The following is a 115,343-nucleotide window of genomic DNA, read 5'->3' on the forward strand; positions in this document are numbered from 1 at the left end:
TCCGCGCGCCGTGCGAGGAGACCGCTCACCCAACCCGCCATGGGCTGCGTGTAGCGGGCGGTCAGCGGTCCGACGATCACGAGGATCAGGACGTACGCCGTGGCCAGCGGGCCGAGCGACGGCTCGATGCCGGCGGCGACCGCGAGCCCCGCGATGACGATGGAGAACTCGCCCCGCGCCACCAGCGCGCCGCCCGCCCGCCAGCGGCCCTTGACGGAGATGCCCGCGCGGCGGGCCGCCCAGTAACCGGTCGCGATCTTCGTCAGGGCGGTGACGACCGCGAGCGCGAGAGCCGGGAGCAGCACGGGCGGGATGCTAGCCGGATCGGTGTGCAGCCCGAAGAAGACGAAGAAGACCGCCGCGAAGAGGTCCCGCAGCGGCGCGAGCAGCGAATGCGCCCCCTCGGCGACCTCCCCGGAGAGCGCGATGCCGACGAGGAACGCGCCGACGGCGGCGGACACCTGGAGCTGCTGCGCGATCCCCGCGACGAGGATGGTCAGGCCGAGCACCACGAGGAGCAGCTTCTCCGGGTCGTCGCTGGACACGAAGCGGGAGATGAGCCGCCCGTAGCGCACCGCCAGGAAGAGCACGAGCCCGGCCGCGCCGAGCGCGATGGCGAGGGTGAGGCTGCCCGCGGCCCAGCCGACGCCCGCCAGCAGGGCCGTGATGATGGGCAGGTAGACGGCCATCGCCAGGTCTTCGAGGACGAGGATGCTGAGGATGACCGGGGTCTCGCGGTTGCCGAGCCGCCCGAGGTCGCCGAGGACCTTGGCGATGACGCCGGACGACGAGATCCACGTGACGCCGGCGAGGACGACGGCGGCGACCGGGCCCCAGCCCATGAGCAGCGCGGCGATCGCGCCCGGCAGGGCGTTCAGCGTGCAGTCGACCAGACCGGCCGGATACTGCGTCTTGAGATTGCTGACGAGGTCGCTGGCCGTGTATTCGAGCCCCAGCATCAACAGCAGCAGGATGACGCCGATCTCGGCGCCGATGGCGACGAACTCCTCGCTCGCGCCGAGCGGCAGCAGCCCGCCCTCGCCGAACGCGAGGCCCGCCAGCAGGTAGAGCGGTATCGGCGAGAACTGGAAACGCCCGGCGAACCGGCCGAGGAGCCCCAGGGCGAGGATGATCGCGCCGAACTCGATGAGAAAGACTGCGGAGTGCACGCCATCACTCCCGACCGAGTATCGCCGCGGCCGTCTCCACGCCTTCGCGCGTGCCGATCACGATGAGGGTGTCACCACCCGCCAGCCGGAAGTCGGGGGCGGGCGAAGGGATGGCGTCGGCCCGCCGCAGGACCGCCACGATCGAGACACCGGTCTCGGTCCGCATCCGGGTCTCGCCGAGCAGCCGGCCGTTCCAGTGCGAGGTGGCCGACAGCAGCACCCGCTCCGCCACCAGACCCAGATCGGTGGTGTGCAGCAGATTGGGGCTGTGGTGCGAGGGCATCAACGCGTCGATCAGCGCCTCCGCCTCCCCCGAACTCAGCCGCAGCGACAGGGCGCACTCGTCCGGATCGTCGGAACGGTACGCGCTGAGCGTCCGCGCCCCGTCCCGGTGCGCCACGATCGACAGGCGCCGTTGTTCTCGGGTCGTCAGGTCGTACCGGATGCCGATGCCCGGCAGCGGCGTACGGCTGAGACGTGATGCGGGCACAGCTGGTCCCCTCGCGATAGGTGATCTCCTCGGAATGTCACCCTATCGGGGCCAAGGGTTGGCAAAATCATGTACGTGGGGTCGTCGGGCGTGCCCGGGATCAGGGATTACGCCGTGCCAGCACCGTCTCGACGGTGTCCGCCTGCTCGGGCGGCTTGTCCTCGCGGTAGCGCACCACGCGGGCGAAGCGGAGCGTGACGCCGGCCGGGTAGCGGGTGGAGCGTTGCAGGCCGTCGTAGGCGATCTCGACGACGAGCTCGGGACGTACATGCACGACGTGGCCGCTGTCGCTGACCGCCAGCTCCTGGAGGCGCTCCGTCTGCCAGGCGAGCATCGCGTCCGTCATGCCCTTGAACGTCTTGCCGAGCATCGCGTACGTCCCGTCCGGCCGCCGCGCGCCCAGGTGGAGGTTGGACAGCTTGCCGGTGCGGCGGCCATGACCCCACTCCGCGGCGAGCACCACCAGGTCCAGGGTGTGCACCGGCTTGACCTTCAGCCAGGAGGCGCCCCGGCGGCCCGCGTTGTACGGCGCGTCGAGCGATTTCAGCACGACGCCCTCGTGGCCGCGTGCGAGCGTCGCCTCGAAGAACTCCTGGGCCGCGCCGCGCGCCGCCTCGTCGGCGGGTTCGGCCACCACCGTGCGCCGTACCCGCATCGGCTCGGGCACCAGGGCGGCGAGCTCCGTGTGCCGCTCGGCGAACGGCAGGCCGAGCAGGTCCCGTCCGTTCACGGACAGCGCGTCGAAGAAGACGGGGGACAGGGGCAGCCCGGCGGCCGCCGCCTCGACGTCGACACGCGACCCGACGCGCCCCGCGATGTCCTGGAACGGCCGGGGGCGCCCCTCGCCGTCAAGGGCGATGACCTCGCCGTCCAGGATGAAGTGCGCCCCGCGCAGACCGCGTGCGGCGGCCGTCAGCTCGGGCAGCCGGTCGGTGATGTCGTCCAGCGTCCGGGTGTAGACGCGTACGTCGTCGCCGCTGCGATGGACCTGCACCCGGATGCCGTCCAGCTTCTCCTCGACCGCGCACGCACCCAGCTTGTCGATCCCCTCGGCGACCGACGAGGCGCCGTGCGCGAGCATCGGCAGCAGCGGCCGGCCCACGGTCAGCCGGAACTCGTCCAGCGCCTGAGGACCGCGCTCCAGCAGCGCTTCGGCGACCGGACTGATGGCGCCGGCGAGCATCACCGAGCGCCGCACGGCGTCCGCCGGGGTCTCCGTGGCCACCGCGAGGCCCTCGACGGCGACGGCGTCCAGGGCCCCCTGCCGGACCTCGCCGGTGAGCAGCCCGACCAGGAACCGCTGCTCGTCCTCGGTGGCGGCTCCCATCAACTCGCCGACCAAGCGCCTGCGTTCGGCCTGGGACCCTGTACCGGACACCGCGCCGATCGCGGTGAGCGCCGCGTCCACGCCGCGTACCGTCAGCGACGGCTCGGCGGCGGGCGGCCCCGCGTCCCTGAGGGTGCTCCAGCCGATGCCGAGCCGCCCCTGAGGCAGCCGCCCCGCGAGATAGGGGATGACGATCGGTACGTCCTCCGGATCCGCCGCCCGGAACAACTCGGCGAGCAGAGCGATCTTCCGCGACCGCGCGGAGGTGGCGGCCACTTCCTTGGACACGTGTGCGAGCCGAGCCAGCAGCATGGGCCCATCCTGCAACGGGGCGGGACGGGGCGCACGGCCGAAGGGGGCCGGACCGAGGCTCCGGCCCGTCGGTCACGGGCGGCGGCACTTGAAGGACGGCCCCCTCCAGGGCTCGCGGAAGGCCAGCCCCTGGAGACGGTCGGCCGGCAGATCGGGGCGGGCCGCGGCGCCACGACAACTGGTCGAGCACCTCGTGTGCCCGGCGGAGAGCCGTCGCCACATCCGGAAGCGGGCCTCGGCCACGAGGTCGTCGGCGACCCAGGCGTCGCCGGTGAGCGAACGCGCGTATGCGACGAGACGAGACCGCTGTTCCTCGAAGATACGTGTGTATTCCGCTGTGACGGGCACACGGACGGGCACACGGACAGGCGCGACGGCCGGATCGATGGCCGACATATGCGGAGTGAGTGGCGCAGGTCACATGGATCTCTTGGCGAGGTGCCGTAATGAAACCCCACGTCACGGGGTCGTAAGGGCACAGGGGTCCCCACGAGCGGGATCCCGAGAACTGGAAGAAACGCAGAAGTGGAGCTCGATCATGGCCGTCACCCTCCAGCAGCCCACCCGCGCCCGCCTCATCACCCCGGAGGGCCAGGAGCGCGGCCTCCCCGTGGTCCTGCGCTACTCGGCCGAGGACCCGCTGGCGGTTCAGATCACGTTCCCCTCCTCCGCCTCGCTCGACGGCGCGGAGGTCACCTGGATCTTCGCCCGCCGGCTCCTGGAGGACGGCCTCGGCGCCCCCGCGGGCAGCGGTGACGTGCACATCTGGCCGTGCGGGCGGGCGCGGACGGTGCTGGAGTTCCACTCGCACCAGGGGCTGGCCCTGGTGCAGTTCGACAAGCTCGCCCTGCGCCGCTTCCTGCTGCGGTCGTACGCCGTGGTGCCCGAGGGCGGCGAGGAGGCGAGCCTCGACCTCGACCAAGGGCTCTCGCGTCTGCTCGGTGGTGTCTGACGGCGCCAAGGCCGGCAGGCCGTTCTCAGGCGCCGCTCCCGCCGTGCAGCGACGGCCGCACGGCGAGGTCGACCGTGACGCGCCCCCCGTCCCGCAGCGACGCCACCCCGGCCTCGGCGACGGCCGCCGCCGCGTACCCGTCCCACGCGCTCGGCCCCACGGCCCGGCCCTCGCGGGCCGCGGCCACCCATGCCCGCACCTCACGGTCGTACGCGTCGGCGAACCGCACCACATAGTCCCGCGCCACGTCCTCATGCGCCCGGCCCGCCGCGTGGACGACCATGCCGTGCGCGTCGCCGATCCGCGCGCTGCCGCGTTCGCAGACCGCCTCGCACCGCACCTCGTACCCGAAGCCGCAGTTGACGAAGACCTCCACGTCGACGACGGCTCCGCCCGCCGTCTCGAAGAGGACCAGCTGCGGGTCGAGCAGACCCGCGGGCGCGTGTGCCGACGGTGTCGGCCGGACCACCGTCACCGAGGTGATCTCCTGGCCGAGCAGCCAGCGGGCCGCGTCGATCTCGTGCGACACGGAGCTGCTGATCAGCATCGATGAGGTGAAGTGCGGCGGCGACGACACGTTCCGGTGGACGCAGTGCAGGAGCAGGGGACGGCCGAGGTCGCCGGAGTCGAGCAGCGTCTTCAGGGCCGCGTACTCGGCGTCGAACCGGCGCATGAAACCCACCTGGATCAACCTGCGCCCGAGCCGGGCCTCGGCCTCGACGACCCGGAGGGCGGCGGCGGAGTCGGGCGTGAGGGGCTTCTCGCAGAGGACCGGAAGGCCACGCGCGCACGCCGCGAGGAGCGCCTCCTCGTGCGCCCCCTCCGGCGAGGCCACCAGCACCGCGTCCACACCGGGAGCGTCCAGCGCGGCGAGCGCGTCGCCGTGCACCGTCACCCGCTCCCGCCCCGCGACCGCGGCCTCGGCCCGCGCCGTGTCGGGGTCCGCGACCGCCACCACGCGGGCCCCGCCCACCGTCTCGCCCAGCCGCCGCAGATGGTCCGCCCCCATATGGCCGACGCCCAGCACGGCCACCCCCAGCGGTTCAGTCACCCGATGGTCTCCTCGCGTGTTGTGTCTCGTCGGACTTCCCTCTGAAGTGCGTACGCCGGGCCACCGTAGCCGCCCGCCGCCGGACCGCCATGACCACGCCCGCCAGGACGGCGGCCATACCCGCGATCACCAGCAGCACCGCGGGCCAGTCCGAGCGCTGCGGCTCCACCCTCAGGGCGCTGCCCTCGGCGGCGGCGTGGACGGGGCCCTTGGCGGTGCGGTCCTCCTCGGCCCGGGGCAGCAGGGAGCCCACGGGCCGCACCTTCCCGGCCGCCGCGAAGCCCCAGTCGAGCAGGGACCTCGCCTCCTCGTACACGGTCCGCATGCCACCCACCTGAGGGTTCATCACCGTCACGACCAGGGTGCGCCCGCCACGCTGGGCCGCGCTGATCAGGGTGGAGCCCGCGTGGCTCGTGTAGCCGTTCTTGACGCCGAGCAGCCCCGGATAGGGCGCCACGCCGTCGGCGCCGGTCAGCAGGCGGTTGGTGTTGTGGATGGGGTACGACCAGCCGCCGGCCGGGAACCGGGCGACCGGGGTCGAGCAGTAGCGGGTGAACTGCGGGTCGGCGAGCCCCGCCTTGCCGAAGATCGCCAGGTCGTACGCCGACGAGACCTGCCCGGCGGCGTCGTAGCCGTCGGGCGACACGACGTGCGTGTCCCGCGCGCCCAGCTCGCGGGCCTTCGCGCGCATCTGCTCCACGGTCCTTCGCATGCCGCCGTTGAGCCCCGCGAGGACATGCACGGCGTCGTTGCCGGAGCTGAGGAAGACCCCGCGCCACAGGTCGGCGACGCGATAGGAGCGGCCGGGCGCCACGCCCACCAGGCTGCTGCCGTCCCCCACGCGGGCCAGCTCGCCCTCCGCGACGATATGGCGCTTGTGGGGGTCGAGGCGGGGGAGCGCCGCGAGGGCGAAGAGGGACTTCAGCGTGGAGGCCGGCGGCAGCGGACGGTGCGCGTCCTTGGCGGCGAGCACCTCGCCCGTACCGGCGTCCGCCACCAGCCAGGCGAGGGCGGAGACGTCACCGGGCAGCCCGGGTGCGGTGGGCCCGGGCCGGACCTGGACGCCCGGCCGGTCCAGGAGGGTGGAGGAGTACGCGGGAACCGGCCGGGGCGGCGCGGGCTCGGCGGGCGCGTCGGCCGCCGCGACGGGTGTGGACAGGAGGACCAGAGTCCCGAGCGCGAGGGTCGCGGTCCGTACGGAGGAGGAGCGCGAAAGGTACCTGATGACCATTCAGCCACCGTAGGATCGCGCCCCCGGGTCCGCAGATCGGCTTCGTCCGCCTGGACGTATTAGCGCGTCATTCAGCCTGCGCCGCAGGCCTGCTGCCGCGGCAGGGCGCCCGTGACGAGCGGGCGGCGGCGGGCGCGCACGACGAGCGCCGGCGCCGGGCGCGTACGCCACCGCGGTCACCGGGAAGCCGGTGCGGCCCGTCACGGTGTGGTCGGCCGCCCGGCACCGGGAGCCGGCCGGAAGAGGTCAGGCCGAGAGGGGCCGCGGGAGGTTCTTCTCGATCGCGGCGACGACCTCGGGGGCGTCCGGCTCGACGCGCGGGCCGAAGCGGGCGACGACCTCGCCGGAGCCGTTCACCAGGAACTTCTCGAAGTTCCAGCGGATGTCCCCGGTGTGTCCCTCGGCGTCCGCCGTGTCGACGAGGCGCGTGTACAGCGGGTGCCGGCCCTCGCCGTTCACGTCGACCTTCTCCGTCATCGGGAAGGTGACGCCGTACGTCGCCGAGCAGAAGTCGGCGATCTCCTCCGACGTCCCGGGCTCCTGGCCCATGAACTGGTTGCAGGGCACGCCGAGCACGCTGAAGCCGCGCGCCGCGTACTGCTCGTGGAGCCGCTCCAGGCCCGCGTACTGCGGGGTGAGGCCGCACTTGGAGGCGACGTTGACGACGAGGACGGCCTTGCCCTCGAACTGGGACAGGTCGGCGGGGCCGCCCCGCAGGGCGCCGATTTCTTCTTGGTAGACAGACATAGTGGCCGAGCCTACGCCCGCCCCGGGCCCCCGGCAGCGGCGCCCGGCTCCTCGCGGTGCAGCCGCCTCCGGGAGACCAGTTCGACCGTGAGGGCCACCGACACCGCCTGGACCGCCATCAGGGCGATCAGCACGAAGAGCTGCACGGCGCCCGCGAGCGCCGGGGACGCCCCGCCCAGGAGCATGCCGACGAACGCGCCGGGGAGGGTGACGAGGCCGACCGTGCGGGTCTGGTCGAGGCCGGGCAGCAGCGCGTCCGAGGCGGCCGGGCGGACCAGCTCCAGGCGGGCGTCGCGGTCGGCGAGGCCGAGGGCGAGGCCCGCCTCGAACTCGCCGTGGCGGGTGCGCAGTTCATCGAGGCAGCGGCGGCCCGCGAGTACCGTGGCGGTGAGCGCGCCGCCGATGAGGATGCCCGTGACGGGGATCATGGCGATGCCCCGCACGGGGAGCAGCCCGGCCAGGGTCAGGCCGGTCACCACCGGGACGACGGGCCCCGCGATCGGCAGCGCCGCCCACCACCACGTGCCGTTCGGCGTGATGCGCCGCCCGGCGGTGCGCGCGGCCACTGCGAACATGAGCAGCAGGAAGGCGAAGAGCGCCGCCGTATGGTGCACCACCCAGCCGATGGCCAGCGAGACGACGGCCAGTTGGACTGTGGCGCGGGCCCCGGCGACCAGGATCTCGCGCGCCCTGCCGCGCGAGCCGTCCGGGGAGAGCCGGCACAGGGCCGCCGTCGCCGCGGCGGCGAGCAGCAGCACCAGCAGGACCACGGCGAGCGCGGTGTTGACCGGCAGCAGGGCTTGGGCAGCGAGATCACGCACGCGATCACCCTAGGGCCTGTCTGACAATTCCCGCCTGCCTCGCGACGCCATGCACGCACTCTCGCCGCACCGGGCGCAGAGCCAAGTACATCCAGTACGAGGCCCCACGCCCGGCACGCCGAGAGCACGCACCTGACGCCGCGAGGCCGCCCTCCGGGCGACGACGCGAATTGTCAGACAGGCCCTAGGCCGCGGTGCCCGGCCGCGCCCGTGCGCGTTCCGGTGCCGCCCGGGACATGAGGTGATCGACCTGTAACGATGGGTCGGGAAAGACGTGGATGGAAAGAAGGGCTGAAGTCATGGCGCAGCAGGTGCAGGGCGTGATCGCCCGCGCGAAGGGCGAGCCGGTACGGATCGAGACGATCACCGTCCCGGACCCGGGGCCGGGGGAAGCCGTGGTGAAGGTCCAGGCGTGCGGGGTCTGCCACACCGATCTGCACTACCGCGAGGGCGGCATCAACGACGACTTCCCGTTCCTGCTCGGGCACGAGGCGGCGGGCGTCGTCGAGTCGGTCGGCGCGGGTGTCACCGAGGTCGCGCCCGGCGACTTCGTGATCCTCAACTGGCGCGCCGTGTGCGGCCAGTGCCGCGCCTGTCTGCGCGGCCGCCCCCAGTACTGCTTCGACACGCACAACGCGAAGCAGAAGATGACCCTGGCCGACGGCACCGAGCTGTCGCCCGCCCTCGGCATCGGCGCCTTCGCGGAGAAGACCCTCGTCGCCGCCGGCCAGTGCACGAAGGTCGACCCGGAGGCGTCGCCGGCGGCGGCGGGCCTCCTCGGCTGCGGGGTGATGGCCGGGATCGGCGCCGCCATCAACACCGGGGGCGTCGGGCGCGGCGACTCGGTGGCCGTCATCGGCTGCGGCGGCGTCGGCGACGCCGCCATCGCGGGTGCCCGACTCGCGGGCGCCGCGAAGATCATCGCCGTGGACATCGACGACAAGAAGCTCCGGACGGCGCAGGGCCTCGGCGCCACGCACACGGTCAACTCCCGCGCCACCGACCCGGTCGCGGCCATCCGCGAGCTGACCGGGGGCAACGGCGCCGACGTCGTCATCGAGGCGGTCGGCCGCCCGGAGACGTACGAACAGGCCTTCTACGCCCGTGACCTCGCGGGCACCGTCGTCCTGGTCGGCGTGCCCACCCCGGAGATGAAGATCGAGCTGCCGCTCCTCGACGTCTTCGGGCGCGGCGGCGCGCTGAAGTCGAGCTGGTACGGGGACTGTCTGCCCTCGCGCGACTTCCCGATGCTCATCGACCTCTACCGTCAGGGCCGCCTGGATCTGGACGCGTTCGTCACGGAGACCATCGCTTTGGAGGACGTGGAGAAGGCCTTCGAGCGGATGCACCACGGCGATGTCCTGCGTTCGGTGGTGATGTTCTGATGGCGGCCGAGTCTCGGGGCAGCGCCTTCGGCGCCCGCGTCGACCACCTCGTCACCTCCGGGACGTTCTCCCTGGACGGCGGCACCTGGGAGGTCGACAACAACGTATGGATCGTCGGCGACGACAGCGAGTGCCTCGTCATCGACGCCGCACACGACGCGGACGCCATCGCGGAGGCGGTGGGAGGGCGGCGCCTCGTCGCGATCGTGTGCACCCACGCGCACGACGACCACATCGACGCGGCCCCGGCGCTCGCCGCCCGCACCGGCGCGCCGATCCTGCTGCACCCGGCCGACACGCAGCTGTGGAAGCAGACGCATCCCGACCGCGCCCCGGACGGTGAACTCTCCGACGGGCAGGAACTGACCGTGGCGGGCACGGTCTTGCGGGTGCTGCACACGCCGGGCCACTGCCACGGCGCGGTCAGCCTGTACGCCCCGGACCTCGGCACGGTCTTCACCGGCGACACGCTCTTCGCCGGCGGGCCGGGCGCCACGGGCCGCTCCTTCAGCGACTTCCCGACGATCGTGGAGTCCATCGGCGGGCGGCTGCTGACGCTGCCGCCCGAGACGGTGGTGCGCACCGGCCACGGCGACAGCACCACGGTCGGCGCCGAGGCACCGCACTTGGGGGAGTGGATCGCCCGGGGGCACTGACAGCCCCGGCACCGGTACAGCACCGGGACGCATCGAGTACGGCCCCGCGCGATCGCAGCGCGGGGCCGTTCGCGTACTGGCCCTGCTCCCAGATCTCCGATAGGTTAGGCAAGGCTTACCTAATGGAGGTTGAGGATGGGTGTCCGTCACAGCACCGCGATCGTGCCCACACCGGCGGCACGCGCTCGTTCCGTACTCGCGACCGCGTGGTCCTGCGCGGTGACCACGGAGATCGGCAGGGACGAACTCGTGGGCGCGCACAGCTTCACGGACGACGGCAGGCTGCGGCTGTGCCCGCCCGAGGACAGCGCCCTCGCCGCCGCCGTCATCTGCGCGCCGCGCGGCGAGCCGTCCACACTGGTCGAGTTCGCCGATGTCGCGCCCGTCCCGCTCAGGGACCGGATCCGCGCCCGGCTGTGGCTGTCCGGATCGCTGGCGTACGACGGGGAGGAACTCTTCCTCGAACCGACGTCCGCGGTGCTGCACGAGTCGAACGGCGAACGCCTCGGCGTCGAACTGGACGAACTCGCCCTGACCGTGCCCGACCCGCTCGCCGAGGCCGAGTCGCGGCTGCTCACCCACCTCGCCGACGCCCACCCGGACGCCGTCGAGCAACTCACCCGCCTCGTCAGCCCCGACAGCCTTCAGGGCGTGGTGCGGGTCCGGCCGCTCGCCATCGACCGGCACGGCATCTCCCTGCGTCTCGAACGGGCCCGCAGCCAGGCCGACGTACGCCTGCCGTTCCACGAGACCGTCGCGGACGTCTCCCAGGTGACGGAGTGCATGCACGCCCTGCTGACGAAGGCCCGGCTCTCAGCGACCCGGCGCGGGCGGCCCGTCGGCGGCTGACCGCATCGACCGCAGCGCGAGGAGCAGCGCCCCGATGTCGTCCAGGTAGACGGGGTCGGGGAGCAGATCCGCGGGCAGCAGGAGATAGGCGACCGCGCCCCAGAAGACCCACTGCCGCTCCACGGGGAGCCCGGCTCTGCGCAGGGCACGGCGGGTGCGGACGAGACGTATGAGCAGCATGACCGCGACGCCGAGCGTCACGGCGACCAGAACGGCTGCGCCGACGAGGAGAACGGTCAGTTCCGTGCTCATACGTCTGTACGTTACCGACGGCGGCCCCCGTCGTCGCGGTCCCGCCGTGGGTGTCTCCGGGCGGATCTCCCGCGCCCCTCGCGCGGCGCGGCAGGCATGATGACCGCGTGAGTGAGCAGCCGAACCCCACCGCCCGACCGATACCCGCGGAGCCCGTCACCCCCGAGGCGGCCCCCGCGCCCGTTCAGGCCCTGATCGTCGTCGACATGCAGTCCGCCTTCGTCGACGGCGACGGCGCCGTACCCGACGCCCGGCGCCTGCTCGACCGGGTCCGGGCCCTCATGGCCCGGGCCCGCGACAGCGGCGCGCTCGTCGTCCAGCTCCAGAACGACGGCGAACCCGGCGCCCCCGACGAGCCCGGAACCCCCGGCTGGCGGATTCATCTGCCCGCCGACGCCGACCGCGCCGAGCCCGTCATGCGCAAGACCGCCGACGACGGCTTCGAGGAGACCGGGCTGGAGGAGCTGCTGCGGGAAGCCGGTGTCACGGACCTCGCCGTCTGCGGCGTCATGTCCGAGATGTGCGTGAGCGCCACCGCGCGCACCGCCCTGGAACTCGGCTTCCGTGTCGTGCTGCCGCACGACGCCCACGCGACGTACGACATCCCGGCGGCGGAGCGCATCAGCGACGTGGTGCCGGCCGCGGTGGTCTCGCGCGTCGCCGAGTGGGCCCTCGGCGACGAGGTGGAGATCGTCGCCGGGGCCCGCGACGTCGGTTTCACGAAGCCGTAGCGGGCAGCGCGCACACCGCGACCGGCGCCCGGAACGGCTTGCCCGCGAGGCGCAGTTCACCGCTGCGCGGCGCGACGTGGAAGACGCTCACCGAATCCGACTTCTGGTTCGCGGTGAACAGCAGCCGCTCGGAGGGGGAGAGCGCGAGGTGCCGGGGGAACTCCCCGCGCACCGGCTCCGTGCCGAGGAGCCGCAGCCGGGCGCCGCCGCCCTCGATCGCGTACCGGGCGAGGCTGTCGTGCCCCCGGTTGGCGAGGAAGGCGAAGCGCCCCTCGCGCGTCACCGCGATCTGCGCCGGGTGGTTCGTGCCCCCGCCCGAGCCCGTCGACTGCGGCTCGCCCGGCCTGAGGCGGCCGGTGGCGGGGTCGTACGCGCAGACCACGACGGTGTCGTCCAGCTCGTTGGCCAGGTACGCGAAGCGCCCTGAGGGATGGAAGGTGAGGTGGCGTGGCCCAGCGCCGGGCCGCAGCGTCGCGGACGACACCTGCCGGAGCGTGCCGGCGTCGCCGTCGAGCCGGTACGTGTAGACCGTGTCGTTGCCGAGGTCGACGGCGAGGACGTGCCGCCCGTCGGGGGACGTGATGATCTGGTGGGCGTGCGGGCCCTCCTGGCCCGGCCCCGGCGGCGGGGCGGAGTGTGTGACGAGGTCGGTGCGCTCACCCAGTGCGCCTGATCCGTCGATGGGGTGGACGGCCACGCTGCCCGAGAGGTAGTTCGCGCTGAGCAGCCAGCGGCCGCTCGGGTGCACGGAGAGGTGGCAGGGACCCGCCCCTCCGGTCCCGCGCGTCCCCAGCACCTTGTGCCGGCCTTCGGAGGAGAGGGCGACGGCGGTCACGCCGCCCTTCTCCCGCTCGGCGACGGCGTAGAGCGTGCGGCCCGAGGGGTGCAGCGCCAGATAGGAGGGGTCGGGCACCCCGGTGAGCGTGCCGGTACCGGTGACGCGGCCCGTCGTCTCGTCGTACGTCGCAAGACCGATGCCCGAACCGCCGCCCTCTTGAGAGGTGTACGTCCCGAGGAACAACTGCCGCTCGCGGCGCGGCCGGTGAGCCGCGGACGAGGCGGGCTCCCTGCGGGTGCGCTCGGTGCGTGCGCGGTCCTGCGGCTCCGAGGAGGCGCACGCCGCGGCGGAGGACAGCGCCCCCGCGGTGGCCGCCCCCGCCAGCGCCCCGATGAACCGTCGCCGCCCCGGGCCGCTCCCGGAAGTCTCGGTCGGCCCTGCTCCGCTGTTCATGGCTGCACCTCGTGCGTCGGTGGTGACGGATGTGCCAGCCACAGTGCCCGCTGTGGGAGCGCGCGGACAAGAGGCGCACCGCCCGTGGGCCCCGGCCCGGCTCGACGCCATGGCCGCCGAAGCGGTGGCAGCGTCCGGTGGGCCCCGCGGACGGCGGCGGCTGGAAGTACCCGCCCGAGGACGGCTTCGCGGGTCGCCCCCTCGTCCCGGTGCAGGGAGGCCGCTCCCTTCGGTGGTGTCGGCCGGGCGGCCGTCAGGCCTTGACGGGATCGAGGAGACGACCTGCTACACCGGCCGGCCTGAGGCCACGGCTACCGGGAGGCTCTCCGCCTCGCACGCGTCGACGCCGTGCGTGTCCCATGCGGGGAAGGGGTCGTACCCCGGCGCTTCCTCTCCCTCCGCGAGCAGGCAGCGTGTCAGTGCGGCCTTCAGCGGCTCGGCCCGCAGGTCCGTACCGATGAACACCAGCTCCTGGCCCTGCGCGTCGTCCGCCGTGCGCGCCCCGGACGGCTCGAAGCGGGCCACCGAGCCGGCCTGCGACCACAGGCCGGTGACCCGGGGGCGGCTCGCCAGCCAGAAGAAGCCCTTGGAGCGCAGGATCCGGCCGAAGGCACCGCTGTCCATCTCCTCCGTGACGAAGGACCACAACCGCCCCGGGTGGAAGGGGCGTTCGGCACGGAACACGGTGCTCGAAATGCCGTACTCCTCGGTCTCGGGGACATGGTCGCCGTTCAGCTCCCGCACCCACCCCGGGGCCTGCTGGGCGCGCTCCAGGTCGAACAGGCCGGTGTCGAGGATCTGGGTGAGGTCCACCCGGCCCCGGGTCGAGGGCACCACACGTGCCAGGGGGTTGAGACGCGCGAGGGTGGCCGCGAGCCGCTCGGCGGTGTCGGCGTCCACGAGGTCGAGCTTGTTGAGGACGATGACGTCGGCGAACTCCACCTGGTCCATCAGCAGGTCGCTGACGGTGCGCTCGTCGTCCTCGTACTGATCGAGCCCGCGCTCCACGAGGCCGTCCCCGCCGGTCAGTTCCGGCAGGAAGTTGGCGGCGTCCACCACCGTCACCATCGTGTCGAGACGGGCGAGATCGTCCAGCGTGGCGCCGTCGTCACGGGGGAAGGCGAAGGTGGCGGCCACCGGCATCGGTTCCGAGATGCCGCTGGACTCGATGAGCAGATGGTCGAAGCGGCCCTCGCGGGCCAGCCGGTCGACCTCTTCCAGCAGGTCGTCGCGGAGGGTGCAGCAGATGCAGCCGTTGGTCATCTCGACCAGGCGTTCCTCGGTGCGCGACAGGGCGGCCTCACCGCCGCGCACCAGGGCGGCGTCGATGTTGACCTCGCTCATGTCGTTGACGATCACCGCGACGCGAAGGCCCTCGCGGTTGCCGAGGATGTGGTTCAGCAGTGTGGTCTTGCCCGCCCCGAGGAAACCGGACAGAACGGTCACGGGCAGGCGGTCGCGGGCGGCGGTCGATGTGTGCGTCATGCGGTTCGGCGCTCAGCTCTCCGGGCGCAGCAGGCCGCGCTCGTACGCCTTGAGCAGCCGCTGCGGGACCATGTGTCGCGTGCCGTCGACCGTGACGGGCACCAGCTGCGGGGTGCTGGCCTTCCACTGGGCGCGGCGGTGGCGGGTGTTGCTGCGTGACATCTTCCGCTTGGGTACGGCCATGACGTCCTCCTGGGATGTGGGGCGGGGGGTGGCGCTCCGACGCTATATGAAAATGGATCCCATTAACAACTGGCCCTCGCGACGGCGACGGCCCAGGCGAGATAGGCGGCGTTCACGACGAGCCGCGCCGCCACCCCCGGCCGTGTGTCGAGGAACCGGACGGCGGAGCGTGTGTGCCGTGCGGCGTCCAGATGCGAGACCTGGAAGGCGGCGAGCAGCGCGACCGCGCACCAGCCGCCGGCCGCGCGCGTGGCGGGCGCGAAGAGCAGCCCCGCGACGGCCAGTTCGGCGACCGCGCTCGCGGCGACGATGATGGAGGGGGACGGCAGCCAGGCCGGGACGAGGGTGCGGAAGTACGCGGGGAAGGCGACGTGGGCGAGAGCCGTGCAGGACAGGAAGGCCGCGAGGGCCAGGGTGGCGAAGGGAGTGAAGGTGGTGAAGGTGGACATGCGGCGATGATGGGGCCACCCCTCGCCCTCCGTCTTGAACGGAACGCTTGCCGCCGGGAGGTCTCCGCCGGGCGGGCAGCGGGGCGGGTGCCCGCCTCCTTCGCCGTCGCGCGGGAGATCGCCGTCTTCACCGAAGCCCGTGCGTACGAGGTCGCGTGGCACCGGCATCCGGCCTGGAAGCTCGTCTTGCCGCTCGGGGGCCGTGTCCGCGTGGGGGAGTCGGCCGGGGCGGGCGTGCTGGTGCCGCCGCAGTACGCACACGTGTGTGCGGCCTCGCCCGCCTTCGTCGCCGTCTTCGTCGAACCGTGGTGTCTGCGGGCCGACCCCACCGCGCCGACGTGGCTGGACGGCCGGACCGTGCGGCGGCTCCTCGACGCCATGAGCGGCGGCGGCGCGGGTGGCGCGACGGATATGGAGGCGCTGCGCGCGGAGGTGGCCTCCTTCGCGGGGCTGCGGACGGGAGTCGATCCGCGCGTCCCCTACGCCGTGCGGGCTTGCGCGCAGGCCGCCCGCATCGATGCCGTCGCCGCCGAGCTCGGCCTCTCACCGGCCCGGCTGCGGGCGCTCGTCGCGGCTGAAGTGGGCATTCCGCTGGCCACCTTGCGTCAGTGGGGGCGGCTGCGTGCGGCGTTCGGCTCGCTGGTCGGCGGGGGGCAGGCAGGGGGTGCGGGAGGCGTTGGGGACGTGGGAGGCGCGAGAGGCGGCGTAGGTGTGGAGCGCGGGAAGAGCATCGCGGAGGCCGCCGCCGAGGCCGGCTTCGCGGATCAGGCGCACCTGACCCGTGCCGCCCGGCGGTTCATCGGACGTACGCCCGGCTCGCTGGACCGCCGCTGAGTTGACCCTCACGTCACGTCAGGCTTCAAGCTGTGCGTCGACGAAAGGCGAGGTGCATGAGTTACACCGTCGGGCAGGTCTCCGGCTTCGCCGGGGTCACCGTCCGCACCCTCCACCACTACGACAGAGCCGGGCTGCTCTCGCCCGGCGGGCGCAGCCCCGGCGGGTACCGCCTCTACGACGACGCCGATCTGGCCCGGCTTCAGCAGATCCTCTTCTACCGGGAACTCGGCTTCACCCTCGACGAGATCGCGGAGATCCTGGCCGACCCGCGAACCAACGCCCTCGACCAGCTGAAGGGAAGACGCCGGGCACTGCGGGAGCAGATCGGCAAGCTGGAGCGGCTCGTGGAGGTCGCCGAGCGCGCCATGGAGGTGCAGCGGACCGGGGTCGCGCTCAGCCCCCAGGAGCGGTTCGAGGTCTTCGGTGAGATCACCTTCGACCTGAGCTACGCCACCGAGGCCGAGCTGAAATGGCAGGGCAGCCCGGGGTACCGAGAGGCCATGGAGAGCGCGGCCGCGCACTCCAAGGAGGACTGGGCGCGGCTCATGGGCGAGGCGGCGCGGTGGCGGGAGGAGCTGCTGGCCGCCTTCGACGCGGGGGAGCCGCCGGGGGGGGGCGGGTGGGCGCGGGAGCTGGCCGAGGCGCACCGGCGGCACATCAGCCGCTGGTTCACCCCGTGCCCGCCCGAGATGCATCTGCGGATCGCGGACGACTTCGCCGAGGATCCGCGTGCCTTCGCCCTCGTCGTGCCGCCGTCCCAGCAGCGGCCGGGGCTCGCCGCGTATCTGCGGGCGGCCGTCCGCGCCAACGCCGCCTCCGCCGACCCTCAACGTCGACGTGAGCCTCGACCGGAGTCTCACCCTGGACCTGAGGGTGAGACAAATGCCCTCGCCGTACCGGAAGACGTCCGAACCGAAGGAACCGGATGACCCGCATCCTCATCACCGCCGCCGGTTCGTACGGCGATGTCGCCCCCTACACCGGCCTCGGCGTCCGGCTCCGCGAAGCCGGGTACGACGTGGCGCTCGCCACGCATGACTCCTTCGCGCCGCTGACCGAGGCCGCCGGCCTGAGGTTCCGCGGGCTGCCCGCCGACGCGGCGGCCTCGGGGCGGGCGGAAGGGCGCAGGGAACTCATGCGGACGGCCTCGGCCTTCGTACGTGGCCTCGGCGGCGGCCTGGCCGACGCGGCCGTACGGGGCGCCGATCTGCTGGTGGTCTCCACGACCACCGCCCCGCTCGCCTGGCAGCTGGCCGAGGCCATGGGCATCCCCGCCCTGGGCGCGTACCTCCAACCGGTCCACCCCACGCGGGAGCTCCCGCCCGTCGTCGGCGGCACCCGGTCGCTCGGCGGATTCGGCAACAAGGCGCTCGGCCGCCTCTCCCTGCGCATGGTCGACCGCGTCTACGCCGAAGCGGTGCGTGATCTGCGGGCCCGCCTCGGACTGCCCGAGGAGGCCCTGAGCGCCGTCCGGGCCCGCCAGGAACGGGCCGGTTGGCCGGTGTTGCACGGCTTCAGCCCGGCCGTGGTGCCGAGACCGGCGGACTGGCGCGCCGGGCTCGACGTCGTGGGCAACTGGTGGCCGCACCACGAGCCTGGGCGGGCCCTGCCCCGCGAACTCGACGACTTCCTGGAGGCCGGGCCGCCGCCGGTGTTCATCGGGTTCGGGAGCATGGCGGCCGGGGACGGCGAACGGCTGAGCGGGATCGCGGTCGCGGCGCTGCGCGCGGCCGGGCTGCGGGGCGTGCTGCAAGCCGGGCGCGCGGGTCTCGCGGCGTCCGGCGACGACGTCCTCACCGTCGGTGAGGTGCCGCACGCCCTGCTCTTCCCCAGGATGTCGGCCGTGGTGCACCACGCGGGGGCCGGCACCACGGCGGCGGCGCTGCGCGCGGGGGTGCCGGCCGTCCCCGTACCGGTCGCGGCGGACCAGCCGTTCTGGGCGGCCCGCCTCGCGGCACTGGGCGCGGCGACCGCACCGCTGCCGTTCAAGGACCTCACCGCACCGCGTCTCGCCGAGGAACTGCGCCGCGCGACGAGCGAGGACACGTATGCGCGCGCCGCCAAGGGGCTCGCCCGGCGGCTGGCCACGGAGGACGGCGCGGGCCATGTGCTCAAGGCGGTCGAACGGTTGCTTTGACCGCCGGTGGTGGGCGGGGCAGGGTGGTGCGGGGGCAGGTGACGCGGTGAGCAGCTGCCGGGAGACGGTCGGGCGGTCGGCAGGGGTCGTCCGGTGTCCCGTGATCGCCGGGTGGGAGCTGGTGACCGTGGCAGCGGCTTCGACGGGCGATTGTGGGGCGGCGCAAGCCGCCGGGGCCGGGCCCGGCCTTCGAACCGCTTCAACCGCCGGTCACGGCAGGTTGCCGGGGGCTGCGGTCCTGGCGGGGCAGTAGCAGAGGCGTGGTCAGCAGGAGCAGTCCCGCTCCTGCGATCGCGCCGCGAGGGCCGGTGACGGTGGCGAGCAGGCCCCACAAGGCGGTCATGGCCGCGATGGAGGCCTTGCCGGTGACCGACCACGCGGTCAGGACGCGGGCGACGCGGTCCGCCGGGGTCTGGTCGAGACGGTAGGCGGCGATCACCGGGTTGAACATCCCCGAGCAGGTGATCAGCCCCAGCTCGACGACCATGACGAGGACGAGTCCCGTGACGCCGGGGCGGACGAAGGCGAGCCCCACCGGCCAGCACGCACGCAGTGCCCCGACGGTGAGCAGGACCCGGCGCCGCCCGAACCGCGCGACGAGGCGCCGGGACAGCCGCGAGCCGATCAGGCCGCCGATGCAGGGGGCCGCGAAGGCGAGACCGTACTGCCAGGGCGCGAAGCCGAGGCTGCCGAGCATCAGGACGGCCAGCAGCGGCGAGCCTGCCATGATCAAGCCGTTGACCAGCACCGTGTTGAAGAACAGCGGACGCAGAACGGGGTCGGCGAGGATGTACCGCCATCCTTCGAGCAGCTCCCCCGACCGCAGCCGGGGCCCGGCCGCGGCACGCTCGGGACACTGCTCCTCGCCGCCGATCGCCCGGATGCCCAGCGCCGAGAGCAGATAGCTGACGGCGTCGGCGGCCAAGGTCGCCATGGGGCCGAAGACCCCGATCACCGCCCCGCCGAGCGGCGGCCCGAGCATGGTCGCCGTCCACGTCGTCGACTCCAGCCGCCCGTTCGCGACGAGGAGGTCCCGGGGAGGCACGAGAGCCTTGAGGAAGGCGCCGCTCGCCGCGCTGAACGTGATGTCGGCCGCGGCGACGACGACCGCCACGACGAGCAGGTGCGCGAAGCCGAGCGCCCCGAGCGCGAACGCGGCCGGAACGCTCAGCAGCGCCGCGCACCGCAGCAGGTCCATCGTGACCATCATCGGCCGCTTGCGGCGGAACTCCACCCACGGCCCGAGCGGCACCGCCGCCACCGCTCCCACCGCGAGCCCCGAGGCGGCGAGCACCGCCACCTCGGTGGGGCCGCAGTGCAGCACCAGGATCGCGACCAGGGGAAACGCGTCGAACGCGAGCCGCGTACCGAAGGTGCTGACCGTGTACGCCGCCCACAGCCACCCGAACCGCCGCCCGAGCGACCGCCTCTCCACCATCCCGCGCACCTCTCACCGGACCTCCGCGTATCGGCCGCCGTCATCCAAACCAGCGGATCCGCCGCGGATCAAACAACCGGCGGCCACGTAAGCCGCAACCAGAAGTTGTGCGGGCTGCTCACGGGCTCAGCGGTGCTGTCGTCCGGAGCTCTCAGCACCCTCGGTCGACGACCGTCTCGCCGCCCACCACGACCACCTCCGCCCGGGTCCCCGGGATCTCCTCGGGTCGTACGCGCAGGATGTCCCGGGACAGCACGACGAAGTCGGCCAGTTTGCCCACGGTCAGCGAACCGCGTTCGTTCTCCAGGAAGTTGGCGTAGGCGGAGCCCATCGTGTAGCCGTGCACGGCGGTCGCCACGTCCAGGGTCTCCGCGGGCTGCCAGGCGGCGCCGCCGGCGAGCGGGCGGCGGGTGACCGCGGTGTAGATGCCCGCCATCGGATCCATCTCCGCCACGTTCCAGTCGCTGGACAGGGCGAGCACCGCGCCCGCCTCGTGCAGGCTCCGCATCGGCCAGGCCTTGTGCCACCGGCCAGGGCCGACGTTCTCGGCCCAGTCCTTGCCGGGCCCGGCGATCTCGGGGGCGCAGTGGCGGGGCTGCATGCAGGCCACGACGCCCAGCTCCGCGAAGCGCGGCGTGTCGCGCGGGTCCAGGCACTCGACGTGTACGACCTGGTGGCGGGCGTCGCGCGGCCCGTTCACGGAGCGGGCGTGCGCCACAGCGTCCAGGACGGTGCGGATGCCGCGGTCGCCCGTGGCGTGCACGAAGCACTGGAAGCCGCGCGCGTCCAGCTTCGCCAGCAGCTCATCGAACTCCTCCGGCGGATAGAAGGTGTCGCCGCGGTGCCGCCCGCACCCCGCGTACGGCTCCAGGAGGGCGGCCGTGCGCGGCTCCACGACGTCGTCGATGTACAGCTTCAGCGGGCCCACGCGGAGCCGGTCGTCGGCGAAGCGCTCCGCTGCCGCGGCGAAGTCGTCCAGGTCCGCGTCGCCGGTGCCGCGCGGATGGAAGAGGGCGGCGACGATCCGCGAGCGCAGCCGCCCCTCGGCGCGGGCGCGCTCGAACAGCGCGAGGTCGTCGAGGGAGTTCTGCGGTTCGACGACCGTGGTGATGCCGTAGCCGATCGCGTCGTCCAGGCTCTTGGCGAGCCGCCCGTACTGCCGGTCGGGCGAGGCCCACGGCACGCCGAGCGCGCGCAGCGCCCGGTGGCCGTCACGGCTCAGCCCCTTGACCGCGAAGTCCTTGACGAAGCCGGTGGGTTCGCCGGTCTCCGGATCGGTCTCGGCGCGGCCGAACGGCAGGGACGTACGGTCGCGGTCGATCCCGAGGCGGCGCAGGGCGGCGGTGTTCAGCCAGGCGGTGTGGACGTCGTAGCTGAGGACGAACGCGGGCGTGTCGCCGGTGGCGGGGTCGAGGTCGGCGGCGCTCGGCATGCGGCCGCCGGGGATCGCGGAGTAGTCAAAGGCCTCCGCCTCGATCCACTCGGCGCCCGGGTGCGCGTCTCGCCAGGCGCGGATCCGGTCGTGGATCTCCCCGAGGGTGCGGGCGCCCGCGAGCTGTACGCAGGCATCGTCCGAGCCGAGCCGGACGTGGTTGTGCGCGTCGATGAAGCCGGGCAGGACGAGTCGTCCGCGCCCCTCGATGGTTTGGGTGCCCGGCCCTGCCCACCGGTCGGCTTCCGCGTCGGGGCCGAGCCAGACGATCCGGCCGTCGCGGACGGCGAGCGCCTCGGCGGCCGGCAGACCGGGGTCGACGGTGTGGATGCGGGCGTTCCGCAGCACCAGGTCGGCGGGGGAGAGGGCGGGGGTGGTGCGGGTCATGAGAGGTGAACTCCTGGGATGGTACGAGCTGTTCGGATCGAACGGTGCGGGGCGGGACGGAGGCCGGGCCGGATGCGCTGCCGGGTGGAGATCAGGTGGCAGGCGCGGCCGGGACGGTGCGACGGGCCAGCGCCCAGTAGGTGAGGCCGGAGACGAGGGAGCCGAGCAGGGTGAGGTCGCCGCCGCCGAGGGGCGCCACCAGCGGTCCCGTCCACAGCTCGGAGTCGCAGGTGAGCGCGGCGAAGGCCATGCCGGTGACGAGCGCCGCCATCCCCGCGGGATGGCAGCCGGCGCGGTACCAGTACGCGCCCGTGCGCCCCGTCGCGTGCAGGGCGTCGGTGTCGTAGCGGCAGCGGCGCAGCAGCATGTCGGCGAGGAACACCCCGCCCCAGGGCGCGAAGACGATGATCAACAGCGACAGGAAGCCGAGCAGCGACTCGGTGAAGTCCGTCAGGAACAGGGCGCCGAGTGAACCGAGCGCAGTGACGACGACGCTGATCACGATGGCCTTGGCGCGGCTCCACGGGACGCCGAGGACCTGGAGGTTCAGGCTGGAGGAGTAGAGCGTGAGGATCGAGTTCGTCACCGAGCCGCCGAGCACCAGGAGCAGGAACACGGGCCGGAACCAGCCCGGAAGCAGGCCCTCCACACCGGCGACCGCGTCCGTCATGTCCGCCTGGGTCGCGGCGGCGGCCCCCGCGACACCGAGCGCCACGGAGGAGACCATTCCGCCGAGCGCCCCGGAGAAGGTGATCGAGCGCAGGGAGGTGTCCCGCGGCAGGTAGCGGGTGTAGTCGGCGGGCATCGGCAGATACGAGAAGGGGCCCGCCAGCATCACGACGAAGGCGAGCGTCCAGCCGGAGAACCCCGCGCCACCGGCCACCCCGCTCCCGCCGGACTCCGTGCCCGGCAGCAGCAGAAGCACCAGTGCGCCGAAACCGGCCGCCAGGACGTACGCCAGCCATCGCTCGGCGAGTTGCACCGTCGCGTGCCCCCACAGGGCGACCGCGAACGTCATGGCGAGCGTCACCGCGAGGGCGAGGGCGCGCGCGGTGTGCCCGCCGCCGAGGCCGAGGTCGGCGAGGAGCACCTCCAGGGCGAGCGTGCCGACCACCGTGTTGACGACGGTGTAGCCGATGGAGACGACCCAGTTGAGCAGTCCTGCGGGGAAGTTCCCGAGGACGCCGAAGGCCGCCCGGGAGATGACGAGGGTCGCGGTGCCGGTGCGGATGCCGCTCAGGCCCGCGGCGCTGATGACGAAGAACGACAGGCCGCCGATGACGACGACCGTCACGGCCTGCCAGAAGCTGAGGCCGAAGGAGACCGCGAGGGCGCCGTTGATGACGTAGGTGAAGGTCAGATTGGAGCCGAACCAGAGCCAGAACAGGTCCTTGGCGCTGCCGTGCCGGTCCGCTTCGGGGATGGGGTCGATGCCGTGGGTCTCGACCCGGAACACCTCGTCGCTGGTTACTCCCGTGCCTGTCCCGGCGGACACCGGGGCCTGTTGCGCCATGAGGGACCTCGCTCCCCGGCATCCAGACTTTGAATGCCGTTCTACTAGTTTGAATGGCATTCAAAGTGAGGCACGGGCCCCCGCCGCGTCAAGACCCCGGCGAGAACGCGGGCCGGCCGGGCGGGGATAGGGTCGGCAGGAGCTCGGCGCGACCGTCGGCAGGATGGTCGGTGCACGGGACGGGCCGATGAGGGAGAGCGGAGCGCACGTGGCACGACGGCGGGACGGGCAGGTCGCACGGGACCGGATGCTGGAGGAGGCCATGACGGCCATCGCGAAGGACGGTCTCGCCGCGCTCACCATGTCCGCACTCGCCGACCGCCTCGGCACCAGCGGCGGCCACATCCTGTACTACTTCGGCAGCAAGGACCGGCTCCTCCTGGAGGCGCTGCGCTGGAGCGAGGCGGCGCTCACCGAGGAGCGCCGCGCACTGCTCTCGGGCCGGACCGCGCCCGCCCGCAAACTCGACCACTTCCTCCAGCTGTACCTGCCGAAGGGGCCGCGCGACCCGCGCTGGATGCTGTGGATCGAGCTCTGGGCGCGCGCCGGGGCGAACGAACCGCTCCGCACCGCCCAGGAGGAGCTGGACCAGGGCTGGCAGGAGGACCTCGTCACGCTCCTCGCCCAGGGCGCGGCGGCCGGTGTCTTCGCGGTCGACGACAGCGCGGGCCGCGCCGGTGAACTCCTCGCGCTGCTCGACGGGTTGAGTACCCGCGTGGTGCTCGGCCAGCGGGGCGCGGACCGCAAGGGCGTGCTCGCGTCGGCCCGCTCGGCGGCCCGGCGGCTCGTCGGGCGGGCGGCGCAGTAGCCCGAGCGGCCGACTGGCGAGGCGGCCCTTCGGCCCACCGTGGAAGAGTTCCAGGCATGAGCTACTACCCCTACACGGCGCACCCGCGGATCACGGTCCTCGGTGTCCAGCCCGGCAGCCCGCCGTTCCGCATCGTGGAGATCGACGGCGAGGTGGTCGGCACGGCGAAGACCGTCACGGACGTCCTGGACGCGGCCTCCATGGCGGGCATCACCGTGCATGACCTCGACGACCCGGACGCCGTGCGCTGGGTCGGCGGCGACAAGTTCACCTGGCGGCCGCACTGACCGGCCCGTGTGCGGCGGGGCCGGTCAGGGCCGCCCCGAGGCCGGCACCTCCTCCCCGGCGGGCACGGGGCCCGGCGGTGTGCCGTCGCCGAACGGCCGCCCGCCCAGCTCCTCGCGGTGGTGCGACGTCAGCCACCCGCCGAGGTCGGGGCCGAGCGGCACGATCCCGGTCGGGTTGATGCCCGCGTGCACCTGGTAGTAGTGCCGCTTGATGTGGTCGAAGTCGATGGTGTCCCCGAACCCCGGCGTCTGGAACAGATCCCTGGCGTACGCCCACAGGACCGGGTCCTCGGCCAGCTTCCAGCGGTTGCACTTGAAGTGGCCGTGGTACACCGCGTCGAACCGCACCAGCGAGCTGAACAGCCGGATGTCCGCCTCCGTGATGGTCTCCCCGACGAGATAACGCCGGCTCGCCAGCCGCTCGGAGGTGAGCTCCAGACGGCGGAACACATCGCGGCACGCCGCTTCGTACGCCCCTTGCTCCGAGGCGAAACCCGCGCGGTACACGCCGTTGTTGACGTCGTGGTAGATGTCCTCCATCACCGCGTCGATCTCGTCCCGCAGCGGTTCGGGATAGAGGTCCGGCGCGCCTTCGCGGTGCAGCGCCGTCCACTCGGTGGTGAAGTCCAGGGTGATCCGCTGGTAGTCGTTCGTGACCAGCTTGCCGCTCGGCACGTCCACGAGGGCGGGCACACTGACGCCGCCCGGATAGCCGCTCTCCCGCGCGTCGTACGCCTCACTCAGGAAGCGGATGCCGAGGACCGGGTCGCGGCCGCCGGGATCCAGCGTGAACCGCCAGCTCCGGTCGTCCTGGATCGGGTCGGTGATCCCGAGGGACAGGGCGCTCTCCAGGCCGAGCAGCCGCCGGGCCACCAGCGCCCGCCCCGCCCACGGGCAGGCGCGGCTCACCACCAGGCGGTACCTCCCCGCCTCCACCGGCCAGCCGTCGCGGCCGTCGGCGGTGACACGGTCCGCGAAGTGGCTCTTGGACCGCTTGAACTCCTTGTGGCCGTACGAGGCGTTGCCCTCCGCCGGGCCGCCCGCCGAGGCGCTCATGACCTGCCGCCCTCGCGTGCGCAGGAGCGGGACAGCGGGGCGTGCCCGGCGGCGGTCGGCGGTTCGGACGAGCGCGGGGGCGGCGTCAGATCGTAGATCCGGTCGATGAGCACCGCCTCGTTCCCCGCGAGGCCGGCGCGGCGCAGCGCGTCGTCCGCCTCCGCGATCGGGCCCGCCAACAGCGTCGCCGCGGCGGCCGGTGAGACCGTCGTCGTATCGGACAGCGCGGCGCGCGCGGTGTGCAGCAGACGCAAGCAGGCCTGGGCGGCGAGCAGTTCCTCGGACGTCGTGCCGGTCATGTCGAGCGACTCCTCTGCGCTGGATGGCGTGGGCGGCATCAAGGCGATGCCACCCTCCACTCTCGCGCACGGGTCTGACAATGGCGCTCCTACGCGCCCGCTGAGCGCCGGGTGAGCCGCAAAGTGAGGCCGTCCGGCATGAGGGTCAGGCGCTCGGCGACGCGCAGCCGGTAATCGGGATCGGCGTGCAGGTCGTAGCGGCGCAGCAGCAGGCCGAGCACCAACGTGGCCTCGTGCAGCGCGAACTGACGTCCGATGCAGGCCCGCGCTCCGGTGCCGAACGGCTTGAAGACATGGGCGGGCCGCGCGCGTACCGCCGAAGGGGCGAACCGGTCGGGGTCGAACTCCTCGGGGCGCTCGCCCCACGCGGCCGGATCGCGGTGCAGCATCGTGGCGAGGACCAGCGCCCACGCGCCCCGGCGCATCGGGTGCTCGCCCCCGAGCGTGGTGTCCTCGCGTGCCTCACGGGCGAACCCGGGCGCGGTCGGCCACAGCCGCAGCGACTCGTCGAGCACCCGGCGTACGTACCGCAACTTGGCCACCTGCTCGTACGCGGGCTCCCCGGCGGCGCCCCACACCTCGTCGACCTCCGCCCGCGCGCGGGCGAGTACCTCCGGGGATCGCGACAGGTAGTGCAGCGCGAACGACAGCGCTCCGGAGGTCGTCTCGTGCCCGGCGACGAGGAAGGTGATGACTTGGCGGCGGATGTTCTCCGGAGACAGCCGCTCCCCGGTGTCCGGGTGGGCCACCTCCAGCATGCGGTCGAGCAGATCGCCGTGGCCGCCCGAACCGGACGTGGCGCGGCGGGCGGCGACCACCGCGTCCACGGTGCGGTTGAGGTACGCCATGTCGGCGTCGTTGCGCCGGCCGGCGCCGCGCAGTACCAGCGGGGCCAGCGGCGGGGGGACGACGTTGCGGCGCTGGGCGAAGGACAGCGTGCCGACCATGGCCGTCACGAAGGGGTGCGGCGCCGACCGCTCGAACGAGCCGAAGTCGTGCCCGAAGCCGGTGCGGGCGATCGTCTCCAGCGTCAGCTTCGTCATGTCGCCCGGCACGTCCACCGGTCGGCCCGCCGACTCCCGCTCGTCCCAGCGTGCCGTCAACTGCCGGGCGACGTCCAGCATGAGCGGGTGGTACCCCGCCATCGCCTCGCGGCCGAACCCCGGGGCGAGGATGTCGTGCGCCAGCTGCCAGTTGGGTTCGTGGTTGTACGCCGTGAACAGTCCGTCGCCCGCGACCGGACGGAGGTTGGCCACCCCGAGGCCCACGTGTTTGGCGAAGCGCGACTCGTCGGCCAGGTCGGCGACGAGGCCCGCGCCCCACACGAAGACGAACTCCTTGCCGAACGCCTTGCGCCGGAAGATGGGCCCGAGCCGCCGCCCCATCCGCATCGAGTCCTGCAACGGCGTCCGTACGTCGGCGCCCAGGACGTCGCCGAGCACGGGCAGGCGGCGCGGCGGGTGCGGTATCCGGTGCAGCTCCGGCCAGCCCAGCTCGGCGCTGCGGAACCCCTTGGGCGGAGGTGCCGGGGAAGCCGCGGACGCCGTCTGCCCGGCCGCGGACCGCGTCGTCTGCGCCATGTGCCCATCTCCCTTGTCCGGCAAGCCCGTTGGGACGTCTCGGGGCGCCTGTTGTACGTGGATTCAATAAGCCTCCCCAGTCTGGTCCCGCTATTGAATTCGCATCAAGTAAGTCGAGTAAAGTGCCCGCATGGCCGCGAACCCACAGGAGCGCACGCGCCGCAGGATGAGCACGCAGGAGCGGCGTGAGCAGCTGCTTTCCGTCGGGGCGCGCCTCTTCGCGCAGAAGCCCTACGACGATGTGTGGATCGAGCGGGTCGCGGAGATCGCGGGCGTCTCACGCGGGCTCCTGTACCACTACTTCCCGACCAAAAGGGACTTCTTCGCCGCCGTCGTGCAGCGCGAGAGCGAGCGCATGCTGCGTCTGACGGCGGCGGTGCCGGGTCTGCCGGTGCGGGAGCAGATCACCACCGGACTCGACGCGTTCCTCGGCTACGTGGAGAGCCACGCGCAGGGCTTCCGTGCCTTCCACCGGGCCGAGGCGGCGGGCGACCCGCTGGTCCGCGAGGTCTACGGCGACGGCCTCGCGGCCCAGGAACGGCAGATCCTCGCGGCCCTCGCCGCGGACCCGCAGGCCACGGACATCATCCGGGACCCGCCCGCGCTGCGCCTCGCGGTGCGGGGGTGGCTCGCCTTCATGGTGGCCGTCTGCCTGGAGTGGCTCGCCGAACCGGAGCTGACGCGCGAACAGGTGCGCGACCTGTGCGCCAAGGCGCTGCTGGGCGCGATCACGCGCTGAGGCGCAGTGCCTCCCGCAGGGCGGCCGGGGTGGTGAAGAGGTGGCCGCGCAGGCCGCCGGCCTCGGCGGCCAAGACGTTCTCCTCGCGGTCGTCGACGAACAGCACCTTGCCCGCCTCGGCGCCCAGGGCGTCCAGGCACCAGCGGTAGGCGCCGGGCTCGGGCTTGGCGTGGCCGATGCGGCAGGAGAACGCGCGCACCTGGAAGTGCTTGAGCCAGGCGTGCCGCTCTTCGTAGTGGACGGCCAGCTCTTCGGGGATGTTGGAGAGCAGCGCGATCCGCCGGCCCGCCGCCGCGAGTTCCTCGATCAGCGCGACCATCGTGTCGTCGACGCCGCTCCAGCTGAGGATGTCGGCCTCGACGAGCCGCGCGACCTGACCGGGCCCGAAGTCGGTGCCGAGGGCGTCGGCCACCTGCCGCCAGTAGCCGGGGCCGGTCACGTCACCGCGGTCGTACGGCTGACGCAGCCCCCAGTAGGCAGCCCAGAAGGGCACCTCCGGCACGCCCGCGGTGGCGACAAGACGGGCCCTGCCGTCCTCGGGCTGGTGGCGCGCTATCACGCCGAACATGTCGAAGAGGGCGATGTCGTGCCCGTGCTCGGGGTGGGGGCGGACGCCGTCCGCCGGGCGGTTCGTCGTGTCGTTCATCGGGGTTCATACCTTTCGTACGGTCACGCCCGCCGCGGCCAGCGCGTCGGTCTCCTCGTCCGGCGCGGCGCCGTCGGTGACGACGGCGTGGAGGGCGGTGGCGGGCGCGACGAAGGCGAGGGCGGTGCGGGAGAGCTTGGCGGCGTCCGCGACGGCGATGACACGGCGGGACGAGGCGATCGCGGCCCGCTTGACCGCGGCATCGTCCAGGTCGTAGGCGGTCAGGCCGTCCGCCGCGGTGAGTCCACAGCAGCCGATGACGGCGGTGTCGAAGCGCAGCGCGGCCAGGGAGGCCGTGGTGAGTGGGCCGGTCAGGGCCAGCTCGCCGGGTCGCGGCCGGCCGCCGGGTACGAGCAGCGTCAGCCGGGGCGCGCCACTCAGTGCGTTCACCGCCTGGAGGGAGAGCGGCAGCACGGTCAGCCGCCGGTGTTCGAGGGCGCGGGCGACCTCCAGGCAGGTGGTGCCGCTGTCCAGGAGGACGGACTCTCCGTCGGAGATCAGCCCGGCCACCTCGGCGGCGATGCGCCGCTTCACCTCAAGGCCCTCCTGCTCCCGCAGCGCGAAGGGTGGTTCCTCCCCGCGCAGCAGCAGGCTCCGCGCGCCGCCGCGGTAGCGCTCCAGCACGCCCTGGTCGGCCAGGGCCTCCAGGTCACGCCGGATGGTCATCTCGGAAGCGCCGGTGAGCTCGGCGAGTTCCGCGACGCCGAGCCGGCCCGCCTCCCGTACGGCGTCGGTGATCTGCCGCAGTCGATCTCTGCTGGTGCTGCCTCTGCTCGCATGGGTCACGCCACCATTCAAGCACCAAACGTGTTTGCGAACCAGCCTTCCGAACATAGTCGGTGTTCGTTATGTTCGGTGCCATGGAAAGAACACTGCGGGCCGGACGGCTGGCCACCTTCGCCTACTTCGCCCTGAACGGCTTCCTCATGGGTATGTGGATCGTCCACATCCCGGCCATCGAGGACCGCGCGGGGATCAGCCACGCCGTGCTCGGCTGGATCCTGCTGCTGCTCGGCGCGGGAGCCTTCGTCGGCATGCAGCTCGTCGGCCCCCTCACCGACCGTCTCGGTGCCCGCGTCGTCGTGCCGGTCAGCGCCGCGCTGTGCAGCGTGGCCGTCGTCCTCCCCGGCCTCGCCACGAACGTCTGGACGCTGGGTGCCGCCCTGCTCGTCCTCGGCTTCGGCAACGGCTGCCTGGACGTCAGCATGAACGCCCACGCGGTCCAGGTGGAGCGCGGCTACCGACGGCCCGTCATGTCCGCCTTCCACGCCACGTTCTCCATCGGCGGTGTCCTCGCCGCGCTGGTCGGCGCCCGCACGCTCAGCTGGGACCTGAGCCCCGCGGTGACCCTCGGCGCGGTGGCGCTGCTCGGCCTGGCCGCCGCCGCGCTGTCGGCGCCCGCGCTGCTGAGGCCCGAACCGGCGGCTCGTTCGAAGGCCGCGGATGGCGCGGCCGCGGGTGACGGTGCCGAAGTCCTCGCCGGTACGAACACACGCAGGCGCACTCCCCGGCGTATCTGGGCCCTTGCCGCCCTCGCCCTCATGCTGATGCTCTGCGAGGGCGTGGCCAACGACTGGAGCGTGCTGCACCTCCGTGACGTCCTGGACGCGCCCGCCGCCACCGCCGCTCTCGCCTACGGCGCCTTCTCCACCGCCATGACCGTCGGCCGCCTGCTGGCCGACCGGGTGGCGGCCCGCTTCGGCCCGGTGGCGATCCTCCGCTACGGCGCGGCACTGGCGGCGGCCGGACTGACGGTGGCCGCCCTTTCGCCCTGGACCCCGGCGGCGCTCTTCGGCTGGACCGTGTTCGGCGCGGGGCTCTCCGGCTGCATCCCCCAGCTCTTCAGCGCCGCGGGTCACGCGGACGAGGGCGCCGCCGGGATCAACGTCTCGCGCGTCGCGGGGCTCGGATACCTCGGCATGCTGGCCGGGCCCGCCGTCATCGGGCCACTGACACACCTCGTACCGCTCAACCTCACGTTCTTCCTGCCGGTGGCGTTCTGCGTGATCGCCGCGTGTACGGCCGGCATCCTGCGCGACCCACGACCCGAGCCGCGCACCCCCGAGGCCGCCGCGCGCGTCTGATGGCCCAGCCGTTGCTCGGGCGTGTGCGACGGGGGCATGAGAAGCGGGGCTCGCTTTCGGCGGAGCTGAGGGTGGGCGGGGGAGCCCAGGGCTGGGTCGGGGCAGCGGCTGGGGGATGAAGCGGACGTTACGGCGGAGAGGGAGGTACCCCGTGGGCTCGGGCGGCGCGTACGGGTGACGCGGATCGGCGGACGCCGGTCGTGCCGGGCGGTGAGAACCCGCGCCGTGGCCACAGCACTCGCGGCGCTCGGCAGCGGTGTCACGTCCGGCCCGCTTCGATGTCCGCGATCAGCTGGTGGACGAGCACGGGGCCGGGCGGCCCGGCCATGGTGGTGACCGCCGGGAGCGCCACGGTGTCGGCCGCGCCGGTCGCCTCTTGGGCCAGGAGTGCCGCGCCGCCCCCGCCGGTCGCGCGCGCTCGGGCGGCGCCCGCCAACCCGAGGGCTCCCGCGAGCGCCTTGTGGGCCCGGCGCCACGCGCGGCTGCGACGGCCGCGCACATGGTCGACGAGCGCCTGCGCGTACTGCGTCATGGAGCGCGTCCAGAGGTCGTGCCGGGGCTGGGGGCCGGCCGAGGCACGCCGGATGCTGCGTGTCGCGTCGCCGGGGGCGACCCGGGCCTGCGCCACGGCCAGCAGCGCCCAGCTGACGGCCACGGGCGGGCCGTACTCCGCGTGCGCGGGGAGGGTGTCCGCGGCCTCCCGCAGATGTGCGATGGCCCGCTCCGTCCTGCCCTCGTCCAGGGCGAGCGCCCCGAGCGTATGGCAGACCCTCCCGACGGTGGCGTCATCGCCCGCGAGCAGGGCCACCCGCCAGGCCTGGCCGAGTGTCTCGGCGGCGTCGGGAGAGCCCGTGCACACCGCCAGCCAGCCGGCCAGCCACAGCGCCTGCCGGCGGACCAGCGTGTCGGTCCGGCCCAGAGGCAGCAGACGCAGCAGGTGCTCGCGCCCCTCGGGGGCGTTTCCGCAAAGAGCCCACCAGAACCACAGGTCCACGGCCAGGGTGAGCGCCATCGAGGCCTGGTCCGCGCCGCTCGGCCGCCGGGCGAGCGCGGCGCGCAGGTCGGCCTCCTCGTCGCGGACGAGCGCGACGGCCCGTTCGTGCAGGCCGGTGCTCCACAAGTGGTGGGCGGTGGAGGCGACATGGCCGTACCAGTACAGATGGCGGCTGATGGCGGCGGCCGCCTCCCCCGCGGACTCCAGCCGTTCGGCACCGAAGCCGCGGACCGCCGCGGAGAGGCGGAAGCGGGGCGACAGCACGCCGCCCGGGTCGCGGACCGGTTCCACGACGGAGGCGAGGACCAGCCGGGCCAGCGCGGCCGGCACGTCCTGCGCGCCGAGGCCGCCGCCCCCGCACACGAACGCCGCCGCGTCCTCGTCGAAGTCGCCCGCGAACACGCTGAGCCGTGCCCAGACGGTGCGTTCCTCCGTCCCGCACAGCGCGTACCCCGCGCCGACGGCGGCCCGCAGCGACCGGTGTCTGCGCAGCGGCGCGTCCACCGTCCCCGGCCAGCCCCGCGCGGACTCCAGCATCCGCGCGAGCTGCGCCAAGGAATGGTCCGCCGCCTGAGCCGCCGCCAACTCGATGGCCAGCGGCACGCCTTCGAGCCGCCGGCAGATCTCACGGGCGACGCGCACGTCGGACGGGTCGCCCCCGGCGCCCCCTGATCCTGCCTCACCCCCGGCACCCGCCGCCCCCGGCTCACCCCCGGCCCGGGCCCGCCCCCGCCGGGCGGCCCGCACCCGCTCCAGGAACAGAGCCACGGCGGGGCCCGCCTCCGAACCGCCGCCGGAGGCGGCGGGGGCCCCGGGCCGGGCGAGGCGGTCCGGATTCGGGTCTGCTGCGGGGGTGTCCGGTCTGGCGTGTCGGGCGTCGGCGTGCGGTTCCGCGTGTCCTGCGGCGGTATTCGGCTCGGAGCGTCCTGTGTCGGTGTCCGGCCTCGGGTGTCCCGTGGCGCTGTGCGGCCTTGCGTCTGCTGTGACCGCGTTCGACCTGAGGTCTCCTGTGACCGCGTCCGGCTTCGGGTCCGCTGTGACCGCGTCCGGCCCCGCGCTCCCTGTAACCGCATCCGGTCCCGCGCCTCCGGCAACCGCGCCCCACCCCCCGTCGCCCACGACAGCGAGCGGCCCTAGGCGCAGTACCGCCTCGTCGCCGAGGCCCAGCGGATGGCGGCCGGCGGCCAGGACGCGTACGTCGGGAGCCTCTTCCAGGAGTGCTCGCACCAGGCGTACGCACTCGCCCCGGACGGGATCGAAGTCGTCCAGCACCAGCAGCATCCGCCGGGACCGCAAGCGCGCCGCGATGTCAGCCACTCCGACGGCGATCCCGCCACCCGCGGCGTCCATGCCCGGCCCCACCTCCCCGTCCAGCGCCTCGGCCACGGTCTGCGCGACCCTCCGCCTGCGCGCCGGAGCGCCGTCCCACCACCGCACCCGCACGACGCCGTCCGGCAGCGAACCTCCCACCGCGGCGGCCGCGTGCTCGGCGAGGAGGCTCTTGCCGATGCCCGCGCCGCCGACCACCGTGACGAGCCTGCCCTGGGCGAGGAGCCGACGAAGCGCCGCCAGCTCCTCGGCCCGTCCCACCAGTCCGCCCCTGCCGGGCCCGCCCGCCCCCGCACCACCCGTACCTGAATCGCCCGCCCGCCTGCCGAACCGTTCCGGCTGGGCCGCGTCCTCCCCGTCGCCCCGTGTTCGCACGCCTCTCCATTCCTGCCCGCCTGCCCGCCCCGTGTCGCCATCGCCGTGCGGAACGACTGCGCAGAATCGTCACTGCACCGTTTTCGACAGAACGTCTAACTCCCCGGCCGTACGCGGAGTAGTGAAGAGCCGAGCCGAATCATGCGGGGCAGCGAACCGTCGTATTCCTGTACGGGTCCGGGTCCCCTCCGGCACATGACTCCGGTACGACGTGTGCGCGCCGCCAGTCAGGTGGATCACGCCCGGCTGCGTCCTGCCAGACGTGACCGACGCGACTCCCGTCTCCGCCCCCGCCTCCGCCGGGAAGAACCCCGCCCCCGCCGCCGAACCCGAGCGGCTCCCGGCCGGGGAGACCTGGCGCGCCCTGTACCGCCACTTCCGTCCGCACCGCGCCGCCGTGGCGTTCGGTGCGTTCCTCACGCTGATCGGTGCGGCGTCCGGCCTCGCGCAGCCGCTCGCGGCCAAGGCGCTCGTGGACCGGCTCGGCGCCGACGACTCGATCACCGGCATCCTCGTGCTCCTCACCGCCCTCGTGATCCTCGGCACCGCGATCGAGTCGGTCGGCGCGTACGTCCTGGAACGCACCGCCGAATCCGTGGTGCTCGCCGCCCGGCGCACGCTGATCGGGCGGTTGCTGCGGTTGCGCCTCCCGGAGGTGGAGCGGACCCAGCCCGGCGACCTGATGTCCCGGGTCACCTCGGACACCACGCTGCTGCGGGCCGTGACCACTCAGTCCGTCGTGTCCGCCGCGTCCGGCGGCCTGACGTTCATCGCGACGATCGTGCTGATGGCGCTGATGGACCCGGTGCTGCTGTGCGTCACCCTCGGCGTGATCGTGCTGATCGGCGGCGCGGCCTCCCTCGCCATGCCCAAGATCGCGCAGGCGACACGGCGCGCCCAGGAAGCGGTGGGCACCATCTCGACCGCGCTTGAACGGGCGTTCGGGGCTTTCCGTACGCTCAAGGCCTCCGGTGCCGAGCGGCGGGAGACCGAGACCGTGCAGGAGGCCGCGCTGGAGGCGTGGCGGCATGGCGTACGGGCGGCGAAGTGGCAGTCGGTGGCGTGGAGTTCGGTCGGTCTCTCCGTGCAGGTGTCGTTCCTCGCCGTGCTCGGGATCGGCGGCGCGCGGGTCGCATCCGGGGCGATATCCATCTCGACGCTGGTGGCGTTCCTGCTCTTCCTCTTCTACCTGATCGACCCGGTGTCGCGGTTGGTCGAGGCGGCCTCGCAGTACCAGGTGGGCTCGGCGGCGATCGCACGGATCGTGCAGGCGGAGCGACTCGGAACGGAAGAGCTCGAAACGGAAGAGCTCAGAACAGGTGAGGTTGGAACAGGAGAGGTTGGAAGGGAACGGCTCGGAACGGAAATGGCGGACCCGGCCGGCGCCGATCCCGCTTCGGTGGCCTTCGAGGACGTGACCTTCCGCTACCGCGACGACCTCCCCTACGTCCATCACGGGGTGAGCTTCGACGTGCCGGGACCCGGCATGACCGCTTTCGTCGGCCCGTCCGGCGCCGGCAAGACGACCGTGTTCGGCCTGATCGAACGGTTCTACGAGGCGACGGGCGGGCGGATCCTGGTCGACGGCAAGGACGTCAGGGAGTGGCCGCTGGCCGAGCTCCGGGCAGCCATCGGCTACGTGGAGCAGGACGCGCCCGTCCTCGCGGGCACCGTCCGCGAGAACCTCCTCTTCGCCGCGCCCGACGCCACCGACGCCGAGGTCCGCGAGGTCCTCGTACGCGCCCGCCTCGACGGCGTCGTCGAACGGCTGCCGGAGGGCCTGGAGACGGTGGTCGGCCACCGGGGCTCCAAGCTGTCCGGTGGGGAGCGGCAGCGCGTGGCCATCGCCAGGGCGCTGCTCAGGAAGCCCCGCCTGCTCCTGCTCGACGAGGCGACCTCGCAACTGGACGCGGTCAACGAACTGGCGCTGCGGGACGTCGTCACGGAGGTGTCCCGCGAGGTGACGGTCCTGGTGGTGGCCCACCGCCTGTCCACGGTGATGCTGGCGGACCGGATCGTGGTGATGGACGCGGGGAAGGTACGGGCGGTGGGGACGCACGCCGAACTGGTGGCGGCGGACCCGCTGTACGGAGAGTTGGCGGCGACCCAGTTCCTGACGGCGTCGGAGTCAGCCTCGGAGTCGGTATCGGCACCGGAGTCAGCCTCGGCCTCGGCGTGAGCGGCGACGGCGGATTCCCGGGCGAACCGGGTGCGTTCCCCGGAGACCGGAGCGCCCATCCGTCCGTCCTGATCACCCCCTGGTCCGTGCCCACCACGGTGCGGTCCGTGGTCTACCGTGGCGGCATGACGCGTCCGAACCTCCGTGCGGTGTACGACCGCTATGTCACACGGATCACCGACCAGACCGCCCAGTTGGTCGCGGCCCTCGACGGCGCCGACGCCGCCGCGCCCGTGCCGGGCTGCCCCGGATGGACCCTCGCCCACCTGCTGCGTCACGTCGGCGGCACGCATGGCTGGGCCGAGACCGTCGTGCGGACGCGGGCCACCGGGCCCGTCCCCGACCATGGCGTCGACGACGTCACGCCCGGCGCGGACGACGACATCGCCACGCTGGCCGCCCGGCTCACGGACAGCACCGCCCGGCTCGTGGAGACGCTGCGCGAGGCGGGCCCGGACGTCACGGTGTGGACGCCGGCCCCGGGCGGCACGCCGCTGTTCTGGGCGCGGCGCATGACGTACGAGACGGTCGTGCACCGCTTCGACGCGGCCGCCGCGGTCGGCGGTACCTACACCCTGGACGCCGATGTCGCGCTCGACGGCCTCGACGAGTGGCTGGAGTTCAGCACGCTGCCGCAGGCCTACCCGTCGCAGGCCGAATACCGGGCGCTGCTCGGCCCCGGCCGCAGCCTTCACTTCCACGCCACCGATGCGCCGGAAGGCGCGGGGGAGTGGTTCATCGACCTGGCCGAGGCGCCCATCACCGTGCGCCACATCCACCAGAAGGCGGGCACGGCCGTGCGCGGCCCTCTCACCGACCTCCTGCTCCTCCTCTACCAGCGCCGCTCCCCGACTGCCGCCGACGGCATCGAAGTCCTGGGCGACGAGGGCCTCTTCGCCGCCTGGCTGGACGGGGCGGGCCATTGGCTGCGGAGGTGAGGCGCGGGGGCGGCGGCTGGACAGGTGAATGCGTACGCCTGCGGGGCATCGAGCCCGATGACTGGGCCGCGTTCCAGCGCTTCGCCGCGGAAGAGGCGCGGTCGGGGGATCTGCCGCGCCCGCCCGGCTCCGCCGAGGGCTACCGGGCCTGGGCGAAGGAACAGGCCGTGGCGGCGCACCGCGCGTCCGTACAGCTCACCGGCCCGCTCCTCGGGGGCGAGCAGCGCCCGGCAGCGCAGCGCGAGGGCCTCGGTCCAGGCATGGTCGGTGGTTCGGCCCAGGTCTCGTAGCGCGCGAGGGCCTCCGCCGCGCGGTCGGTGGCTCCGGTGCGCGCGGCGGCCCAAGCGCGCCCGCGAGCGCCCGCGCCTGCCGCTCGGGCAGCTCCCCACACGGTCGGCCGCCCGGCCGAGCAGCAGGTGCAGCCCCGCGAAGGGCAGCTCGCTCCCCGACTCCGTCCCGGTGGCCCGCGACACCCGCAGCCCCTCGGCACGGGCCGCGGCGACCGCGTGCGCCAACAGCTCGGACTTGCCGGTCCCGGCCTCGCCACGCACGACGAGCGCCGCGTTGCGGCCCTGCCGCGCCCCCCTGGAGAACCCGGTCGATGACGCCGAGTTCGTCTTTCCTCCCGTACAACCCCATGGACCAGACGCTACGTTCGAGCGGCGCGGGATCAGTCCACGGTGAGGACGACCTTGCCCCGCCCGTGCCCGGTGGCCACGAGACGGTGCGCGTCCGCCGCCCGCTCCAGCGGGAACGTCGCGCGCAGCCGCACGTCCACCGCGCCCTTCTCGTACAGCGCGGTCAGCTCGGCCAGGCGCGCGGCGGACCGGGTGCCGCCCCAGTCCGGCAGGCCGAGGCGCGCCGCCTCCTCCGTGGCGACCATCGTCACCACGCGGTCACGGTCCTTGGCCACCGCCACGGCGGCGCGCAGCCCCTCCGCGCCGGCCGCGTCGAGCGCCGCGTCGACGCCGTCGGGTGCGACGGCACGGATCCGGTCCACGAGCCCCTCCCCGTACGTCACCGGGACCGCTCCGAGCGACCGGAGGTAGTCGTGGTTGCGCTCGCTCGCCGTGCCGATGACGGTCGTGGCGCCCCACGCCCGCGCCAGCTGCACGGAGAACGTGCCGAGCGCACCGGCCGCCGCGCCGATCAGGACGGTGTCGCCGGGCTTCACACGCACCTGGGAGAGGGCCAGATGAGCACCCTGACCGTTGCCGGAGAAGCCGCCGGCGACCGTCCACGGCATCGCGGCCGGCTTGTGCACCAGCTGCTCGGCGGGGACCGCGACGTACTGCGCGTACCCGCCGAGCAGGCCGTAGCCGAGCACCTCGTCGCCGGGCGCGAAGTCGGGCACGCCCTCGCCGATCCGGTCCACGACCCCCGCGAACTCATTGCCGGGCACCACAGGGAAGCCCGGCTCGACGCCCGGCGGCACCCGGCCCTCCCGCACCCCGAGGTCGAAGGGCTGCACCCCGGCGGCCCTGACCCGTATCCGCACCTCGCCCGGCCCCGGCTCGGGCACGGCGAGCTCGGTCGGCCGCAGCACCTCGGGCGGACCGTAGGCGGACAGCGCGGCGGCGATCATCTTCATGGTGGCTCCTTTGTACGTTGCGACAGGGGACGCCCGGTGAGGCGGCGAGGTTGAGGGGGGAAGGGTGGTCACGCCCTCACGGGATCAGGACGACCTTGCCGATCGTCGCGCGGCTCTCCAGCGCCCGGTGCGCCGCCGCCGCGTCCCGCAGCGGGAAGCGCGTCACCGCGGGCACAAGGCGCCCGGCCGCGGCTTCGGCGATGGCCCGGTCCTGCGCGGCCCGCAGCCCGCCGGGCACCTTCAGCAGCCGCGGCCCGAGCGCGACCGTCACCTGGAGCGACCGGTCGAACAGATCCTGCGCGCTCAGCTCGGTGACCGACCCGGCCGACCAGCCGAACAGCAGCAGCCGACCGCCGAAACCGAGCAGTTCGAGCGCGTCCCGCCCCGCCCTGCCGCCCACCCCGTCGAGCGCCACCGTGACCTCACGCCCCCGCAGCGCGTCCCGGACCACCTCCGGCCACTTCGGGTCGTCGTAGTCCACGGCCACGTCGGCGCCGAGGGCCCGCACCCGTTCCACCTTCTCCGCGCCGCCGGCCGCTCCCACCACCGTCGCGCCCGCGTTCCTCGCGGCCTGCACGAGGAGCGTCCCCACGCCGCCCGCCGCGGCTGTCACCAGCACCACGTCGTCCGCCGTGAACTCGGCCAGGTGCTCGATCGCCAGGGCGGTGCGCCCGGTGCCCACCATCGCGACGGCGGTGTCGAAGGCGACCTTGTCCGGCAGGGGATGCAGCGCCTCGACCTCCCGTACGGCGAACTCGGCGTACCCGGCGTTGGCCAGCCCCAGATGCGCGGCTACCCGCCGCCCGACCCAGGACTCCGCCACCCCTTCGCCCACCGCGTCGACCGTGCCCGCGACCTCACGCCCCACGATCAGCGGCAACTCGGGGAGCGGGAAGGGGAGTCGATCGGCAGCGCCCTTGCGCAGCGCCGTGTCAAGGAGATGGACCCCGGCGGCCCCGACGGCGATCCGCACTTGGCCGGGCCCCGGCACCGGCTCGGGCACCTCCTCGTACGCGAGGTTCTCGGCGGGCCCGAAGGCGTGCAGACGTACGGCGTGCATGACGGTCAACTCCAGTATGGGAAATATGGGAAAAGAGAAAAGGGGAAAAGAGGTGCAGGCAGGAGGCGCGGGTCAGGCCGCGTAGGGGCGGACGGTCTTGCCGTCGCGCAGGGTGTGGCCCCACCAGGCGAGCTGGTCGAGCATCGTCTTGGCGGCGGACTCCGGCCCCGTCGGGTCGGACAACTCGCCGGACTCGTCGAAGCAGCTCCACACACCGTGGAAGCTGACGGTGTCGCGCACCGTCACCGCGTGCAGCTCCGCGAAGACCTGCCGCAGCTGTTCGACGGCGCGCAGGCCACCGGCCATCCCGCCGTAGCTGACGAAGCCCACCGGCTTCGCGCGCCACTCGGCGTAATGCCAGTCGATGGCTGTCTTCAGCGTCGCGGGGAAGCTGTGGTTGTACTCCGGCGTGACGACCACGAACGCGTCGGCCGCGTCGAGCCGCGGTGTGATCCCGGCGACCTCCGGTCCGCGCTGCTCGGAGAGCCCGTCCGGCAGTCGCGCCTCGGCCAGATCGATCACGTCCACGTCCAGGTCGTCGCGCCGGGAGACCAGCTCGGTGAACCAGCGGGCGACGGTGGGCGCGAAGCGGCCCTCACGGGTACTGGCGACGATGACGGCCACCTTCAGGCGCTCGCCGCGTCGGCTCTCACTGCCATGGCTCATGTCTGCGGTCATGTCCGCTCCTCGGTCGGTGGTGTGCTTTCCGGCACCGACGAAGCTACGGAGCCCGCCCCCGTCCGCGCCTCTGTCGCACGACCGGGTTCACTACCTGCGCAGGGACTAGGACGACCGGCGGAGCCCACCCCGGTCATCCGACAGAGGCGTGAAGCGGCCCGCGTCCGGACTGCCGCTGCTCTCCTTGCAGTTGGCGGGTACTTCCGTCGGACTCTCGCTCTTCCTGCTGCCGTTCTTCGTCGCCGAGGTCCTGCACGCGGGCGCCGATCTGATGGGCCTCGCCATGATCTTCCTGGTGAGCGGGGTCGCCGCGGGCTCGTCGCTCAGCGGCCGCCTGACGGAACGGTACGCGCCGCATCTGCTCGCCGGGGCCGGCGGCGCCCTCACCCTCGCCGGGCTGCTCTCGACCCTGACCCTCGACGCGCACTCGGGTCTCGCGGACCTGGCCCGGCGGCTCGCGCTCATCGGCTTCGGGCAGGGCGTGTTCGGCGCCCCCAACAACACGGCGATGCTGGCCGCCACCCCGGCGGGCATGATCGGCACGGGTGGTGGCGTGGCGGCGACGGTCCGCACCCTGGCGTTCACGGTGGGCCCGGCGGTCGCGTCCCTCGCGTACGGCCTCGGCGGGGGAGGGGCCCGGGGGTTCCGTACGGGTGCGGTCGTCCTCGCGGCGTTGCGGGTGGCCGGAGTGCTGGCGGTGGCGGCGGGCCAGGCGGCGTCCCGCCCGGCAGGGCCAAGGGGTTCGACGGACTCAACGGGCTCAGCGGCCCCCGCGGACTCACCGGACGCAGCTGATTCGGCTCCCGATGGCAGCCGGCCGGCGCCTTCGGTGGAGCGCGCGGCGCGGGCCTGACGAGTGCATCGGTCCGAGGCGGGCTCGCGCGCCCCTCGCCGTGTACGCCGGTGCGCGCCAGGGCAGGAAGCACCGGACGGCCACGGCGGCACACGCAGGCGGCGGAACGGGCCACGGCAGGGGAGGGCCGCGCCGCGACACCGGACCAGGAGGAGTCGGACATCATGGCACACCGCACCGCCCAGGACTGGGAGTTCACTGACGACCGGGACCACCTGGTGAGGGCCCCACGCCGCCCGGCCAGGCTGGTCGCCTACCTGCCGACGGCCGCCGCGCTGCACGACCACGGCATACGCCCCGCCGGCGTCTTCGGCTCCGCGCACGACGACCCCGCCCTACCGGATCCGGCCAAGTCGGGCAGCCTGCCGCTCGCCGACGTCACCTACTTCGGAGCGGGCTCCGCGCTCGACCTGGACGCGCTTCTCGCCGCGGCGCCCGACCTGGTCGTCGCGCTCACCTACGGCGGCGGTCAGGTCTACGGCATCGATCCGGAGGCCGCCAAGTACCTGGAGGAGCGGGTGCCGCTCGCCGTGCTGGACGTAGGCCGCGGCCGTAGCCTCGCCGGGATCAGGGGCCGCCTCACCGCCCTCGCGCGCAGCCTGGGGGCACGTGAGCAGGCTGACGCGGAGGCCGAACTCCACGCCGCCGAAAGCCGGTTGAGCGACGTGGCGACCGGTGCCGTACGGCCGCGGGTGCTCGCCCTCTCGCCGGCGGGGCCCGACTCCGTCCACCTGGCGAGGCCCTACGCCTGGCCCGACCTCGCCGCGCTGACCGGACTCGGTGTCGGCCTCGTGGACCCCGAGTCCGGGCAGGGCGCCAACTGGTCCACGACCGGCTGGGCCGAGGCGGCCGCACTGGAGCCCGACCTGGTGCTCACCGACGTACGGTCCAACGCGGCCCGGCTCGGCGACGCCCTCGGGCCCGGCATCCGCACGCTGCCCTGGAACCCCGAACTGCCGCCCAGCGCACGGGAACACGCCCGCTTCTACGCCGCGCTCGCCGAAGCGCTGGAGGACGTGCGCCCCTGAGGAAGTGTCCGACCCCGGAGTGGCCGCCGTGCCCGTGTTCGAGGAGTACGCCGAGCAGCCTGGTCGGCTGCCCCACCCATGGAGTGGTGGCGTTGGCCGTACGGCGACCGCTACTGGGCGCTGCTGTCCGGGGCGGAGTCCGCGCTGTACGGGCCCCGGGGCGTGGAATCGAGGTAGTGGTGCAGACGGCCCGCGCCCTCCAGCATCGCCCGCGTCCGCGCGTTCAGCACGGTCTCCCGCTGGGCCAGGGCCGCCCGGAGCGCCACGACGCCGCCACTGCGGCGCAGGTCGTCGAGGACGGGCCGGATCTGCGCGAAGAGGTAGTGGCTCTGCCGCAGCAGGTGCACCACGCGGGCGTCGCGCACATCGGCCGGCAGGTACGAGCGGTAGTGCGTGCCCGGATCGCGTGAGGGAGTGAGCAGCCCGGCCGACTCCCACACCCGCAGGGCGGAGGCGCGCACGCCCAGATGGGCGGCCACCTCACCGATGCGCAGCCGCGAGCGCGGCAGGGCGGGGGCGCCGGGCCCCTCCTCGGCGACGGCCTCCAGGGCCCGACCCGTCGCCCGCAGGGAGCGCCGCTGCTCGTGCAGCGCGGCGTGCCCCGCGTCGATGAGCGCGAGCGCCTGCGGTACGTCCCCCTCGTGCACCGCCCGCATGACCGCCCGGGCGGTGCCGGGACCGTGTCCGCGGACCAGGGCCCGGTAGGTGAGCAGGGCCTGCCGGTGGCTGTCGTCGAACGTGCGGTACCCGGCGGGGGAGCGCGGTGCGGGCGGCAGGATCCCCGCGTCCGCGTAATTCCGGATCTGCTGCGTGGAGACCCCCGCCGCACGCGCCAGGTCGACCGGGCGCAGCCGCTCGGCCCCCGCTTGCCGCGCGGCGCCGCCTTCCTCGCGCTCCGCGCCACCGGCCTCGCTCCGGCTGCCGCCCGCCGTCTCCCGCGCAGGGCCGGCCGCGGCGCCGCTGCCCGCTTCCTGACGGCTCATCAATGACCTTTCCGGTGGCGTCCCGCCACCCCGATGCGCAGGTTACCGGGGGAGTCGCGGTGTGCGGGGCGAAGGCCGCGTACAGCAGGGAACACTCGAACACCAGCCGTCTGGATGATCTTGACTTGAAGATCACTACTGGTCCGTAGGCGAGACCGGGCCAGGTTGATCCACATCGCCTGTGACCCTATAAGCTCCGTTGTGGCGCGGCGTGTTGACGCGATGGCGCTCCGCCGCACCCTGCCGTGTCGCCGCCCTGTGCGGCATTCCGTTTCCGGTTGTCTCCCGTTCGAGCGCGTTGGTTTGAGGATGCAGATGGAACTAGCCACTCCGCCACCGGCGGCGGCCCGAGAGTCCAAGGCCTGGCGCGCCTGGTGGCTGTTGCCGCTCGGCTTAGGCGCGGGCACCTTCGCCGCCGCGGTGGCCGGGCCCGACGAGGCCCGCATACCCGTGGTCCTGGTCGGACTCGGCATGAGCGCCGCCGCCACTTTCTGTGTACGGCTCCTGCTGCGCTCGCGCGGTGAGCTGCGCCGGGCCGCCGAGCAGATCCAGGCGGCACAGATGAGCCACTCCCGGCAGTGGCAGAACCACGTGGCCTCCCTTGAGCACGAGTACGCCACCCAGCGCGCCGCCCTGGAGGCCCGCCTGGCCGAGGAGACCAAGACCTGGCAGCGGCGGGTCGACCGCCAGCGGGAACTGCTCGCCCGCCTCGGTGACGATTTCCTGCCCGAGGCCCTGGAGGGCCTGCGCGCCGGTGACGCCATCGACGACGTACTGCCGGATCTGGCCGGCGAGACCGACGTCTCGCCCGAGTTCCGCTTGGAGCTGCGCAAGGTCCTGCGGACCGGACTGATCGCCGTCGAGGAGGAGTTCAACCGCAGCACCTCCGCCGAACAGGCCGTCATCAGCATCGGCAGCCGCCTGCACGTCCTCACCGGCAAGATCCGCGGCCGGCTCCACGAGATGCAGGGCGAGCACGGCCGCTCTCCCGCCGTCGCCCAGGGCCTCATGGAACTCGACCAGGCGATCGGCCCCGCCGACTGCCTGGCCGCCAGCATCGGCGTACTCGGCGGCACGGACCGCCCCGGGCGGCAGTGGCAGGAGCCGCAGCGCCTGCTCAGCGTGGTCCGCGGCGGCATCGGCCGCATCAAGGACTTCGACCGCGTCCAGGTGCGCCGACTGCCCGAACTCGGCGTCGACGGCGGCCTCGTGGACCACCTCACGCTGATCTTCGCCCACCTCCTGGACAACGCGGCCCGTTACTCGCCGCCCACCGAGCCCGTGATCGTCTCGGGCAAGGAGGTCCCGAACGGCGTCGGCATCGAGATCCAGGACGCGGGCAAGGGCCTGAGCGAGGAGAAGAAGCAGCTGGCGCTCGACTCCCTCGAGGGCGTCGCCGCGGGCCCGGGGCTCGGCGGGCTCTCGGAGGACGCCCACCTCGGCCTGCGCGTCGTCGGCACCCTCGGCCGCAAGTACGGCATCAGGGTCACCTTCGCCGACTCGCCCTGGCTCGGCACCTCCGTCGTCGTGGTCGTACCGCACAAGTACTTCAGCCAGCTCCCGGCCACCGTGGCCCCCGACCGGCCCTCGGTCCCCGCCCCCCGGGCCGAGGCACACGCCGACCCGCGGTCGCCCGAGGCACCGGCCCTCACGGCCGGCGCCGCCCCCGACGCCGAGACCACCGCCGGTGGCCTGCCGAAGCGGCGCAGGAGCAAGCCGCGCGGGGACTCCCCGGCCGCGGTCGGCGCCCCGGTGGCGGCCGCGGCTCCGCCCGCCGTGCCGCCGGACACGTCCTTCGCCGGCCTCGCGGCGTTCGCCACCGCCGGACGAGAGACCGAAGAGCCCCGCACCGAAGAGAGCGACCAGCGATGACGCAACACGAGACCGACGTGAGCTGGGCGCTCCGTGACCTGACGGAGTCCATCCAGGAGATCCGCTTCGCGCTGGTGGCCTCCAGCGACGGCAAGGCCATCACGTCCTACGGCGCAGAGGACCCGGACGACGTGGACCGGTTCGCCGCGGTGGTCGCGGGGCTCCAGGCGCTCGCCCAGCCGGTGGCCGCCCAGTTCCCCAAGTACGGCGGCCAGTTGCGCCTCGCGATGATCGAGGTCGACGGCGGGCATCTCTTCGTGGTGCGCGCGGGTGTGGAGACGTACCTCGGAGTCCTCGCCAAGGAAGGGCTCGACCAGGGACTGCTCGGCCACCAGATGAGGGACCTGGCCCGGCGGATGGGTGAGCTTCTCGGCACCAGTCCGCGCCGGGAGGAGCAGCCTGGATGAGTGGCCCCCACCGGCCGGGGGACCCGTCCGGTCTCGAGCGCTACTACGTCCTCACGGGCGGGCGCAGCGGACCGGGCGGGGCCGCCGCCGGGCTCGACGTGGCGACGCTCGTCATCACCCGCGACTCCCGCACCGCGCCCCTGACGGACATGCAGCACGAGCACGAGGAGATCGTGCGCCGGTGCCGCGATCCGCTGTCGGTCGCCGAGCTGGGCGCCCACCTCGGACTGCCGTTCAACATTCTCGCGGTGCTGGTGACCGACCTGCTGGAGGCGGGACGGGTGGAGGCCCGTGACCCCATCCCGGTTTCTTCCCCCTCCGGCCACGGGCCGGACCTCGCGCTCCTTGAGGAGGTACTCAGTGGACTTGAAAGGCTTTGACCGCTCCGACCAGCCGTCGTCGGGCGCACTGGCCGCCGAGAGCCGCTCGGTCAAAGTGATGATCGCCGGTGGCTTCGGCACCGGAAAGACGACCATGGTCCGCTCGGTGAGCGACATCAGGCCGCTCACCACCGAGGAGACCCTGACCCAGGCCAGCATCGACGTCGACCACCTGATCGGGGTCGCGGACAAGCAGGAGACCACGGTCAGCCTCGACTTCGGCCGCATCGGCCTGAACGAGCAGCTGGTGCTGTACCTGTTCGGCACGCCTGGACAGGAGCGCTTCTGGTTCCTGTGGAACGGCCTCTTCAAGGGGGCCCTGGGCGCGGTCGTCCTCGTCGACACGCGGCGCCTCGCGTCCAGCTTCCGGGCGATCGAGGAGATGGAGCGCCAGGACGTCCCCTTCGTCATCGCCCTGAACGTCTTCCCCGACTCCAAGGAGCACCCCGTCGAGGAGATACGGGAGGCCTTGGACATCCCGCCGCACACCCCGGTCGTCACCTGCGACGCCCGTGACAAGGCGTCCAGCCGCGATGTCCTCATCGCTCTCATCCGCCACCTCAAGGAACGCTCCGCCGCCGTCCTGGAGTCCCGATGAACGCCCCTCTCGACGACGCCGGAACACCCGGGACCGGCGGCGGAGGCTGCCCGGTCCGGCACGGCGACACGGACACGCTCACCCGCCTCTACGGGCCCGAGGCCGCGGGCGACCCGCACGGCATCTACGCGCGGCTGCGCGCGGAGCACGGCTCGGTGGCGCCCGTCCTGCTCGAAGGGGATGTGCCCGCCTGGCTGGTCCTCGGCTACCGGGAGAACCGGCGGGTCCTGGAGAACCCCCGCCAGTTCACCCGCGACTCGCGGATCTGGCGGGACTGGAAGGAGGGCCGGGTCGAGGACTCGTCCCCGCTGATGCAGATGGTGGGCTGGCGCCCGGACTGCGTCTCCCAGGAGGGCGAACCGCACCGCAGGCTGCGCGCGGCCGTCACCGACAACCTCCAGGCCGCGGCGGGCCGCGGCATCAGGCGGCACGTCACCCGCTTCGCGAACAAGCAGATCGACGCGTTCGTGGCGGCGGGCAGCGCCGACCTGGTGGAGCAGTACGCGGAGTACCTGCCGATGCTCGTCCTGACCCGCCTCTTCGGCCTCGCCGAGGGGGAGGGGCGCCGACTGGCCCACTCCTGCGCCCAGGTCATCAAGGGTGGCGAGGAAGCCGTCGCGCACAACGACCGGATCATGTCGATCCTCGGCGAACTCGCCGAGCGCAAGCGGGCCGAGCCCGGCTCGGACTTCACCACCGGGCTCCTGAGCCACGAGGCGGGCCTGGACGACGGCGAGATCCTCAGCCATCTGCGCCTGGTGCTGATCGCCGCCCACACCACCACCAGCAACCTGCTGGCCAGGGTCCTGCAACTGGTGCTCACACACCCCTCCCACATGACCGGCCTGGTGAGCGGGCAGCTCAACATCTCGGCGGTCGTGGAGGAGGTCATGTGGAACACCCCGCCGCTCTCCGTCTGCCCGGGGCGCTTCGCCACGGCCGACCTGGAACTCGGCGGCCGCCGGATCAAGGCGGGTGACCTGCTCGTCCTCGGCCTCGCCGCGGGCAACCTCGACCCGGAGATCAGGCCCGACGCCTCCACGACGCTGCACGGCAACAAGGCGCACCTCGCGTTCAGCGGCGGTTCGCACGAGTGCCCGGGGCAGGGCGTGGGCCAGGCCATCATCGAGACGGCCGTCGACGTGCTGCTGCACCGCCTGCACGGCCTGCGCCTCGCGACCGCGCCCGACGAACTGACCTCCACGGCCTCCACCTGGGAAAGCCGCCTCGACCGCCTGCCGGTCGAGTTCACGCCGCAGGGGGCCTGAGCCGTCGTCGGCCTGGGAGGCGGAACGCGCGCACCAGCCGGTGCGCGCGTTCCGCCCCCAGCCGCCTCCGGACCCGCCTCAGCCCCCGCAGGGCCCGCCCCGCCTCACACAGTCAGCAGGTCATCGAGCGACCCGCGCCCCCGCTCCTCCGCGGCTGCCGCCGGGGTGTTCTTGACGGCGGCGTAGCGGCCCGTCACCAGCGCCCACTCGTAGTTGCCGTTGATCCAGTGCTGGATGGCCTCCACGCCCATCCGCACCCGGGCCCGCTCGTCCACGCCGAGCCGCAACTCCTCGCACATCGCCGGTACTTCGGACTCCAGGCGCAGATAGTCGGCGAGCCGCTCCTCGGTCATCCGTATCGCCTCGGCGGCGGCCTCCTCCCAGCCGTAGCCGCGCTCCTGCTGAAGGACGGTGATGAGGTTGTGCCCGTCGCCCCGGCGCTTCTCGCGCTCGAACGAGTGGATGTCGTTCATGAAGCCGATGGTGTCCGCGGCGGCGTCCCGCAGGGCGACCATCAGCGGATGCGCCTGCGCCTGCACGGGAACCTCGAAGCGGCGGCTGCGCTCACCCGCGTCGATGCTGTGGTGGATGCCCACGGTACGCCGCCGGAACGCCGTGTACTCGGCCAGGCGGAGCCGCCCGCCGCGGGCCGCCAGGTCGACCTCCTCGGAGTGCGCGACCAGGAACCGCCCCCAGGACGCGGCGAACCGGGTGCGCCAGGCCGGTGACATGCCGTCGGCCAACTGCTCCCAGACCTGCGCCCACGCCACCGTGATGGGGCAGACGACCCGTGGCCGGCTGCCGACCGGCCGCAGAGGCGTGGCGACGAGCTCGCGCGACACCTCCGCTATCCGGTCCGCCCGGTCGGGCCGCGCCGCGTCGAACTGGTCGTCGAAGAGGAAGGCGAGCGAGAACCAGTTCATCAGGACGACCATGTCCTCGGCCGAGGCGTACGGATACGTGCGTATCGCCGCCTGGGGCAGATCCCAGCTCTCGTACTCCTCGAAACCGCCTTCGCTGCGTATCAGGCCCATCTCCCTGACCCACCGCAGGTGTTGCTCCCGCGCGACGTCGAGGTGTTCGCTGACCGGGGTGCTGAAGGGGATCTCGAAACGAACGTCCTGCGGCATATTCACGTACTCCTCGGGCGACGCGCGCAAGGTCCCCCGGCCCGCGCGCAGATACATGGCCTGTTCAATGATCAACTGCGCTACCAAGCTGCCCGGACGCCAAACGATCTATGCTGTGATCAAGTCAACTGCCGTGACCTGCTTGAAGATGGCAAGGTTGCTCGCGAAGACGGAGGGGAAGTGATAAGCGGAATCGTCCCTACCGTCACAGGAGCAGCTGACTCACCGTGTCCATCGCGCCCTCTTCCCCCGCCCCCGCCACCACCGGCATACCCACCGCCCCGGGCTCGCTGCCGCTCCTCGGCCACGCGATACCCCTGCTCCGCGACAACCTCGCCTTCATCGCCTCCCTGCGCGACCAAGGGCCCCTCGTACGGATCCATCTCCAGCCCGGCAGACCGACGATCGTCGTCAACGACCCGGCCCTGATCCGGCAGGTGCTCGTCGACCTCGCGCCCGGCCTCGACAAGGGGCGCTTCTTCGAGAAGATGGGCCAAGTCCTCGGCGGCGACAGCGTGGTGACCGCCGCGGGCGCCGACCACGTGCGCAAACGGCGCCAGCTCCAGCCCGCCTTCCGGCACACCGAGATCGCCCGCTACGTCGACCTCATGCGCGAGCAGGCGACCCGCACCGCCGCCTCCTGGACCCCGGGCCAGGCCCTCGACGTCCGCGAGGTCATGGTCAAACTCTCCCTCGACATGCTCGCCGCCACCGTCTTCGCCTCCAGCCTCGACGAACAGGCCTTCCTGCGGCTGCGCCGCGATCTGTCCGTGGTGATGAACGGCGTCGGCGCGCGCATCATGCTCCCCGACTGGGTGGAGCGGCTGCCGCTGCCCGCCAACCGCCGCTTCAACGCCTCCCGGGCGGCGGTGCGCGCCATCATCGGCGACGCGGTCACGCAACTGCGCACCTCCGGCCACGACACGGGCGACATGCTCTCGATGCTGATGCGGGCCGAGGACGAGGAGACGGGCGAGCCGCTGACGGGGCACCAGATCTGCTCGGAGGTCCTCACGTTGGCGGTCGCGGGCACGGAGACCACGGCATCGGTCCTCTCCTGGATCCTCTACGAACTCGCCCGCAACCCCGAGGTCGACCAGCGCCTCCAGGCCGAACTGGACGAGGTACTCGCGGACCGCCCGGTCACCTTCGAGGACATCCCGCAGCTCCCCTACCTCCGCGACGTCATCACCGAGGCGCTGCGCCTGCACCACACCGGCTGGCTCGTCACCCGGCGCACCCTCGCCCCGATCCGCCTCGGCGACCAGGAGATCCCGGCGGACACGGAACTGGCGTACTGCCAGCACGCTCTCCACCGCGACCCGGGCCTCTTCCCCGACCCGCTGCGCTTCGACCCCGGCCGCCGGCTGGACGAGACGCAGAAGGCCGTCCTGTCCAACGGCGCCTTCCTGCCCTTCGGCGCGGGCAAGCACAAGTGCATCGGCGACCACTTCGCGATGACGGAGATCGCCACGGCGATCGCGACGCTGACCCGCGACTGGCGGCTGGAGACGGTGCCCGGCCAGAGCGTCCGCCCGGTGGCGAGGGCGACGGTGCGGCCCAGCACGCTGATGATGACGGCGGGCCACAGGCGGACCTGACACGCCCGGCTGCCGACGGGGGACTCATCCGTCCCGCTCGTCCGCGGCGCGGCGCGCGCGGAGCGTCCGTACCTTGTGGAGGTTGCCGCAGTGCTCCATCGAGCACCAGCGGCGGCGGCCGGGGCGGGAGGTGTCGACGTAGATCAGGTGGCAGTTGTCGGACGCGCAGACGCGGACGCGGTGCGCGAACGGCCCCGTCAGCAGTTCGACGGCGTCCCGCGCGACGGTGGAGAGCAGCCCCGGCCCGTCGCAGCCCCGCGCCCAGCGGCGCTCGCCGTCCGGTCCGACGGCGGGGACCAGCGGCGGACGGGCCGCCGCTTCGTTGACGGTGCCGAGGTCGGCCGGGGCGGCGCTCCCGCCCTCGGCCCGGGCCCTCGTCAACCGGAACAGCGCGTCCCGCAGCCGCCGCGCGTGCGCCACGTCAGCCGCGGACACCTCCAGGACGGGCGTCGGCGTCAGCCGCGAACGCCCGGCCCAGGCGGCCAGGTCCTCGGGGGCGTGCAGCGTCTCGTGGCGGCGGGACGCGCCGGGGCCTTTGGTGGTCAGCAGCTCCAGGCAGAGCGCGCCCGGGTCGAAGCGGTACGTGGCGCCGCTGTGGGCGCGCATCAGGATGCCGGGGGCCGCGGGCGATGGCATGTAACCACCATAAGCGGTTACGTCGCCCGCGCCCCGCGCGGCTTAGACTCCCCGGCATGGACGACACTCCCTGGGCACGGCTCGGCGCCGGAAAGTACCTGCTGGTCAGCAGTTACCGAAAGGACGGCACCCTCGTGCCGAGCCCCGTCTGGGTCGTCCCGGACGGCGACGCCCTCGGGATCTGGACCGCCGGGGACTCCTGGAAGGTGAAGCGCATCCGCCGGCGCGCGGACGTCATGGTCGGCCCGTGTGACCTGCGAGGCAATCCGACGGGCAAGCAGGTGCCCGCCACCGCTGAGATCTGCCCGCCCGAGGTCACCGCGCGCTACCGCCGCCTCATCGCCCGCAAGTACGGGGTGATCGGCTTCCTCACGCTGCTCGGCAGCAGGCTACGGCGCGGGCTGAAGGGCACGGTCGGCATCCGCATCACGCCCGCGCCGCCGCACTGACGCCCGCCTCCGCGGCCCTCCCTCAGGAAGCGCTCGGTTCCCGCGGCGCGGTCGCCGCCTGGAGGGCCGAGATGCACGCGCCGATGGCCTGCTGGAGGTCTTCGAGGCGGCGCACCATGTCGTCCTCGTAGATGTCCTGGATGTCCTCGGCGTTCTGGATGTCGTCGAACGTCAGCTCCTCGAAGACCTTCGTCGCCTTCTGCAGGCTGCTGTAGAACTTCGCGCGCCGCTCCTGCACGCGCAGCTCCGGGTCGCTCTGGACGGTCTGCGCGACCAGGTCGCGCACCGTGTCGTACGCCTCACGCGCCCACTCGCCGGACTCCTCGCCGTCGTCCAGCTCGTCGATGAGGGACAGGTGCCGCTCGGCCTCCTCGCGCAGCTCGGCGGGGGCCTCGATCAGCTGGCCCGCGGGGGTTTTGACCTGGCCCTTCTCCACGATCTGGCGGACATAGCCGACGCGGTCGCCCGCCTTGGCCTCGGCGGCCACGGCCTTCTTGAGGTCGTCGGCGCGGACGATGTCGCGGACCAGCTCGGTTCGGAGCGCCGGGTCCTCCCCGAGGCGGTCCATCAGCGCCTTCCTCGCGGCCTCCGCGGTGCCGGGGTCGGCGAGGATCGCCGCACGCAGCGCGGTCGGGTTCTCCGCGACCTCCAGGGCCTTGGTCGGGCGGATGCCCTCGGCCTCGGCGGCCTCCGTGATGGCGTTGCCGCGCGGGGTCAGGGCGCTGGAGCGGGAGGTGTAGTACGTCAGCCACACGTCGGCGTCGGGCAGCTCCACGTCCATGCCGGGAGCGAGCGCCTCGAAGTGCGGCACCATGCCGTCGTCGGCGGCCTTGTCCCACGCCTTGTAGTACCGCATGACGCGGTCGGCCGAGCAGCCCGCGAGCTCGGCGAACTCCTTGGCCGAGATCTTCGGCGTCTCACCCGCGCCCTGCCCGCCCGGGCGCACGCTGCGGGCGACCCTCAGGCCGAAGGCCCAGCCGCCGGTGCGCGCGTAGGCCCCGAAGGCGCGGGCGTCCTCGGCCACCAGGCACGCCACGTCGACGGCCGGGGCCGGGTCGGCGGCCGGGCCCGCCTCGGAGGCGGTGGCCTCGGGAGCGGCGGTCTCGGACGGGGCGATGGCTGCGGTCACGGAAGCTCTCCTGGTGTGACAGATGTGCGGAGGTTGACGCGATACTTTATCGCTCCTATTGGGATGGTTTGCACGCGAGTTGGCGGCGCGCTGCCACGCGTTGACTCCGGGCCTTCGCCCGCGGGCGACGGCTCGCATAGGGTGCGTGGATGAGCATTCTGGATGACGCCCGCCCGGGCATGAACCCCGAGATCCGCCCGCAGGACGACCTGTTCGGACACGTGAACGGCCGCTGGCTGGACACCGAGAAGATCCCCGAGGACCGCTCCAGCTGGGGCCCCTTCGTGCAGCTGGCCGACACGGCCGAGGAGCAGGTCAAGGAGATCATCCAGGAACTGGCGGCGGAGGCCTCGGGCGCCCCGTCCGAGGACGCCCGGAAGATCGCCGCGCTGTACGCCTCGTTCATGGACGAGGAGACCATCGCCGCCCGCGGGCTCACCCCCGCACAGCCCCTGATCGACGAGGTCGCCGGGCTGCGGGACGTGCGCGAGCTGGCCGCCTTCCTCGGCCGCTTCGAGCGTATCGGCGGCTCGGGGCTCTTCGGCTCGTACATCGATTCCGACGACCGCGACTCCGACCGCTACCTCTTCAACATCCTCCAGGGCGGCCTCGGCCTGCCCGACGAGTCGTACTACCGCGACGAGAAGTTCGCCGAGATCCGCGAGAAGTACGTCGCCCACCTCACCCGCCTCCTCGCGCTCGGCGGGCACGCCGCCCCCGAGGCCGCCGCGAAGACCGTGCTCGCGCTGGAGACGCGGCTCGCCGCCGGCCACTGGGAGCGCGCCGAGACCCGCGACGTACTGAAGACCTACAACCTCACGACGCTGGACGAACTCCTGGCCCTGGCACCCGAGTTCGACTGGCGCGGCTACGTCGAGGGGCTCGGCGGCTCGGAGGCCACGATCGCCGAGACGTGCGTACGCCAGCCGTCCTATCTCGCGCATCTCTCCACGGTCCTCGCCGGGACGCCGATCGAGCAGTGGCGGGACTGGGCGCTGACGCGGGTGCTCCGCGCCTGCTCGCCGTACCTCACCGACGAATTCGTGCGGAACAACTTCGAGTTCTACGGCCGCACCCTGAACGGCACCCCCGAGCTGCGCGCCCGCTGGAAGCGGGCCGTGGCCTTCGTCGAGGGCGCCATCGGCGAGGCCGTCGGCAAGGAGTACGTCGCGCGGCACTTCCCGCCGTCGTCCAAGGCGATCATGGACGACCTCGTCGCCAACCTCCTGGAGGCCTACCGCCAGTCGATCGCCCGCCTGGACTGGATGACCGACGAGACGAAGGAACGGGCGTACGAGAAGCTCGCCACCTTCCGCCCCAAGATCGGCTACCCCGACACCTTCCGTGACTACTCGGCGCTCCAGGTCAGCGCCGACGACCTGCTCGGCAACGCTCAGGCGGCGGCCGCGTTCGAGTCGGACCGGCAGCTCGCCAAGATCGGTTCGCCGGTCGACCGCGACGAGTGGTTCATGCTGCCGCAGACGGTCAACGCGTACTACAACCCGGGCACCAACGAGATCTGCTTCCCCGCGGGCATCCTGCAGAAGCCGTTCTTCTCGCCCGACGCCGACCCGGCGGAGAACTACGGCGGCATCGGCGCGGTCATCGGCCACGAGATCGGCCACGGCTTCGACGACCAGGGCGCGCAGTACGACGGCGCGGGCAACCTCAACGACTGGTGGACGGCCGCCGACAAGGCCGCGTTCGAGGCCAAGTCGAAGGCGCTGGTCAAGCAGTACGACGGCTTCTCGCCCCGCAACCTCCCCGGCGAGTTCGTCAACGGCTCGCTGACGGTCGGCGAGAACATCGGCGACCTCGGCGGCCTGACCATCGGGCACACCGCGTACCTCATCTCGCTCGACGGGGCGCCGATGCCCGAGAGCGACGGCATGACCGGCTCGCAGCGGCTCTTCAAAAACTGGGCGTACTGCTGGCGGACCATGCGCCGCAAGGAGCAGGAGCAGCAGTACCTCACGATCGACCCGCACTCGCCGCCGGAGTTCCGCGCCAACATCGTCCGCAACCTCGACGAGTTCCACGAGGCGTTCGGCACGGTGGAGGGCGACGGCCTGTGGCTGGACCCGGCGGAGCGCGTGCGGATCTGGTGAGACCCCGCAGGGCGCCGCGGACCCGACAGGTCCGCGGCGCCCCCCGCGGCTCAGGCGAGGAAGGCTGCGGTGGCCGCCGTGAACCGTGCGGGGTCGTCCAGCCACGGGAAGTGGGCGGCGCCGGGCTGCACGACGAGCTCGGCGTGCGGGAAGAGGGCGGCGACCTCGGCCATGGCGGGCGGCGGTGAGTTCAGGTCGGCCTCCCCGGCGAGCACCAGCACCGGTGATGCGAAGCGGGCGAGCGCGGCGCGGGTGCTCTCGGGGTCGTAGGCGCCCTCGCCGCCGAAGGCCGCCGCGGCCTCGTCGTTGCGCTGCTCGTCCTCGGCCGCCCGGTGGGCCCGCGCGGTCCCGTCCCAGCGGCCGTAGGAGAACGGCGTCATGGCCTGCCAGGACTCGGCGGTCGCCCGCCCGGCCACGACCGCCTCCAGGGCCGCGAACGCCGTCGGGAACCACGGCTCGTCCCGGCGCAGCAGCGCCGTCTGCCGCCGTACCTCACCGGTGACCGTGATGCCGACGGCCAGCACGCTGGGCGTGATCAGCGCGAGCCTCGCGACGCGTTCGGGGTGGCGGGCGGCGTAGAGCACGGCGAGGTTCGTACCGCCGGAGTGCGCGAGCAGGTCCATCGTGTCGAGGCCCAGGTGCTCGCGCAGCGCCTCCACGTCGTCGACGAGGCGGTCGCAGCGGTACGAGGCGGTGTCCCGCGGCACCTCGGAGGCGCCGGTGCCCCGGAGGTCCAGCATGGCCAGCGGGCGGTGCGCGCTCAGGCCGCCGAGGTCGCCGAGGTACGCGGAGGCCTGCATGGGGCCGCCGGGCAGACAGACCACGGGGGCGGCGCCGGCCGGACCCGTGCGCCGCTCGGGGTCCGCTTCGCCTCCGAGTACGTGGTAGGCGAGTCGGGTGCCGTCGGGCGCGGAGAAGGTAGACATGGGCCTGACCTTCTCAGGGCTCTTGGTCCGGATCAACCGGGTTGACCGGCCATGGGCCGGCGGTGAGTTCGCTCTGGTCACCAGCCGTCGGGCCCAGGTGGTGACGGATGTACCACTCGGTGGAGAGCAGCCGTGCGCGGGCCTCCGGCGCGAGGGCGGCGATCAGGGCGGGCACGGCGCCCCGTGCCACCTCACTGCGGTGCGCGAGCACGGCGGCGACCTTCTGGGCCAGCCAGGGGCGGACGTCCACGGTCGCGGTGACCCACGCGTCGGGCACGCTGCGCACCGCTTTGCTCTCACCGACCACATCGCTCAGCGCCGCCACGGCGGCGTGCGGGTGCGTGGCCAGGTGGAGCGCGCGTGGCTGCCAGGGCGCGCCGGCCTCCGGGTAGAGCTGTTCGAGCCCGGCGGCCTGCGCGGCGAGCATGGTTACCCGGTGGGTGTGGACGTGGTCCGGGTGCCCGGTCAGCCCGCCGTAGGCGTCATGGGTGACCACGATGTCCGGGCGGACGTCCCGGATGTGGGCCACCAGCCGCCGCACCGCCTCGTCCAGCGGGGCGTCGATGAACCGCGGCTCTCCGGGGGCGGAATCCGGTACGCGCGCGTCGGCGAAGCCGAGCAGACGGGGCTCGCCGGCGCCGAGGATTCGCGTAGCGTCCGCAAGCTCCGCGGCGCGTCCGGTGCCCGGGGCCCAGGTCGCGGTCACCACCGCGGTGCGGGCGCCCGCCGCCGCGTGCCGTGCGAGCAGGCCGCCCGACATCAAAGATTCGTCGTCGGGATGAGCGAAGACCGCGAGCAGGCTCGGTGTCGTCATCGAAGCGCCGCCTTTCTAGTCATGGCCGCCTTTCCGGTCATGTGGGACGTCGGCCGTCACGGTCGCACGGACGAGGGCGGCCACGCCGTCGTGGATGCGCCGCACCGGGGTGCCGCCGGCCCGGAGGTGCTCGATCAAGTCGCTGCGTACGGCGGCCAGGAGCGCGTGCGCGAGGAAGTCGGCGTCCCGCTCGCCGCGGGCCTCGGTGAGCAGGGCCGTCAGCTCGGCGTGCCACAGCGCGTAGGTCTCGTTGCGGTAGGGACTGCCGCTGCCCGCGCTCTCCAGGGCGAGCATCAGGGGGCGCGTGTCCAGCTTCAGGCGCAGCAGGGCGTCCAGGAGGGCGAGGGCGCGCTGCTCCGCGGGTGCGCCCGGACCGAGCGGCGGGGGGCCGGTCGCGACCTCGGCCCGCAGCTGCTCGGTGCGCTGCTCGACGAGCGCCTTGATCAGCCCGACGCGGTCGCCGAACCGGCGGAAGAGCGTGCCCTTGCCCACCCCGGCGGCCGCCGCGATGTCGTCCATGGACACGCGGTCGGGGTCCTCGCCCTCGCTGAACAGCCGCTCGGCGGCGGCCAGTACGGCCTCGCGATTGCGCTGGGCGTCGGCCCGCTCCTTGCGCGGGGGTGGTGTCACGGTGCCTCCACTGGAAAAACGGACCGCCAGTCCGTATCATCAAAGCGGACCGCTGGTCCGCATCCTGAAAGCGGACCAGCGGTCCGTATTCTAACGTGGACCAGCACCGCAGAGAGGCACAGCCATGCCCGACGCAAGCGCCAGCGACAGCCCGCACACCGGCACGCCCCCGGAAGACGTCTTCCGGCACGGGCTCGAACTACTCCTGGCCAAGGACTTCGAGGGATGGGTCGACCTGTGGGCCGACGACGGCACCTTCGAGTTCCCCTTCGCCCCGCCCGGCGCGGTGCGCCACCTGGAGGGCAAGCCCGCCATCCGCGCCTACATGTCCGCGTATCCCCACCACGTCGACCTCCACGCCTTCCCCGACACCCGGGTCCACCGGACCGGCGACCCCGACGTCGTGATCGCCGAAATGCGGGCGGAGGGCCGCTCGGTGGCCACCGGACAGCCCTTCGAGATGTCGTACGTAGCCGTCGTCACCGTCAAGAACGGGCTGATCACCCACTACCGCGACTACTGGAACCCGCTGACCGCCCTGGAGGTCGCGGGCGGCACCGACGCGCCGTTCGCGGGAGCCGGCCGATGAGCGGCCGCACGGCGCCGATCCTGGTGACCGGCGGCACCGGCAACACCGGGCGCCGGATCGCCGGCCTTCTCGCCGGGGCCGGACACCGCGTCCGTACGGGCAGCCGTCGCCCGGCGCCTGGCGACGGCCACCCGTGGGCGCGCTTCGACTGGGGTGACGCGGCGACCCACGGCGCGGCCCTGGAAGGCGTGCGCCGCGTCTATCTCGTCCCGCCCACCGGCGAGCCGGATCCCGCCGCGTACCTGCTGCCCTTCCTCGACCTGGCGCGCCGGGCCGGGGTCGACCGCGTGGTGCTGCTCAGCTCCTCGGCCATCGCGGAGACGGATGGCGGCCTCGGCGAGGTCCATCGCGCGGTCCGCGCGCGGTTCCCGCAGTGGACCGTGCTGCGGCCCTCCTGGTTCATGCAGAACTTCAGCGGCGACCATCCGCACGCCCGCGGCATCCGAGAGCGCGGCGAGATCGTGACGGCCACCGGGGACGGCCGGGTCGCGTTCGTGGACGCCGAGGACATCGCGGCCGTCGGCGCCCGGGCCCTGACGGACGAGCGCCCGCACAACACCGCCCGGCTCATCACCGGCCCCCAGGCGCTGAGTTACGCGGAAGTCGCGGCGACCCTCTCCCGCGTCACGGGCACGGCCGTGCGCCATCGCGCCGTCCCTCGCGCGACGTTGCGGGACCGGCTGGCCGCCGACGGCATGCCGGAACGCTTCGCCGACCTCCTCGCCGGCATGGACGAGGCGATCGCCCAGGGGGCGGAGGACCGGACGAGCCCGGCCGTGGAACAGGTCACGGGCCGCGCACCGCGCTCCTTCGCCGACTTCGCCGCGGCGCACGCGGCCGTCTGGCGGCGGTGAGGAGGCGGCGTCCGAGGTGACGACCCTCACCTCTTCCACCTGTCTTCCACCTGCCGGTCTCCTCTTCCGCCCGGGACCGTCTCGCACCGCGTCGCGCGGCGGGTACCCACGCGCCGCCCCGGCCCGGCGGGAGCCGTCACCGGAGCGGGCCGGATCAGCTCCCGGCCCGCACCCCCGCGGCCTTCTCCTCCCGTGCCGCGAGCGGCACCCCGAGCGGGCGGGCCAGGCCCACGATGCCTTCGTCGAGCCGCTGGAGGTGACGCAGCACCCGGAAGGCGACAGAACCGGTGCGCAGCACCTCGTGACGGCCGCTGTCCAGCATCGAGGCGATGCTCGCCCCCGACTCGATCTCCCCGTCGGTCTCCTCGTCCCGTACATGCGCGGCGATCAGATCGATGTTGTGCGTGATGCGCCGCCCGGCGAGAGCCAGCCGCGCGTCCGCCGCCACGCTCTTGCTGGAGGGCACCAGCTCGGCCGTCGCCGCCAGCGAACGCGCGTGGTAGGCGCAGGTCTCCAGGAGCGCCACCACATAGCGGGCGTTCTGCCGCCGGGCCCGCAGCGGGGCGATCGGATGCGTCAACGGCTTCGTGGAACTGCGCAGATCGTCCAGCGCCGTGTCCAAGTCCCGTGCCAGGTCCAAGAGGTCGACCGGGGGCCCGCCGCTGAGCTGCGCCACCGCCGCCGAGACGACGTCCCGCAGGCGCGCGAGGACGGTGCCGAGCTCCTCGTCGGTGCGGTGCGACGTACGCACCGGCAGGACGAGGACAGCCGCGATGATGCCGCAGGCCGCGCCGAGTGCCGTCTCCTCGACGCGCAGCACCAGGACGTCCAGGCTGTAGGTGTTGAGCAGCGTGTAGAGCAGGCCCAGCATCGCCGTGACGAAGAAGGACATCAGCGCGTACGACAGCGGGGCGGTGAAGAACATCCCGAAGACACAGAGGAGGACCAGGGCGAACGCGATCCACGTGTGGTTCCCGACGGCACCGGCCAGCGCCACCCCCGCCACCACGCCGAGCACCGTGCCGACCAGCCGGCGGTAGCCCTTGACCAGGATCTCGCCGGTGGAGGCGGTGTTGAGGAAGACGACCCAGCAGGTCAGCACCGCCCAGTACCAGCGCTGCGTGGACAGGAACTCGCCCCCGACGATGGCCAGCGCGGAGCCCACCGAGACCTGCACGGCCGCCCTGGTGGTGGGGCGCCGCAGCCCGGTCGGTTCCTCCTCGGCGCCCTCCGCGGCCTCACCGGAGATCGATATCTCCTCCGCCTCGAACTCCTCACGGGAGCGCGCCGCTTCCGGAGTGTCGTACTCCTCGTCCTGTGCGGCGTTCACCGCGAGCCGCAGACCCAAGATGGCGCGCGCCGCCTCACCGACCGCGCGGAAACAGTCCTGCACGGCGGGCGAACCCTGCGGAAGACCCTGCTCCTCGCGGTAACCGAGCAGCCGGTTGCGCAGGTAAGGGAGCGCCGTGCCGCGGTCGTCGGGCACCAGACGCACCACGAGCAGGTGCAGGGCCCGCAGATCCCGGCGCAGCGCCGAGCCCGCGTCCTGCGCGATCCGGGCGCGCGCCGGCATGGACGCCGACGCGTTCGGCAGATGCAGCGTCAGGGTCTCCACACGCTCGGCGCTGCGGGCGTTGAGGAGCAGGACGCCGAGGCGCTCCGCGGCGATCTCCGCGTCGGCGACCCTGCGCTGGAGCAGCGCCGCCGCGGACGCGTCGCGCGTACCCTCCTCCAGCCGGCCCTGGATCATCAGCGCGGCCTCGTGCAGCCGGGCGGTGCTGCGCCGCAGATCGGCCAGGACCGCGTCGACGTCCCCGGCGTCGGCGTCGAGGAGTTCGATCTGGTGGGCCACGAGCTGGGCGAGCCGGGCCCGGAACGCCTCACGCAACCGCGCCAGGGTGCGTTCGGGCGTCTCCGGCACCAGGGCGAACCGCGCGATCGCACTGCATACGAAGGCGATGGTGAGGGTCAGGAACAGCTCGGGCAGGGCCGACACGGACGCGCTCACGAAGAGCGAGACGAAGTAGACCTGGAAGCCGATCAGGCCGAGCGCGGTGCCCCGGTCGCCGAACCGGCGCGAGTACACCGCCCCGAAGATCAGCATGACGAAGAAGACGTCACCGGCGATCACACGGGAGTTGAGGAGCGCGCCCAGGGAGATCGCCGCGAGCGCCACGGGCAGGCCGAGCGCCAGCGTGACCGCCTGGCCGCGCACCTCCTTCTCCTGGATCGCGAACGTGGCGGCCATCGCCGTCATCGCGCCCGCCACGAGATGCGTCACCGAGGTGCCGACGAGGGCGAGCACGGCGAGCGCGAGGAGGATCGCCCCGACCGTGCGCAACCCCGCCATCAGACGCAGAAGTCCTGGGTCCGACGCCGAGAACCGGTCCCAGACGCTCTTCGCTGTCCTTCGTGCCACTGCCATCGCGATGCCGTGCTCCCCGCTGTTCTCTCGGTACCTCTCGGCTCGTGCCCAGCATCGCACGAGCACATTCGGGAAGATCAAGGCTGGTGGGAGGCCTGCCACGGCTCCGGGCCGCGGCCCGCGAAAGTCACACGCCCGCCCTGCGGGTAGGGTTCCGCTGTCGTTCGCCGCCACGTGGTCGAGGAGTCAGTGTGTCGAATGTGTCGAATGTTTCGAAGGGGAACCGGACATGACGGCGCGCGTGGCGGTCGGGGACACCGTCGAGGACTTCACGCTGCCGGACGAGACCGGCGTCCCGCGTGCACTCTCCGAACTCCTCGAAGACGGCCCCGTCGTCCTGTTCTTCTACCCGGCGGCCCTCACTCCGGGCTGCACGGCCGAGGCCTGCCACTTCCGCGACCTCGCGGCGGAGTTCGCCGAGGCCGGCGCGCGGCCGGTGGGCATCAGCGCCGACGCGGTCGAACGCCAGCGGGAGTTCAACCAGCGGCACACCCTCGGCTTCCCCCTCCTCTCGGACCCCGAGGGCCAGGTGCGGGACCGGTTCGGCGTGACCCGCGGCTTCTCGCCGGCGCCCACGAAGCGCGTCACGTTCGTGATCGACCAGGGCCGGACCGTCGCCGAAGTCGTCCGCAGCGAACTGCGCATGAGCGCGCACGCCGACCGCGCCCTGGCCGCCGTACGACGCCTCAAGGAGAGCCAGGCCTGAGCACGTCCGGGGCGGCCGCGAGCCCCAGCTCACGGGCGACCCGGGTGAGGGAGAGCCGCCGCTGCCGCTCGTACAGGGCGAACGGGTCGAGCACCTCTCGGTCCATGGCGGCGGAGAGCCGCCCCGCGTCGTACGCGTCGGCCTCCTGGGCGCTGTCCCGGGCCCCGGTGTCGTTCAGGTTGGACTGGAAGATGCCCGCGGCGGAGCGGGGCAGGAAGTCCTCGTAGACGATCGGCTCGGCCCGGACCCAGCCGTCCCGCAGGAGCGCTCCGAGCTTCGAGGGCGGGCGGCCGTCCCTGGGCCGCCCCTGAGCCACGTGATAGGTGAAGAATCCGAGCCCCCGCTCGGCGAGCCCCTCTTCCGTCACCGGCAGATGTTCCGCCCACACGGCGCGGGCGATGTCGCAGCGGTCGGCCGGCGGCAGGTGCGCGGCCCGCTCGTCGACGAGGGCGAGCATCCGGTCGTACAGCGCGCGGCCTTCGCGGGTCAGGGCGATGCCGCGGGCCTCGACCTCGCCGAAGCGCACCCGCAGCGCGCCGTGGGTCACCGTGCCGTCCGCCGCGCGCAGCGCCCTCGGCTCGGCGATCGCCCGGAAGGACGTCTGGCGCAGCAGGACGTCCGGGCCCTCCCAGCGGGGCGGCCCCTGGATCGTGTCGATCATCTCGACGCCGCGCTCGGCCATCCGTCGGTAGAGCTCGTCGATGTCCAGCACGCGCGGGGTCAGGTGGTTGAGGTGCGTGGCGCGTACGCCGCCGATGTCCGCGGCGACGGCGGAGACCCGCTCCAGCGTGGCGTACCAGTCCCTGTCGATGGGCTCCGCCGACAGTTCGAAGCTCCGCACGGCCAGGTCGAGGAAGAGCTCGGCGTCGGCCTCGGGCAGTTCCCGCTCGGCCTCGGCCCGGTCGGCCAGGGCGAGCAGTTCCGGTGCGAACAGCTCACGCCCGGCGAGGAACGCGGTGAGCCGTGCGCGCAGGTCCGCGTCGAAGAAGCGCCGGTCCGAGACCGTGAGCATGGAGGTGAAGACCCGGAACGGATTGCGGGCCAGTTCCTCCTCGGCCACCGGCCGGAACGCGGTCGACACGACGGGCAGGGCGCCGACGGCGGCGTCGCGCAGGTCGTAGAAGCCGACCGGACGCATGCCGAGGGCACCGAAGACGCGGGCGACCTGCCGCAGTTCCCCGGGGGTGCCGACGCGGATGGCGCCGTGCCGCTCGGCGGTGACCCGGCGGATCGAGCCGAGGCGCTCGGCGTCGGCCCCCCGGGATCGCAGGACGCCCTCGTTGACCTCGTGGGAGACATCCAGGAGCGTGGTGTAGGCGGGGACTTCACGTCCGTACATCCGGGAGAGCCGCGCGGCGAAGGCGGCGCGCAGCTGCCACTGGGCGATCGTCATCGGCGGATTGTCCTTTCGGCCTTTCGGCTTCCGGTCAGTGCGCGTCCCGGCCGGCGGGGGGTGTCACACCACATGGGCTTCCGGCCGGCTCGCGTACCCCGTGCGGAAGCGGTCCGCGCCGAACGGGGTGACGTCCACGCACGGGCGTCGCCCCAGGTGCAGATCGCGGACGATCTCGCCCACAGCGGGGGCCTGGAGGAAGCCGTGCCCGGAGAACCCGGTGGCGTACAGGAAGTTGGGCACGGCGGCACAGCGGCCGATCAGCGCGTTGTGGTCCGGCGTGACCTCGTACAGGCCCGCCCAGCCCCGGCACGTCTCCATGCGGGCGACGGCTGGCGCCCGCCGTCGCACGGCCGCGCGGAACAGGTCGAGCCACCGCGGCGTCCACGTCGTGTCGAAGCCCTCCGGCTGCCGGGGGTCGGCGAGGCCGAGGAGCAGCCCGTCGTCGCTGTTGTGGAAGTACGCCGATGAGGCGAAGTCGATCGTGAACGGGATGCGGGGCGCGGCGGGTATCAGCGGGACCGTGAAGGCGAGTTGCCGCTTCAGCGGGCGCACCGGCAGGTCGACGCCCGCCATGGAACCGATCCCGGCCGACCAGGCGCCCGCGGCGCACACGACCGTGGCACAGGAGACCGGCCCGCGGTCGGTGTGCACGGCGGTGACTCGGTCACCGGCCATGTCCATGCCGGTGACCGTGGTGTGCGAGGTGAAGACGGCTCCGGAGAGGGCGGCGGCGCGCGCGTACCCCTGGACGACGAGGGCGGGCCGGGCGTGGCCGTCGGCGGGGGAGTGGGCGGCGGCGAGCAGCCCGTCGGTGCTGAGGTAGGGGCAGAGCGCCCGGGCCTCTTCGGGGCCGATCATGCGGCTGGGGACGCCGAGCTCGTTCTGCGTCCGCACGCCGTCCTCGAAGTCCGCCACCTGTCGCGGGTCGGTCAGCAGGAAGAGGTAGCCGACGGTGTCGAGACCGATGCGGGCACCGGGGCGGCGCGGGAAGTCCCGGAAGGCCCGCAGACTCCGCCGGCCCAGCTCGATGTTGAGGGGATCGGAGAACTGCGCCCGCACACCGCCGATCGGCTTGCCCGAGCTGCCGCCGCCGAGGGCACGGCGCTCGACGACGACGATGTCACGTACGCCGGCCTCGGCGAGATGGAAGGCGATGCTGGTCCCCATCACCCCGCCGCCGATGATCACGACCTCGGCGGTGGGAGGGAGGGTCCGGAAGGTGCTCGGGGGGCGCGGTGGGGGCGCTGAGGGGGTCAAGGGGCCGCTCCCTTCCAGGCGTCGGCCTGAGCTGACGGGGTGCGACGGGCGACGCCGAGCTGCTCTGCCCGCCATGGTGCGCCACCGCGGACCCCGCCGTCCATGAGCGGTCCCCACGGTCGGCTTCCGGGACGCCACCATGGCCGAAGCTCTCCCCTGACGGTTCGGCGCCGCGCCGCCGCGCCGCCGCGCCACGAAGTCGCTCCACCAGCCGCCACACCGCGAAGCCCGCGGTGGCCACCAACAGATAGCCGGGCACAAGGAGTTCGACGTCCGGCGACGACACGTCCGCGTGCCAGCCCGCGCCGCGCCGATCCCCCTCGTACACGATCCGGTTGACGGTCAGGAACGCCAGATGGGCGCCGATGGAGACGCACAACGGGGCACGTCGGACGGCCGTACGGGCCACCACCAGCATAAAACCGAACACGGTCAGCAGCAGCAGATAGCCGACCGGATCCTGCCCGCCGGGCGCCGCCCCGACGGGGCCCGCCTCCCGGCCGAGAAGGCGCGCGGTCCCCGCCCCCACCACGGTCGAGACGCCCGGCACGACCAGGAACACGGCCGTGGTGCCGAGTGCCGACGCCGCGCCGCCGAACCGTTCGCGCAGCGACGTCCAGACGTAACCGCGCAAGGTGGTCTCCTCGGGGAAGGCCTCCAGGAGGAGGGCGACCACGCCGTTCGCCACTACGTACGCGGCGAGCGTCCCCACGTCGGGGCGTGACCAGCGGAGCAGCCCGGCGGCCGTCCCCGCGCCCAGCACGAGCGCCGCCGCCGCGAAGACCACTCCCGCGCCGATGAGCAGCGCCCGCAGGTTCGCGCCTGTCGCGCCGAACCCGAGGTCCCTGAGCGAGCCGCCGCGGCGGCGCAGCGCGAGGACGACGAGGGGGACGGCCAGCACGCTGACCGACACGGCGGGAATCAGCCGCGCCAGGAACCCGCTCGCCCCCAGGACGTCGGCGACGACCGGCCCCAGCTCGGTGCCGGCACCCAGCGCCGCGCCCATGACGAGCCCGCCGGCCAGGGCGCGCCGCAGCGTCCCGAGGAGCGGGGCCGGTGGTGCGGGGCGAAGGCCGGTCTCGGGACGCATCTCTGTCTCACCTCGGGCTCACTGCTGTCGTCCTCGCGTGCCACCCGCCGCGCCGTCGCAGGCCGCGCCGGATGGTGTACTCACCATGGTCGGCGCCGCAGCGATCAAGAGGGTCGTAGCCGTGGATGAGATGCGGGTACATCCTTCGATGCAGTTCGAGTCGATGCAGTCGATGCAGGAGCGGTGTGACAGGGGGCGTGGCGGTCGGGCCCGGCCTCACATCGGGGGCGTGGCGGGCACCGGGCCCAGCGTCGTCGTGCCCGGTGCGGCCCGGTGCCCGAGGCCCGTGCGGTACGCGTCCATGGCCGCCTCCACCCGTCCGGTACGGCGCAGCAGATCCCCCAGCAGACGGCAGAGGTCCGCCAGGTCCCCCGCCGCGCTGGACCGTTCGAGCAGGGACAGCGCCGCGCAGTAGTGCTCCTCGGCGGCCTCCGTGTCGCCCCGCTCCTCGGCGATCAGCCCGAGCAGCCGGTGCGCGCCGCCCGCGTGCACCGCGCCCCGCCCGGCCCCGAGCACCCCGGTGCCCTCGCCCGCGCCGTCCCGCTCGTCTCCGGAGGTCAGCAGCGGTTGGAGCAGCGCCTGCGCCTCCGCGGCTCTGCCGCGCCGCCGCAGGACGTCCGCGAGTTCGACCTCGACCTGCTCGGTGAAGAGCGCGGCCCGCTTGGAGGCGAGGATGGAGCGGGCCGCGCGCAGCTCGCTCTCGGCCTGCTCCAGGTCGCCGTCCTGGGCGTGCACATAGCCCCGCATCCAGTGGCAGTGCGCCAGTTCGGTACGGATGTGCAGCTGGCGGTAGAGCTCCTGGGCCTTGGCGAGCGACGCGTCGGCCTCGGCGATGCGTCCCTCGGCGATGAGCGTGCGGGCCACCCCGCGGTGCATGCCGGCGACCAGCGCCGGGTCGCTGACCCGCGGGGCGAGCGTGAGGGCCAGCTCGGCGGCGTGCGCGGCGCGGGCGTGCGCGCCCATGTCCATGTACGGCGCGATCGACGCGGTGTAGAGGAGCAGCAGCGCCTCCGGGTCGTGCAGCCCCGCGGCGTCGAGCTCGTCGAGGGTGCTCTCCAGGAGGTAACAGGCGTACCGCAGTTCGCCGGTGAGCAGGTGGGCGGTGGCGCGGCCCCTGATGGCGGGGACCCGGCGCGGCAGCGGCTCGTCGGCGAGCAGCCGCTCGGCGGCGGCGAAACAGTCGCGGGCGTCGGTCAGTTCGCCCGACTCCAGCAGGCAGTCGCCGAGCCCGAGCAGCGCGGCCGCCTGCTCCTCGGCGAGCTCGTGCGCGACGGCTTCTTCGCGCAGCGCGCGGAACAGCACGGCCGCGTCCTCGGGTGCCCCGGTGGCGAGGGCGCGCCGGGCGTCGGTGAGGCGCAGCCGCAGTCCGGCGGCGAGCTCGGCGGGGCGGCCCGTGGCCAACTCCTCGTAACTCACCCCGAGGCGTTCCGCCAGGTGCCGCAGCGCAGTCTCCGAGGGGCGCACCTTGCCCGATTCGAGCGTGGAGACATACGCGGGTGTGTAGGCGGGCTCGGCCAACTGGCGCTGCGTGAGGCCTCGTTCGCCGCGCAGTCGCAGTACGCGCCGCCCGATCTCGGCCGGGTCGTCGGGCCTTGCGCCCTCGAAACTGTCCTGCGTCACCGTTGCCTCCACGTGCATCGCTCTCACCGGCCGCCCGGCGTGGGCGGTAGGAACACCCCAGCCCCACAAGCGACTTACGGCACACCCATTGCCTGGAACCCCAGGAGCCTCTACGTTGAGCCGCGCCTTAACCGCGCTTAACCCGCCATTTATATCGCGGACTTCGAAAGGACGCCCATGCCCCCCACGCGCCGAATACCGGGACGGCCCAGACGCATACCGCTGCGCGCCGCCCTCGCCACCGGAATCGCCCTCACCGCGGCGTTCGCCGCCACCGCACCCGCCGGCACGGCCACGGCCGCCGGCCCGGACCCGGCGCAGCGCGTCGAGTACTTCACCGGCCCCGGCGCCCACCCCCGGCACGCCGAGGTGCCCGTGGCCGAACCGCTCTCCGCGAAGGAGCGCGCCACGATCAAGGGGGACGGCGACGTCGTCCCCATCGTGCGGAGCGGGCCGACGGGCTCCAAGCTCGACGTCGTCTTCATCGGCGACGGCTACACCGCCTCCCAGCAGGAGGACTTCCACGCGGACGTGCGCGCCAAGTGGGCGAAGGTCTCCGCCGTCGAGCCGTACGCGTCGTACAAGAGCCTCTTCAACGTCTGGGCCGTGGACGCGGTCTCCCGGCAGTCAGGCGTCTCCGGCGATCCGACCAGCGGCACCGTCAAGGACACCGCCCTCGGCTCGGCCTTCTACTGCGACGGCATCGAGCGGCTGCTGTGCGTGGACACCAACAAGGTCGAGTCGTACGCGAAGAAGGCCGCGGACCCCGACCTCGTGATCGTCCTCGCCAACTCCACCAAGTACGGCGGCGCGGGCTACAACGACATCACCTCGCCGTCCGGTTACGACGGCATCGCCACCGCCTCCTCCGACCACGCGCAGTCCGACCAGGTCGTCGTCCACGAGACGGGCCACTCGCTGGGCAAGCTGGCCGACGAGTACTGGTACGAGGAGTACGGCACCTACACCGGCGCCGAGCCGTGGGAGTCGAACACCAGCAAGCTCACGGCCGACCGGCTCACCGCGCAGAAGAAGAAGTGGTACCGGTGGATCGGGCAGACGTCACCGGACGGCGGGACCGTCGGCGCGTACGAGGGCGGCGGCTACCACCCGCGCGGGCTCTACCGGCCCACGACCGACTCGATGATGCGTACGCTCGGCCGCGAGTTCAACCTGCCCGGGCGCGAGGCGATGATCGCCGGCTTCCACCGCCACGCGTCCGTCGTCACCCCCCTCACGCCCACGGACCGCGCGGTGCGCCGCGACGCGAAGGTCGCCGTGGAGGCGGCGGCCGGCATCCGGCTGCGCTGGTCCGTCGACGGCCGCGAGATCAAGCGGGCCGACGGCGACACCGTGGTCAGCCCCCGCGCGCTCGGCGTCCCCGCCGACGGCCGTACGCACACGCTCTCGGTCCACGCCACGGACGGGACGGACGCGGTCCGTGACCCGGAGCTGAAGCCGTTGCTGAGGGACGCGCTCACGTGGCGGGTGACGCGCTGAGGTAGGCGCGGGTGGGGTGGCTCGGCCTGGGGGGTGCGGTCGCGGGCCGGGGGGTGGTCGCCCTTCGGGCGCCTGGGCGGTGCGTGCCCAGGCGCCTTACCTGGCGGGTTACGCGCCGCCGAGGTGGCTGCGGGGTCGGGTGGCTCGGCCTGGGGGTGCGGTTGCGGGGCCGGGGGAGTGGTCGCTTGTCAAAGACGCCTCCCGGTGCGGTGATGGCCCGGCGGCGTGATCGCTCTTCGGCAGCCGGGCGGTGAGCGCCTGGCCGCCGCCCCGGCCGCCGCGCCTCGACGCCCCCGCCAGGCCGAGCCCGGCCGGTCGCCCCACCCCTACGTAACCGGCGCCGCGTCCCGCTCGGCCTTGCGCGGCGGCGTCAAGCGGCTCGGGGTGCTGGACTCGCGTACGACCAGGGCCGGGGCCAGCCGGATCGACCGTTGGGGGCCGCTGTTGTCGCCGGACAGGCGCAGGGCCAGGAGGCGGGCCGCCTCGGCGGCCAGTTCCGGCACCGGCTGGCGGACCGTCGTGACGCCCGGTGCGGACAGCGCCGCCATCGGGATGTCGTCGAAACCGGTGACGGCGACCTCGCCCGGCACCGCCACGCCGAGCTGCTGGAGCCGCTGGAGCGCCCCGATCGCGATGAGGTCGTTGGCGCAGACCAGCGCGTCGGGGCGGGCGGGCCACACCTCGTCGACGGCGGCCCTGCCCCACTCCACGGAGAAGTCGCCGAGAGCCACCCGCTCCGGGGCGCCGGGATCGAGCGCGCCCGCCCCGGCCGCGTAGGCGCCGCGCCGCTCGGCGGCGGCCGACGCCGTCCCCGCCGCCCCGAGGAAGCAGACGCGGCGGCGGCCCGTGGCCGCCAGGTGATCGAGGACGAGGGCCATGCCCGCGGTGTTGTCGACCGCGACGGAGTCGGCGACGCCCGGTCCGCAGCCGCGGTCCATCAGGACCAGCGGCACCCGCGCCGCCGCCGCGGCCACCGCCGCCCGGCTGCGCTCCTCGTGCGCCGGGATCACCAGGAGCGCGTCGACCTGCCGGCTCAGCAGGTCCGCCACGTACTCCGCCTCGGCCACCGGGTCGTCGTCGCAGTCGGCGAGGAGCACGGCCCGGCCGTCGGCGTGCAGGGCGTGCGTCAGCTCCCGCACGAGCGCGGGGTAGAACGGGTTGGTGATCTGCGGCAGGACGAGGCCGACCGTGCCGGTGGAGCGGCCGCGCAGCGCCCGGGCCGCCTGGTTGGGCCGGTAGCCGAGCGCGTCGGCGGCCTCGCGGACCCGGCGGGCGGTCTCCACGCCGACGGGACGCGTGCCGGCGAGGACCCGGGAGACCGTGGCGACGGAGCAGCCGGAGACCCGGGCCACGTCCCTCAGCGTCACGTCGGCCACGCCGCGCCCGTCCCTTCGACCAGCCGCCAAATTTCGGCAAACGTTATCAGCGGGCGTTCGTCACAACCAGACCCCGGACGTGCGGGTGAGTTTGCGTGTGATTGAGGCGGTTGACGCCTGTCTGATGCCTGCCTGACGCCCACCCGAGGCCTGCCGGACCGTGTCCGTTCCGGGCGCGTTTGCCGGAGTGTGGTTTCGGCCATTGACATAATTCGCCCCTGTGCACAAAGTCTTCGGAGAACGTTTTCCCGAGCCGCCGCCCCGCCCTCCGGCGAGGACCGGCGGCGGCTCAGCCGAACAAAGAGGTTCCGCGATGCCCCGAAAGATCATCCTGGACTGCGACCCGGGACATGACGACGCGATCGCCATGCTCCTGGCGCACGGCAACCCGGATGTGGAGCTGGTCGCCGTCACCACCGTGGTGGGCAACCAGACGCTGGAGAAGGTCACCCGCAACGCCCTGTCGGTGGCCCGCATCGCGAACATCACCGGCGTCCCCTTCGCCGCCGGCTGCTCCCGCCCCCTCGTACGCACCATCGAGACGGCCCCCGAGATCCACGGCGAGAGCGGCATCGACGGCCCCGTCATGCCCGAGCCGGTCCTCGCCCTGGACGAGCGCCACGCCGTCGACCTGATCATCGACACGATCATGGCCCACGAGCCCGGCGAGATCACCCTCGTCCCCACCGCCGGCCTGACCAACATCGCCATGGCCGCGCGCAAGGAACCCCGCATCGTCGAGCGCGTCCGCGAGGTCGTCCTGATGGGCGGCGGCTACCACACGGGCAACTGGAGCCCCGTGGCCGAGTTCAACATCAAGATCGACCCCGAGGCCGCACACATCGTCTTCAACGAGCCCTGGCCCGTCACCATGGTCGGCCTCGACCTGACCCACCAGGCGCTCGCCACCCCCGACGTCGTCGAGCGCATCGCGAAGGTCGGCACCAAGCCCGCCGTCTTCGTGGGCGAACTCCTCGACTTCTTCGGCGCCATGTACCTGGAGGCCCAGGGCTTCGCGGCCCCGCCGGTGCACGACCCGTGCGCGGTCGCGTACGTCATCGACCCCGACGTCATGACGGTCCGCAAGGCCCCCGTCGACATCGAGCTGACCGGCACCCTCACCCTCGGCATGACCGTGACGGACCTCCGCGCGCCCGCCCCCGAGGACTGCCACACGCACGTCGCCGTCGACCTCGACCACCAGCGCTTCTGGGACCTCGTCGTGGACGCGCTCGAGCGGATCGGTGACGTCCCCGCATGAACGCCTCCTTCACCGAACCGGCCGCCGAGACCCCCGGCGGCGCCCGCGGCTCCCGCCCGGTGCGCATCGGCGTCCTGGTCACCGCGCTCCTCGCGGCCTGCTTCGCCTTCCAGCTCAACGCGAGCATGCTCAGCCCCGCCCTGAAGAACATCGAGGACTCCCTCGGGGCGACCTCCGCCGAGGTCGGCCTGACCCAGACCGCCTTCTTCACCTCCGCCGCGCTCTTCTCGCTCTTCCTGCCGCGCCTCGGCGACCTCGTCGGACGCCGCAAGGTGCTCGCCGGGATGCTCGCGCTCATGGTCGTCGGCTGCGTCGTCGCCGCGCTCGCCGAGAGCGTGCCGATGCTCTTCGCGGGCCGTGTCATCCAGGGCGTCTCCGGCCCCACCGTGCCGCTCTGCCTGATCATGCTGCGCCACGAGGTCCACGAGCCGAAGAAGTACGGCACCCTCCTCGGCGTCATCACCGCCGTCAACGGCGGCATCGCGGGCGTCGACTCCCTGGCGGGCGGCTACCTCGCCGACCACCACGGCTTCCAGTCGGTGTTCTGGTCGATGGCCGGCGTGGCCGCCGTCGCCGCGGTCCTGGTCGCCACCCTCACTCCCGAGTCCAAGGCCGCCGCCACCGCTGACAGCCGCATGGACTGGCCCGGTGTCACCTTCCTGGTCGTCTCGGTCGGCGCCGCCCTCATCGCCCTCAACGAAGCGGGCAAGCTGGGCGCCGCCAACTGGCCGCTGGTCGCGGGCCTGTTCGTCGTCTCGGCCGTCGCCTTCGCCCTGTTCTGGCGCACCGAGGACCGCAGCAGCCACCCCCTGGTCGCCACCCATCACCTGCGCCGGCGCTCCACCTGGGCGCTGCTGCTCACCACCGTCCTCACCATGACGGGCGTCTTCGCCGTCATGAACGGCATGATCCCCGCCTTCGCGCAGGACGCCCAGGCCGGCTTCGGCATGAGCGCCGAGCAGTCCGCCTGGTGGACCCTGACGCCGTACGCCCTCGCGGGCCTCGCCATGGGCCCGATCGCCGGGCGCCTGGCCGCCACGTACGGATACGGACGCATCCTGCGTCTCGGCCTCATCGGCTCGGCCGTGACGGTCGCCCTGATGCTGTTCACGCTGCACGCCGACTCGCGGCCGCTGCTCCTGGCGGCGTCGATCCTCATCGGCGTCACCTACGCGGGCGTCGGCAACATCGTCCTCAACGGCCTCGGCATCGTGCTCTCCCCGAAGGAGAACCCGGGCTTCCTGCCCGGTCTGAACGCGGGCGCCTTCAACCTCGGCGCCGGCCTCAGCTTCGCCGTCCTGTACGCCGTGCAGACCGCCGCCGAACCGGCCGACAAGACCTCGCCGGCCGGATACACGGCAGGCATGATCGCCGGGGTCGCGCTCATCGCGGCGGCCTTCGCGACGTCCTTCCTCATCCCCAAGCCGGTGGAGGCGGAAGCCACCCAGTGAGCGGTGCGTGCGGGCCCGCGCCACGGCTCAGCCGCGGCACGGGCCCGCACGCAACCGTCGCGTCACCCGGCGGGCGTCCACCGCACCGGCTCGGGCGACTCCCCGAAGAGCCGGGGCGCCATGACCGCCAGGTGTGCGGGAGGGTCCTGCCGGGCGGGGTCGAGGGCCAGGGTCTGCACGCCGTCCTCCACCGTCGCTCCGGCGTCTTCGCAAAAGCCCGCGAAGCGGTAGGCGACCTCCATCATGCGATTGCGCTCGGTGCGCCGGAACCCGGCCGTCAGCGCCACCCCGGCCCGGGCCGCCTCGTCGGAGAGCCAGCGCAGCAGCGCCGCCCCCACGCCGAAGGACACCACCCGGCAGGAGGTGGCGAGCAACTTGATGTGCCAGGACTGAGGCCGCCGCTCCAGAAGGATCACGCCGATCGCGCCGTGCGGGCCGAACCGGTCGGTGAGCGAGCCGACGAGGACCTCGTGCCGCTCGTCGGCGACGAGCGCGCGCAGCGCCTCGTCGGAGTAGTGCACCCCCGTGGCGTTCATCTGGCTCGTCCGCAGGGTCAGTTCCTCGACCCGGGCGATCTCCTCGTCGCCGGCGCGCTCGATGCGCAGCTCCAAGGAGAGTGAGCGCAGGAATTCCTCGTCGCTGCCCGCGTGTCCGGTGCGCTCGGCCTCCCGGCGGACCCCCGCCTGGTACATCTGCCGGCGCCGGCGCGCGTCTCCCGTGACCACGGGCGGCGTGAACTCGGCGAGCCCCACCAGAGCGAGTGCCTCCTCCGCCGGATAGCAGCGCACCTCGGGGAGGTGGAAGGCGACCTCCGCGCGCTCGGCCGGCTGGTCGTCGATGAAGGCGATCGTCGACAGAGCGAAGTTCAGCTCCTCGGCGATGGCCCGGACGGACGCCGACTTGGCGCCCCAGTTGATCCGCGGCAGCACGAAGTACTCGGCGACGCCGAGCTTCTCCAGCTGCGCCCAGGCGTGGTCGTGGTCGTTGCGGCTGGCGATCGCCTGGAGGATGCCCCGCGAGTCGAGCTCGGCGATCACCTCGCGCAGGCCTTCGTGGAGGGCGACCTCGCCGTCCTCCAGGAGCGTGCCGCGCCACAGGGTGTTGTCCAGGTCCCAGACCAGGCACTTGACGGTCGGCTGCGGTTCCGTCACCGCTCGTTCCTCCCTTGTCCTCCCTCGCCGGTCCCCGGGGGCCCGCCCCGAGGCTGAGTCCCCGCGTCCCGGGGTCGCGTCGCTCACACTTCCCACAGCGTCACGGTCCAGGCGGCCACCGGGCTGTTGCTGAGCACGAGGACGTGCTGCCCGGGGTCCAGCTCGCCGGTGGCCAGCAGCCGGTCCATGTTGAGGACCACGTCCATCGGGCCGAGGTGGCCGAGCTCCGCGAGGTGGGCGGCGCAGACCGGGTGGATCGGCAGCCCCAGCGTGACCTTGTAGAACTCGAAGGCGCTGGCGGTGACGTTCTGCATCAGGGTGGCGGCCACGTCCTGCTTGCCGATGCCCGCGTCCGCAAGGACCTGGTCGACGAGCTTGCCGAGCCGGGTGCGGCTGTGCATGGCCAGCTCGAAGGAGTAGCGGTCGTTGTCGGCGCACACCTCGCGCCACTGCGACCAGGGACTGTGCTTGTACTCCACCTTGAACAGGTCGTGGAAGGAGCTGTCGGCCTCCATGCGGTGCGACTTGAGCACCGGGCGGCCCCCTCGTACGAGCGTCATCGCGAACGCGCCGTCGCCGATCACCGTCACGGGACGGCGGACCCGGTCGGCTGCCGTGGGCCGGCTGCCGTAGGTGAGCAGGACGCTCTGCCGGGACGGGTCGCCGAGCAGCAGGTCCCGGCCCAGGCCCCAGGCGGCCGATGAGCCCGCGCAGCCCAGCCCGTCGACGGTGAAGGGGAAGGTGCCGGTGAGACCGGCCAGATGCGCGATCTTGCCCGCGTCGGAGCCGATCAGCACGTCGGGCGCCCGGGAACCGATGTGCAGCAGCAGGTCCGGCACCCCCGGCCGCGCCGCGAGCAGCTCCCGGCAGGCGCGGGCGGCGAGTTCGGTCGGCTCCGTGTCGGGAAAGACGCCGACCGACTTGATCCCGGCCTGCTCGGCGAACTTCAGCTCCTCGTCCGTCAGCCGGGCCAGTTCCGGCAGGTCCGCCACGGCCACCCGCTCGTCCGGCAGCAGGCAGTGGATCGCGCCGATTCCGACGGCTCCGGTCCCGCTCGTCATGCCACACCCTCCAAGGCGCGCTCCGCGAGGATCAGCTGGCAGATCTCCTCGCTGCCCTCGATGATCTGCATCAACTTGGCGTCCCGGTAGGCACGGGCCACCGGTTCGCCGTCCACCGAACCCGCCGAGGCGAGCACCTGCACCGCGGTGGAGGCGGCGCGCGCCGCGTTGCCCGCGGCGACGTGCTTGGCGAGCACCGACGCGCCGGACAGCTCCGCGGACCGGCTGTCCCAGCACTCCGACGCGTGCTCGCACACCCTGGTCGCGGTCTGCTCGGCGACCACCAGCTCGGCGAGGTGGCGGGCGATCAGCTGGTGCCGTGCCAGCGGCTTGCCGAACTGCTCACGGGTCCGGGCGTGCGAGGCGGCGGCCTTCAGGCAGCTGCGGATGATGCCGACGCAGCCCCACGCCACCGAGAGGCGGCCGTAGGTGAGGGCGATGGTCGTGAGCAGGCCGAGCGACTGGCTCGCGCCCGAGAGCACCCGGGCCGCGGGCAGGCGTACGTCCTCCAGGAGTACGTCCGCGTGGCCCGCCGCACGGCAGCCGAGCGGCTGGTCGATCGGTCGTACCGTGACGCCGGGGGTGTCCACCGGGACCACCACGGCCGCCGCGTCGTCCTGATAGCGGCCGAAGACCACCAGGACATCGGCGTAGGCGGCCGCGGTCGACCACACCTTGTGCCCGTTGAGGACCACGCCCTCGCTGCCCTCGCTCACCTTGCCGTCGTCCACGATCGTGGTGCTGATCGCCGAGAGATCGCTGCCGGCCTGCGGTTCGCTGAACGCGACGGCCGCGAGCCCGCCCCCGGTCAGGCGGGCCAGCTCGGCGGCGCGCTGGGCACGCGTACCGAACCGCTGGATCGTCCACGCCGCCATGCCCTGCGAGGTCATCACGCTCCGCAGCGAACTGCACAACGCCCCCGCGTGCGCGGTCAGTTCACCGTTGGAGCGTCCCGTCAGGCCCCGCCCGCCGTACTCCGCGGGGACCTCGGCGCACAAGGCCCCCTTGGCGCCGAGCCCGCGGAGCACCTCCAGCGGGATCGCCCCGGCCAGGTCCCAGCCGGCGGCACGGTCGCCGACCTCCGCGCTGATCAGGGCCGCGAGCTCGTCACTCACCGGCATCCGTCCCGGCGTACGTCCCTGCGCCCGTCCCGGCATCCGCTGTGGCGAGCCGGAGCACCAGCTCGGTCATGGTGTTCACCGTACGGAAGTTGTCGATCCTGAGGTCGGCGCCCTCGACGGCGATGCCGAAGGTCTTCTCGACGTGGACGACCAGTTCCATCGCGAACAGGGAGGACACCCCGCCGGTGGCGAACAGGTCGGTGTCCGGCGCCCAGTCGGTCTTGGTGCGCTCTTCCAGGAACCGCTTCAGCTCGGCCCTGACTTCCTCCGCCGACATCGGCCGGGCCGTGGTGGGCTCGCTCATCTCCGTGCTTCCTCTCAGGGCTTCTTGTGGACGAGGGTGAGGCCGTCGGCGACGGCGAGCATGGAGATGTCCACGCGGTCGTCGTCACGCAGCAGGGTGTTGAGTTCGCGGATGGCCAGGGTGTCCGGGTCCTGCGCGGCGGGGTCGACGACCTTGCCGAAGAAGAGGGTGTTGTCCAGGACGAGCAGCCCGCCCGGGCGCACCAGCTCCAGCGACTGCTCGTAGTACCGGACGTAGTTGGCCTTGTCGGCGTCGACGAAGACGAGGTCGAAGCTGCCCGCTCCGCTCTCCTCGGTCAGTTCGTCGAGGGTCTTCGCCGCATCCCCGAGGCGCAGGTCGATGCGGCCGTCGACCTCGGCACGCTCCCAGTAGCGCCGGGCGATGCCGGTCCAGCGCTCGCTGATGTCGCAGGTGACGACCCGGCCGCCGGGCGGCAGGGCCCGCGCCATGCACAGACTGCTGTAGCCGGTGAAGGTGCCGACCTCCAGGACGTGGCGGGCGCCGGTCACCCGGACCAGGAGAGCGAGGAGCTGTGCCTCCTCCGGCAGGACCAGCATCGCTTGCAGCATCGGCATGCCGGCGGTCTCCGCGCGCAGTTCGCGCAGTACGTCGTCATCGCGCAGCGACATCTCGCGTACGTAGTCCAGGAGTTGCCGGTCGACCGTGAGTTGACCGGCCATCAGGAGACCACTCCCGTGTAGGTGTAGAAGCCGCGGCCGTTCTTGCGGCCGTGCTCGCCGTCTCGCACCTTCTGGAGCAGCAGGTCGCACGGGCGGCAGCCCTCGTCACCGGTGCGCTCGTGGAGCACCCACAGGGAGTCCACGAGATTGTCGATGCCGATCAGGTCGGCGGTGCGCAGTGGTCCTGTGCGGTGTCCGAGGCAGTCCTGCATGAGGATGTCGACGTCCTCCGCCGTGGCCCGCCCCTCCTCGACGACGCGGGCCGCGTCGTTGATCATGCGGTGCAGTACGCGGCTGGTGACGAACCCGGGGCCGTCGCCGACGAACACGCCCCGGCGGCCGAGCGCGTCCAGGAGCCGCTGGACCGTCTCCACGGCCTGCCGCGAGGTGCGCGAGCCGCGGATCACCTCCACCGTCCTGATCAGGTACGACGGGTTCATGAAGTGCACGCCGAGCAGCCGCTCGGGGTGCGGGAGCTTCGCGGCGAGCTCGTCGACGGGGATGGAGGAGGTGTTGGTCACCAGCGCGGTGCCGGGGCCGGCCGCCTCACCGGCCTCCGTCAGCGCCGCGACCTTCAGCCCGGCCTCTTCGGTGATCGCCTCGATCACCACGTCCGCGCCCTCGCAGTCGGCCGCGCGGGCGCCGGTGACGAGCTGGGCGGGCGGTGTGTCCGAGCGCACGCCCATGAGCTGCGCCGTGCGCAGCTCGCGCTCGATCCTGGCGCGGGCGTCCGCCCGCTTCGCCGGGTCCGTCTCGATGAGGACCACCGGGACGCCCTGCCCGAGGGCGAGCGTGCTGATGCTGACCCCCATGACGCCGGCGCCGAGAACGGCCAGCCTCGGGGTGGGATCTTCCTCTGTCACCGCGTACCTCCCCTTACCTGGCGGCTGACATCGATGAACCATTCACTCGGGAAGCGGGGCGGGCTGCCGATCGGTGTGCGTGGATACGGAAGCAGGATGGAATGCGTCATTCCAGATCTCTGGGTCCCGATCGGGTCGACCGGGCCTAGGTCGACGAGGTGCTCGGTGGGCCGCAATACCAATACGAGGCCATAGCCCTTCCCTTCGGTCCGACGCCGGACGACGGTAGCATGATTGTTCGGAAGTGGCGCCAGATCTCTTTCGTGCGCTATCCCGGGTGAGCGGCCGAAATGCCGAACTGCCTGCATCTTCTCTCTTTCTCTGCCTGTTCTCCGCTTGCCGTGAATATGTCGGACGCAAGTGGGGAATGGGTTCCCGGGTCTCGGGCGGGAGGTGGGGCGAGGTGGGAGATGGCGGGAGGGCGGCGCACCTCGCGAAAGCGGCCCAAGGCACCGTAATTGGACACAACCGGACGCCGTCCGTGGACCCGCTGAGCTACCGACGGTACGCACCCCAACAGGTCTGAGCCATTGGCCAGTTGTGGCCCCATCGCGACGACCATGTCCGAAAGTGATCGCCGGGGCCGCCTGGCCCGGTGGGGCGCTCGGTGATCTCGAAGGGTGCTTATTCCGTGGTCAGGGCGGTGAAAGCCTTTGTAGTTGCGTGCGACGCGAATGGAAGTCGCATGAAAGATCACATGCTTGCCGCTGCTGGATATCAAGTGTTAGATTCCGGTTGACCGGTGAAGCTGACGGGGGGTCGACCGCTGAGCATGCCTACTGAGAGTGATGTAAGCGGAGTCGCGCGAGGCAGCATTTCCTTTTTCCGCCGATGGCCCCCGGCGGTCGCCGTCCGGTCTCCGAGACGAGTGGCATTCCCCTGCTCATGTGAGTTTCGACCCATGTAACCCATGTAACCCATGTGAGCGGACCGTTCGCCGGAGATCGTGACGCTGCGCTGATTCTCTTCAGCTTGATTTGATGAATTGTTCACCTCGGGCTGCGCCAATTCATGGTGCGGCGCCGTGGGCCGACCGCAATTCGAGCCTTGAGGCATCCGGATGAGACGAAGGTCTATGGACGACAAGCGTGCTCTTCTCCTGAAACTGCTGGCGTCGGTACAGCAGCAGGCCGCCCCCGCGGCCGCGTCCTCGCGCGCGGGCGAGGACATCGCGGTCATCGGGCTCGCGGGGCGGTATCCCTCGGCGCGGACCCCGGACGAGCTGTGGCGCAACGTCGTCGAAGGCCGCAACTGTGTCGGCGAGGTGCCGGGCGAGCGCTGGGACGTGGACGAGCACTACCACCCGGAGTCCAAGGACGGCCGCGGCTACAGCAAGTGGGGCGGCTGGCTCGACGACGTCGACAGGTTCGACCCGCTCCTCTTCCAGATCTCACCCTCCGACGCCGAGGAGATGGACCCGCAGGAGCGCCTCTTCCTGGAGACGGCCTGGGCGACCATCGAGGACGCGGGGTACCGCCCCCGGGGGCTCGGCGCGGAGGACCCCGTCGGTGTGTTCGCCGGTGTGATGAACAACGACTACGAGTGGCTCGCGGGCTTGAGCAGCGCCTTCGGCGTCCACACGCACGCACGCTCCGCCCACTGGTCGATCGCCAACCGCGTGTCGTACGTGCTCGACCTGCGCGGCCCGAGCCTCACCGTCGACACCGCCTGCTCCGCCTCGCTCACCGCCGTCCATCTGGCCTGCGAGAGCCTGCGCCGCGGAGAGTGCGCCACGGCCCTCGCCGGCGGGGTCAACCTCATCCTGCACCCCATGCACCTACGGATGCTGGCGGACCGACAGATGATTTCCCGGGGCGACCGGTGCCGCAGCTTCGGCGCCCACGCCGACGGCTTCGTGGACGGCGAGGGAGTGGGCGCCGTCCTGCTCAAGCCGCTGCGCGCGGCGGAGGCCGACGGCGACCGCGTCTACGCCGTCCTGAAGGGCTCGGCGATCAACGCGGGCGGCAGGACCGGCGGTTACACCGTCCCGAACCCCTCGGCCCAGGCCGAGGTGATCAGCGCCGCGTTGCGCCGCGCGGACGTCGATCCCCGGACCGTGACGTACGTGGAGGCGCACGGCACCGGCACCCCGCTCGGTGACCCGATCGAGATCGCCGGCCTGCGTGAGGCTTTCCGCGCCGGCGCCGCCGGGCCCGCTTCCGCCGGGCCTGCCGCCGAGGCGCCCACCTCCGAGGCGCCCACCTCCGAGGCGCCCGCCGCCGTGGGGTCTCCGGCCGCCCAGGACCGCTGCGCCATCGGTTCGCTCAAGTCCAACATCGGGCACCTGGAGTCCGCCGCGGGCATCGCGGGCCTCACCAAGGTCCTTATGCAGCTGAAGCACGGCGTGCTGGCGCCGTCCCTGCACTCGGCGGAGTTAAACCCCGACATCGACCTGTCAGGCACCCCTTTCCACGTACAGCAGGAGGCCGCGCCGTGGCGCCGGATCGTGCTGCGCGACCGGGACGGCGGGGAACGGGAGCTGCCGCGCCGCGCGGGCGTCAGCTCCTTCGGCGGCGGGGGTGCCAACGCCCATCTGATCGTCGAGGAGTACCGGGGGAGCCGCCCGCCCGCGGCGGACGGCGGGGCCGAGGAGCTGGTCGTGCTCTCCGCGCTGAGCGAGGAGCGGCTGCGGGTGTACGCGGGCCGGCTCGCCGACTTCCTCGACGCCCGCCCGGCCGCCGGGGCGTCGTTGGAGGAGTGCGTACGGGTGGCCGCCGACGTGCTGCGGGTCAGGCCCCAGGACCTCGACCCCGACCTCGAACTGGCGGAGTACGGGCTTGGCGCGGCCGAACTGGCCGGACTCAGCGAGCGGCTCGGTCTGGAGACGACCGTCTCCGGGAAGACCTCGCTGCGTGACCTGGCCGGTGCCGAGACCGAAGCCGCCCTGACGCTCGCCGACTTCGCGCACACCCTGCGCGTCGGACGGGAGCAGCTGGACGTCCGCCTTGCCTTCCCGGCGCGTGAACTCGCCGTGGCCAAGGGCGTGTTGAGGGCGGTCGCGGCCGGAGCGGAGGGCGACGTCGAGCTCAACGACGCGGGCCGCACCCGGCGTTCGCTGGAGCCGGACGCGGCGGACCGCTTCGCACGCGCCCTGTCCGGAGGCGACCTGGCGAGCGCCGCCCGCCTGTGGACGCGGGGCGTCGAAGCGCAGTGGCCGGACACCGGCGGGCGGCGCGTCGGCCTCCCCACGTACCCCTTCGCCCGCAAGCGTTACTGGTTACCGCAGCCCGAGCCCGCGACCACGGCCAAAGCCACGACCACGCAGCCGCCGGCCGCTACGGGTGCCCGTCCGTTCGTAAGACCTGCGTCCGCGAAGGACCTCATACGTACCTCCGTGGAACCCATACGCACCACCGCCGACGACTCCACCGTCGACTCCCCGCGCGCCGTACCCGCCGAAGCCATGGAATCCGCGGCCGCGCCGGAACACCGTACGGACCTCCCCCCGCTCGGCTTCTACCAGCCGGTCTGGTGTCCCGAGGAGCTGCCGGGGCAGGGGCCTCGCCCCGCCGCCACCGCCGGACACGACGTGGCCGTGCTCACCGCCGGTGAACCCGATGGCCTCGCCGAGGCGTTGCTCCGCCGGCACCCCGGTGCCCGCCACGTCCGCCTCGATCGTGACGACCCGGCGACCCTGCTCACCGAACCGGTGCGGCACCTGTACCACCTCGGCGGGCTGCGCCGCCCGGATGGTCTCGACGCCGCCCTGCGTGACGGCGTCCTCGCCCTCTTCCGCACCCACGGCCTCGCCACCCGGCTCACGGTGGTCACCGCGGGCGCCCACGCGGACAACCCCCACGCGGCCGCGCTCCTCGGCTACGCGCAGGTGCTCGCCGCCGAGTGCCCCGAACTCGACGTCACCTGCGTCGACGTGGCCGACACCGATCCGGCGGACGCGTTCGCCGCGATCCTCGCCGAGCCTCCGCACCCGGCAGGGCGGGCCGTACTGCTGCGGGGCGGACGCCGTCACGTACGGCAGCTCGTCAAGACGCCCGTCCCTGCACCGGAGCGCTCCCCCTACCGGGTCGGCGGCACCTACCTGCTGGTCGGGGGCAGTGGCGGCATCGGCCGTGCCCTGTCCGAGGAACTCGCGCGGCGCCACCGGGCCAACCTGGTGTGGATCAGCCGCGGCGAACCCGGTCCCGAGCAGCGGGCCACCGCGGAGCGGGTGCGCGAGGCAGGCGGTCGGCTGCTGCACCTGCGGGCCGACGCCGCCGACCCGGACGCGCTGCGTGACGCCGTCGCGGAGGCCAGGCGGCACTTCGGCGCGGTGCACGGTGTGTGCCACGCGGCGATGACGTTCAACGCCAGCACCATCGCCGAACTCACCGAGGCGGAGCTGCGGGCCGCGCTCGCCGCCAAGATCGACGGCTCGCTCGCGCTGACCGCCGCACTCACCACCGCGCTGGCCGGTGAACACCTGGACTTCCTGGCGTTCTTCAGCTCGGTGGGCTCCTTCGTCAGCGCGGCGGGCAACGCCGCCTATGTGGCGGCAAGCTCCTTCCAGGACGCCTACGGCAGGCTCCTGTCCACCCAACTCCCTTATCCGGTACGGGTGGTGAACTGGGGCTACTGGGGCCGTGTCGGCTCCGGAGCGCAGCCGGGGCTCCAGGAGATCTTCCGCAGGACCGGCGTCGCCGAGTTCACCGTGCGCGAAGGGCTCGACTCGCTGGAGCGCGTGCTCGCCCACGGGCCCGTGCAGGTCATGCCGATCCGCGCCGACCGGCGGGCCCTCGACGCGCTCGGCCACCGCGCCTCGGCGCTCGCCGACCGCTGCCCGGTCCCCGCACCCGCCGGACCCGGAGCCGACGCCGTCCTCACCGGCTACGACCGGCTCTCCGCGCTCTGCGACCGGGCGCTGCTCGGCGTCTACCAGCGGATGGGCGCCTTCACGCGGCCGGGGGAGCGGGACGGCGTGACCGCTCTCGCCGACCGGCTCGGGATCGTGTCCACATACCGCCGGCTGCACGCGGCCCTGCTGAACATCCTCGCCGACGCCGGGCACGTGGCCGTGCGAGACGACACCGTCGAGGTGCTCGCGCTCGCGGACGGCACCGACCTGGCCCACGCCGAGCGGGAACTCGACCGCATCGCGGCCGACCACCCGGACATCACCGCCACGGTGGAGCTGACCCGCCTGTTCCTGCGCGACTACCCGCGGGTGCTGCGCGGCGAGATCGGCGCCACCGAGGTCATGTTCCCCGACGCGTCGATGGAACTGGTCCAGGACTTCTACCGGGGCAACCCGCTCACCGACTCCCTCAACGAACTGGCGGCCGACACCGTCGCGGAGCACGCCCGTCGGCGCATCGCCGCCCTCGGCACGGACGAGCGGTTGTGCGTCGTCGAGTTCGGCGCGGGCACGGGGGCGACCACGGAGCGGGTGCTGCCCGTCCTTTCCGCCTGGGCCGACCGGGTCGAGTACGTCTTCACCGACATCTCGCCGCAGTTCCTGGAGAGCGCCGAGCAGCGGTTCGGCGAGCGCCATCCCTTCACCCGGTTCCGTACGCTCAACCTCGAACGGGCCCTGGCCGACCAGGGATTCGCGCCCGGCAGCGCCGACATCGTGGTGGCCACCAACGTCGTGCACGCGACCGGAGACCTGCGCCGCACCCTGCGCAAGGCGCGACAGCTGCTGCGCCCCGGCGGTCGGCTCGTGCTCAACGAACTGACGTCGATCCGCAGCAGCATCACCGTCACCGGCGGCGTCCTGGACGGCTGGTGGGCGTTCACCGACCCGGAACTGCGCATCAAGGACGCGCCGCTGGCCACCGCGCAGACCTGGCAGCGGCTCCTCCTCGAAGAGGGCTTCGCGGACGCCGTCGTCCTGGACCGGGGCGCGCACCTCGGCCAGCACGTGATCGTAGGCGAGAACGCGGGACGGGACGCCGTGGCACCGGCCCCCGTGCCGGACTCGGCCGCCACTGCCGCCACCGCTGCCGAGCGGCCCGCCCAGGCCCGGCGGGCGGGCCGGGGGCCACTGCCGCAGCTGCGCGACATCGTCACCGCGACCCTGAAGCTCGACGACCCCGTCGACCCGGACCGGCTCCTGTCGGACTACGGCTTCGACTCGCTGAGCGGCATGAAGATCGCCACCGTGATCGAGGCGGACCTCGGCATTCGGCTGCGCCTGAGCGATCTGCTGCGGCACCCCACGCTGCGCGAGCTGAGCGATCACATCAGCCGGTCGACCGGGGCGGAAGCGGAACCCGGCCTCGGCCTGGCCCCCGGCCTCGACGGCGACCTGGACGGCGACGCGGTGCCGGAACCGGAGCCGCAGCCCGAGGCGGCGCCCGAGCCGCTCCGGTTCCCGCTGTCGGCCGGCCAGCAGGCGCTGCGCGTCATCGAGCAGATGGCGCCCGGCAACTACGCCTACAACCTGCCCCTCGCCTTCTGGCTGGACCGGCACACCGACGAGACCGCCCTGCGCGCCGCGCTCCAGTCCATGGTCGACCGGCACCCGCAGCTCCGCGCCCGGGTGGAGGGCGACCACCAGATCATCGAACCCCGCCAGGAACTCGCCTACGTACGACGGGAGGTGAACACCAGCTCCGTGGACGACGTCCGCGAGGCGGCCAGGGAGAGTGTCCGCGAGCCCTTCGACCTGGCCCGCGGGCCCCTCCTGAGGGCCACGGTGTTCGTCATGGCCGACGGGCGGCAGGTGCTGCTGCTCACCTTCCACCACATCGTCTTCGACGGTCTGTCCATCGCCGTGTTCCTGCGCGAACTCTCCGCCTTCTACCGGCAGTGCCCGCCCACCGACGGCCCTCCCGCGACCTACGCCGAGTTCGTCGACCGGCAGAGCGAGCTGCTGGGTTCGGAGCGCGGCGACCGCCTGCGCGCGTACTGGCTGCGACAGCTCTCCGGGGAACTGCCCAGGCTCCAGCTTCCCCTCGACCGCCCCCGCCCGGCCGCACCGAGCTACCGGGGCGCCTCTGTCGAGGGACGCCTGGACGCGCGGCAGATCCGGGCCGCCAGGCAGCTCGCCGCCGACGAGCGGACCTCGCTGTTCACCGTGCTCCTCGCCGCCTACGCCACCCTCCTGCACCGCTACACGCAGCAGGACCGCGTACTGATCGGCACCCCCGTCGCCGGGCGGCCCTCCCCGGAGTACGCCGACGTACTCGGCTACTTCATGAACATGGTCGTCCTCAAGCACGACCTCGCGGAGCAGGACCAGGACTTCCGGACCCTTCTGCGCGACATACGGGACACCGTCCTGGAGGCCCTTGAGCACGGTGACTACCCGCTGCTGACGCTCGCTCAGGAACTGCGCGCCTCCCGCCTGTTCGACACCGCCTTCTACTTCCAGAACTGGGTGGAGGACGACATCGACACCACCCCGGTCGCCGACGTGTTCCACGGCGTCCACCAGGAAGGGGAGTTCGACGTCACACTGGAGGTCGTCGAGGAGTCCGAGGGTGCCCGCTACTGCCTCAAGTACAACCCCGACCTCTTCGACGAGGAGACCGTTCGGCGGCTCGGCGACCACTTCGGCCCGCTGCTCGACGCGGCCCTCGCCGCGCCCGACAGCGACATCGGCGGCCTGCCCCTGCGCAGCGCCGACGAACTGCGCCTGGCCGAGGAGCGGCAGCGCCGCACCCGACGCGACTACCCCGACGACCGCGTCCTGCCCACGCTCCTCACCGAGCAGGCCCGCCGCACCCCCGAGGCCGTCGCCGTCTTTGACCGGGGCACCACTCTCACCTACCGCGAACTCACCGGACGCGTCGACGCGCTGGCGGCCCGCCTGCGCCGCGCCGGAGTCGCTCCGGGACGCAACGTCGGCGTACTGGTCGACCGGTCGGCGGACATGCTCGTCGCCCTCCTCGGCGTCCTCGCGGCCGGCGGCGCCTATGTGCCGCTCGACCCCGACTACCCGGCCGAGCGGCTTCGCTACATGGCCGAGGACGCCGGACTGCACCTGCTGCTCACCCGCTCCGGAACACACCCCGACCTCGGCGCGCCGGCCCTGCCGGTCGACGCGAGCGAAGGGGCGTACACGGAGGCCGGTCAGCCGGAGCCGGGCGTCGCGCCCGGCCCGGACGACGCCGCGTACGTGATCTACACCTCCGGATCGACCGGCCGCCCCAAAGGGGTGCAGGTCCCGCACCGAGCGCTGGCCAACCTGCTCCTGTCCATGGCCGAGGAGCCCGGCCTCGGCGCGGGGGACCACCTGCTCGCGCTCACCACCGTCTGCTTCGACATCGCGGCCCTCGAACTCTTCCTGCCCCTGATCACCGGCGGCCGCGTGGAGATCGTGCCCGCCGAGGTCGCCCGCGACGGCGTACTGCTGCGCCGCCTCATCGAGTCGAGCCCCGCCACCGTCGTCCAGGCGACCCCCGCGACCTGGAAGATGCTGCTCGCCGCGGGCTGGACCGGCGCCCCCGGGCTGAAGGCGCTGTGCGGGGGAGAGGCACTCGACCAGGACACCGCCGAACAGCTGCTGAGCCGTGCCGGTCAGGTGTGGAACATGTTCGGACCGACGGAGACCACCATCTGGTCGGCCGTGTGCCGCCTCGCGCCCGGCGAGCGCGTCACCATAGGTCATCCGATCGCCAACACACGGCTGTACGTGCTGGACACGCGTGGCCGTACGGTGCCGCCCGGCGTGCCCGGCGAGCTGTACATCGGCGGCGCGGGCCTGGCGACCGGCTATCTGGGCCGCCCGGAGCTGACCGCCGAACGGTTCGTCACCATGGACGGCGACCGCCGCTACCGCACCGGTGACCTGGTGCGCGAGCTGCCCGACGGCCGCATCGAGTACCTGGGCAGGCTCGACTCCCAGGTGAAGGTCCGCGGCTTCCGGATCGAGCCCGGCGAGATCGAGGCGGTGCTGCGCGGCCAGGACGGCGTCCGCGAGGCCGCGGTGGTCGCGCGCCGCGTCGGCGGCGAGAACGTCCTGCACGCCTTCCTCGTGCTCGACGAAGGCACCGCCGTGCCCCGTCGCGAGGCGCTCGGCCAGTGGCTGCCGGCCCACATGGTCCCCGACGTCCTGGTCCCGCTGACGTCGCTGCCGCAGACGCTCAACGGCAAGGTGGACCGCGCGAGGCTCACGGACGTGCCCCTGAACGAGCTGCGGGGAGCGGCCGCCGTGGCGCGGGCACGCCGTGAGGCGGGCGTGAGGAGCCATACCGCGCCGCGCGTCGAGGAGTTGACCGGCCTGATCGCCGACATCCTCGACACGGACGCCGCGCAGATCCCCGCCGATGTGCCTCTCGGGCAACTCGGGATGAACTCGGTCAGCTTCACCGTGCTCAGCACGCGCATCAGCGAGCGGTACGGGACGCAAGTGCTGCCGACCGTCTTCTACCGCCATCCGACGGTCACCGCGGTCGCGGCGCATCTGGCGGCGCTCCAGACGGCGCCCGATACGGCGCCCGAGGCCGGGAGCGAGGTCCGGGCGGCGGGGCAGGCGGCCCGGGCGGGCGACGTGGCCGTCGTCGGGATGGCCGGCCGGTTCCCCGGCTCGGCCGACTTGGCGGAGTTCTGGGAGAACCTGGAACACGGCAGGGACCTGGTCACCGAGATCCCCGCCGACCGCTGGGACTGGCGGGCGCACGCGGACGGCTCCCGCTCCCGCTGGGGCGGTTTCCTCAGCGGAGTCGACCGCTTCGACGCGGCCTTCTTCGGCATCTCGCCGCGCGAGGCCGAGCTGATGGACCCGCAGCAGCGGCTGCTCCTCGAAGTGGTGTGGTCGGCGATCGAGGACGCGGGCTACCGCGCGAGCGACCTGGCGGGCAAGCGGGTCGGCGTCTTCATCGGCACCACCAACTCCGACTACGCCGAGGTGCAGCGCGCCGCCGGCCGCTCGGCGCAGGCCCACACGCTCACCGGCGCCGCCCTGTCGATCATCCCCAACCGCATCTCCTACCTCCTCGACCTGCGCGGCCCCAGCGTGACGGTGGACACGGCCTGCTCCAGCTCGCTCACCGCCGTGCACCAGGCCGTCGGAGCCCTCCGCGACGGCACGTGCGACCTCGCGATCGCGGGCGGCGTCAGCCTGATCCTCGACCCCGGCATCTACGAGGCGCTGAGCCGCGGCGAGATGCTCAGCGAGGACGGCCGGTGCAAGGCCTTCGACGCCTCGGCCAACGGTTACGTACGGGGTGAGGGCGTCGGTGTCGTGGTACTGCGGGACCACACGGCCGCGCGCAGGAACGGCGACCGCGTGGCCGCGGTGATCAAGGCCGCCGCCGTCAACCACGGCGGGCGCACCACCTCGCTCACCTCGCCCAACCCGAACGCGCAGGCCGACGTGCTCGTCGACGCCTACCAGGCGGCGGGCGTCGACCCCCGCACGGTCGGCTACATCGAGGCGCACGGGACCGGCACGGCCTTGGGCGACCCCATCGAGATCAGCGGCCTGACCGAGGCGTTCGAACGCCTCGGCGGCGGCGCGCGGACGCAGGGCCACGAGCGAGGGAGGGAGGGGAGCAGCTGTGGCATCGGCTCGGTGAAGACCAACATCGGGCACCTGGAGGCCGCCGCGGGCATCGCGGGCCTGCTCAAGGTCCTCCTCGCGCTGCGGCACCGCACCCTGCCTGCCAGCCTGCACTTCCGCGAGCGCAACCCCTACCTCGAACTGGACGGCAGCCCCTTCGAGATCGTCGACACCACGCGCTCCTGGCCCGCGCCGCTCGCCGAGGACGGCTCCGCGCTGCCCCGCCGGGCGGGCGTCAGCTCCTTCGGCTTCGGCGGTGCCAACGCGCACGTCGTGGTCGAGGAGGCGCCGACCGCGGCGGACGGCCCGGACAGCGCGGCAGAGGAGTCGGCAGAGGAGTCGGCAGAGGAGTCGGCCGAGGAACTGTTCGTGCTCTCCGCCAGGACCGAGGGAGCCCTGCGGGCGCAGGCCCGCCGCCTGGCCGCCCACATCCGGGCGCGGCGGCCCTCGCCCGCCGACGTCGCCCACACCCTGCGGGTCGGCCGCGAGGCCATGGAGGAGCGGCTCGCCTTCGTCGCCCGCGGCCGCGCCGAACTGCTCGACCGCCTGGACGCCTGCGCCGAAGGCCGCACGGCGACGGCGGCGGGCGTGCTGCGCGCCCGGGTGAGCGCCGGGCACCGCCGCGCCGTCACGTCGCGCGGCACGGCCTGGCAGGACTTCGTACGCGCCCTGTCGGCCGAGCGTGACCTGGAGTCCCTGGCCCAGCTGTGGACCGACGGCGCGGACGTGGACTGGTCCGGCCTGCCGGGCGGGCGCAGGATCGGGCTGCCGACCTACCCGTTCGAACCGACCCGGCACTGGGTCGACGCCCCGGCCACCACCGCGCCGCCCACCACCGCAGCGCCCGTCACCGAGCCGAGCCCGGCCACGGCGGAGCTGCTCGACGCGAACGTGTCGACGTTCAACGAGTCCGCCTTCGCCAAGCGCCTCACCGGCGCGGAGTTCTACCTGGCAGATCACCAGGTCGGCGCGGAGCGCGTGCTTCCGGGCGTCGTCTACCTGGAGATGGCGCGGCTCGCCGGTGAGCGGGCGCACGGCACCGCCGCCGTCCGGCGGATCGACGAGGTCGTCTGGGCGGCGCCCGTCACCCTCTCCCCGGGACAGGAGCGGGACCTGCGGGTGGCGGTGGCACCCTCCGGCGCGTTCGAGATCACCGGCGAACGTCCACACGCCCGCGGCCGCCTGGTCTTCGACGAGGAGGACGGCGCCTTCGAGGCACCCGCCCCACTCGACCCCGCAGCCGTGCGCGCCCGGTGCGCGCAGAGCAGGACCCGGCAGGAGTGCTACGAGTACTTCGGCAGGCTCGGCTTCCGGTACGGTCCGGCCTTCCAGGTCATCGAGGAACTCGCCCTCGGGGACTCCGAGGCGCTGGCCCGGCTGCGCCGCCCCGACGTCGGCGCCCACCGGTTCCACCCCTCACTGCTCGACGGGGCCCTTCAGACCGCCGGTTGGCTGGTACCGGGGTCGACGGCGCATCTGCCGTACGCGATCGGGTCCGTGCACATCTTCGCCGAGCTGCCCGCCGACTGCCTCGTGCACGCCGTGGTCGTGGAGCGCCGCGCCGACGCACAGATCTTCGACATCAGCCTGGCCGCCCTCGACGGCATGGTCGTGGCGCGGATCGAACGCTTCACCCTGCGGGCCGTGCCGGGCACGGAACGGTCCGTGCCCGGCGCCGAGCCCCGCGTACACGCCTTCGAGCCGGTGTGGCAGGACGCGGAACGCCCGCCCGGTGCTGCCCCGCTGGGCGGGATGGAGCTGCTGTCCGTCATCGACACGGGGGACGGCCGCGCCCAGGCGCTGCGTGACGAACTCGCCTTGATCGCCCCGGAGTTGAGGGTGGTCGTCGGCGCTCCGGAGCGGGCCTCGCACCTCGTCCACCTGGCCGCCGAGGGAGGTTCCGGTGCCGGGGGCGGTCTCGACGAGGCGCTGCGCGCCGGGTTCCGCACCGCCCTGGACATCTGCCGGACGCGGATCGCCGACCGCGGCGGACCGCTGCGCTATCTGTACGTCCATGACGGCGGGCCCGGAGCGGCCGGGGCGGCCCACGCCGCCCACGCGGCCCTTGACGGGTTCGCCCGGACGATCGTCCAGGAGCAGCCCGCGATCCGGATGAGCGTGCTCCTGCGTGCCGGCTCCGGACCGGTGACCGGCTCAGGAACTCCGGTCGGCTCCGCGGCCACCGCCGCCCGCGCCCCCGGCTCCGCATCCGTGCGGGAACTCGCCGAACTGGTGCTCGCCGAACTGGCAGTCGACGGCGAGCCCGAGGTCCGTATCGACGGCCCAAGGCGCACGGTCCGCGCCTGGCGCGAGCGCGCGCTTCCCGGGAGCGGCCCCTCGCCGCTGGCCCGGGACGGGGCGCACCTGATCACCGGGGGCACCGGGAAGCTGGGCCTGCTGGTGGCCGAGCGGATCGCCCGGCACCCGGGCGCGCACGTCGTCCTCGTCAGCCGGACCGCGCCGGACGCGCCGCTCCCGGACGGCTGGCTGCACCTCGCGGCCGATGTCGGTGCGCGGTCCGACGTCGAGCGGGTGGTGGCCGAGGCCCGGCGCCGGTTCGGACGCGTCGCGGGCGTGGTGCACGCGGCGGGCACGCTGCGGGACTCCCTGGTGCTGCACAAGAGCGGCGCGGACGCCGACGAGGTGCTCGCACCCAAGGTGCGCGGCCTGGTCCACCTGGACGAGGCGACCCGGGCCGACGCCCCCGACTACTTCGTCGCGTTCGGCTCGACCGCCGCCGTCTTCGGCAACACGGGGCAGAGCGACTACGCGTACGCCAACAGCTTCCTCGACCACTACCTGGAGCGGCGCCCCGGCGGCGGTCTGACGGTCGACTGGTCGCTGTGGCGCGACGGTGGCATGACCCTCACCGCCGAGGCCCGCCAGGCCATGCGGCGCGAGTTCGGCATGGAACCGCTGCCGGCCGATGCGGCGCTCGACGCACTGGAGGCGGCTCTGCGGAGCGGTGCCTCCCGGCTCCTGCTCACGGCGGGCGACCGGGTGCGGATCGCCGATGCCCTGCGCGAAGGCCCCGCAGGGCCCACCTCCGAGGACGTCGAGGACGCCGAAGCCGCCCCGGACCCGGAGGGCGGCGAACTGCGCGCCCCCACGGTCCGGTTCCTGCGGGAACTCCTCGCCGACGAGCTGAAGATGCCGCTGGACGACGTCGCGGAGGACGAGGCGTTCGACCGCTACGGCGTCGACTCGCTGCTGGTGCTCAGCCTCACGCGCACGCTGGAGGAGCGCTTCGGACCGCTGTCCAAGACGCTGTTCTTTGAATACCTGACGATCGGTGAGCTGGCCGACTTCCTGGTCGAGCGGCACCCGGCCGCGCTGCGGGACCTGGCCGCCCCCGGCCCGCGATCCGCGCTGCCCGCCGAGCACACGGCACCGGCCCAGGCGTCGGCCGTGGCGGTGCCGCTCGCGCGGGACGTGCGCGCGACCGCTGCTCCCGCGCCCCGGCGGCACTCCGCCTCCGACGACGACATCGTGATCGTCGGCGTCGCGGGCCGCTACCCGCAGGCCGACGACCTCGGCCGGTTCTGGCGCAACCTGCGCGAGGGCAAGGACTGCGTCGAAGAGGTGCCGAAGGACCGCTGGGACCACGACCGGTTCTACGACCCGGACCGCGACGCCCCCGGCAAGACCTACGCCAAGTGGGGCGGCTGGCTCTCCGACGTGGCCTCCTTCGACCCCATGTTCTTCCGCATGTCCCAGGTGGAAGCCGTCCACATCGACCCGCAGGAACGCATCTTCCTGGAGACCGTGTGGCACCTCCTGGAGGACGCGGGCACATCCCGCGCCGCGCTCTCCGAGGTCCGCACCGGCGTCTTCGTCGGCCTGATGTACGGCCATTACCAGCTGTACGGCGTCGACGAGGCGCTGCGCGGCGACGGCGCGGCCACCTCGTCGTCGTACGCCTCCGTGGCCAACCGCGTCTCGTACTTCTTCGACTTCGACGGCCCGAGCATCGCCCTCGACACGATGTGCTCGTCCTCGCTCACCGCGCTCCACCTCGCCTGCCGGGCGATCCGGGACGGTGACTGCGAGGTCGCCGTGGCCGGCGGTGTCAACGTCTCCAGCCACCCGCTGAAATACCTCCAGCTGGCCAAGGGCGGATTCCTCTCCACCGACGGCCGGTGCCGCAGCTTCGGCGAGGGCGGCGACGGCTACGTGCCCGCCGAGGGCTCCGGGGCCGTGCTGCTCAAGCGCCGCCGCGCGGCCGAGGCGAACGGCGACCGCATCCTCGCCGTGGTCAGGTCGACGGCGGTGAACCACGGCGGGGCCGGCAAGGGCTTCAGCGTGCCCAACCCCAAGGCCCAGGGCGTGATGATCCGCGAGGCGCTGGACCGCGCCGGCCTTGCCCCCGCCGAGCTGGACTACCTGGAGGCGCACGGCACGGGCACCTCGCTCGGCGACCCGGTGGAGATCACCGGCCTGGTCCGCGCCTTCGAGGGGCACGACTTGACCGGCGTACGCATCCCGATCGGCTCGGTGAAGTCGAACATCGGGCACGCCGAGTCGGCCGCGGGCATGGCCGCGCTCACCAAGGTCCTGCTGCAACTGCGCCATCAGGAACTGGTGCCCTCGCTGCACGCCGAACGCCTGAACCCCCATCTCGACCTGGACGCCACCCCCTTCCGGCTGCAACGCGAGCGGGCCCCCTGGACGCCGCGCGTCGACGCCGCGGGCCGCCCCCTGCCCCGTACCGCCGCGATCAGCGCGTTCGGGGCGGGCGGCAGCAACGCCCACGTGATCTTGGAGGAGTTCGTGCCACCCACGCAGCCGCCCGGGCAGCAGCCGCCGTACGTGTGCGTGCTCTCCGCCCGCGACGCGGAGCGGCTCACCGAACACACCAAGCGGACGGCGGAGTTCCTGCGCGGCGAGGGACGCGGCACCGACCCGGCCGCGCTCGCCGCCACGCTCCGGACCCGCGAGCCGATGGCGCACCGCCTCGCCGTGGTCTTCGACGGCGTGGACGACCTCGTGGCAGCCCTGGAGGAGCACCTCTCCGGAGCGGACACCGCGCGCGTCCTGACGGGCACCGTCACCCGCGCCGCCGCACCGGCCACCGGCGGCACCCCGCGCGAACTGGCCGCCGCCTGGGTGCGCGGCGCCGACGTCACCTGGCCCGGCGGCGGCCCGCGGGTCTCCCTGCCCGGCTACCCCTTCGCCAGGGAGCGCTGCTGGCTGCCCGCGGCCGACGCCGTGCGGGGCCCGGCCACGCCGCGGCCGTCCGCCCCGTACGGCAAGGTGCTGCTGTCCACCGACACCCCGGTCATCGCCGGGCATCGGGTCCAGGGCCGCTCGCTGCTGCCCGCGTTGGCCTACGCGGATCTCGTCGCCGGGGTCTTCCGCGACCACGGGCACCCCGTCGAGCGGCTGACGATCCGTGACCTCACCGCGCTGCGCCCGCTCGATGTGACGGACGGGCCGGTGACCGCGGAGATCCGCTGTGTCGCCGACGGTCCGGGCCGCTGGCAGGTCACCGTGACCGACGGCGACCCCTACGCCACGGCCGAGGTGCTCGTCACCGACGTCGCCGATGTCACCGACGTCACCGACGCCCCAGCTTTCCGCGAGCGGTTGGACGGTCCGGCCGACGGCGCCCCGAGGCCACTGGCCGAGACCTATCTGAGGGACGGCGCCAACGGCCAGCACTACAGCGGCGCCGCGCGCGCCGAAGGCATGGTCCGCGTCGACCGGGAGCAGCTGACCGCCGAACTCACCGCGCCTGAGGGCGACTTCCTCGTGCACCCGGCGCTGCTGCTCGGCGGTGCGGTCGCGGCGGGGGCGCTGCTCGACACCGGCGGGCAGGCGTTCCTGCCGCTGCACATCGCCTCGTTCCGCGCGGCGGGGCCGCTGACCGGGCGCTGCACGGCCCGCGTACGCCGTTCGTCGGTGATCCGGCGCGGCGAGGTCGTCCGGTTCTCCGTGGACTTCTTCGACCCAAAGGGGCGGAAGGTGGCCGAACTGTCGGAGCTGTCCAGCAAGGCGGTGACGGACACGCCCGCGCACCTGCCGGCCGGTCCCGCCCGGGCCGCCGAGCCCGGCACGCCCGTGGCCGACCGTGCGGAGGTCTTCCTGCGGCGCCTGTTGGCCGACCGCCTGGACCGCGACCCGCGGTCGATACCGGCGACCGCCGGCTACTACGAACTCGGCCTCGAATCGGTGCAGGTACTGAGCCTGGTCGAAGCCGTGCAGGAAGCCGTGGGCCAGGAGCTGGAGCCCACGCTGCTCTTCGAATACACCACGGTCCGCGATCTGGCGGCGCATCTCGCGGCGCGCTTCCCGGGGGCGTTCGAAGCGGCCGCGGCCGTCGAAGCCACCCTCGCCCCCCAGGGCCCCGCAGACCCCGCCGAGAGCGGCGGACTGAGCCGGATCAAGGACGGCGCCGTCATCCCGCCCGCCCCGGCCCCCGCCGCCCTGTCCGCCGAGGAACTCGACCGGCTGATCGCCGGCCGCGTACTCCTGCGGCTCTGCGGGGCAGGCGCGTTCGCCGACGGCCGCACCGAGTCCGTGGACGGCCTGGCGCGGCGCCTCGCCGTCGTGGACAAGTACCGCCGCTGGCTGGACGAGGCGGCCCGGCTGCTCACCGCCACCGGCCTGACCTGGCGGTACGACGACGTCCTGGAGCTCACGGCACAGCGGCCCCAGGCCCACGACCCGGCATGGACCGCCGTACGCGAGCGCTTCGCGTCCGACCCCTACTGGGACGCGCAGCTCTCCCTCGTCGAAGAGTGCGCCGACCGGCTGCCCGAGATCCTCTCCGGCGCGCTGCCCGCGACCGACGTGCTGTTCCCCGGCGGCTCCATGGCCAAGCTCACCGCCGTGTACCAGGGCAACGCGGTCGCCGACCGGCTCAACGACGTGGTGGCGGAAGTGACCGCCACGGCGGTGCGCGAACGCCTCGCCGAGGACCCCTCGGCCACCGTGCGCCTCGCCGAGGCCGGCGCGGGCACCGGCGGCACCACCGCCGTCGTACTGCCGCGCGTCGACGCGTACGCCGACCGCGTCGAGTACTGGTACACCGACCTGTCACCGGCCTTCCTCGACCAGGCGGAGCAGCGCTTCGGACCCGGCAGGCCCTACGTACGCTACGGCCGCTGGGACGTGACACGGCCCGGCGCGGGCGAGCACCTCACCGGCGGCGACTGCGACGTCATCGTGGCCACCAATGTCCTGCACGCCACCCAGGACATCCGCCTCGTCCTGCGCAACCTCGCCGCGGCGCTGCGCCCCGGCGGAGTCCTCGTCATCAACGAGGTCACCCGCAAGTCCGCGGTCCTCACCCTCACCTTCGGCCTGCTCGACGGCTGGTGGCTCTACGACGACGAGGACGTCCGCCTCCCCGGCGCGCCCCTCCTCTCCGCCCCCCGCTGGCAGGAGGTCCTCCAGGACACCGGCTACGACGAGGTATGGCGGCCGGTGGCCGAGCCCGACGCGTTCGGGGAGGTCTTCGTCGCCCGGCGGCCCCCCGCCGCCGTCCCGGCGCCCCAGGGCACCCGCCTCCTGGTCAGGGAGTGGCGGCCCGCCCCCGCCACCGAGGGCCGCCGGCCCCGCGCGGTGGCCGTCCTCGGCGGCGGGCAGCACGCCCGCCATCTCGTCGAGGCCCTGCCCGGCGCGGAGCAGGTCTCCCGCGCGGCGGATCTGCACGACCGGTTCGACGCGCTTGTCGACCTCGGCGGCGTCGGCCTCGACGCCTGGCTCCCCGCGGTGCAGCGGATGACCGGACGCGAGGCGCTGCTGCTCGGCGTCGGCACGGGCGACGCGCGCGCCGGGCTCTACCGCATGCTCCAGAGCGAGTACGGACGGGTCCGCTCCCGCTACCTGGAGGCCGACCCCGCAGACCCCGCCCTGCCCGGCCTCGTGGCGGCCGAACTGGCCGACGGCGGCGACGACTTCGAGGTCGCCTACCGGCACGGGATCCGGCACCGGGCCGAGCTCGCCGAACTCCCGGCCGCCACCGGCGCCCCGGTCCGCTTCCCCGCCGACCGGCCGCTGCTCATCACCGGCGGCACGCGCGGCATCGGCCTCGCGGTGGCCCGGCACGCCGTCGACCAGTGGGGTGCGCGCACCCTCGTCCTCACCGGGCGCGACCCACTGCCGCCGCGCCACGAATGGGACCGCCACGGCACGGACACGCCGCTGGGCCGCAAGCTCGACGGGCTGCGCGCCCTGGAGCGCGACGGGGTGCGGCTGCGGGTGCTCGCGCTGCCTCTGGGGGAGGACGCGGCGGCCGTACACGCGGCACTGGCCGGGGTCCGGCGGGAGTTCGGCCCGATCGGCGGCGTCCTGCACGCCGCCGGGCTCGTCGACCGGGACAACCTCGCCTTCGTGCGCAAGCCGGCCGACGCCGTGCGCACGGTGCTCGCCCCCAAGACCGCCGGACTCGACGCCCTGGTGGACGCCCTCGCCGACGACCCGCTGCGGTTCTGCGTGCTGTTCTCGTCGGTCGCCTCGATGGTCCCGGCCGCCGCCGTCGGACAGAGCGACTACGCGATGGCCAACGCCCACCTGGACGCGGTGGCCCGCCGGGCGCCGCACGGCCTGCCGCTGGTGAGCGTGGCCTGGCCCAGCTGGCGGGGCGTGGGCATGGGCACTGAGCGCCCAGGGCCCGGCTATCGGGCCACCGGCCTCGGTGAACTCTCCGAGGCCGAGGGGCTGCGGCTGCTCGACCACGTCCTGTCCACCGGGGCCGGGCCGGTCGTGCTGCCGGCGATCGTCGCCCCCGACTGGACGCCGCGCGCACTGCGCGTCCCCAGGCCGCAGGCCCCGACGCAGGGCCGGGCGACCGCCGCGCCCTCCGCCACCACTGCCGACACCACCGTCGGCGCGCCGCACACCGCCGGGAGCATCGCCGAGAAGGCCGAGGCATGGCTGCTCGGGCTGCTCGCCGAGCAGTTGGGCTTCGCGCGTGACCGCCTCGCCGCCGACGTACCCATCGCCGACTACGGCACCGACTCGATCATGATGGTGCAGATCCTGCGCCTGGCCGGCGCCGAACTGGACGTCGAGCTCGACCCGTCGGTCCTCGTGGACCACCCCACCGTGGAGTCCTTCGTGGGTTGGCTCACCACCCACCACGGGCAGGCCCTGACGCGGACCTTCGGCACCCAACCGCAGGAAGTACACGAACGACAGGAAGTACACGAACCGTGGGAAGCACGGGTACCGCAGGCCCCCGCCGCCACCACGGCCGTCCTCCCGCACGACGGAGCCCCCGCCCCCGCCTGGAGCGAGCGCCAACAGGCCCCGGCCGACGGCCCGTACGACATCGCGGTGATCGGCATGTCGGGCCGCTTCCCCGGCGCCCCGGACCTGGACGGATACTGGCGGCTGCTCAGCGAGGGACGCACGGCGATCGCCCCGGTGCCCGCCCGGCGCTGGGGGGCCGAGACCGGATACACCGCCGGTCTGATCGACCTCGACGGATTCGACCCCGGCCACTTCCACCTCTCCGACGACGACGCCGCCGCGATGGACCCGCAGGCGCTGCTGCTCCTGGAGGAGACGCTCTTCGCCCTCTGCGACGCGGGCTACACCCCCGCCGAGCTGAAGGGACGCGACATCGGCGTCTACGTCGGCGGGCGCACCCGGCACGCCCCCGACGACGCCACCCTCGGCCGCAGCCGCAATCCGGTGGTCGCGATCGGCCAGAACTACCTGGCCGCCAACCTGTCGCACCACTTCGACCTGCGCGGCCCCAGCACGGTCGTCGACACCGCCTGCTCCTCCGCGCTGGTCGCCCTGCACCACGCCGTCCAGGCGATGCGTTCGGGCGACGTGGAGGCGGCCGTGGTCGCCGGGATCACCCTGCTGCCCGACGCCGGCGGGCACCGCCTGTTCGACCGGCGGGGCCTGCTCAACACCGAGCCCGAGTTCCACGTCTTCGACCGGCGGGCCCGCGGCTTCACCCCCGCCGAGGGCGTCGGCGTCCTCCTGCTCAAGCCGCTCGCCGCGGCCGAGGCCGACGGCGACCAGGTGCACGCGGTCATCAAGGCGGTGGCCGTCAACAACGACGGCAGGACCGCGGGCCCCGCCACGCCCAACCCCGCCGCCCAGCGAAGCGTCATGGCCCGCGCCCTGGCCCGCTCCGGCCTCGCCGCGGACGACGTCACGTACATCGAGACCAACGCGGCGGGCTCCCAGATCCCCGACCTCATCGAGCTGAAGGCCATCGCGGCCGTCTACCGCGCAGGCTCCGACACGCCCTGCTCGCTCGGCTCGGTCAAGCCCAACATCGGCCACCCGCAGTGCGCGGAGGGCATCGCCGGGATCATCAAGACCGTCCTCATGCTCCGCAACCGCCGCATCGTCCCCTTCCTCAGCGGACAGCAGCCCCTGGACCACTTCGACCTCGCCGCGACTCCGCTGCGCTTCGAGCGCGGACTCGCCCCATGGCCGGACGCGCCGTTGGCCGCCGCAGTGTCGAGCTTCGCGGACGGCGGTACCAACGCCCACGCCGTCCTGGCGGGCCGGGACGGCGACGCCACCGCCGGGCGGCAGCCGCTGGAACGCCCGCGCCTGAAGCGGCGCCCCCTGCCGAGCGCGCGCACGGAGCGCTTCGCGATCGTCGGCATGGCGGGCCACTACCCCGGCGCGGCGGACCTCACCGCGTTCTGGGAGAACCTCAAGGCGGGCCGCGACAGCGTCGGCGAGGTCCCGGCCGAGCGCTGGACGCCCGGCGAGAGCCGCGAGTCGCGCTGGGGCGGCTTCCTCGACGACGTCGACCGGTTCGACGCCGACTTCTTCCGCGTCTCCCGCCCCGAGGCGGAGATCACCGACCCGCAGGAACGCTGGTTCCTGCGCACCTGCTGGGAGGCGATCGAGGACGCCGGGTACACCCCCGACACCCTCGCCGAGGCCAAGGGACCCGACCGGCGCCGCGCGGTCGGCGTCTTCGCCGGGGCCATGCACAAGGACTACACCCTGGTCGCCGCGGAGGCGGCCACACCGGTGCCGCTCAGCCTCAACCAGGGGCAGATCGCCAACCGCGTCTCCTTCGTCTGCGACTTCCACGGCCCGAGCATGACGGTGGACACCCTCTGCTCGTCCTCGCTCACCGCGCTGCACCTCGCCGTGGAGAGCCTGCGCCGCAAGGAGTGCGAGGTCGCGCTCGCGGGGGGCGTCAACCTCTCGCTGCACCCCGGCAAGTACCGCACCTACGGCACCGTCGGCATGCACTCCTCGGACGGCCGCTGCCGCTCCTTCGGGGAGGGCGGGGACGGCTACGTGTCCGCCGAAGGCGTCGGCGCGGTGGTCGTCAAACCGCTCGCCGCCGCCGAGGCCGCGGGTGACCACATCTACGCCGTCGTCGCCGCCTCCGCCGTCAACCACGTCGGCGCCGCCAGCGGGTTCAGCGTGCCGAGCCCCGTCGGCCAGGCCGCCGTCATCACCGCCGCGCTCGCCGCGGCGGACGTCGACGCCCGCTCCATCGGCTGCCTCGAAGCACACGGCACGGGCACCTCGCTGGGCGATCCCATCGAGATACGGGGCCTCGCCACCGCCTTCGGCAGGCACACCGACGACACGGGCTTCTGCGCCCTCGGATCGGTGAAGTCCAACATCGGCCACGCCGAGTCCGCCGCGGGCATCGCGGGCCTGACCAAGGCGGCGCTGCAACTCCACCACCGCACGCTGGTGCCGACCCTGCACGCCGGCACCGTGAACCCGCTGCTCGCCCTCGACGGCACGCCCTTCCGGCTCCAGCGCACGACCGAGCCGTGGCCCGCCCCGCCCGAGGGCCCGCGCCGCGCGGGCCTGAGCTCCTTCGGGGCCACCGGTTCCAACGCGCACATCGTCTTGGAGGAGTACGTCCCCGCTGCCCGTACCGCGACCGGGCGCGCCGCACCGAGGGATCCGGTACTGGTGCCGCTCTCCGCGCGCACCGAGGACCAGCTGCGGCAGAGCGCCGCGCGGCTGCGGGACGCGATCACCGCGGGAGGCGCCGCGCACGCGCCGCACGACATCGCGTACACCCTGCAAGTGGGCCGGGTCGCATGGCCCGTACGGGTCGCCTTCGTGGCGCGCGACGCCGATGAACTGGTGCGCCGACTGAACGAGTTCGTGGCTTCCGGTACGCGTCCGGCGCTGACCGGGACGGAACTCCACGAGACGGCGCGGCGCTGGGCCGAGGGCGGCACCGTGGACTGGAACGCGCGCCATGGAGCGGACCGGCCGCGCCGGGTCCCCCTGCCGACGTACCCGTTCGCGGGGGAGCGTCACTGGGTCCCCACCGACGCCGGCCCGCGCCGCACGGCCCCGGCGCCCTCCTCGGCGGCCCCGACCGAGGCGCCCGTGGTCCCGCCGCAAGGACTGCTGTCCGTGCCCCGCTGGGCCGAATCACCGGCGGTTCCCGCCACCGGTGGCGCGCCGCGCAGGGTGCTGGTCCTCGCCGGGGAACCGGGCTCCGCGCTCGCCGGGGCGCTGGCCGCGCACCACCGGCGGACCGGCGGTGCCGCCACCGAGGTGACCGAGTGCCCGCTGGACGACTTCTCCGGCCTCGCGGGACCCGCGCCCGACCGGATCCTGCTCGTCACCGGCTCCGTAGGGGCGGCCCGCTCCGGCGCGGCCGCGCCCGAACTCGCCCTGCTCCGCCTGGTCAAGGCCGTCCAGCGGCTCGACGGCGCCGGGCGGACGGACCTCTTCGTCGTCACCCAGGACACCCAGTCCGTCGCGGGCGGACCCAGCACGGCGCACGGCGCGGGCCTCGCGGGCCTCGCCTACTTCGTGGCGCGTGACTCCGGGCGGTTCGCCGTACGGAACCTCGACGTCACCGCGGCCGACCTGCTGACGCCCGAGGGTTGCGCGGCCGTGGCCGCCGCGGTGGCCGCCGAGCCTCCGTCCCCGGCCGCCGACCTCGTCGCGCTGCGCGCCGGACGGAGGTACCGGCAGGAGGTCCGCCCGGTGGAGCCGTCCGAGGCGGCGCGGCCGGGGCTGCCTGGCATCAGGCCGGGCGGCGCCTATGTCGTGGTCGGCGGCAGCGGGTTCGTCGGACGTGTCGTCAGCCGCCATCTGATCGACCGGTACGACGCCAAGGTGGTCTGCGTCGGACGCCGCCCGCAGAGCGATCCCGCCGTGCGCGAGGCGCTGTACGGCGACCGCGTCCGCTACGTCCAGGGCGACGTGACCGACCCCCGTCAGGCCCGGCGGGCGATCGCCGGGGCGAAGGCGCTCCTCGGCGAGATCCACGGCGTCCTGTTCGCGGGCGCCACCCGCATCACCGGGGCACCGGGCGCGCTCGCCGACCTCGGTGAGGACGAGTTCCGCGCGCACTACGAGGTGAAGGCGGCGGGCGCCCGCAACGTGTACGAGGCCGTGGCGGACGAACCGCTGGACTTCCTCTGCTACTTCTCCTCGGCCCAGGCCTTCTCCTTCGGCGGGGCGGGCACCCACGCCGCCTACGCCGCAGGGATCACCTCCGCCGACGCCTTCGCCCGGGCCGCCGCGGCCACCGCACCCTTCCCGGTCGGCATCGTCAACTGGGGTGCCTGGCGCGCCTCGTTCGGCGAGGCGGCGCGGGACTACCCGTCGCTGGGCTTCCTGGACGACGCCGAGGGAGCCGCCTGCTTCGACACGGCCGTGCGGCTGCTGCGCGCGGACCGGTACCGGCAGGTCATCGGCATGCGCCCGCCCACGGTACGGGCGCCCGCCCGGCCGAGCGCGTCCCCGGGCGGCGCGTCCCGCGGCCTCGACCGGCGGCCGGAGCTGCGGAACCTGCTGGTGGAGCGGCTCGCCAAGACGCTGCGCGTGCCGAAGGAGGACCTCTCGCCGTCGACGGCCTTCGCCGACCTGGGCGTCGACTCGATCACCGGATCCACCTTCGTCACGCGGATCGCCGAGGAGCTGGACGTCGAGCTCAACGCCGCCGCGCTCTACGAGTTCTCCTCCGTGGAGCGGCTGGCCGACCACCTCGGCGGGCTGCTCGCCCCCGCGAGCCCCGAACCACCCATGGCCCCCGAACCGCAGGCGACTTCTGCACCACCGGCCACCTACGAACCATCCGCACCGCACGACCTGATCGTGAAGTTGGAGGCACGTTTCGCGGCCGGAGAGCTCTCCGCCGCGGAGGTGCTCGACCTGCTCGACGCAGAGCTGGCCACGAGGGAGCAACGATGAGCAGCGCAGACTTCCGCGACATCCTCGACGGATACGTCAAGGGCGCGGTCGGCGCGGAGCAGGCGCGCGGTCTGCTGGAAACCCGGCGCCCGGCCCCGGAGGCGGCCACCGGGCACGCGGCGCCCGAGGACCGCACGCGGATGCTGGACATCGCGGTGGTCGGCATGTCCGGGCAGTTCCCCGGCGCCGCGGACGTACGCGAGTTCTGGCACAACCTCAGCCGGGGCCGCGTCGGCTACGGCGAACTGCCGGACCACTACCTCGCCCCCGACGACCCCGGCGGCTACCGCTGGGGCGGGGCGCTCGTCGAACGGGACCTCTTCGACGCGGAGTTCTTCGGCATCCGGCCGCACGAGGCGGACCTGATGAGCCACAACCAGCGGCTGCTGCTCCAGGAGAGCTGGCACGCCCTGGAGGACGCCGCGCTCGACCCGACGTCCCTGGCCGGCTCCCGTACCGGCCTGTTCATCGGCGCCGAGCCCACCGGCTACCCCCACGAGTCGTTCACCGGCGCCTCCGACGCCCTGGTGGCCTCCCGCCTCTCGTACTTCCTCGACCTGCGCGGCGCCGCCCTCGTCGTCAACACCGCGTGCTCGTCCTCGCTGGCCGCCGTCCACCTGGCCTGCCAGAGCCTGCGCTCAGGAGAGTCGTCCCTGGCCCTGGTCGGCGGCGTCAACGCGGGCCTCGACGCACGGGGCCTCGACCTCCTCGTCGAGAGCGGCGCGATGTCGCCCAGCGGACGGTGCCGCACCTTCGACGCCGATGCCGACGGCACCGTCTACTCCGAGGCGGTGGCCGTCCTCGTACTGAAGCGGCTGTCCGACGCGGTGGCCGACGGCGACCACATCCACGGCGTCGTCCGCGCCACCGGCATGAACCAGGACGGCGCGAGCAACGGCATCACCGCGCCCAACGGCGCCGCGCAGGAGGACCTGGTCCTCGACGTCTACCGGCGCTTCGGCATCCCCGCCGAACGCGTCGGGTACGTGGAGGCCCACGGCACCGGCACCGCCCTCGGCGACCCGGTCGAGGCCAACGCGCTCGTACGGGCCTTCCGGCGGCTGACCACGGAGCGGGAGTTCTGCGCCATCGGCAGCGCCAAGGCGCACATCGGGCACACGGGGGCCCCGGCGGGCGTCGTCGGCCTCATCAAGGTCCTGCTGTCGATGCGGCACGGCGCCCTGGTCGGCATGCCGACCCTGCGGCGGCTCAACCCGCTGATCGACCTCAAGGACTCGGCGTTCGTCGCGGACGAGGCGCCCCGCCCCTGGCGGAGCGGCTCCGGGGCGCCGCTGATGGCCGCGGTGAACTCCTTCGGGCACAGCGGCACCAACGCGCACGTCGTGGTCGAGCAGTACGTGCCCGCCGCCGAACCGGCCCACGCGGACGACGGCACACCCCAGATCGTCCCCCTGTCGGCCCGCACCCCCGAGCGGCTGCGCGCCTACGCGAGCGTCCTCGCGGATCACCTGGAGGACTGCGCCTCCTCCTCGACCGCCGTCGCCGTCGCCCCGCCCTCAGAGGCGGCGCGCACCGCGGAGCCCGCCCGGGTGTGCGCGGCGGTGGCGGGTGTCCTGGGCGTCGCCGCCGACGAGATCGACCCGGACGAGCCCCTGGACTCCTACGGCGTACGCCCGGAACAGTTCGCCCGCATCGGGGAGGCGCTCGACGCCGAGTTCGGCACGCGCCTGGGCGCCGACGTCTTCCACGAAGGGCGTACGGCGGGCGAGCTGGCGCGGCTGGCGGCGCGGGCCGGTGACGCCGGCCCCACGGAGAGCGCCGAGGGCGCCGCCTCGACCGGAACCGGAACCGGGAGCGCCGTGCCGTCCCCGGCCGATGTGGCGCGCACCCTTCAGCTCGGCCGTGCCGAACTGACCGCCCGCGCCGCACTCGTGGTCCGCGACCGCGCCGAACTCCTCGCCGGGCTGCGCGCGTTGGCCGAGGGCCGGGAGCTGCCCGACAACTGCCGGCTGGGCGAGGCCGACGGGCGTGGCGACGTCGCGCGGCTCTTCGCCGACGAGGAGCTGCGCGAAGCCGTGGGCAAATGGCTGGAGCGCGGAAAGCTCGCCCAGGTGGCCGAGGTGTGGGTGCGCGGCGGCAGCGTCGAGTGGCGCAGGCTGCACCGGAACGGCCCGGTCCGCCGGGTCCCGCTGCCGGGCTATCCGTTCGCGAAGAACCACCACGGCATTCCCGCCACCGCGAAGGCGGCCGGGTCCGCTCTCGCTCCCGGGTCCGTCGCCGCTCCCGTACACGTGCCGGAGCCCGCCGCCGAGCCCAGGGGCGAGCTGCGCCCCGAGCGGCTGGAACAGGCGATGGAGGACCGGATCGCGCTGATGGCGAGCGAGCTGCTCGGCGCGGCCGAGGGAGACGGCGGCGGGGAGGTCGACCCCAAGGAACAGCTGGATCGCCACGGCATCGACTCGATCACGCGCACACGGCTGAACCAGCTGCTGAGCGAGGCGTTTCCGTCGGCCTCGCGCACGCTGTTCTTCGAGTTCGCCAAGGTCGAAGGAGTGGCCGGACAGCTCGCCGAGCAGTTCCCCGACGAGTGCAGGGCCTTCCTCGGCCGGGACGGCACGGTGGCCGCACCCGCACCCGCAACCCAGCCTGCCGTCGAAGCAGCCGAAGCAGCCGAAGCAGCCGAGGTCGTACAGCTTGAAGCCGAGGCCGCTCCCGTGCGCGGCGATGACGACGAGCTCGCCGGTGCCATCGCCGTCATCGGCATGAGCGGCACCTTCCCCAACGCCCCCGACCAGGACAGCTACTGGCAGCTGCTGATGGAGGGGCGGTCCGCCGTCACCGAGATCCCGCGCCGCCGCTGGGACTGGCGCGAACACTACGACCCGCACCCCGAGGGCGCGGACGTGGTGCGCAAGAGCCACTCCAAGTGGGGTGCCTTCCTCGACGGATTCGACGCGTTCGACCCCGCACTCTTCAACTTCACCGAGCAGGAGGCCCGCAACACCGACCCGCAGGTGCGGCTGTTCCTCCAGGAGTGCTGGAAGGCCCTTGAGGACGCGGGGTACGCCCCCGCGAAGCTGCCCGCCGAAGTGCGCGGCCGCATCGGTGTCTTCGCGGGCGGCGCGAAGCACGGCTTCACCCACCTCGGCTCCGAGGGCCGCCTGGAGATGCCCCGCACCTCCTTCGGTGACATGGTCAACAGGGTTTCCTTCCAGTTCGACCTCGGCGGGCCGAGCAAGGCCGTGGACACCGCCTGCTCCTCGGCGCACGTGGCGCTGCACGAGGCGGTCGAGAGCCTGCGCTCCGGGCGCTGCGACCTGGCCGTCGCCGGGGCCGTGAACCTCTACCTCCACCCGTCGACTTATGTGGAACTGGCCACCGTGGGGCTGCTCTCCGACCGCTCCGACTGCGCGTCCTTCGGCGCCGAGGCCGCCGGCATCGTCCCCGGCGAGGGCGTCGGCGCGGTGCTCCTCAAGCCGCTCCGGCAGGCCCTGCGCGACGGCGACCCGGTACGCGCCGTCATCCGCGGCAGTGCCGTCAACCACAACGGTCGGACCATCGGCTTCACCAGCCCCAGCTCCCTGCGCCAGGCCGAGGTGATCCGGGAGGCACTGCGCGACGCCCGGATCGACCCGCGCACGGTCAGCTACGTGGAGGCCACGGCCAACGGCTCGGAGATCGGCGACGCCGTCGAGATGACCGCCCTCACCCAGGCCTTCGAGGACCGGACGGGCGTGAGCGGCCGCTTCCACATCGGCTCGCTGAAGCCCAACATCGGTCACGGCGAGGCGTCCGCGGGCATGGCGCAGCTGTTCAAGGTCGTCCTCGCGCTCCAGCACCGCACGCTGCCGCCGACGCGGCTGCCCGAGGAGTTCAACCCGGCCATCGACATCGACCGGCTTCCCTTCGAGCTCTCCGCCGCACCCGTGCCCTGGCACCAGGTCGTCGTGGACGGCGTCCCCGCGCCGCGCCGCGCCGGGATCACCGGCCTCGGCGGGGGCGGCACCAACGCCCACGTCGTACTGGAGGAGGCGCCCGAGCCCGCGCCGCGCGTCCGGCCGGCCGAGCGCGGCCCGGTCCTGTTCGTCCTGTCGGCGCACACGGAGGAACGCCTCGGTGCCTACGTCGACGCGTGGCTCGACTTCCTCGTGGGACGGCCCACGAGCGACCTGGCGGACATGGCGTACACCCTCCAGGTCGGACGCGTGGACCTGACGCACCGGCTGGCGGTCATCGCCTCCGGGGCCGAGGAGCTGCGCGGCCACCTCACGCGCTGGCGCCGGGGTCGCCCCTGTGACGCGGTGTTCTCGGCCACCGCGGCCCGGGTGGACACGGCGGGCCTCGACGCGGCCCTGCGCGGCCGTGACCTCGGCGCGGTCGCGGACCTCTGGGTCCGTGGCGCGGCGGTCGACTGGGCCGCGCTGTACGACCAGGGTGACGGAGCGCCCGTGCGGGTGGCGGGACTGCCGACGTACCCGTTCGAGCGCCGGTCCTGCTGGATCGACGACACCGACGCCGGAACCGGCGACACCGCCACCCCGGCCCCGCGGTCGCAGGGCCCCGCGCGGGACGCGGCCGGGCACCCGCTGCTCACCTCGGCGGTCCGGCTCGCCGACGGCGGCACCGTGTTCAGCGGTGACGTATCGCTCGCCACGCACCCCTGGATCACCGACCACGCGGTCTCGGGCACGGTGCTCTTCCCGGGCACGGGCTTCGTGGAGATGGCGCTGCGCGCCGGAGCGGCACTCGGCTGCGGGCGGCTCGAAGAACTCGCCCTGGAGGCGCCGCTCACCCTCACGGAGCAGGGAGGCGCCCGGCTCCAGCTCGTCGTCTGGGCGCCCGACGCCACCGGAGCCCGGCCCCTGGAGATCCACTCGCTGGCCGAGTCCGGCGCCGAGAGTGCTGCCGACGGGGAGGGAGCGTGGACCCGGCACGCCACCGGGCTGCTCGCGGCCGGTGCGGCGGAGGCCGGCTTCGACCTCGCGGTGTGGCCGCCGGCCGGCGCCGAATCCGTACCGGTGGACGACTACTACCAGGTGATGGCCGACGCCGGTTACGCCTACGGTCCCGCTTTCCGCGGCCTGCGCGCCGTCTGGCGGCGTGGCGCTGAGGTGTACGCAGAGGCCGCCCTCGACGACGGCCCGGACGCCGCCCGCTACGGCCTGCATCCCGCCCTGCTCGACTCGGCCCTGCACGCCATGGGCTTCGGCGGGTTCGTCCGCGACGGCGGTGGTCTGCTGCCGTTCTCCTGGTCCGGCATGCAGCTGTTCGGCGGGGGAGCGGCCGCCGTGCGCGTACGCCTGACGGGCGCGGGCACCGACGCGGTCTCGGCAGCCGTCGCCGACACCACCGGCAGGCCCCTGGCCGTCCTCGACTCGCTCGTACTGCGCCCGTTCTCCGGCGCACGGCGGACGCCCGCCCGCACGGCCCTGCCCGACGAACTGCTCCGCCTGGAGTGGACCCCGCTCGCCCCGGCCGACACGCCCCGCATCAAGTGGACCGTGGCGGGCCCCGACGAACTCGGCCTCGCCACGGCCCTGCGCCGCGGCGACGGCGCCGACGTGCCCGGTGCGTCCGATGGCGGCGGTGACGAGATCGCGCTGATCTCCCTTTACGCCGAGCCGACGGACGACCTGGCGGCAGCCGTCCGGACCGCCACCGCGCGCGTGCACGGCCTCGTGCGGAGCCGGCTCGTCGACGAGAGCCAGGCCGCGGCGCGCCTGGTCGTGGTGACCCGGCGGGCCGTGTCCACCCGCGTCGGCGAGGACGTCGAGGACCTGACGCATGCCCCGGTGTGGGGTCTGCTGCGGGCCGCCCAGGCGGAGAACCCCGACCGGCTGCTCCTCGTCGACGTGGACGGTGACGAGGCCTCGGCCGCCGCGCTGCCCGGCGCGGTCGCCGCGGCGACCGCGGCCGGGGAGTCGCAGCTCGCCCTGCGGGGCGGGGAGGCGACCGTGCCCCGGCTGGCCCGGCTCGGCTCGGACAGCGTGCTCGTACCGCCCGGTGACGGTACGCCGTGGCGCCTGGACACCAGCGGCGCCGGCACCCTGGAGAACCTCGCCCTGCTGCCCTGGCCCGCCGCCGAGGCACCCCTGACCCCCGGTCAGGTGCGGATCGAGGTGCGCGCCGCCGGGCTGAACTTCCGTGACGTGCTCGGCGCGCTCGGCATGTACCCGGGGGAGCTGACGCTCGGCGCGGAGGGCGCCGGTGTGGTCGTCGACATCGGTGACGGCGTGAGCGGCCTCGCCGTCGGCGACCGTGTGATGGGCCTCTTCCCGAGCGGCCTCGGCCCGGTCTGCGTGGCCGACGCCCACACCGTCGTACGGATGCCCCGCGGCTGGTCGTTCGAACAGGCCGCCGCGGTCCCCGTCGCCTTCGCCACCGCCTACTACGGCCTGGTCGACATGGGCGGCCTGACCGCCGGCGAGTCGGTCCTCGTACACGCGGCGGCGGGTGGCGTCGGCATGGCCGCCGTGCAGCTCGCACGGCACCTGGGCGCGGAGGTCTTCGCGACCGCGAGCGAGGGCAAGTGGGACGCGGTCCGCGGACTCGGCGTGCCCGACGACCATCTGGCGTCCTCCCGGGACCTGGGCTTCGAGGAGAAGTTCCGCACCGTCACCGACGGGCGCGGCGTGGATGTCGTCCTCGACTCGCTCGCCCGCGAGTTCGTCGACGCCTCGCTGCGGCTGCTGCCGCGCGGCGGCCGGTTCGTCGAGATGGGCAAGACCGACATCCGTGACGCGGCGCAGGTCGCAACGGCCCACTTCGCCGTCCGCTACCGGGCGTTCGACATCGTGGACGCCGGGCCGCGGCGCATCGGTGAGATCCTCGCCGAGATCGTCGACCTCTTCGAGCAGGGCGTCCTCACCCACCTGCCCCGCCGCGCCTGGGATCTGCGGCGCGCGCCGGAGGCCTTCCGGTTCATGAGCCAGGCACGCCACGTCGGCAAGATCGTCCTGACCGTGCCCCGGCGGCCGGACCCCGAGCACACCGTCCTGATCACCGGCGGCACCGGAACCCTCGGCGGCATGCTCGCCCGGCATCTGGTGGCCGAGCGCGGCGCCCGGCACCTGACGCTGCTCAGCCGGCGGGGCCCCGACGCGCCCGGCGCGGCCCAGCTGGCCGCCGAACTGACCGCCGCGGGCGCCCAGGTGACCGTCGTGGCCTGCGACGTCGCAGACCGGGCCCGGCTCGCGGAGGTGCTCGACGGCATCCCCGCCGAGCATCCGCTCGGCACCGTCGTCCACACGGCGGGCGACCTCGACGACGGGGTGTTCGACGCGCTGACCCCCGAACGTCTCGCCAGGGTCCTGCGGCCCAAGGCCGAAGGCGCCCTGAACCTCCACGAGTTGACTGTGGCCAAGGGCCTCGACCTCGCCGAGTTCGTCCTCTTCTCCGGGGCGGCCGGTGTGCTCGGCAACCCCGGCCAGTCCAACTACGCCGCCGCGAGCTCCTTCCTGGACGCCCTCGCCCAGCACCGCAGGGCGCGAGGGCTGCCGGGCACATCCATGGCCTGGGGCTACTGGGAGCAGGCCACCGGTCTCACCAAGCACCTGAGCGAGGAGGACACCGGGCGGATGGCGCGCGGCGGCCTCCTGCCGCTCCCCTCCGTGGACGGACTCGCCCTTTTCGACGTGGCACGTGGCGCCGACGAACCGCTTCAGGCGCCCATGCGTCTCGACCTCGACGCCCTGCGCGCCCAGGCCGAGGCGGGCGACGGCCATCCGCTCCACCGCGGCCTGCTGCGTGGGGTGCCTCGGACCGCGACGGCCACCGCCGCCCCGGACGGCCTTCCGGACCTCGACGGGCTCGCCGACCTACCGGAGGACGAACAGCACGCGTTGCTCCTGGAGTTGGTGTGCGCGCAGGTCGGCTCCGTCCTCGTCACCGACCCGGCGACCATCGGCGCCGACACCGGCTTCGTCGAGCTCGGCCTGGACTCGCTGACGGCGGTGGAACTCCGCAACCGCCTGGGCCGCGCCACGGGGCTGCGGCTCCCCGTCACCCTGATCTTCGACCACCCGGCACCGGGTCCCCTCGCCACGTACCTGCGGCGGCGGCTCGTCAGGGGGAACGAGGGGCGCGGGCGGACCGCGTCGCGGTCCGGCACCGCCGAGCAATCCGGCACCGCCCCGCAACCGGGTCCCGTCGCGCGGGCCAGCACCGCCACGCAGACTGGTGCCGCCGAGCCATCCGACACCGCCACGCGGTCCGGCACCCCCACCACGGTCGACGACCCCCGGCCCGCCACGGCCGCCGCCCAGGCCGCCCCCGCCGGGAGGGCCCCCGCTGCCCACACTGCCCCCGCCCGGAGGGCCCCCGCCCCGCCGGCCGACCCCCCGCACCGCCTCCTCCTCGCCGACGCCGGGCTCGACCGGCTCGGTGCCGTTCTGGAGTTCGGGTGCCGTGACGCGGACGCGCTCATCGGGCTCGCCGCCGACCACCCGGCGCTCATCGTGCACGGTGTGAGCGGTGACAAGGAGTTCGCCGACGAGGCCGGGCGGCGCATCGACGGGAGCGGGGCGCGAGGACGCGTCGCCGTGTTCCACCGGAGCGGCCCGCTCGATCCGTTCCCCGGTCACTACGACCTGGCGTACGGCATCGGCGGCTGTTACCGCGTCGAGGACAAGCAGGCACTCTTCGCCCGCCTGGACGCGGCGGTCGTGGACGGCGGCCACGTCCTCCTCGCCGACTACCTGTGCACGCTCAGCGGTGACCTGGTCGACCCCGGCGCCGGGATCAGCGTCCCCACCGCGCGCACCTGGTCCGACGTCTTCACGCGCAACCGGTTCGTGGTCGAGGAACTGCTCCCGCACGAACCCGCGGACCCCGACCCCGAGCTGGCCGAAGCAGTGCGCCGGGGCTGGATCGGACACCGCCTGTTCCGCCTGCGCAAGCAGACCTCCACCACCCAGGAGGACCGCCTGCGGACCAACCGGGCACACCTGGCCGAGACCACCGCGCAGCCGCGCGCCCCGCGGAGCTGAAGGAGAAACAGAGTCAATGTCGCCCCACGTCAAGCAGGCGCTGTCGGACCTCGCGGCCCGTGTCCTCGACACCGCCCCCGAGCGGCTCGCCCGCACCTCCTTCCGCGACCTCGGCCTGGACCTGGCCACGACCGTCGCGCTGACCGAAGAGGTCAACGCCCGCTTCGGCACAGCCCTGTCGACCGCCGACGTGAGCGGGGCCGGGGACCTCGACGGGCTCAGCGAGCGCGTCACGGCCCACCTCGGCCGGCAGCAGGCGGCGCCGGAGGCGATCGCGGTGATCGGCATGCACTGCCGCGCCGCGGGCGCGCGGAACCCCGACGAGCTGTGGCAGGTGATCAGCGAGGGCCGGGACCGCACCACCGAGGTCGACGACCCGGTCGCCCTCTCGCTGCTCAAGGAGCACTTCCCGGACGTCGCCCCGCCCCGCTACGGCGCCATGTCCGGCAGCGAGCACTTCGACCCGGCCTTCTTCCGCATCGCCCCCCGCGAGGCCGCCGCCATGGACGCCGCCCAGCGCGTCCTCCTCGAATCCTGCTATCACGCCCTGGAGGACGCGGCGCAGGACGCCTCGGCGCTGCGCGGCCGCTCCGTCGCCACCATCGTCGGCAGCACCGGGCTCGCGCCCCAGGCGGAGTACTCGGCGCACGCCCTGATGGGCTCCGACACCAGCATCATGGCGGCCCGCCTCGCCTATCAGCTCGACCTCAGCGGCCCGGCGATGACGGTGGACACCGCCTGCTCGTCCTCGCTCGTGGCGGTCGACATCGCCCGCAGGCTGCTGCTGGACGGCGAGTCGGACCTCGCGCTGGCGGGCGGGGTGTACGTCGCCAACCACCCCGGCACCTTCGTCACCATGGAGGCCCTCGGCACCGTCTCGCCCGGCCGGGCCTGCCGCCCCTTCGACGCCGACGCCGACGGCATGCTCGTCGGGGAGGGCGTCGGAGTCCTCGTACTCAAGCGCCTGTCCGACGCGGTCCGGGACAACGACCGGATCCTCGGCGTGATCCGGGGCAGCGCCACCAACCAGGACGGCCGGACCTCGGGCATCACCTCGCCCAGCTCCGCCGCGCAGAGCGGTCTGCTGCGCGACGTCTACCGCCGCAGCGGCGTCGACATGAGCCGCCTCGGCTACGTCGAGGCACACGGCACCGGGACCAGCCTCGGCGACCCCATCGAGGTGCACGGGCTGACCGAGGCGTTCGCGGAGTTCACCGACCGCAAGCAGTTCTGCGCGATCGGCTCGGTCAAGGCCAACATCGGCCACACGATGGGTGCCGCGGGCGTCCTCGGCGCCATCAAGGTGCTGCTGTGCATGCGCCACGGCAAGCTCCCCCCTGCCGCGAACTTCCGCACCGAGAACAAGCACGCCGACTTCGAGGAGAGCCCGGTCTTCGTCAGCCGGGAGCTCGCCGACTGGACCCCTGACGGCGCGGAGCCCCGGGTGGCCGGCGTGAGCTCCTTCGGGTACAGCGGCACCAACGCCCACGTGATCATCGAGGAGTACGCCGCTCCGGGGCCGTGCGCCCGCGCCGTCCCCGGCCGCCGCCACCTGGTACCGCTCTCCGCGAAGGAAGAGCCCCAACTGCGGCAGAAAGCCGGGGAATTGGCGGACCACCTGCGGCGGGCCGAGCTCGGCGACGACGCGCTCCTCGACGTGGCGTACACGCTCCAGGTGGGCCGCGAGGCCTTCGCCGAACGGCTCGCGGTGACCGCCGGCTCGATGGCCGAACTCCTGGAGCGGCTCGGCGCGTACGCGGACGGCGCCACCGAGGTGCCCGGCACCCACCACGGCCAGGTGACGGAGCGCCGCACCGGAGCGAAGTCGGCCACCGGCCGCGACGTCGACGAGCTCGCCGCGGCCTGGGTCACCGGCTCCCCGGTGGAGTGGCCCCGCCTGCACACCGGCACGGCCCCCCGCCGCATCGCCCTGCCCGGCCACCCCTTCGTACGCGACGTGTTCCCCCACGTATGGGCGGACGGCACCGCACCCGGAACCCCCGGTCACGGCACCGCACCCGGAACCCCCGGTCACGCCGCCGCCTCCGCCCCTCAGGACCCGGCGGCCGTGCCGTCCGTCCTCGCGGAGCTCGACGCCGCCGCCGACGAGCACCTGCGGTCCGACCCGGCGGCCGGGGACCTGGCGGCGGCCATGCGCTCCGACGTGATGGTCCACGAACTGACCCAGGTCTGCCGGCGGATGCTCTTCGCGTCGCTGCGCCGGATGGACGTCTTCACGGCGCCGGGCGAGCGGCACACCGAGGCGGACCTGGCCCGGCGGCTCGGCGTCGTCGACGAGCACGCCGCGCTCTTCCACGGACTGCTCGGCGTCCTCACCGACGGCGGCTACCTGCGCGCCGAGGGCACGGACCTGCTCACCACCGACCTGGTCACGGAACCGGCGCCCCTGGCCTGGGAGAAGGGCGAACTGGACGCCCTCAAGCGGGAGGTGACCGCCGACTACTCGGAGATGGACGGGTACTTCCACCTGCTGACGCTCTGCCTGGAGGAGATGCCGGACGTCCTCACCGGACGCAAGAAGGCCCACGAAGTGCTGTTCCCCGGCGGCTCGTTCGACGCCGTGGAGGCCGTCTACCACAGCGACGGCGACACCAACGGCCTGGTGGCCGGCCTCGTCGCGCGGTACGTGCGGGCGCGCCGCGACGCCACGGTCTCCGTCCTGGAGATCGGCGCGGGCACCGGCGGCACCACCGCCAAGGTGCTGCCCGCCCTCAACGGCACGGAAGCGGCCACCGACGGCCGGCTCCGGTACGTCTACACCGACATCTCCCGCGGCTTCACGCAGTACGGCCGCAACCAGTACGGCAAGGACCACCCCTTCGTGACCTTCGCCCCGCTGGACATCGAGTCGGCGCCCACCGAGCAGGGCTTCGAGGCCGGCACCCAGGACCTCGTCCTCGCCTGCAACGTCCTCCACGCGACCAAGCGCATCGACGACACCCTCGCCCACGCCCGGCAACTCCTGCGCCCCGGCGGCGTACTGATCCTCCTGGAGACCACCAGGGCGCAGGACTTCTTCACCCTCACCTTCGGCCTGATGGGCGGCTGGTGGGGCTTCGAGGACGACTGCCGGCTGCCGGGCTCCCCGCTGCTCAGCGTCTCCCTGTGGCGGCAGGCGCTGGAGCGCGGCGGATTCCGCGGGGTACGCAGCCTCTCACCGGCTCCGGTGCGCGAGGACCAGGCCTATCAGGCGATCGTCGTGGCGGAGAAGGAAGGCGCCCTGGAGGGGCCGGTCACGACGGTGCCGGTCAAGGCCCCCGCCCCGGTCGTACCCGTGCCGGTACCGGAGACCGCCGCTCCTGCCACGCCGGAGCCCGACGTGTCCGAAGAAGCCGGCGGCGGCCCGCTCCAGGAACTGGTCGTCGACGCCTGGCGCGAGGTCCTCGGCGTCCCATCGGCCCGCCCCGACGACGACTTCCAGGAGGTGGGCGGCGACTCGATCCTGGCGACCCAGATCATCTCCCGGCTCAAGAGCGGCTTCCCGTTCGAACTCGACCTGGGCGAGCTGTTCCAGGCCCGCACCCTGGCCGACATGGTGCGGCTGCTGGAGGCCGAACTCATCGAGCGCATCGACGAGCTGCCCGAGGACACCGTGCGCACCCTGCTCGCGTGAACCGCCCCCCGCTCGCGTGAAACCGGCGATACCCAGGACGCCGCCGACGACACAGAGGAGTTCCCCCCGCCATGTCCCCCGAAGACCTCGCCGCCACGCGCAAGGCGCGACTGTCCCCGCAGAAGCGGGCACTCCTCGAGAAGCTGAGCGGTGCCTCCCGCCCGGCGGGGACCACCGGCATTCCCCGCCGACCCGCCGGCGAGCGGCCGCCGCTCTCCTTCACCCAGCGCCGGCTGTGGTTCCTGGACCAGATGGTGCCCGGCAGCGCGGCCTACAACGTCCCGATGAGCTTCCGGCTCCGCGGGCCGCTGCGCCACGACGTCCTGCGGCGCGCCGTCGACGAGATCGTCCGCCGGCACGAATCGCTGCGCACCGTCCTGCCCAGCGAGGGCGGCGAACCCTGGCAGCGGATCCTGCCGCGGGTGAACGTGCCGGTCGAGCTGGTGGACCTCACCTCCGACCCGGGGGCGCTGGACGGCCTGGTCGACGAGGCGGCGCGGCGGCCCTTCGACCTCGCGGCCGGGCCCCTGCTGCGGGTCGCCCTGTACCGCCTCGAACCCGAGCTGCACGTCGTCCTGCTCAACGCCCACCACATCGTCGTCGACGGATGGTCGCTCGGCCTGTTCTGGCAGGAACTCCTGACGCTGTACCACGCCTTCGCGGCCGGGCGACCCTCGCCGCTGCCGGAACTGCCCGTCCAATACGCGGACTTCGCCGTGTGGCAGCGCGAGCACCTCAGCGGCGAGCGGCTCGAGCAGCAGCTCTCGTACTGGCGCGAGCAGCTGGGCGAGGGCACCGAGCCGCTGGAGCTGCCCTTCGACCGGCCCCGCCCGCCGGTGCAGACCTTCGAGGGACGCGACCTCAGAACAGTCTTCCCCCAGGAGCTGCGCACCGACTTGGCCCAGCTGTGCAAGCGGGAGGGCGTCAGCCTCTTCACCGTGCTGCTCGGCGCGCTGAACGTCCTGCTGCAC

The 115,343-nt window shown here is 73.4% G+C and carries 79 protein-coding genes (2 of these 79 running past the window's edge); 35 read left to right on the forward strand and 44 right to left on the reverse strand.

What is annotated here, in order from left to right; translation table 11 throughout:
- The 4 genes from ACF062_RS25655 to ACF062_RS25670 form a co-directional block, all read right to left on the reverse strand.
- Positions 1-1,169: the 5' portion of a cation:proton antiporter gene (locus ACF062_RS25655; RefSeq protein WP_392141569.1), read on the reverse strand. Its footprint begins 91 nt before the window's first position; 1,169 of the gene's 1,260 nt are visible here — the first part of the coding sequence; the start codon lies at positions 1,167-1,169; its stop codon lies off the left edge, out of view.
- A gap of 4 nt (positions 1,170-1,173) precedes the next feature.
- Positions 1,174-1,659, reverse strand: coding sequence for a cation:proton antiporter regulatory subunit (locus ACF062_RS25660; protein WP_392141571.1), 486 nt, complete (start codon positions 1,657-1,659; stop codon positions 1,174-1,176).
- Positions 1,660-1,759: 100 nt separating this feature from the next.
- A complete protein-coding gene (locus ACF062_RS25665; protein ID WP_392141573.1) occupies positions 1,760-3,298 on the reverse strand; it encodes an ATP-dependent DNA ligase in 1,539 nt (512 codons plus the stop codon).
- Between the two features lie 72 nt (positions 3,299-3,370).
- Positions 3,371-3,646 carry a sigma factor gene (locus ACF062_RS25670; protein ID WP_392141574.1) on the reverse strand — a complete coding sequence of 92 codons (276 nt, stop codon included), beginning with the start codon at positions 3,644-3,646 and terminating at the stop codon, positions 3,371-3,373.
- A gap of 190 nt (positions 3,647-3,836) precedes the next feature.
- Here ACF062_RS25670 and ACF062_RS25675 point away from each other — a divergent pair, with 190 nt between their 5' ends.
- Positions 3,837-4,250, forward strand: a complete 414-nt coding sequence (locus tag ACF062_RS25675) for an SsgA family sporulation/cell division regulator (protein ID WP_392141575.1) — start codon at positions 3,837-3,839, stop codon at positions 4,248-4,250.
- Between the two features lie 25 nt (positions 4,251-4,275).
- Here the strand turns inward: ACF062_RS25675 and ACF062_RS25680 are convergent, their stop codons facing one another.
- The 4 genes from ACF062_RS25680 to ACF062_RS25695 form a co-directional block, all read right to left on the reverse strand.
- Positions 4,276-5,301 (reverse strand): Gfo/Idh/MocA family protein, encoded by a 1,026-nt coding sequence (locus ACF062_RS25680; RefSeq protein ID WP_392141577.1) that lies wholly within the window; start codon positions 5,299-5,301, stop codon positions 4,276-4,278.
- Entirely contained in the window at positions 5,294-6,532 is a 1,239-nt protein-coding gene (locus tag ACF062_RS25685; RefSeq protein WP_392141579.1) for a D-alanyl-D-alanine carboxypeptidase family protein, read from the reverse strand. The genes ACF062_RS25680 and ACF062_RS25685 overlap by 8 nt, the downstream gene beginning before the upstream one ends.
- A gap of 246 nt (positions 6,533-6,778) precedes the next feature.
- Positions 6,779-7,279 (reverse strand): glutathione peroxidase, encoded by a 501-nt coding sequence (locus tag ACF062_RS25690; protein WP_392141581.1) that lies wholly within the window; start codon positions 7,277-7,279, stop codon positions 6,779-6,781.
- A gap of 11 nt (positions 7,280-7,290) precedes the next feature.
- The gene (locus ACF062_RS25695; RefSeq protein WP_392141582.1) at positions 7,291-8,100 is read right to left on the reverse strand and encodes an ABC transporter permease; all 810 of its coding nucleotides are present in this window, start codon (positions 8,098-8,100) and stop codon (positions 7,291-7,293) included.
- A 299-nt stretch (positions 8,101-8,399) separates the two neighbouring features.
- On the opposite strand from ACF062_RS25695, the gene ACF062_RS25700 reads away from it, so the two are divergent.
- From ACF062_RS25700 to ACF062_RS25710, 3 genes are all read left to right on the forward strand, one after another.
- The gene (locus tag ACF062_RS25700; RefSeq protein WP_223778614.1) at positions 8,400-9,485 is read left to right on the forward strand and encodes an S-(hydroxymethyl)mycothiol dehydrogenase; all 1,086 of its coding nucleotides are present in this window, start codon (positions 8,400-8,402) and stop codon (positions 9,483-9,485) included.
- The gene (locus tag ACF062_RS25705; protein ID WP_392141584.1) at positions 9,485-10,141 is read left to right on the forward strand and encodes an MBL fold metallo-hydrolase; all 657 of its coding nucleotides are present in this window, start codon (positions 9,485-9,487) and stop codon (positions 10,139-10,141) included. Before ACF062_RS25700 ends, ACF062_RS25705 begins: the two co-directional genes overlap by 1 nt.
- Positions 10,142-10,276: 135 nt before the next feature.
- Positions 10,277-10,990, forward strand: coding sequence for a DUF2470 domain-containing protein (locus tag ACF062_RS25710; protein WP_392141586.1), 714 nt, complete (start codon positions 10,277-10,279; stop codon positions 10,988-10,990).
- Here the strand turns inward: ACF062_RS25710 and ACF062_RS25715 are convergent.
- Positions 10,955-11,242, reverse strand: coding sequence for a hypothetical protein (locus ACF062_RS25715; RefSeq protein WP_392141587.1), 288 nt, complete (start codon positions 11,240-11,242; stop codon positions 10,955-10,957). The two genes, ACF062_RS25710 and ACF062_RS25715, sit on opposite strands and share 36 nt — an antisense overlap.
- Positions 11,243-11,382: 140 nt before the next feature.
- Between ACF062_RS25715 and ACF062_RS25720 the strand changes: the two genes are divergently transcribed.
- Complete coding sequence (locus tag ACF062_RS25720; protein ID WP_392142036.1) at positions 11,383-11,973, forward strand: cysteine hydrolase family protein; 591 nt, start codon at positions 11,383-11,385, stop codon at positions 11,971-11,973.
- On the opposite strand, the gene ACF062_RS25725 is transcribed toward ACF062_RS25720, so the two are convergent.
- The 4 genes from ACF062_RS25725 to ACF062_RS25740 all read right to left on the reverse strand — a co-directional run bounded on the left by ACF062_RS25725 (position 11,960) and on the right by ACF062_RS25740 (position 15,321).
- Positions 11,960-13,204 carry a lactonase family protein gene (locus ACF062_RS25725; protein ID WP_392141589.1) on the reverse strand — a complete coding sequence of 415 codons (1,245 nt, stop codon included), beginning with the start codon at positions 13,202-13,204 and terminating at the stop codon, positions 11,960-11,962. The genes ACF062_RS25720 and ACF062_RS25725 overlap by 14 nt on opposite strands.
- 285 nt (positions 13,205-13,489) lie before the next feature.
- On the reverse strand, positions 13,490-14,689 hold the full coding sequence (locus ACF062_RS25730) for a GTP-binding protein (RefSeq protein ID WP_392141591.1): 1,200 nt from the start codon (positions 14,687-14,689) through the stop codon (positions 13,490-13,492).
- A 12-nt stretch (positions 14,690-14,701) separates the two neighbouring features.
- The gene (gene rpmF / locus ACF062_RS25735) at positions 14,702-14,872 is read right to left on the reverse strand and encodes a 50S ribosomal protein L32 (protein WP_127909172.1); all 171 of its coding nucleotides are present in this window, start codon (positions 14,870-14,872) and stop codon (positions 14,702-14,704) included.
- Positions 14,873-14,934: 62 nt separating this feature from the next.
- Complete coding sequence (locus ACF062_RS25740; RefSeq protein WP_392141593.1) at positions 14,935-15,321, reverse strand: hypothetical protein; 387 nt, start codon at positions 15,319-15,321, stop codon at positions 14,935-14,937.
- Positions 15,322-15,327: 6 nt separating this feature from the next.
- On the opposite strand from ACF062_RS25740, the gene ACF062_RS25745 reads away from it, so the two are divergent.
- The 3 genes from ACF062_RS25745 to ACF062_RS25755 are packed head-to-tail and all read left to right on the forward strand — an operon-like array spanning position 15,328 to position 18,295.
- Positions 15,328-16,155 carry a helix-turn-helix domain-containing protein gene (locus tag ACF062_RS25745; protein WP_392141595.1) on the forward strand — a complete coding sequence of 276 codons (828 nt, stop codon included), beginning with the start codon at positions 15,328-15,330 and terminating at the stop codon, positions 16,153-16,155.
- 56 nt (positions 16,156-16,211) lie between these two features.
- Complete coding sequence (locus tag ACF062_RS25750) at positions 16,212-17,087, forward strand: MerR family transcriptional regulator (RefSeq protein ID WP_392141596.1); 876 nt, start codon at positions 16,212-16,214, stop codon at positions 17,085-17,087.
- Positions 17,084-18,295 (forward strand): nucleotide disphospho-sugar-binding domain-containing protein, encoded by a 1,212-nt coding sequence (locus ACF062_RS25755; RefSeq protein WP_392141598.1) that lies wholly within the window; start codon positions 17,084-17,086, stop codon positions 18,293-18,295. The genes ACF062_RS25750 and ACF062_RS25755 overlap by 4 nt, the downstream gene beginning before the upstream one ends.
- Positions 18,296-18,494: 199 nt before the next feature.
- Here ACF062_RS25755 and ACF062_RS25760 read toward each other — a convergent pair whose 3' ends face one another.
- The 3 genes from ACF062_RS25760 to ACF062_RS25770 form a co-directional block, all read right to left on the reverse strand.
- Positions 18,495-19,733 carry an MFS transporter gene (locus ACF062_RS25760; RefSeq protein WP_392141600.1) on the reverse strand — a complete coding sequence of 413 codons (1,239 nt, stop codon included), beginning with the start codon at positions 19,731-19,733 and terminating at the stop codon, positions 18,495-18,497.
- Positions 19,734-19,884: 151 nt separating this feature from the next.
- A complete protein-coding gene (locus tag ACF062_RS25765) occupies positions 19,885-21,552 on the reverse strand; it encodes an amidohydrolase (protein ID WP_392141602.1) in 1,668 nt (555 codons plus the stop codon).
- Between the two features lie 91 nt (positions 21,553-21,643).
- On the reverse strand, positions 21,644-23,065 hold the full coding sequence (locus tag ACF062_RS25770; RefSeq protein WP_392141604.1) for a purine-cytosine permease family protein: 1,422 nt from the start codon (positions 23,063-23,065) through the stop codon (positions 21,644-21,646).
- 247 nt (positions 23,066-23,312) lie between these two features.
- Between ACF062_RS25770 and ACF062_RS25775 the strand changes: the two genes are divergently transcribed.
- Positions 23,313-23,873: a TetR/AcrR family transcriptional regulator gene (locus ACF062_RS25775; protein WP_392142038.1), complete on the forward strand. Its 561-nt coding sequence runs from the start codon at positions 23,313-23,315 to the stop codon at positions 23,871-23,873.
- Between the two features lie 56 nt (positions 23,874-23,929).
- Entirely contained in the window at positions 23,930-24,160 is a 231-nt protein-coding gene (locus ACF062_RS25780) for a hypothetical protein (RefSeq protein ID WP_392141606.1), read from the forward strand.
- A gap of 24 nt (positions 24,161-24,184) precedes the next feature.
- On the opposite strand, the gene ACF062_RS25785 is transcribed toward ACF062_RS25780, so the two are convergent.
- From ACF062_RS25785 to ACF062_RS25795, 3 genes are all read right to left on the reverse strand, one after another.
- Positions 24,185-25,216 carry a glutathione S-transferase family protein gene (locus ACF062_RS25785; RefSeq protein WP_392141607.1) on the reverse strand — a complete coding sequence of 344 codons (1,032 nt, stop codon included), beginning with the start codon at positions 25,214-25,216 and terminating at the stop codon, positions 24,185-24,187.
- A complete protein-coding gene (locus ACF062_RS25790) occupies positions 25,213-25,515 on the reverse strand; it encodes a hypothetical protein (RefSeq protein WP_392141609.1) in 303 nt (100 codons plus the stop codon). The genes ACF062_RS25785 and ACF062_RS25790 overlap by 4 nt, the downstream gene beginning before the upstream one ends.
- Positions 25,516-25,604: 89 nt before the next feature.
- Positions 25,605-27,095 (reverse strand): cytochrome P450, encoded by a 1,491-nt coding sequence (locus ACF062_RS25795; RefSeq protein WP_392141611.1) that lies wholly within the window; start codon positions 27,093-27,095, stop codon positions 25,605-25,607.
- A gap of 130 nt (positions 27,096-27,225) precedes the next feature.
- Here ACF062_RS25795 and ACF062_RS25800 point away from each other — a divergent pair, with 130 nt between their 5' ends.
- Complete coding sequence (locus ACF062_RS25800) at positions 27,226-27,834, forward strand: TetR/AcrR family transcriptional regulator (protein WP_392141613.1); 609 nt, start codon at positions 27,226-27,228, stop codon at positions 27,832-27,834.
- Here the strand turns inward: ACF062_RS25800 and ACF062_RS25805 are convergent.
- Both ACF062_RS25805 and ACF062_RS25810 read right to left on the reverse strand, forming a co-directional pair.
- Positions 27,824-28,480: an HAD family hydrolase gene (locus tag ACF062_RS25805; protein ID WP_392141615.1), complete on the reverse strand. Its 657-nt coding sequence runs from the start codon at positions 28,478-28,480 to the stop codon at positions 27,824-27,826. The genes ACF062_RS25800 and ACF062_RS25805 overlap by 11 nt on opposite strands.
- Before the next feature lie 6 nt (positions 28,481-28,486).
- Positions 28,487-29,266 (reverse strand): DeoR/GlpR family DNA-binding transcription regulator, encoded by a 780-nt coding sequence (locus ACF062_RS25810; RefSeq protein WP_392141617.1) that lies wholly within the window; start codon positions 29,264-29,266, stop codon positions 28,487-28,489.
- 74 nt (positions 29,267-29,340) lie between these two features.
- Between ACF062_RS25810 and ACF062_RS25815 the strand changes: the two genes are divergently transcribed.
- Positions 29,341-30,564 (forward strand): MFS transporter, encoded by a 1,224-nt coding sequence (locus tag ACF062_RS25815; protein WP_392141618.1) that lies wholly within the window; start codon positions 29,341-29,343, stop codon positions 30,562-30,564.
- 259 nt (positions 30,565-30,823) lie between these two features.
- Here ACF062_RS25815 and ACF062_RS25820 read toward each other — a convergent pair whose 3' ends face one another.
- Positions 30,824-33,148 (reverse strand): hypothetical protein, encoded by a 2,325-nt coding sequence (locus tag ACF062_RS25820; protein WP_392141619.1) that lies wholly within the window; start codon positions 33,146-33,148, stop codon positions 30,824-30,826.
- A 478-nt stretch (positions 33,149-33,626) separates the two neighbouring features.
- On the opposite strand from ACF062_RS25820, the gene ACF062_RS25825 reads away from it, so the two are divergent.
- The 3 genes from ACF062_RS25825 to ACF062_RS25835 all read left to right on the forward strand — a co-directional run bounded on the left by ACF062_RS25825 (position 33,627) and on the right by ACF062_RS25835 (position 36,669).
- Positions 33,627-35,441, forward strand: coding sequence for an ABC transporter ATP-binding protein (locus ACF062_RS25825; protein ID WP_392142039.1), 1,815 nt, complete (start codon positions 33,627-33,629; stop codon positions 35,439-35,441).
- Positions 35,442-35,566: 125 nt separating this feature from the next.
- Positions 35,567-36,379 (forward strand): maleylpyruvate isomerase family mycothiol-dependent enzyme, encoded by an 813-nt coding sequence (locus ACF062_RS25830; protein WP_392141621.1) that lies wholly within the window; start codon positions 35,567-35,569, stop codon positions 36,377-36,379.
- On the forward strand, positions 36,376-36,669 hold the full coding sequence (locus ACF062_RS25835) for a hypothetical protein (protein WP_392141623.1): 294 nt from the start codon (positions 36,376-36,378) through the stop codon (positions 36,667-36,669). The genes ACF062_RS25830 and ACF062_RS25835 overlap by 4 nt, the downstream gene beginning before the upstream one ends.
- A gap of 380 nt (positions 36,670-37,049) precedes the next feature.
- Here ACF062_RS25835 and ACF062_RS25840 read toward each other — a convergent pair whose 3' ends face one another.
- The 3 genes from ACF062_RS25840 to ACF062_RS25850 form a co-directional block, all read right to left on the reverse strand.
- Entirely contained in the window at positions 37,050-37,970 is a 921-nt protein-coding gene (locus tag ACF062_RS25840) for an NADP-dependent oxidoreductase (protein WP_392141625.1), read from the reverse strand.
- Between the two features lie 76 nt (positions 37,971-38,046).
- Positions 38,047-39,030 carry a zinc-binding dehydrogenase gene (locus ACF062_RS25845; RefSeq protein ID WP_392141627.1) on the reverse strand — a complete coding sequence of 328 codons (984 nt, stop codon included), beginning with the start codon at positions 39,028-39,030 and terminating at the stop codon, positions 38,047-38,049.
- A gap of 72 nt (positions 39,031-39,102) precedes the next feature.
- Positions 39,103-39,708, reverse strand: coding sequence for an NADPH-dependent FMN reductase (locus ACF062_RS25850; protein WP_392141629.1), 606 nt, complete (start codon positions 39,706-39,708; stop codon positions 39,103-39,105).
- Positions 39,709-39,856: 148 nt separating this feature from the next.
- Between ACF062_RS25850 and ACF062_RS25855 the strand changes: the two genes are divergently transcribed.
- Both ACF062_RS25855 and ACF062_RS25860 read left to right on the forward strand, forming a co-directional pair.
- A complete protein-coding gene (locus ACF062_RS25855; RefSeq protein ID WP_392141631.1) occupies positions 39,857-40,561 on the forward strand; it encodes an MFS transporter in 705 nt (234 codons plus the stop codon).
- Positions 40,562-40,725: 164 nt separating this feature from the next.
- Positions 40,726-41,589, forward strand: a complete 864-nt coding sequence (locus ACF062_RS25860) for an ABC transporter substrate-binding protein (RefSeq protein WP_392141633.1) — start codon at positions 40,726-40,728, stop codon at positions 41,587-41,589.
- Positions 41,590-41,699: 110 nt separating this feature from the next.
- Here the strand turns inward: ACF062_RS25860 and ACF062_RS25865 are convergent, their stop codons facing one another.
- On the reverse strand, positions 41,700-42,572 hold the full coding sequence (locus ACF062_RS25865; RefSeq protein WP_392141635.1) for a MerR family transcriptional regulator: 873 nt from the start codon (positions 42,570-42,572) through the stop codon (positions 41,700-41,702).
- A 315-nt stretch (positions 42,573-42,887) separates the two neighbouring features.
- Here ACF062_RS25865 and ACF062_RS25870 point away from each other — a divergent pair, with 315 nt between their 5' ends.
- The 5 genes from ACF062_RS25870 to ACF062_RS25890 are packed head-to-tail and all read left to right on the forward strand — an operon-like array spanning position 42,888 to position 47,097.
- Positions 42,888-44,444 carry an ATP-binding protein gene (locus ACF062_RS25870; RefSeq protein ID WP_392141637.1) on the forward strand — a complete coding sequence of 519 codons (1,557 nt, stop codon included), beginning with the start codon at positions 42,888-42,890 and terminating at the stop codon, positions 44,442-44,444.
- The gene (locus ACF062_RS25875) at positions 44,441-44,851 is read left to right on the forward strand and encodes a roadblock/LC7 domain-containing protein (protein WP_359771001.1); all 411 of its coding nucleotides are present in this window, start codon (positions 44,441-44,443) and stop codon (positions 44,849-44,851) included. The genes ACF062_RS25870 and ACF062_RS25875 overlap by 4 nt, the downstream gene beginning before the upstream one ends.
- A complete protein-coding gene (locus tag ACF062_RS25880; protein WP_392141639.1) occupies positions 44,848-45,231 on the forward strand; it encodes a DUF742 domain-containing protein in 384 nt (127 codons plus the stop codon). The genes ACF062_RS25875 and ACF062_RS25880 overlap by 4 nt, the downstream gene beginning before the upstream one ends.
- Entirely contained in the window at positions 45,212-45,829 is a 618-nt protein-coding gene (locus ACF062_RS25885) for an ATP/GTP-binding protein (protein WP_392141640.1), read from the forward strand. The genes ACF062_RS25880 and ACF062_RS25885 overlap by 20 nt, the downstream gene beginning before the upstream one ends.
- The gene (locus ACF062_RS25890) at positions 45,826-47,097 is read left to right on the forward strand and encodes a cytochrome P450 (RefSeq protein ID WP_392141641.1); all 1,272 of its coding nucleotides are present in this window, start codon (positions 45,826-45,828) and stop codon (positions 47,095-47,097) included. The genes ACF062_RS25885 and ACF062_RS25890 overlap by 4 nt, the downstream gene beginning before the upstream one ends.
- Positions 47,098-47,201: 104 nt before the next feature.
- Here ACF062_RS25890 and ACF062_RS25895 read toward each other — a convergent pair whose 3' ends face one another.
- Positions 47,202-48,227: a 7-epi-alpha-eudesmol synthase gene (locus ACF062_RS25895; RefSeq protein ID WP_392141643.1), complete on the reverse strand. Its 1,026-nt coding sequence runs from the start codon at positions 48,225-48,227 to the stop codon at positions 47,202-47,204.
- Positions 48,228-48,454: 227 nt separating this feature from the next.
- Here ACF062_RS25895 and ACF062_RS25900 point away from each other — a divergent pair, with 227 nt between their 5' ends.
- On the forward strand, positions 48,455-49,828 hold the full coding sequence (locus tag ACF062_RS25900) for a cytochrome P450 (RefSeq protein ID WP_392141645.1): 1,374 nt from the start codon (positions 48,455-48,457) through the stop codon (positions 49,826-49,828).
- 24 nt (positions 49,829-49,852) lie between these two features.
- Here ACF062_RS25900 and ACF062_RS25905 read toward each other — a convergent pair whose 3' ends face one another.
- Positions 49,853-50,464: a CGNR zinc finger domain-containing protein gene (locus ACF062_RS25905; protein ID WP_392141647.1), complete on the reverse strand. Its 612-nt coding sequence runs from the start codon at positions 50,462-50,464 to the stop codon at positions 49,853-49,855.
- Positions 50,465-50,520: 56 nt separating this feature from the next.
- On the opposite strand from ACF062_RS25905, the gene ACF062_RS25910 reads away from it, so the two are divergent.
- Entirely contained in the window at positions 50,521-50,913 is a 393-nt protein-coding gene (locus tag ACF062_RS25910; protein WP_392141649.1) for a PPOX class F420-dependent oxidoreductase, read from the forward strand.
- A gap of 22 nt (positions 50,914-50,935) precedes the next feature.
- On the opposite strand, the gene ACF062_RS25915 is transcribed toward ACF062_RS25910, so the two are convergent.
- A complete protein-coding gene (locus ACF062_RS25915) occupies positions 50,936-52,042 on the reverse strand; it encodes a hypothetical protein (RefSeq protein ID WP_392141651.1) in 1,107 nt (368 codons plus the stop codon).
- A 149-nt stretch (positions 52,043-52,191) separates the two neighbouring features.
- Here ACF062_RS25915 and ACF062_RS25920 point away from each other — a divergent pair, with 149 nt between their 5' ends.
- Positions 52,192-54,150, forward strand: coding sequence for a M13 family metallopeptidase (locus ACF062_RS25920; protein ID WP_392141653.1), 1,959 nt, complete (start codon positions 52,192-52,194; stop codon positions 54,148-54,150).
- A gap of 50 nt (positions 54,151-54,200) precedes the next feature.
- On the opposite strand, the gene ACF062_RS25925 is transcribed toward ACF062_RS25920, so the two are convergent.
- From ACF062_RS25925 to ACF062_RS25935, 3 genes are read right to left on the reverse strand one after another with little or no spacing between them, the layout of a single operon-like run.
- On the reverse strand, positions 54,201-55,076 hold the full coding sequence (locus ACF062_RS25925; RefSeq protein ID WP_392141655.1) for an alpha/beta fold hydrolase: 876 nt from the start codon (positions 55,074-55,076) through the stop codon (positions 54,201-54,203).
- A 13-nt stretch (positions 55,077-55,089) separates the two neighbouring features.
- Positions 55,090-55,890 carry a PIG-L deacetylase family protein gene (locus tag ACF062_RS25930; protein ID WP_392141657.1) on the reverse strand — a complete coding sequence of 267 codons (801 nt, stop codon included), beginning with the start codon at positions 55,888-55,890 and terminating at the stop codon, positions 55,090-55,092.
- A gap of 15 nt (positions 55,891-55,905) precedes the next feature.
- Positions 55,906-56,520, reverse strand: a complete 615-nt coding sequence (locus ACF062_RS25935; protein ID WP_392141659.1) for a TetR/AcrR family transcriptional regulator — start codon at positions 56,518-56,520, stop codon at positions 55,906-55,908.
- A gap of 124 nt (positions 56,521-56,644) precedes the next feature.
- Between ACF062_RS25935 and ACF062_RS25940 the strand changes: the two genes are divergently transcribed.
- Positions 56,645-57,109 (forward strand): nuclear transport factor 2 family protein, encoded by a 465-nt coding sequence (locus tag ACF062_RS25940; RefSeq protein WP_392141661.1) that lies wholly within the window; start codon positions 56,645-56,647, stop codon positions 57,107-57,109.
- Complete coding sequence (locus ACF062_RS25945; protein WP_392141663.1) at positions 57,106-57,963, forward strand: NmrA family NAD(P)-binding protein; 858 nt, start codon at positions 57,106-57,108, stop codon at positions 57,961-57,963. Before ACF062_RS25940 ends, ACF062_RS25945 begins: the two co-directional genes overlap by 4 nt.
- A gap of 154 nt (positions 57,964-58,117) precedes the next feature.
- Here ACF062_RS25945 and ACF062_RS25950 read toward each other — a convergent pair whose 3' ends face one another.
- The gene (locus ACF062_RS25950) at positions 58,118-60,388 is read right to left on the reverse strand and encodes an FUSC family protein (protein WP_392141665.1); all 2,271 of its coding nucleotides are present in this window, start codon (positions 60,386-60,388) and stop codon (positions 58,118-58,120) included.
- 229 nt (positions 60,389-60,617) lie between these two features.
- On the opposite strand from ACF062_RS25950, the gene ACF062_RS25955 reads away from it, so the two are divergent.
- Complete coding sequence (locus ACF062_RS25955) at positions 60,618-61,094, forward strand: peroxiredoxin (protein WP_392141667.1); 477 nt, start codon at positions 60,618-60,620, stop codon at positions 61,092-61,094.
- On the opposite strand, the gene ACF062_RS25960 is transcribed toward ACF062_RS25955, so the two are convergent.
- The 4 genes from ACF062_RS25960 to ACF062_RS25975 form a co-directional block, all read right to left on the reverse strand.
- Positions 61,075-62,487 (reverse strand): 2-oxoadipate dioxygenase/decarboxylase family protein, encoded by a 1,413-nt coding sequence (locus ACF062_RS25960; protein ID WP_392141669.1) that lies wholly within the window; start codon positions 62,485-62,487, stop codon positions 61,075-61,077. The two genes, ACF062_RS25955 and ACF062_RS25960, sit on opposite strands and share 20 nt — an antisense overlap.
- A 63-nt stretch (positions 62,488-62,550) precedes the next feature.
- Positions 62,551-63,657 (reverse strand): NAD(P)/FAD-dependent oxidoreductase, encoded by a 1,107-nt coding sequence (locus tag ACF062_RS25965; protein WP_392141670.1) that lies wholly within the window; start codon positions 63,655-63,657, stop codon positions 62,551-62,553.
- Positions 63,611-64,837 carry a type II CAAX prenyl endopeptidase Rce1 family protein gene (locus ACF062_RS25970; protein ID WP_392141672.1) on the reverse strand — a complete coding sequence of 409 codons (1,227 nt, stop codon included), beginning with the start codon at positions 64,835-64,837 and terminating at the stop codon, positions 63,611-63,613. The genes ACF062_RS25965 and ACF062_RS25970 overlap by 47 nt, the downstream gene beginning before the upstream one ends.
- Positions 64,838-65,053: 216 nt before the next feature.
- Positions 65,054-66,457 carry a helix-turn-helix domain-containing protein gene (locus ACF062_RS25975; protein ID WP_392141674.1) on the reverse strand — a complete coding sequence of 468 codons (1,404 nt, stop codon included), beginning with the start codon at positions 66,455-66,457 and terminating at the stop codon, positions 65,054-65,056.
- Between the two features lie 177 nt (positions 66,458-66,634).
- Between ACF062_RS25975 and ACF062_RS25980 the strand changes: the two genes are divergently transcribed.
- On the forward strand, positions 66,635-67,957 hold the full coding sequence (locus ACF062_RS25980) for a M64 family metallopeptidase (RefSeq protein WP_392141676.1): 1,323 nt from the start codon (positions 66,635-66,637) through the stop codon (positions 67,955-67,957).
- A 326-nt stretch (positions 67,958-68,283) separates the two neighbouring features.
- Here the strand turns inward: ACF062_RS25980 and ACF062_RS25985 are convergent, their stop codons facing one another.
- On the reverse strand, positions 68,284-69,333 hold the full coding sequence (locus ACF062_RS25985; protein WP_392141677.1) for a LacI family DNA-binding transcriptional regulator: 1,050 nt from the start codon (positions 69,331-69,333) through the stop codon (positions 68,284-68,286).
- A 313-nt stretch (positions 69,334-69,646) separates the two neighbouring features.
- On the opposite strand from ACF062_RS25985, the gene ACF062_RS25990 reads away from it, so the two are divergent.
- Positions 69,647-70,594: a nucleoside hydrolase gene (locus ACF062_RS25990; RefSeq protein ID WP_392141679.1), complete on the forward strand. Its 948-nt coding sequence runs from the start codon at positions 69,647-69,649 to the stop codon at positions 70,592-70,594.
- On the forward strand, positions 70,591-72,045 hold the full coding sequence (locus ACF062_RS25995) for an MFS transporter (RefSeq protein ID WP_392141681.1): 1,455 nt from the start codon (positions 70,591-70,593) through the stop codon (positions 72,043-72,045). The genes ACF062_RS25990 and ACF062_RS25995 overlap by 4 nt, the downstream gene beginning before the upstream one ends.
- A 62-nt stretch (positions 72,046-72,107) precedes the next feature.
- On the opposite strand, the gene ACF062_RS26000 is transcribed toward ACF062_RS25995, so the two are convergent.
- The 6 genes from ACF062_RS26000 to ACF062_RS26025 form a co-directional block, all read right to left on the reverse strand.
- Positions 72,108-73,196, reverse strand: a complete 1,089-nt coding sequence (locus ACF062_RS26000; RefSeq protein WP_392141683.1) for an HAD-IIIC family phosphatase — start codon at positions 73,194-73,196, stop codon at positions 72,108-72,110.
- 83 nt (positions 73,197-73,279) lie between these two features.
- Positions 73,280-74,257 carry a 3-oxoacyl-[acyl-carrier-protein] synthase III C-terminal domain-containing protein gene (locus ACF062_RS26005; RefSeq protein ID WP_392141684.1) on the reverse strand — a complete coding sequence of 326 codons (978 nt, stop codon included), beginning with the start codon at positions 74,255-74,257 and terminating at the stop codon, positions 73,280-73,282.
- On the reverse strand, positions 74,254-75,378 hold the full coding sequence (locus ACF062_RS26010; protein WP_392141686.1) for an acyl-CoA dehydrogenase family protein: 1,125 nt from the start codon (positions 75,376-75,378) through the stop codon (positions 74,254-74,256). Before ACF062_RS26010 ends, ACF062_RS26005 begins: the two co-directional genes overlap by 4 nt.
- Complete coding sequence (locus ACF062_RS26015; RefSeq protein WP_392141688.1) at positions 75,365-75,682, reverse strand: acyl carrier protein; 318 nt, start codon at positions 75,680-75,682, stop codon at positions 75,365-75,367. The genes ACF062_RS26010 and ACF062_RS26015 overlap by 14 nt, the downstream gene beginning before the upstream one ends.
- A gap of 14 nt (positions 75,683-75,696) precedes the next feature.
- Positions 75,697-76,362 (reverse strand): O-methyltransferase, encoded by a 666-nt coding sequence (locus ACF062_RS26020; RefSeq protein WP_392141690.1) that lies wholly within the window; start codon positions 76,360-76,362, stop codon positions 75,697-75,699.
- Entirely contained in the window at positions 76,362-77,267 is a 906-nt protein-coding gene (locus tag ACF062_RS26025; RefSeq protein WP_392141692.1) for a 3-hydroxyacyl-CoA dehydrogenase family protein, read from the reverse strand. The genes ACF062_RS26020 and ACF062_RS26025 overlap by 1 nt, the downstream gene beginning before the upstream one ends.
- Positions 77,268-78,300: 1,033 nt before the next feature.
- On the opposite strand from ACF062_RS26025, the gene ACF062_RS26030 reads away from it, so the two are divergent.
- The 4 genes from ACF062_RS26030 to ACF062_RS26045 form a co-directional block, all read left to right on the forward strand.
- Entirely contained in the window at positions 78,301-101,790 is a 23,490-nt protein-coding gene (locus tag ACF062_RS26030) for an amino acid adenylation domain-containing protein (RefSeq protein WP_392141694.1), read from the forward strand.
- A complete protein-coding gene (locus ACF062_RS26035) occupies positions 101,787-110,738 on the forward strand; it encodes an SDR family NAD(P)-dependent oxidoreductase (protein ID WP_392141696.1) in 8,952 nt (2,983 codons plus the stop codon). The genes ACF062_RS26030 and ACF062_RS26035 overlap by 4 nt, the downstream gene beginning before the upstream one ends.
- Positions 110,739-110,754: 16 nt before the next feature.
- The gene (locus ACF062_RS26040; protein WP_392141698.1) at positions 110,755-114,372 is read left to right on the forward strand and encodes a beta-ketoacyl synthase N-terminal-like domain-containing protein; all 3,618 of its coding nucleotides are present in this window, start codon (positions 110,755-110,757) and stop codon (positions 114,370-114,372) included.
- A 71-nt stretch (positions 114,373-114,443) separates the two neighbouring features.
- A protein-coding gene (locus ACF062_RS26045) for an amino acid adenylation domain-containing protein (protein ID WP_392141700.1) crosses the window boundary here: on the forward strand, positions 114,444-115,343 show its 5' end (the start). 5,082 nt of this gene lie beyond the right edge of the window; 900 of the gene's 5,982 nt are visible here — the first part of the coding sequence; its start codon is at positions 114,444-114,446; its stop codon lies beyond the right edge, outside the window.

Origin of the sequence: Streptomyces sp. NPDC015345 (assembly GCF_043078805.1) — a bacterium.
Taxonomy (GTDB): domain Bacteria; phylum Actinomycetota; class Actinomycetes; order Streptomycetales; family Streptomycetaceae; genus Streptomyces.

Excerpts from the sequence above, each read along its gene's own strand:
- ACF062_RS25905 (WP_392141647.1), bottom strand. The coding sequence starts at position 50,464 with ATGCCATCGCCCGCGGCCCCCGGCATCCTGATGCGCGCCCACAGCGGC.
- ACF062_RS25795 (WP_392141611.1), bottom strand. The coding sequence starts at position 27,095 with ATGGCGCAGACGACGCGGTCCGCGGCCGGGCAGACGGCGTCCGCGGCT.
- ACF062_RS25685 (WP_392141579.1), bottom strand. The coding sequence starts at position 6,532 with ATGGTCATCAGGTACCTTTCGCGCTCCTCCTCCGTACGGACCGCGACC.
- ACF062_RS25955 (WP_392141667.1), top strand. The coding sequence starts at position 60,618 with ATGACGGCGCGCGTGGCGGTCGGGGACACCGTCGAGGACTTCACGCTG.
- ACF062_RS25970 (WP_392141672.1), bottom strand. The coding sequence starts at position 64,837 with ATGCGTCCCGAGACCGGCCTTCGCCCCGCACCACCGGCCCCGCTCCTC.
- ACF062_RS25785 (WP_392141607.1), bottom strand. The coding sequence starts at position 25,216 with ATGAGCGCCTCGGCGGGCGGCCCGGCGGAGGGCAACGCCTCGTACGGC.
- ACF062_RS26035 (WP_392141696.1), top strand. The coding sequence starts at position 101,787 with ATGAGCAGCGCAGACTTCCGCGACATCCTCGACGGATACGTCAAGGGC.
- ACF062_RS26010 (WP_392141686.1), bottom strand. The coding sequence starts at position 75,378 with ATGCCGGTGAGTGACGAGCTCGCGGCCCTGATCAGCGCGGAGGTCGGC.
- ACF062_RS25675 (WP_392141575.1), top strand. The coding sequence starts at position 3,837 with ATGGCCGTCACCCTCCAGCAGCCCACCCGCGCCCGCCTCATCACCCCG.
- ACF062_RS25710 (WP_392141586.1), top strand. The coding sequence starts at position 10,277 with ATGGGTGTCCGTCACAGCACCGCGATCGTGCCCACACCGGCGGCACGC.
- ACF062_RS25790 (WP_392141609.1), bottom strand. The coding sequence starts at position 25,515 with ATGACCGGCACGACGTCCGAGGAACTGCTCGCCGCCCAGGCCTGCTTG.
- ACF062_RS26020 (WP_392141690.1), bottom strand. The coding sequence starts at position 76,362 with ATGGCCGGTCAACTCACGGTCGACCGGCAACTCCTGGACTACGTACGC.
- ACF062_RS25945 (WP_392141663.1), top strand. The coding sequence starts at position 57,106 with ATGAGCGGCCGCACGGCGCCGATCCTGGTGACCGGCGGCACCGGCAAC.
- ACF062_RS25755 (WP_392141598.1), top strand. The coding sequence starts at position 17,084 with ATGACCCGCATCCTCATCACCGCCGCCGGTTCGTACGGCGATGTCGCC.
- ACF062_RS25815 (WP_392141618.1), top strand. The coding sequence starts at position 29,341 with ATGGAAAGAACACTGCGGGCCGGACGGCTGGCCACCTTCGCCTACTTC.
- ACF062_RS25800 (WP_392141613.1), top strand. The coding sequence starts at position 27,226 with ATGGCCGCGAACCCACAGGAGCGCACGCGCCGCAGGATGAGCACGCAG.
- ACF062_RS25830 (WP_392141621.1), top strand. The coding sequence starts at position 35,567 with ATGACGCGTCCGAACCTCCGTGCGGTGTACGACCGCTATGTCACACGG.
- ACF062_RS25990 (WP_392141679.1), top strand. The coding sequence starts at position 69,647 with ATGCCCCGAAAGATCATCCTGGACTGCGACCCGGGACATGACGACGCG.
- ACF062_RS25870 (WP_392141637.1), top strand. The coding sequence starts at position 42,888 with ATGGAACTAGCCACTCCGCCACCGGCGGCGGCCCGAGAGTCCAAGGCC.
- ACF062_RS25765 (WP_392141602.1), bottom strand. The coding sequence starts at position 21,552 with ATGACCCGCACCACCCCCGCCCTCTCCCCCGCCGACCTGGTGCTGCGG.
- ACF062_RS25770 (WP_392141604.1), bottom strand. The coding sequence starts at position 23,065 with ATGGCGCAACAGGCCCCGGTGTCCGCCGGGACAGGCACGGGAGTAACC.
- ACF062_RS25775 (WP_392142038.1), top strand. The coding sequence starts at position 23,313 with ATGCTGGAGGAGGCCATGACGGCCATCGCGAAGGACGGTCTCGCCGCG.
- ACF062_RS25880 (WP_392141639.1), top strand. The coding sequence starts at position 44,848 with ATGAGTGGCCCCCACCGGCCGGGGGACCCGTCCGGTCTCGAGCGCTAC.
- ACF062_RS26040 (WP_392141698.1), top strand. The coding sequence starts at position 110,755 with ATGTCGCCCCACGTCAAGCAGGCGCTGTCGGACCTCGCGGCCCGTGTC.
- ACF062_RS26015 (WP_392141688.1), bottom strand. The coding sequence starts at position 75,682 with ATGAGCGAGCCCACCACGGCCCGGCCGATGTCGGCGGAGGAAGTCAGG.
- ACF062_RS25690 (WP_392141581.1), bottom strand. The coding sequence starts at position 7,279 with ATGTCTGTCTACCAAGAAGAAATCGGCGCCCTGCGGGGCGGCCCCGCC.
- ACF062_RS25865 (WP_392141635.1), bottom strand. The coding sequence starts at position 42,572 with ATGAGCCGTCAGGAAGCGGGCAGCGGCGCCGCGGCCGGCCCTGCGCGG.
- ACF062_RS26030 (WP_392141694.1), top strand. The coding sequence starts at position 78,301 with ATGGACGACAAGCGTGCTCTTCTCCTGAAACTGCTGGCGTCGGTACAG.
- ACF062_RS25930 (WP_392141657.1), bottom strand. The coding sequence starts at position 55,890 with ATGACGACACCGAGCCTGCTCGCGGTCTTCGCTCATCCCGACGACGAA.
- ACF062_RS25715 (WP_392141587.1), bottom strand. The coding sequence starts at position 11,242 with ATGAGCACGGAACTGACCGTTCTCCTCGTCGGCGCAGCCGTTCTGGTC.
- rpmF (WP_127909172.1), bottom strand. The coding sequence starts at position 14,872 with ATGGCCGTACCCAAGCGGAAGATGTCACGCAGCAACACCCGCCACCGC.
- ACF062_RS25980 (WP_392141676.1), top strand. The coding sequence starts at position 66,635 with ATGCCCCCCACGCGCCGAATACCGGGACGGCCCAGACGCATACCGCTG.
- ACF062_RS25995 (WP_392141681.1), top strand. The coding sequence starts at position 70,591 with ATGAACGCCTCCTTCACCGAACCGGCCGCCGAGACCCCCGGCGGCGCC.
- ACF062_RS25890 (WP_392141641.1), top strand. The coding sequence starts at position 45,826 with ATGAACGCCCCTCTCGACGACGCCGGAACACCCGGGACCGGCGGCGGA.
- ACF062_RS25725 (WP_392141589.1), bottom strand. The coding sequence starts at position 13,204 with ATGAACAGCGGAGCAGGGCCGACCGAGACTTCCGGGAGCGGCCCGGGG.
- ACF062_RS25700 (WP_223778614.1), top strand. The coding sequence starts at position 8,400 with ATGGCGCAGCAGGTGCAGGGCGTGATCGCCCGCGCGAAGGGCGAGCCG.
- ACF062_RS25745 (WP_392141595.1), top strand. The coding sequence starts at position 15,328 with ATGATGGGGCCACCCCTCGCCCTCCGTCTTGAACGGAACGCTTGCCGC.
- ACF062_RS25665 (WP_392141573.1), bottom strand. The coding sequence starts at position 3,298 with ATGCTGCTGGCTCGGCTCGCACACGTGTCCAAGGAAGTGGCCGCCACC.
- ACF062_RS25940 (WP_392141661.1), top strand. The coding sequence starts at position 56,645 with ATGCCCGACGCAAGCGCCAGCGACAGCCCGCACACCGGCACGCCCCCG.
- ACF062_RS25760 (WP_392141600.1), bottom strand. The coding sequence starts at position 19,733 with ATGGTGGAGAGGCGGTCGCTCGGGCGGCGGTTCGGGTGGCTGTGGGCG.
- ACF062_RS25925 (WP_392141655.1), bottom strand. The coding sequence starts at position 55,076 with ATGTCTACCTTCTCCGCGCCCGACGGCACCCGACTCGCCTACCACGTA.
- ACF062_RS25920 (WP_392141653.1), top strand. The coding sequence starts at position 52,192 with ATGAGCATTCTGGATGACGCCCGCCCGGGCATGAACCCCGAGATCCGC.
- ACF062_RS25960 (WP_392141669.1), bottom strand. The coding sequence starts at position 62,487 with ATGACGATCGCCCAGTGGCAGCTGCGCGCCGCCTTCGCCGCGCGGCTC.
- ACF062_RS25805 (WP_392141615.1), bottom strand. The coding sequence starts at position 28,480 with ATGAACGACACGACGAACCGCCCGGCGGACGGCGTCCGCCCCCACCCC.
- ACF062_RS25850 (WP_392141629.1), bottom strand. The coding sequence starts at position 39,708 with ATGACCGCAGACATGAGCCATGGCAGTGAGAGCCGACGCGGCGAGCGC.
- ACF062_RS25705 (WP_392141584.1), top strand. The coding sequence starts at position 9,485 with ATGGCGGCCGAGTCTCGGGGCAGCGCCTTCGGCGCCCGCGTCGACCAC.
- ACF062_RS25910 (WP_392141649.1), top strand. The coding sequence starts at position 50,521 with ATGGACGACACTCCCTGGGCACGGCTCGGCGCCGGAAAGTACCTGCTG.
- ACF062_RS25840 (WP_392141625.1), bottom strand. The coding sequence starts at position 37,970 with ATGAAGATGATCGCCGCCGCGCTGTCCGCCTACGGTCCGCCCGAGGTG.
- ACF062_RS25875 (WP_359771001.1), top strand. The coding sequence starts at position 44,441 with ATGACGCAACACGAGACCGACGTGAGCTGGGCGCTCCGTGACCTGACG.
- ACF062_RS25740 (WP_392141593.1), bottom strand. The coding sequence starts at position 15,321 with ATGTCCACCTTCACCACCTTCACTCCCTTCGCCACCCTGGCCCTCGCG.
- ACF062_RS26005 (WP_392141684.1), bottom strand. The coding sequence starts at position 74,257 with ATGACGAGCGGGACCGGAGCCGTCGGAATCGGCGCGATCCACTGCCTG.
- ACF062_RS25895 (WP_392141643.1), bottom strand. The coding sequence starts at position 48,227 with ATGCCGCAGGACGTTCGTTTCGAGATCCCCTTCAGCACCCCGGTCAGC.
- ACF062_RS25845 (WP_392141627.1), bottom strand. The coding sequence starts at position 39,030 with ATGCACGCCGTACGTCTGCACGCCTTCGGGCCCGCCGAGAACCTCGCG.
- ACF062_RS25730 (WP_392141591.1), bottom strand. The coding sequence starts at position 14,689 with ATGACGCACACATCGACCGCCGCCCGCGACCGCCTGCCCGTGACCGTT.
- ACF062_RS25750 (WP_392141596.1), top strand. The coding sequence starts at position 16,212 with ATGAGTTACACCGTCGGGCAGGTCTCCGGCTTCGCCGGGGTCACCGTC.
- ACF062_RS25965 (WP_392141670.1), bottom strand. The coding sequence starts at position 63,657 with ATGGGGACCAGCATCGCCTTCCATCTCGCCGAGGCCGGCGTACGTGAC.
- ACF062_RS25950 (WP_392141665.1), bottom strand. The coding sequence starts at position 60,388 with ATGGCAGTGGCACGAAGGACAGCGAAGAGCGTCTGGGACCGGTTCTCG.
- ACF062_RS25780 (WP_392141606.1), top strand. The coding sequence starts at position 23,930 with ATGAGCTACTACCCCTACACGGCGCACCCGCGGATCACGGTCCTCGGT.
- ACF062_RS26025 (WP_392141692.1), bottom strand. The coding sequence starts at position 77,267 with ATGGTTCATCGATGTCAGCCGCCAGGTAAGGGGAGGTACGCGGTGACA.
- ACF062_RS25860 (WP_392141633.1), top strand. The coding sequence starts at position 40,726 with ATGGCACACCGCACCGCCCAGGACTGGGAGTTCACTGACGACCGGGAC.